General features: G+C 41.8%; 106 protein-coding genes, 1 other RNA gene and 1 pseudogene (1 of these 108 running past the window's edge). 67 read left to right on the top strand and 41 right to left on the bottom strand.

The genetic code is table 11. From position 1 onward, the window contains the following. Nucleotides 1-46: 46 nt before the first annotated feature. The 10 genes from H5114_RS07400 to H5114_RS07445 all read left to right on the top strand — a co-directional run bounded on the left by H5114_RS07400 (nucleotide 47) and on the right by H5114_RS07445 (nucleotide 6,484). A complete protein-coding gene (locus H5114_RS07400) occupies nucleotides 47-1,003 on the top strand; it encodes an IS1595 family transposase (RefSeq protein ID WP_182722575.1) in 957 nt (318 codons plus the stop codon). Nucleotides 1,004-1,331: 328 nt separating this feature from the next. Beyond that, complete coding sequence (locus tag H5114_RS07405) at nucleotides 1,332-1,688, top strand: DUF6966 domain-containing protein (RefSeq protein WP_182722576.1); 357 nt, start codon at nucleotides 1,332-1,334, stop codon at nucleotides 1,686-1,688. A gap of 117 nt (nucleotides 1,689-1,805) precedes the next feature. Then, nucleotides 1,806-2,732, top strand: coding sequence for a hypothetical protein (locus tag H5114_RS07410; protein WP_220492489.1), 927 nt, complete (start codon nucleotides 1,806-1,808; stop codon nucleotides 2,730-2,732). A gap of 77 nt (nucleotides 2,733-2,809) precedes the next feature. Further along, nucleotides 2,810-3,634 carry a DUF2971 domain-containing protein gene (locus tag H5114_RS07415; protein ID WP_182722578.1) on the top strand — a complete coding sequence of 275 codons (825 nt, stop codon included), beginning with the start codon at nucleotides 2,810-2,812 and terminating at the stop codon, nucleotides 3,632-3,634. Between the two features lie 34 nt (nucleotides 3,635-3,668). Further along, nucleotides 3,669-4,022 (top strand): hypothetical protein, encoded by a 354-nt coding sequence (locus H5114_RS07420; RefSeq protein ID WP_182722579.1) that lies wholly within the window; start codon nucleotides 3,669-3,671, stop codon nucleotides 4,020-4,022. A gap of 127 nt (nucleotides 4,023-4,149) precedes the next feature. After that, nucleotides 4,150-4,443 (top strand): hypothetical protein, encoded by a 294-nt coding sequence (locus tag H5114_RS07425; protein WP_182722580.1) that lies wholly within the window; start codon nucleotides 4,150-4,152, stop codon nucleotides 4,441-4,443. Nucleotides 4,444-4,568: 125 nt separating this feature from the next. Then, a complete protein-coding gene (locus H5114_RS07430; protein WP_182698635.1) occupies nucleotides 4,569-5,189 on the top strand; it encodes a hypothetical protein in 621 nt (206 codons plus the stop codon). Nucleotides 5,190-5,209: 20 nt separating this feature from the next. Beyond that, nucleotides 5,210-5,602, top strand: coding sequence for a hypothetical protein (locus H5114_RS07435; RefSeq protein WP_182722581.1), 393 nt, complete (start codon nucleotides 5,210-5,212; stop codon nucleotides 5,600-5,602). Between the two features lie 89 nt (nucleotides 5,603-5,691). Continuing rightward, complete coding sequence (locus tag H5114_RS07440; RefSeq protein WP_182722582.1) at nucleotides 5,692-6,057, top strand: cupin domain-containing protein; 366 nt, start codon at nucleotides 5,692-5,694, stop codon at nucleotides 6,055-6,057. 130 nt (nucleotides 6,058-6,187) lie between these two features. Next, a complete protein-coding gene (locus H5114_RS07445; RefSeq protein WP_124015373.1) occupies nucleotides 6,188-6,484 on the top strand; it encodes a hypothetical protein in 297 nt (98 codons plus the stop codon). Between the two features lie 416 nt (nucleotides 6,485-6,900). Here H5114_RS07445 and H5114_RS07450 read toward each other — a convergent pair whose 3' ends face one another. After that, nucleotides 6,901-7,710, bottom strand: a complete 810-nt coding sequence (locus tag H5114_RS07450; protein ID WP_124015374.1) for an AraC family transcriptional regulator — start codon at nucleotides 7,708-7,710, stop codon at nucleotides 6,901-6,903. 36 nt (nucleotides 7,711-7,746) lie between these two features. Continuing rightward, complete coding sequence (locus H5114_RS07455; protein ID WP_182722583.1) at nucleotides 7,747-8,142, bottom strand: cupin domain-containing protein; 396 nt, start codon at nucleotides 8,140-8,142, stop codon at nucleotides 7,747-7,749. 191 nt (nucleotides 8,143-8,333) lie between these two features. Between H5114_RS07455 and H5114_RS07460 the strand changes: the two genes are divergently transcribed. The 7 genes from H5114_RS07460 to H5114_RS07490 all read left to right on the top strand — a co-directional run bounded on the left by H5114_RS07460 (nucleotide 8,334) and on the right by H5114_RS07490 (nucleotide 14,873). Then, complete coding sequence (locus tag H5114_RS07460; RefSeq protein ID WP_182722584.1) at nucleotides 8,334-9,566, top strand: hypothetical protein; 1,233 nt, start codon at nucleotides 8,334-8,336, stop codon at nucleotides 9,564-9,566. A 346-nt stretch (nucleotides 9,567-9,912) separates the two neighbouring features. Continuing rightward, the gene (locus tag H5114_RS07465) at nucleotides 9,913-10,902 is read left to right on the top strand and encodes an alpha/beta hydrolase (RefSeq protein ID WP_259395258.1); all 990 of its coding nucleotides are present in this window, start codon (nucleotides 9,913-9,915) and stop codon (nucleotides 10,900-10,902) included. Between the two features lie 250 nt (nucleotides 10,903-11,152). Beyond that, nucleotides 11,153-12,583 carry an amidohydrolase family protein gene (locus H5114_RS07470; RefSeq protein ID WP_182722585.1) on the top strand — a complete coding sequence of 477 codons (1,431 nt, stop codon included), beginning with the start codon at nucleotides 11,153-11,155 and terminating at the stop codon, nucleotides 12,581-12,583. 242 nt (nucleotides 12,584-12,825) lie between these two features. After that, the gene (locus H5114_RS07475; protein WP_182722586.1) at nucleotides 12,826-13,332 is read left to right on the top strand and encodes a GNAT family N-acetyltransferase; all 507 of its coding nucleotides are present in this window, start codon (nucleotides 12,826-12,828) and stop codon (nucleotides 13,330-13,332) included. A gap of 146 nt (nucleotides 13,333-13,478) precedes the next feature. Then, nucleotides 13,479-13,883, top strand: a complete 405-nt coding sequence (locus H5114_RS07480; RefSeq protein ID WP_182722587.1) for a DUF1801 domain-containing protein — start codon at nucleotides 13,479-13,481, stop codon at nucleotides 13,881-13,883. Beyond that, nucleotides 13,873-14,160: a hypothetical protein gene (locus tag H5114_RS07485; RefSeq protein ID WP_220492490.1), complete on the top strand. Its 288-nt coding sequence runs from the start codon at nucleotides 13,873-13,875 to the stop codon at nucleotides 14,158-14,160. Before H5114_RS07480 ends, H5114_RS07485 begins: the two co-directional genes overlap by 11 nt. A gap of 110 nt (nucleotides 14,161-14,270) precedes the next feature. Then, the gene (locus tag H5114_RS07490) at nucleotides 14,271-14,873 is read left to right on the top strand and encodes a class I SAM-dependent methyltransferase (protein WP_124015381.1); all 603 of its coding nucleotides are present in this window, start codon (nucleotides 14,271-14,273) and stop codon (nucleotides 14,871-14,873) included. Nucleotides 14,874-15,588: 715 nt separating this feature from the next. Here H5114_RS07490 and H5114_RS07495 read toward each other — a convergent pair. Then, a complete protein-coding gene (locus tag H5114_RS07495) occupies nucleotides 15,589-16,527 on the bottom strand; it encodes a LysR family transcriptional regulator (protein ID WP_124015383.1) in 939 nt (312 codons plus the stop codon). Nucleotides 16,528-16,622: 95 nt separating this feature from the next. On the opposite strand from H5114_RS07495, the gene H5114_RS07500 reads away from it, so the two are divergent. The 4 genes from H5114_RS07500 to H5114_RS07515 all read left to right on the top strand — a co-directional run bounded on the left by H5114_RS07500 (nucleotide 16,623) and on the right by H5114_RS07515 (nucleotide 19,944). Then, nucleotides 16,623-17,057 (top strand): DMT family transporter, encoded by a 435-nt coding sequence (locus tag H5114_RS07500; RefSeq protein WP_124015384.1) that lies wholly within the window; start codon nucleotides 16,623-16,625, stop codon nucleotides 17,055-17,057. Between the two features lie 10 nt (nucleotides 17,058-17,067). Further along, nucleotides 17,068-17,520, top strand: coding sequence for a DMT family transporter (locus H5114_RS07505; RefSeq protein WP_124015385.1), 453 nt, complete (start codon nucleotides 17,068-17,070; stop codon nucleotides 17,518-17,520). A 679-nt stretch (nucleotides 17,521-18,199) separates the two neighbouring features. After that, a complete protein-coding gene (locus H5114_RS07510; protein ID WP_182722588.1) occupies nucleotides 18,200-19,333 on the top strand; it encodes a nitroreductase family protein in 1,134 nt (377 codons plus the stop codon). 146 nt (nucleotides 19,334-19,479) lie between these two features. Continuing rightward, nucleotides 19,480-19,944, top strand: coding sequence for a DUF2846 domain-containing protein (locus H5114_RS07515; protein ID WP_182722589.1), 465 nt, complete (start codon nucleotides 19,480-19,482; stop codon nucleotides 19,942-19,944). Between the two features lie 120 nt (nucleotides 19,945-20,064). On the opposite strand, the gene H5114_RS07520 is transcribed toward H5114_RS07515, so the two are convergent. From H5114_RS07520 to H5114_RS07535, 4 genes are all read right to left on the bottom strand, one after another. Beyond that, nucleotides 20,065-20,556: a DUF1097 domain-containing protein gene (locus H5114_RS07520; protein WP_182722590.1), complete on the bottom strand. Its 492-nt coding sequence runs from the start codon at nucleotides 20,554-20,556 to the stop codon at nucleotides 20,065-20,067. Nucleotides 20,557-21,004: 448 nt separating this feature from the next. Beyond that, nucleotides 21,005-21,256, bottom strand: a complete 252-nt coding sequence (locus tag H5114_RS07525; protein WP_124015389.1) for a hypothetical protein — start codon at nucleotides 21,254-21,256, stop codon at nucleotides 21,005-21,007. 514 nt (nucleotides 21,257-21,770) lie between these two features. Continuing rightward, on the bottom strand, nucleotides 21,771-23,264 hold the full coding sequence (locus H5114_RS07530) for a methyl-accepting chemotaxis protein (RefSeq protein ID WP_182722591.1): 1,494 nt from the start codon (nucleotides 23,262-23,264) through the stop codon (nucleotides 21,771-21,773). Nucleotides 23,265-23,403: 139 nt separating this feature from the next. Next, nucleotides 23,404-24,138: an ABC transporter substrate-binding protein gene (locus H5114_RS07535; RefSeq protein WP_124015391.1), complete on the bottom strand. Its 735-nt coding sequence runs from the start codon at nucleotides 24,136-24,138 to the stop codon at nucleotides 23,404-23,406. A 720-nt stretch (nucleotides 24,139-24,858) separates the two neighbouring features. On the opposite strand from H5114_RS07535, the gene H5114_RS07540 reads away from it, so the two are divergent. Beyond that, nucleotides 24,859-25,920, top strand: coding sequence for an oxidoreductase (locus H5114_RS07540; RefSeq protein WP_182722592.1), 1,062 nt, complete (start codon nucleotides 24,859-24,861; stop codon nucleotides 25,918-25,920). A 269-nt stretch (nucleotides 25,921-26,189) separates the two neighbouring features. Here H5114_RS07540 and H5114_RS07545 read toward each other — a convergent pair whose 3' ends face one another. From H5114_RS07545 to H5114_RS07585, 9 genes are all read right to left on the bottom strand, one after another. After that, nucleotides 26,190-27,506, bottom strand: coding sequence for a sensor histidine kinase (locus H5114_RS07545; protein ID WP_182722593.1), 1,317 nt, complete (start codon nucleotides 27,504-27,506; stop codon nucleotides 26,190-26,192). Nucleotides 27,507-27,508: 2 nt separating this feature from the next. Beyond that, nucleotides 27,509-28,171: a response regulator transcription factor gene (locus tag H5114_RS07550; RefSeq protein WP_124015394.1), complete on the bottom strand. Its 663-nt coding sequence runs from the start codon at nucleotides 28,169-28,171 to the stop codon at nucleotides 27,509-27,511. After that, the gene (locus tag H5114_RS07555; RefSeq protein ID WP_124015687.1) at nucleotides 28,171-28,437 is read right to left on the bottom strand and encodes a PepSY domain-containing protein; all 267 of its coding nucleotides are present in this window, start codon (nucleotides 28,435-28,437) and stop codon (nucleotides 28,171-28,173) included. The genes H5114_RS07550 and H5114_RS07555 overlap by 1 nt, the downstream gene beginning before the upstream one ends. After that, entirely contained in the window at nucleotides 28,430-28,993 is a 564-nt protein-coding gene (locus H5114_RS07560) for a diheme cytochrome c (RefSeq protein WP_182722594.1), read from the bottom strand. Before H5114_RS07560 ends, H5114_RS07555 begins: the two co-directional genes overlap by 8 nt. Before the next feature lie 67 nt (nucleotides 28,994-29,060). After that, on the bottom strand, nucleotides 29,061-29,558 hold the full coding sequence (locus H5114_RS07565; RefSeq protein ID WP_182722595.1) for a DUF1924 domain-containing protein: 498 nt from the start codon (nucleotides 29,556-29,558) through the stop codon (nucleotides 29,061-29,063). A 94-nt stretch (nucleotides 29,559-29,652) separates the two neighbouring features. After that, nucleotides 29,653-30,234 (bottom strand): cytochrome b/b6 domain-containing protein, encoded by a 582-nt coding sequence (locus H5114_RS07570; protein ID WP_182722596.1) that lies wholly within the window; start codon nucleotides 30,232-30,234, stop codon nucleotides 29,653-29,655. Nucleotides 30,235-30,726: 492 nt separating this feature from the next. Beyond that, entirely contained in the window at nucleotides 30,727-33,810 is a 3,084-nt protein-coding gene (locus H5114_RS07575; protein ID WP_182722597.1) for an EAL domain-containing protein, read from the bottom strand. Continuing rightward, nucleotides 33,810-34,853, bottom strand: coding sequence for an extracellular solute-binding protein (locus tag H5114_RS07580; protein WP_235781608.1), 1,044 nt, complete (start codon nucleotides 34,851-34,853; stop codon nucleotides 33,810-33,812). The genes H5114_RS07575 and H5114_RS07580 overlap by 1 nt, the downstream gene beginning before the upstream one ends. Nucleotides 34,854-35,511: 658 nt before the next feature. Further along, the gene (locus H5114_RS07585; protein ID WP_182722598.1) at nucleotides 35,512-35,886 is read right to left on the bottom strand and encodes a hypothetical protein; all 375 of its coding nucleotides are present in this window, start codon (nucleotides 35,884-35,886) and stop codon (nucleotides 35,512-35,514) included. A 667-nt stretch (nucleotides 35,887-36,553) separates the two neighbouring features. Here H5114_RS07585 and H5114_RS07590 point away from each other — a divergent pair. From H5114_RS07590 to H5114_RS07605, 4 genes are all read left to right on the top strand, one after another. Further along, nucleotides 36,554-36,802: a hypothetical protein gene (locus H5114_RS07590; RefSeq protein WP_182697610.1), complete on the top strand. Its 249-nt coding sequence runs from the start codon at nucleotides 36,554-36,556 to the stop codon at nucleotides 36,800-36,802. A 24-nt stretch (nucleotides 36,803-36,826) separates the two neighbouring features. After that, nucleotides 36,827-37,309 (top strand): hypothetical protein, encoded by a 483-nt coding sequence (locus H5114_RS07595; protein ID WP_182722599.1) that lies wholly within the window; start codon nucleotides 36,827-36,829, stop codon nucleotides 37,307-37,309. Beyond that, complete coding sequence (locus tag H5114_RS07600; RefSeq protein WP_124015402.1) at nucleotides 37,275-37,517, top strand: hypothetical protein; 243 nt, start codon at nucleotides 37,275-37,277, stop codon at nucleotides 37,515-37,517. Before H5114_RS07595 ends, H5114_RS07600 begins: the two co-directional genes overlap by 35 nt. A 515-nt stretch (nucleotides 37,518-38,032) precedes the next feature. Further along, the gene (locus H5114_RS07605; protein ID WP_182722600.1) at nucleotides 38,033-39,583 is read left to right on the top strand and encodes a PAS domain-containing methyl-accepting chemotaxis protein; all 1,551 of its coding nucleotides are present in this window, start codon (nucleotides 38,033-38,035) and stop codon (nucleotides 39,581-39,583) included. Nucleotides 39,584-39,630: 47 nt separating this feature from the next. Here H5114_RS07605 and H5114_RS07610 read toward each other — a convergent pair whose 3' ends face one another. After that, a complete protein-coding gene (locus H5114_RS07610) occupies nucleotides 39,631-40,461 on the bottom strand; it encodes a hypothetical protein (RefSeq protein WP_182722601.1) in 831 nt (276 codons plus the stop codon). Between the two features lie 589 nt (nucleotides 40,462-41,050). On the opposite strand from H5114_RS07610, the gene H5114_RS07615 reads away from it, so the two are divergent. The 4 genes from H5114_RS07615 (at nucleotide 41,051) to dbpA (ending at nucleotide 45,236) form a co-directional block, all read left to right on the top strand. Next, on the top strand, nucleotides 41,051-41,266 hold the full coding sequence (locus H5114_RS07615; protein WP_182722602.1) for a hypothetical protein: 216 nt from the start codon (nucleotides 41,051-41,053) through the stop codon (nucleotides 41,264-41,266). Between the two features lie 185 nt (nucleotides 41,267-41,451). Continuing rightward, the gene (locus H5114_RS07620) at nucleotides 41,452-42,249 is read left to right on the top strand and encodes a hypothetical protein (protein WP_182722603.1); all 798 of its coding nucleotides are present in this window, start codon (nucleotides 41,452-41,454) and stop codon (nucleotides 42,247-42,249) included. Between the two features lie 392 nt (nucleotides 42,250-42,641). Beyond that, nucleotides 42,642-43,508: a pirin family protein gene (locus tag H5114_RS07625; protein ID WP_182722604.1), complete on the top strand. Its 867-nt coding sequence runs from the start codon at nucleotides 42,642-42,644 to the stop codon at nucleotides 43,506-43,508. A gap of 324 nt (nucleotides 43,509-43,832) precedes the next feature. Beyond that, nucleotides 43,833-45,236, top strand: a complete 1,404-nt coding sequence (gene dbpA, locus H5114_RS07630; protein WP_182697604.1) for an ATP-dependent RNA helicase DbpA — start codon at nucleotides 43,833-43,835, stop codon at nucleotides 45,234-45,236. A gap of 161 nt (nucleotides 45,237-45,397) precedes the next feature. On the opposite strand, the gene H5114_RS07635 is transcribed toward dbpA, so the two are convergent. Further along, entirely contained in the window at nucleotides 45,398-46,828 is a 1,431-nt protein-coding gene (locus tag H5114_RS07635) for a DEAD/DEAH box helicase (protein ID WP_182722605.1), read from the bottom strand. A 337-nt stretch (nucleotides 46,829-47,165) separates the two neighbouring features. On the opposite strand from H5114_RS07635, the gene H5114_RS07640 reads away from it, so the two are divergent. From H5114_RS07640 to nqrF, 9 genes are all read left to right on the top strand, one after another. Further along, the gene (locus H5114_RS07640; protein WP_124015408.1) at nucleotides 47,166-48,224 is read left to right on the top strand and encodes a DUF3626 domain-containing protein; all 1,059 of its coding nucleotides are present in this window, start codon (nucleotides 47,166-47,168) and stop codon (nucleotides 48,222-48,224) included. A 325-nt stretch (nucleotides 48,225-48,549) separates the two neighbouring features. Continuing rightward, nucleotides 48,550-50,328 (top strand): heme ABC transporter permease/ATP-binding protein CydD, encoded by a 1,779-nt coding sequence (locus H5114_RS07645; RefSeq protein ID WP_182722606.1) that lies wholly within the window; start codon nucleotides 48,550-48,552, stop codon nucleotides 50,326-50,328. A gap of 35 nt (nucleotides 50,329-50,363) precedes the next feature. Continuing rightward, nucleotides 50,364-52,058, top strand: a complete 1,695-nt coding sequence (locus tag H5114_RS07650) for a heme ABC transporter ATP-binding protein/permease CydC (RefSeq protein ID WP_182722727.1) — start codon at nucleotides 50,364-50,366, stop codon at nucleotides 52,056-52,058. 363 nt (nucleotides 52,059-52,421) lie between these two features. Continuing rightward, on the top strand, nucleotides 52,422-53,801 hold the full coding sequence (locus tag H5114_RS07655) for a Na(+)-translocating NADH-quinone reductase subunit A (RefSeq protein WP_182697601.1): 1,380 nt from the start codon (nucleotides 52,422-52,424) through the stop codon (nucleotides 53,799-53,801). Further along, nucleotides 53,801-55,015: an NADH:ubiquinone reductase (Na(+)-transporting) subunit B gene (locus tag H5114_RS07660; RefSeq protein WP_124015411.1), complete on the top strand. Its 1,215-nt coding sequence runs from the start codon at nucleotides 53,801-53,803 to the stop codon at nucleotides 55,013-55,015. Before H5114_RS07655 ends, H5114_RS07660 begins: the two co-directional genes overlap by 1 nt. Then, nucleotides 55,005-55,772, top strand: a complete 768-nt coding sequence (locus H5114_RS07665; protein WP_182722607.1) for a Na(+)-translocating NADH-quinone reductase subunit C — start codon at nucleotides 55,005-55,007, stop codon at nucleotides 55,770-55,772. Before H5114_RS07660 ends, H5114_RS07665 begins: the two co-directional genes overlap by 11 nt. Then, nucleotides 55,773-56,393: an NADH:ubiquinone reductase (Na(+)-transporting) subunit D gene (locus H5114_RS07670; RefSeq protein ID WP_124015413.1), complete on the top strand. Its 621-nt coding sequence runs from the start codon at nucleotides 55,773-55,775 to the stop codon at nucleotides 56,391-56,393. Between the two features lie 9 nt (nucleotides 56,394-56,402). After that, nucleotides 56,403-57,011: an NADH:ubiquinone reductase (Na(+)-transporting) subunit E gene (gene nqrE / locus H5114_RS07675; RefSeq protein ID WP_124015414.1), complete on the top strand. Its 609-nt coding sequence runs from the start codon at nucleotides 56,403-56,405 to the stop codon at nucleotides 57,009-57,011. A 24-nt stretch (nucleotides 57,012-57,035) separates the two neighbouring features. Further along, the gene (gene nqrF / locus H5114_RS07680) at nucleotides 57,036-58,253 is read left to right on the top strand and encodes an NADH:ubiquinone reductase (Na(+)-transporting) subunit F (RefSeq protein ID WP_182722608.1); all 1,218 of its coding nucleotides are present in this window, start codon (nucleotides 57,036-57,038) and stop codon (nucleotides 58,251-58,253) included. A 200-nt stretch (nucleotides 58,254-58,453) separates the two neighbouring features. Here the strand turns inward: nqrF and H5114_RS07685 are convergent, their stop codons facing one another. The 3 genes from H5114_RS07685 to H5114_RS07695 form a co-directional block, all read right to left on the bottom strand. Next, nucleotides 58,454-58,624 carry a helix-turn-helix domain-containing protein gene (locus tag H5114_RS07685; RefSeq protein WP_124015416.1) on the bottom strand — a complete coding sequence of 57 codons (171 nt, stop codon included), beginning with the start codon at nucleotides 58,622-58,624 and terminating at the stop codon, nucleotides 58,454-58,456. Between the two features lie 104 nt (nucleotides 58,625-58,728). Further along, entirely contained in the window at nucleotides 58,729-59,403 is a 675-nt protein-coding gene (locus H5114_RS07690) for a nucleoside-diphosphate sugar epimerase (RefSeq protein ID WP_182722609.1), read from the bottom strand. 352 nt (nucleotides 59,404-59,755) lie between these two features. Continuing rightward, nucleotides 59,756-60,682: an LpxL/LpxP family Kdo(2)-lipid IV(A) lauroyl/palmitoleoyl acyltransferase gene (locus tag H5114_RS07695; protein WP_182722610.1), complete on the bottom strand. Its 927-nt coding sequence runs from the start codon at nucleotides 60,680-60,682 to the stop codon at nucleotides 59,756-59,758. Between the two features lie 103 nt (nucleotides 60,683-60,785). On the opposite strand from H5114_RS07695, the gene hldE reads away from it, so the two are divergent. The 3 genes from hldE (at nucleotide 60,786) to H5114_RS07710 (ending at nucleotide 63,907) form a co-directional block, all read left to right on the top strand. Next, the gene (gene hldE / locus H5114_RS07700) at nucleotides 60,786-62,216 is read left to right on the top strand and encodes a bifunctional D-glycero-beta-D-manno-heptose-7-phosphate kinase/D-glycero-beta-D-manno-heptose 1-phosphate adenylyltransferase HldE (protein ID WP_182722611.1); all 1,431 of its coding nucleotides are present in this window, start codon (nucleotides 60,786-60,788) and stop codon (nucleotides 62,214-62,216) included. 3 nt (nucleotides 62,217-62,219) lie between these two features. Beyond that, on the top strand, nucleotides 62,220-63,200 hold the full coding sequence (locus tag H5114_RS07705; protein ID WP_182722612.1) for a hypothetical protein: 981 nt from the start codon (nucleotides 62,220-62,222) through the stop codon (nucleotides 63,198-63,200). 236 nt (nucleotides 63,201-63,436) lie between these two features. Further along, the gene (locus H5114_RS07710) at nucleotides 63,437-63,907 is read left to right on the top strand and encodes a TetR/AcrR family transcriptional regulator (protein WP_182722613.1); all 471 of its coding nucleotides are present in this window, start codon (nucleotides 63,437-63,439) and stop codon (nucleotides 63,905-63,907) included. 217 nt (nucleotides 63,908-64,124) lie between these two features. Here H5114_RS07710 and H5114_RS07715 read toward each other — a convergent pair whose 3' ends face one another. From H5114_RS07715 to H5114_RS07730, 4 genes are all read right to left on the bottom strand, one after another. After that, a complete protein-coding gene (locus tag H5114_RS07715; protein ID WP_182722614.1) occupies nucleotides 64,125-64,826 on the bottom strand; it encodes a DUF3581 domain-containing protein in 702 nt (233 codons plus the stop codon). 428 nt (nucleotides 64,827-65,254) lie between these two features. Then, a complete protein-coding gene (locus tag H5114_RS07720) occupies nucleotides 65,255-66,271 on the bottom strand; it encodes a sensor domain-containing diguanylate cyclase (protein ID WP_182722615.1) in 1,017 nt (338 codons plus the stop codon). A 95-nt stretch (nucleotides 66,272-66,366) separates the two neighbouring features. Further along, nucleotides 66,367-67,851, bottom strand: a complete 1,485-nt coding sequence (pntB, locus tag H5114_RS07725) for a Re/Si-specific NAD(P)(+) transhydrogenase subunit beta (protein WP_124015424.1) — start codon at nucleotides 67,849-67,851, stop codon at nucleotides 66,367-66,369. Nucleotides 67,852-67,862: 11 nt separating this feature from the next. Then, nucleotides 67,863-69,392, bottom strand: coding sequence for a Re/Si-specific NAD(P)(+) transhydrogenase subunit alpha (locus tag H5114_RS07730; protein WP_124015425.1), 1,530 nt, complete (start codon nucleotides 69,390-69,392; stop codon nucleotides 67,863-67,865). Between the two features lie 465 nt (nucleotides 69,393-69,857). On the opposite strand from H5114_RS07730, the gene H5114_RS07735 reads away from it, so the two are divergent. The 4 genes from H5114_RS07735 to H5114_RS07750 all read left to right on the top strand — a co-directional run bounded on the left by H5114_RS07735 (nucleotide 69,858) and on the right by H5114_RS07750 (nucleotide 76,748). Further along, nucleotides 69,858-71,648: an assimilatory sulfite reductase (NADPH) flavoprotein subunit gene (locus H5114_RS07735; RefSeq protein ID WP_182722616.1), complete on the top strand. Its 1,791-nt coding sequence runs from the start codon at nucleotides 69,858-69,860 to the stop codon at nucleotides 71,646-71,648. Nucleotides 71,649-71,727: 79 nt separating this feature from the next. Further along, complete coding sequence (gene cysI / locus H5114_RS07740) at nucleotides 71,728-73,419, top strand: assimilatory sulfite reductase (NADPH) hemoprotein subunit (RefSeq protein ID WP_182722617.1); 1,692 nt, start codon at nucleotides 71,728-71,730, stop codon at nucleotides 73,417-73,419. Beyond that, nucleotides 73,412-74,203: a phosphoadenylyl-sulfate reductase gene (locus H5114_RS07745; protein WP_182722618.1), complete on the top strand. Its 792-nt coding sequence runs from the start codon at nucleotides 73,412-73,414 to the stop codon at nucleotides 74,201-74,203. Before cysI ends, H5114_RS07745 begins: the two co-directional genes overlap by 8 nt. An 820-nt stretch (nucleotides 74,204-75,023) precedes the next feature. Next, on the top strand, nucleotides 75,024-76,748 hold the full coding sequence (locus tag H5114_RS07750) for a hypothetical protein (RefSeq protein ID WP_182722619.1): 1,725 nt from the start codon (nucleotides 75,024-75,026) through the stop codon (nucleotides 76,746-76,748). A gap of 78 nt (nucleotides 76,749-76,826) precedes the next feature. Here H5114_RS07750 and H5114_RS07755 read toward each other — a convergent pair whose 3' ends face one another. Next, on the bottom strand, nucleotides 76,827-77,717 hold the full coding sequence (locus H5114_RS07755; protein ID WP_235781606.1) for a phospholipase A: 891 nt from the start codon (nucleotides 77,715-77,717) through the stop codon (nucleotides 76,827-76,829). Between the two features lie 282 nt (nucleotides 77,718-77,999). Here H5114_RS07755 and cobA point away from each other — a divergent pair, with 282 nt between their 5' ends. Genes cobA through cysC form a run of 5 tightly spaced genes read left to right on the top strand, consistent with a single transcriptional unit; the run spans nucleotide 78,000 to nucleotide 83,681 of the window. Further along, nucleotides 78,000-78,818, top strand: coding sequence for a uroporphyrinogen-III C-methyltransferase (gene cobA, locus H5114_RS07760; RefSeq protein ID WP_124015431.1), 819 nt, complete (start codon nucleotides 78,000-78,002; stop codon nucleotides 78,816-78,818). Nucleotides 78,819-78,874: 56 nt separating this feature from the next. Beyond that, nucleotides 78,875-79,783 (top strand): sulfate adenylyltransferase subunit CysD, encoded by a 909-nt coding sequence (gene cysD / locus H5114_RS07765; protein ID WP_124015432.1) that lies wholly within the window; start codon nucleotides 78,875-78,877, stop codon nucleotides 79,781-79,783. A 60-nt stretch (nucleotides 79,784-79,843) separates the two neighbouring features. Beyond that, on the top strand, nucleotides 79,844-81,286 hold the full coding sequence (gene cysN, locus H5114_RS07770; protein WP_182697585.1) for a sulfate adenylyltransferase subunit CysN: 1,443 nt from the start codon (nucleotides 79,844-79,846) through the stop codon (nucleotides 81,284-81,286). 3 nt (nucleotides 81,287-81,289) lie between these two features. Further along, nucleotides 81,290-83,014 carry an SLC13 family permease gene (locus tag H5114_RS07775; protein WP_182697584.1) on the top strand — a complete coding sequence of 575 codons (1,725 nt, stop codon included), beginning with the start codon at nucleotides 81,290-81,292 and terminating at the stop codon, nucleotides 83,012-83,014. 43 nt (nucleotides 83,015-83,057) lie between these two features. Continuing rightward, nucleotides 83,058-83,681 carry an adenylyl-sulfate kinase gene (cysC, locus tag H5114_RS07780; protein ID WP_124015435.1) on the top strand — a complete coding sequence of 208 codons (624 nt, stop codon included), beginning with the start codon at nucleotides 83,058-83,060 and terminating at the stop codon, nucleotides 83,679-83,681. Nucleotides 83,682-83,805: 124 nt separating this feature from the next. On the opposite strand, the gene H5114_RS07785 is transcribed toward cysC, so the two are convergent. From H5114_RS07785 to yjjX, 6 genes are all read right to left on the bottom strand, one after another. Beyond that, nucleotides 83,806-84,972, bottom strand: coding sequence for a membrane dipeptidase (locus H5114_RS07785; protein WP_182722620.1), 1,167 nt, complete (start codon nucleotides 84,970-84,972; stop codon nucleotides 83,806-83,808). Nucleotides 84,973-84,999: 27 nt separating this feature from the next. Beyond that, nucleotides 85,000-85,455 carry a SufE family protein gene (locus tag H5114_RS07790; RefSeq protein WP_182697582.1) on the bottom strand — a complete coding sequence of 152 codons (456 nt, stop codon included), beginning with the start codon at nucleotides 85,453-85,455 and terminating at the stop codon, nucleotides 85,000-85,002. Nucleotides 85,456-85,520: 65 nt separating this feature from the next. Continuing rightward, nucleotides 85,521-86,759, bottom strand: coding sequence for an aminotransferase class V-fold PLP-dependent enzyme (locus H5114_RS07795; RefSeq protein ID WP_182722621.1), 1,239 nt, complete (start codon nucleotides 86,757-86,759; stop codon nucleotides 85,521-85,523). Nucleotides 86,760-86,875: 116 nt separating this feature from the next. Further along, entirely contained in the window at nucleotides 86,876-87,916 is a 1,041-nt protein-coding gene (locus tag H5114_RS07800) for an NADP(H)-dependent aldo-keto reductase (protein WP_182722622.1), read from the bottom strand. A gap of 122 nt (nucleotides 87,917-88,038) precedes the next feature. Then, a complete protein-coding gene (locus H5114_RS07805) occupies nucleotides 88,039-88,560 on the bottom strand; it encodes a GNAT family N-acetyltransferase (protein ID WP_182722623.1) in 522 nt (173 codons plus the stop codon). Continuing rightward, nucleotides 88,553-89,125 (bottom strand): inosine/xanthosine triphosphatase, encoded by a 573-nt coding sequence (gene yjjX / locus H5114_RS07810; RefSeq protein ID WP_124015444.1) that lies wholly within the window; start codon nucleotides 89,123-89,125, stop codon nucleotides 88,553-88,555. The genes H5114_RS07805 and yjjX overlap by 8 nt, the downstream gene beginning before the upstream one ends. Nucleotides 89,126-89,397: 272 nt before the next feature. Between yjjX and H5114_RS07815 the strand changes: the two genes are divergently transcribed. Continuing rightward, the gene (locus tag H5114_RS07815) at nucleotides 89,398-90,207 is read left to right on the top strand and encodes a hypothetical protein (RefSeq protein ID WP_182697578.1); all 810 of its coding nucleotides are present in this window, start codon (nucleotides 89,398-89,400) and stop codon (nucleotides 90,205-90,207) included. A 173-nt stretch (nucleotides 90,208-90,380) separates the two neighbouring features. Continuing rightward, nucleotides 90,381-91,169: a ribonuclease H family protein gene (locus H5114_RS07820; protein ID WP_124015446.1), complete on the top strand. Its 789-nt coding sequence runs from the start codon at nucleotides 90,381-90,383 to the stop codon at nucleotides 91,167-91,169. 119 nt (nucleotides 91,170-91,288) lie between these two features. Here the strand turns inward: H5114_RS07820 and H5114_RS07825 are convergent, their stop codons facing one another. Further along, a complete protein-coding gene (locus H5114_RS07825; RefSeq protein ID WP_182697576.1) occupies nucleotides 91,289-91,738 on the bottom strand; it encodes a GNAT family N-acetyltransferase in 450 nt (149 codons plus the stop codon). A 532-nt stretch (nucleotides 91,739-92,270) separates the two neighbouring features. On the opposite strand from H5114_RS07825, the gene mdh reads away from it, so the two are divergent. The 4 genes from mdh (at nucleotide 92,271) to H5114_RS07845 (ending at nucleotide 97,706) form a co-directional block, all read left to right on the top strand. After that, complete coding sequence (mdh, locus tag H5114_RS07830; RefSeq protein ID WP_011638612.1) at nucleotides 92,271-93,206, top strand: malate dehydrogenase; 936 nt, start codon at nucleotides 92,271-92,273, stop codon at nucleotides 93,204-93,206. Between the two features lie 253 nt (nucleotides 93,207-93,459). Continuing rightward, nucleotides 93,460-94,422, top strand: a complete 963-nt coding sequence (locus tag H5114_RS07835) for a PHB depolymerase family esterase (RefSeq protein ID WP_124015449.1) — start codon at nucleotides 93,460-93,462, stop codon at nucleotides 94,420-94,422. Nucleotides 94,423-94,620: 198 nt separating this feature from the next. Then, a complete protein-coding gene (locus H5114_RS07840) occupies nucleotides 94,621-96,900 on the top strand; it encodes a TonB-dependent receptor (RefSeq protein ID WP_182722624.1) in 2,280 nt (759 codons plus the stop codon). A 134-nt stretch (nucleotides 96,901-97,034) separates the two neighbouring features. Further along, nucleotides 97,035-97,706, top strand: coding sequence for a response regulator transcription factor (locus tag H5114_RS07845; protein WP_182697574.1), 672 nt, complete (start codon nucleotides 97,035-97,037; stop codon nucleotides 97,704-97,706). Between the two features lie 162 nt (nucleotides 97,707-97,868). Here the strand turns inward: H5114_RS07845 and H5114_RS07850 are convergent, their stop codons facing one another. After that, nucleotides 97,869-101,375 (bottom strand): sodium:solute symporter family transporter, encoded by a 3,507-nt coding sequence (locus tag H5114_RS07850; RefSeq protein ID WP_182722625.1) that lies wholly within the window; start codon nucleotides 101,373-101,375, stop codon nucleotides 97,869-97,871. Between the two features lie 167 nt (nucleotides 101,376-101,542). On the opposite strand from H5114_RS07850, the gene H5114_RS07855 reads away from it, so the two are divergent. Both H5114_RS07855 and H5114_RS07860 read left to right on the top strand, forming a co-directional pair. Further along, entirely contained in the window at nucleotides 101,543-102,715 is a 1,173-nt protein-coding gene (locus H5114_RS07855; protein ID WP_182722626.1) for an MFS transporter, read from the top strand. After that, nucleotides 102,715-103,671, top strand: a complete 957-nt coding sequence (locus H5114_RS07860; RefSeq protein ID WP_182722627.1) for an alpha/beta hydrolase — start codon at nucleotides 102,715-102,717, stop codon at nucleotides 103,669-103,671. Before H5114_RS07855 ends, H5114_RS07860 begins: the two co-directional genes overlap by 1 nt. 177 nt (nucleotides 103,672-103,848) lie before the next feature. Here the strand turns inward: H5114_RS07860 and H5114_RS07865 are convergent, their stop codons facing one another. After that, on the bottom strand, nucleotides 103,849-104,649 hold the full coding sequence (locus H5114_RS07865) for a 3-hydroxybutyrate dehydrogenase (RefSeq protein WP_182722628.1): 801 nt from the start codon (nucleotides 104,647-104,649) through the stop codon (nucleotides 103,849-103,851). A gap of 393 nt (nucleotides 104,650-105,042) precedes the next feature. Between H5114_RS07865 and H5114_RS07870 the strand changes: the two are divergent. Next, nucleotides 105,043-105,141 (top strand): annotated as a pseudogene (locus H5114_RS07870) (malate dehydrogenase); the annotation flags it as partial. A 109-nt stretch (nucleotides 105,142-105,250) separates the two neighbouring features. On the opposite strand, the gene H5114_RS07875 reads toward H5114_RS07870, so the two are convergent. From H5114_RS07875 to H5114_RS07885, 3 genes are all read right to left on the bottom strand, one after another. Further along, on the bottom strand, nucleotides 105,251-105,814 hold the full coding sequence (locus H5114_RS07875; RefSeq protein ID WP_182722629.1) for a hypothetical protein: 564 nt from the start codon (nucleotides 105,812-105,814) through the stop codon (nucleotides 105,251-105,253). A gap of 251 nt (nucleotides 105,815-106,065) precedes the next feature. Then, nucleotides 106,066-106,908, bottom strand: coding sequence for an SDR family NAD(P)-dependent oxidoreductase (locus H5114_RS07880; protein WP_182722630.1), 843 nt, complete (start codon nucleotides 106,906-106,908; stop codon nucleotides 106,066-106,068). 37 nt (nucleotides 106,909-106,945) lie between these two features. Next, nucleotides 106,946-107,335 carry a thiol-disulfide oxidoreductase DCC family protein gene (locus tag H5114_RS07885; protein WP_182722728.1) on the bottom strand — a complete coding sequence of 130 codons (390 nt, stop codon included), beginning with the start codon at nucleotides 107,333-107,335 and terminating at the stop codon, nucleotides 106,946-106,948. Between the two features lie 178 nt (nucleotides 107,336-107,513). On the opposite strand from H5114_RS07885, the gene folX reads away from it, so the two are divergent. The 4 genes from folX (at nucleotide 107,514) to H5114_RS07905 (ending at nucleotide 110,915) form a co-directional block, all read left to right on the top strand. Continuing rightward, nucleotides 107,514-107,876: a dihydroneopterin triphosphate 2'-epimerase gene (folX, locus tag H5114_RS07890; protein WP_124015457.1), complete on the top strand. Its 363-nt coding sequence runs from the start codon at nucleotides 107,514-107,516 to the stop codon at nucleotides 107,874-107,876. A gap of 21 nt (nucleotides 107,877-107,897) precedes the next feature. After that, complete coding sequence (gene folE, locus H5114_RS07895) at nucleotides 107,898-108,566, top strand: GTP cyclohydrolase I FolE (protein WP_124015458.1); 669 nt, start codon at nucleotides 107,898-107,900, stop codon at nucleotides 108,564-108,566. Nucleotides 108,567-108,758: 192 nt separating this feature from the next. Continuing rightward, a complete protein-coding gene (folM, locus tag H5114_RS07900; RefSeq protein WP_182722631.1) occupies nucleotides 108,759-109,487 on the top strand; it encodes a dihydromonapterin reductase in 729 nt (242 codons plus the stop codon). A gap of 135 nt (nucleotides 109,488-109,622) precedes the next feature. After that, nucleotides 109,623-110,915, top strand: coding sequence for an O-acetylhomoserine aminocarboxypropyltransferase/cysteine synthase family protein (locus H5114_RS07905; protein WP_182722729.1), 1,293 nt, complete (start codon nucleotides 109,623-109,625; stop codon nucleotides 110,913-110,915). Between the two features lie 477 nt (nucleotides 110,916-111,392). On the opposite strand, the gene H5114_RS07910 is transcribed toward H5114_RS07905, so the two are convergent. From H5114_RS07910 to H5114_RS07920, 3 genes are all read right to left on the bottom strand, one after another. Beyond that, nucleotides 111,393-112,088: a 5-formyltetrahydrofolate cyclo-ligase gene (locus H5114_RS07910; protein WP_124015460.1), complete on the bottom strand. Its 696-nt coding sequence runs from the start codon at nucleotides 112,086-112,088 to the stop codon at nucleotides 111,393-111,395. Nucleotides 112,089-112,097: 9 nt separating this feature from the next. Beyond that, nucleotides 112,098-112,279: non-coding RNA, 6S RNA (gene ssrS / locus H5114_RS07915), on the bottom strand. Between the two features lie 51 nt (nucleotides 112,280-112,330). Beyond that, complete coding sequence (locus H5114_RS07920; RefSeq protein ID WP_101086040.1) at nucleotides 112,331-112,630, bottom strand: cell division protein ZapA; 300 nt, start codon at nucleotides 112,628-112,630, stop codon at nucleotides 112,331-112,333. Between the two features lie 244 nt (nucleotides 112,631-112,874). Between H5114_RS07920 and H5114_RS07925 the strand changes: the two genes are divergently transcribed. The 3 genes in view from H5114_RS07925 to H5114_RS07935 are tightly spaced (at most 29 nt apart) and all read left to right on the top strand, a layout consistent with a single transcriptional unit that may run on beyond the window. Further along, nucleotides 112,875-113,450 carry a UPF0149 family protein gene (locus H5114_RS07925; protein WP_124015461.1) on the top strand — a complete coding sequence of 192 codons (576 nt, stop codon included), beginning with the start codon at nucleotides 112,875-112,877 and terminating at the stop codon, nucleotides 113,448-113,450. Nucleotides 113,451-113,479: 29 nt separating this feature from the next. Next, a complete protein-coding gene (ubiH, locus tag H5114_RS07930; RefSeq protein WP_182722632.1) occupies nucleotides 113,480-114,766 on the top strand; it encodes a 2-octaprenyl-6-methoxyphenyl hydroxylase in 1,287 nt (428 codons plus the stop codon). Nucleotides 114,767-114,790: 24 nt separating this feature from the next. Continuing rightward, nucleotides 114,791-115,343: the 5' portion of an FAD-dependent oxidoreductase gene (locus tag H5114_RS07935; protein WP_182722633.1), read on the top strand. It continues 671 nt past the right edge of the window; only the first 553 of its 1,224 coding nucleotides appear in the window; its start codon is at nucleotides 114,791-114,793; the stop codon falls past the right edge of the window.

Here is a 115,343-nt window from a genome sequence, read left to right on the forward strand (position 1 = left end):
TATATAAGGGCTATCCATTTAGCGCCACCAGTGTCAATATGTAGTGATGAAAACTTCATCGTATTTATTAAAAGCTGGTGTAGATTACCCTACAAGTTGGGGCGAATTTGTTGATTGGTTTCATGATGAACAATCCTGCATTAGCTACCTTTACAAACTTCGTTGGCCAAACGGATTCATATGCCCAAGCTGTTCAAGCCATCAATCACCTTATCAGTTAAGTAATGGCAAGTTAAAATGTCATGCTTGCCGTTCTCAGTGTTCAGTAACATCAAGTACACTTTTTGACAAAACAAGAACCCCCATGAAAAGTTGGTTTGCTGCCGTCTGGTTTATTACAAATCAAAAAAATGGTGTCAGCGCTCTTGGAGTTCAAAGGTTATTAGGTCTTGGGAGTTATCAAACCGCTTGGTCATTAATGCACAAGTTAAGACATGCCATGGTTGATCCTGAAAGGGATAAACTGTCCGGCATTGTAGAGGTTGACGAAACACTAATAGGTGGTGTCGTTCCCCAATCATCTATTAAAAATCAACAGGGTAAGCGTAAGGCTGTCGTTTTGGTAGCTGTTGAGCTGCTATCACCCTCTGGATTTGGCCGGGTACGTTTAAGGCAAGTGGAAAGTGCAACCAAAGAACATATCCATCAATTCATTCAAGATGTAATTGAACCTGGTAGTACAATTTGTAGTGATGGCTCTCAAGCATACAAACAAATAGATAAGAAAGGATATAAGCATAACCGAATAGTGCATTTAGGTTCATCTGTACCTGCACATGAAACAATGGCTGGGGTACATCGAGTCTCATCATTATGTAAAAGATGGCTTTTAGGTACATATCAAGGCGCGGTAAAGACTAAGCAACTTGATTATTATTTAGATGAGTTTACATTTCGCTTCAATAGAAGAAAGTCAGATTCTCGGGGATTATTATTCTACAGGTTGCTTGAACAAGCAGTGCGTTCTAAGCCGATAACGTACCAATCAATTAAAAATCGATAACCACAATATATAGTGGTTGGTTGTGCTAAGTGGATAGCCCTTATATATATACAGTTATAATTCATTCTTGTAAAAATGTCAGTTTTGTTCTCGTTATGTAATCGCAAAAATTCTCGGTTTTACCTAAAGGACAATGCTATCCAATTGAATTAGCTTATTTTGTTAAAAAATCGGATCCATATGACGAGCCATATCATTCTCGGTTATCTAAATTCTCGTTTTTCCCTAGACTAAAAGGTGATTGATTTGGGTTGTTTAAGCTGATAAGTTACTAAAATCATTAATAATTAAAGTAGTATGGATGTTGAGTTTTGGTGAGCTTTTCAGGATGTTTATCGGAATTCTCGCTAATACGCTGTTATGTGCCATTAGAGTTTTGATGAAAACTGATTATTCCGATTATCAAAATATATTAGAGGAGATTTTAGAATTACTCCGAACTTACAATGAAGATCATTGGGCTAACTATTTTCGAAAATCGTTAGAGCTACTTTATAAAGGTAAGCCTCAAAAAAGTATTGCACACTCTATTGGTGCATACGGTGGTATGGGTAGCTTCAATGATTCATTATATTTTACGGGGGCTTCAGAAGTCGTCACAAAGCGCGGATTTACGCTAAGCAATAATTTGTATTTAGAGTGTAAATTAAAGCGTAATATTATTAAACGTGCTCTTGAGTTTTAGCTCATAACAAGCTAATAGATAAGGACAAAAAACAGTTGGCTGTTTTCGTTCCTCAACATTTTAGCCAACAATTTTTTGCCCATTATTAGGGCGTTATATGTCTAATGGAGGCATAGAGTGATCGAAAACGTGTTAGTAGGACTAGTAGTTACCCTGCTCGGGACTCTTCTAATCTACGCATTCAGAGCAAGGCAACTATATCTAGTAGTTCCGCGTTTGTTTTCAAATTACCTACTTTCGACGAATGGCAAGCTCGTGGAGCTTCGCGTTTTCAACAAGGGAAGAACTGCTGAAACAGATGTCAGAATTACCTTAGACCCCGAGTTAAAATATGAAATCGTAGCTTCAACGGACAGCACATCCAAAATTGAGGATTCAGCAATAGGCGTGCCCCGAGTTCCACCTGGAGATGATTATTCTGTGCTCCTGTTGGTTGAAGGAGGAACATTTACCAACTCTCGGATATCCGGTGTTTCATCCGCAACGACGAAGGGGCGCGTTCTTGAGAAGCTGGATGAGGTACCTCCAAATGCGGGAAATGCATTGCTTGCAGTTATTTTTGGTCTGGCCTTACTCGCTACTCCAATAGCGGGGATCGAAGGTTTTCAGACATGGAAGGAAAGTAAGGAAAAAAAAGAGTTGGCTGAGCTCTATTCAGCGCTTAACAACAGTTGGTCGGACTTGGAGCGTTACTCAAGTTCTGCATTTGCAAAATTATATAGTGTGGGCGAGTTTCCCTTCCATCAAACTTCGATAACCCGAAGTGGCTCTCGAGTCAAAGTGACATTCACAATCATTAATCGGGCAGCTGCGGAGCTTAAAGTTAGCGTTAGACCAAATTGGCCATTTAAAGATGATGATCCTAAACCTTGGAAATCGTCTAACTATGAAACCGTTAAAGTTGGTGCAGCCTCTCAAAGTACGATTGAGCTTGAATTGTACTGGCCGAACGAAAAGAAAGGGATCGCCGAATTCGAATTCAGTTACTCTGTCGGGGCAGATCAGTATCTAGGAGCTCGCATGAAAGTGGATATAGACATATAACAATGCCATTAAATTCGCTCCCGTTGGTCGCAAGCTCGCGCGTTTTATGGTGGGCGTTAGCTGCTAGGAGGATTACCATGATTCTATACAAGTATGTGTCGCATGATGCAGGTATGAAGATTCTTCAAAATGGATCGGTTGGCTTTACGCAGCCCTGCCATTTTAATGATCCTTTTGAAGTAGAGGCCTCATACCCTTCAACCGAAGGAAGCAACCCAATAGAAGTTATGTTGAACGGCATTCGAAACTGGGCAAAGAAGAGTATTTGGAAGGAAAATACAGGTGTACTTTCCTTGACAAGACAGCCGCTCAATCCTCTCATGTGGGCACATTACGGAAACGAACACAAAGGAATAGTCGTTGGAATTGACTCTTCAATTAGTGAGTTTACATGTGAAGAGACCAACTTTGTTCCTATTCAATATGGCAGTGTCATCTACACCAACATAAAGCCAGATTCTCCATTTCTAAGTAAACCAACGGAGCCTATTGAAGTTGGTGGCACATTTCATTTTCCGAAGGGACAGCTTGAGCGTTTACAGCGCATGTTTCTCTACAAGCCTGCATGTTGGGCATATGAGGAAGAAGTGCGAGTGGCAAAGTGTCTAAAGGGTATCGAAACCAATCGCTCTATTAGAAGTGGTACATTCACCACTATTGATGTCGGTGGTCGACCTTTATACCTGCTGGATTTACCGAAAGGTGCAATAAAAGAAGTATATATTGGAGTGCGTTCTGAGTTTCTAGATGCTGATAAGGCTTTAGATTTAATAAAAAGTATTCGCAACTATCAACCCCAAGTAAATGTGTATGGGTGCAAAATCAGTAATAGCTCTTGGGAGCTGGATAGTTTCGAACTAGAAACAGCAGCTAACAAAGCATTGCAGCGGACAAGCCGCTGAATGCGGCGTTAACTTACTTAATCATGGAGGATTTATGAGCATCAAAAAGTGGATGTGGGAGATAGCGACAATATCGGTTGTCTGTGTATTGCTACTTAACCCAGGGTTAGTGTCTTTAGCTTTGTTTGTTGACGCTGTTGGGCTTGATATATTCTTATTACTTATTGAAGTACAGATAGTGACTGTAAGTGGGTATTATTTTCATACTTGGTTTAAGCCCATATTGATGCCTTTCTATAAGTGTTTACTTAAAGTTGACCCATATTTTTTCATCCCAACGAAGGATTCTGTTGGCAAGTATCCGATGATATTGTGCCATACAGTCCCTTTTTTGATGTTACTAATTATCGGTGTCACTGTCGCTAAACCAGTGATTGATATGGCGTGACGTAAGTTAACAAGCCTCTGAATTAAGATTTTCCAATGCTTTCATGCCATTTGCAGAGCAAATCGCCCGCCAGCACTTGGTTCACTTATTAGAGGGGCATTATGTTTTTTATCGAAAGGATTCGTGCATGAATAAATGGTTGTCTAATAAAAGAATCTTTATGCTAGGTTTCTTTCCTGTTCTAGGATTAATTATTACATTCCTTTTAAATTTTATCGCTGGGCCAGATTATACAACCTCAGTAAATCAAGGTGCTCTTGCTATTTATTTTATGGGGTCTGTCATGTGGTCAGTGTTTGTTTTTTTTACAGGTATATTTATGTACTCAAAATGTAGTTCAATGAATCACATAAAATTTATTCTTGGAGTTTTATCTGTCACTTTTGGTGCCGCCATGCCTTGGATGATCGGTATATCATAGTAATCAAAAACATAACAAAAACATCATGGTGGGAATTTCACTCGCTGAAAAGGCGCTCCTAAAATCCCCATATGTAAAGCGTTAGCTTTTCAGCCGATACCATCAACATAAAAAGGAGTTTATTGATGAAATTTTCATTCCTAATACTTTGTATAATTACTTTTATACCTAAATTTGCATTCGCAGATTATGGGGTACCTTTCATATTTCAAAACTGCTATAAATCGCTAGATTTCGTAACTTTTAAATTTGAGTATGTTAATCATCCTGAACAATTATATGACGAGACTACAAAGGATTTGCCTAACGCTGCTAGGAAAGAACTAGAAGATAAAGGTGTAATATATCCAGGAGTAATAGATACAAGTATTTGCCAATTAGATAATGCCACCATAAAGGTATGGTTAGAAAAAGAAAAGCTACTTTCACTTAGTATTAATGGTGTAACAAAAGTTAATAATATACCTATTAATGGTGGAGCTATTTTCTTTGATAAACTTATTATTGACGGGCATGGTTATCCAAAAGGTGCAGATAAGGGTGGTTTAAGTTTTTGTTTTTTTGGCCCTAACAAAGAGCGCTCTGTCACAAGAGAGTATTTCCATATCTATCAGCAGTATCCAAGTGCAGAGGTAATAGATATGAAGCGCCTTGAAAAAGAAGTAAATGACAGAAATAACTGGGAAAAACCTAGTTATTACCAAAACTGTGATGGTTTTGAACGGTATATTACGGGTGGTTTATAAAAAGCTAACAAGTTGCTTAAATGGACAAAAAACAGTTGGCTTTTGCTCGTTCTTCGCTAATTATAGCCAACAATTTTTCGCCGCTTAGCAAGGCGTTACGCGTATTCGCAGGTATCAGGCTCAAATTAATGAAGCGAACACAATTTGATGTTCACAGGCAGTGCTACGATGAACTAGCCTCTGAACTTAAAACAGTTGAACACGATCTTATACGGGATTTGTTGAGAGCTTGGGATGTGTCTTTTAAACAGATGGATAACTATTTGCTATCGAAACAGGTCACAAAATCTCAAGTTAGTTCCGGGCTGCGGCAGGGCTTAAAAGATTTACCAGAAATACTTGATGATTTACCAGAATCTATTCGAGAGACGGCTCTGGCGAAGTATAAGTTGGTGATGTCGAAATATGAGTAAAGTCAAAATACGCATAACAAGCAAAGCCAGCCGACGCGTACCGCGCAGCTGCTTTGAGCGTTATCAGTAAATGAATGTATGGAGTAAAAATGAAGTTTGATGCTATAAATTTTAAAGATAAGTTCTCGAAATTTACTGAACACTGGTCTCCTCGTATTGTTGCAGAAATGAATGATTACCAATTCAAATTAGTGAAAGTTGAAGGCGAATTTATTTGGCATGATCACCCTGATACTGATGAAGTATTCATCGTTTTGGAAGGTATCCTTAATATAGAGTTCCGTGATGGTCTAGTAACTATAAACTCCGGAGAAATGTTTGTAATCCCTAAAGGTGTAGAACATAAACCTGTTGCTAACAGTGAATGTAAAATAATGATTGTTGAACCTAAAGGTGTTGTTAACACTGGTGATTCAGGTAGTGAACTAACAGCCGAAAATGATGTATGGGTGTAAAGTTACAGCTAACAAGAATTTAAAGTATGACTCGTAACGTTTTGCTCGATACCGCTTTGCTGTACATTTTAGCAAACAATTATTAGTCCTTTAAATAGGCATTGTCATTACAAGGATTTGATGAAAAGTTATGATTATAAAAACAAGAATACTATCTTTAGCTTTTATACTGTCTATGATTTGCTCTTGCTCAACGACTCCACCAATTGTCGTTCATAACGAATACGGTGAGATGTCAGCTGACAACGAACTGTTTCGAAAAGAAGCTAGTGAATGTGCCTTAGAAGCTAGGCAAGGCATTAGGAGTACAACATTAACTGAAAACTCAGAAGAGCCTGAAATAGCTTTTGCGAGTGTTCAACTTTTATCTTTTTTTAGCGCAAACGCTTCATGTATAAAATCAAAAGGTTGGCGTATTAAAGAGTAATGCTAACACATATGAGCCTGGCGTCAGTCAATCGGTGAGCCTAGCTTATTTGACTGCTTTTACAGTCAAATTAAAACCAATCAACAAATTCATCTACTTCGTCTGTCAGTTAGCTGTCAAATCGTCGTGATCTTAGAAATCAAAGCATGCAATATGGTCACTTTGCTAAAAATAGGCGATACATCCTTGATAGGCATTGGCTATAGCAAAGTCGTTGATCCAGCCTTGTGTACTGCCGCACTTTAAACAATTGAGATCTCATACTCACGCCCCAATTTCGGTCCGTGAACGTTTATCATTTGTTTGAAAATGTATAGCGTTTAGCATGCCACAGTGAAAGTTCTGATTTTGGACTTGGTGGCGCAAAAATAAAGCAGATATTGGCGTTACTTACAAAAATGCTATGTTAACTGCGCTTATCGCTGGGGACTTTCGTTCAACTTATTCCACATATTTGGCGTTGTACCAAAGCTTTTCTTGAATTGGCGAGTAAAGTGACTTTGATCTGAAAAAAAACACTCTTGCGCAACTTGCGCAATGGGTATTCCTTGCGACATAAGTGACTTGGCTTTTTCAAGACGTCTTAAGGTTAAGTATCGATAAGGGCTAGTGCCAAACAATGATCTGAAATCTCGAGTGATTTGCCATTTACTGTAGCCTGTAATCGTGGCTAACTGATCCAATGTTATGTCATTATCTAGCGAGTCATCGATATATTCCCTGGCCATCTGAATAGCCTGATAATTGGCTGTCGTATGCTTGTGATGTATTGTGGTTTCTTTTTGTAAGGCCATGGCAAAATCATAGATAAGGTCTTGGTATTCTAACGGCTCTAGAGGCCGTTGGAACTCAGTCAAGAATCTCTGTGCAATATCGACTAAACAGGGTTTGCCTGTCACGCCATTAGGTAAAAATGGCAAATGATGCCCTTGCAAAATATTTTGTACGTCGACAGGATCAATGTTAATGGCTCGATAACCGAAAGGAGCATCTGTTCCCGCTAACCCGTCATGTAATTCATCAGGATGTAAAACAACGACTTCACCGGGTAAAGAATAGCGCAGGCTTCCTCGGTAATTAAAGCACTGTACGCCAGTGGTGGTTAATGCCAGAGTATAAGTATCATGTCGATGCGGAGCAAAAGTAAAGCCAACCAAATTCACCTCAATACGAGGTTTGTCGCCTACAGCAGTGTTGAACCATGTGCTCAATTTTGGGGTCGTCATAGTGTTAACGTACTTTAGTTCCGATGATTGAATATATCATGATGAGGAGGTGGCGATATTATTTTCTAGCAAATATTCAAAAGCGTCTTTAGTTATATCGCTTTCAGTCTCACCAGTATGCTTAAATGACTTTGATTCAATCAACAACACTTGGGCCAATTCATTTGTAGTCACTTTGTGCTCTATCCCTTTCGCTACCATGTACAATTCTCCAGAGCAGAGATGCACTGACTCGGTTCGAGTGTGCACGACGATATTTCCTTTCATTACCCAAAGTAACTCGTCTTCGTTAGCGTGGCAGTGCCAAGGTATCTTATCGCCTATAATTTTGACCAGCATAATCCTAGAATCGTTAATATCTAAAAGTACTTTTGGGGTATAGGTGTCTGAAAACATATCGAAGCAATCTGAGATATTTAATTTTCGATTCATAACGACTTCAATTTGTATTGGTTTAGTGTAGGCCAAGCATAGTTGATAAACCTGGAACTTATAGAACGATATTGCGATTTTACCGGCGTATTTATAGCCTCAATCGCCGCAATATCGTTCTATAAAATGCCCATGGCTTCTCGTAATATTTGATATCACAGTTGATATGTATTTATTAGAGAGTCGTCAAAATGAAATTTAAAGCTTCAAAGCGCATTGCAAAGCTATCCTTCTTACACTTGGTAATCATTTTACTCGCCGGTTGCGGTGTCACTGGGCTGATTAACTTGCAAAGCGGTAATCAATTTGCCAAGCAAGACTGGCATGGGGCAGATAGCAGTTTCACCGTACCATTTGAATGGCATGACGGTCACGTTATCATAAATATAGCCTTAAACGGCCAGCAAGATTTGCGCTTTGCGCTCGACTCAGGGGCCGCAGCGACGGTGTTGTTTGAAACTGAAAAAACCAAAGATCAGCCACTGTCATTTGAGATGCAAATAGATCTGCAAGGTCGGAAAGTTAATGTAGTCAACGATGCGGAGATTGCTATCGGTCAGATAACGTTATCGGAAATGACAATTATTCAGGTCCCCATCGATCAATCTCCTTTATTTGGCTCTTATGATGAAGCTTACTTTGATGGTGCTATTGGGTTTGATATTCTCAATCGATACATGACTCGTATCAATTATGCAGACAAAACGGTTACCTTTATTAAAGATAGTTCGACCGCTTTAACATCAACTGAGTGGGTAAAGTTACCCATGGCTATTCATGGCCGAATCCCTTACATTTCTGGTGCAATACCCAACCAGCAAGGGCAGCCAGCCCATTATGATTTAGTTGTAGATACTGGCGCTCCCGATTATCTCTACATTAATTCGTTACTTGCGACCGACTTTAATTTTCCATCGTCCTACTTTGAAAGTAATACCAAGAATTTTAATGGCGAACATACGGTAAAAACTAGCCGGATTAATTATTTTCAAATAGCAGGCACAAGCTTTGAAAATATCGCAGTGCATGATCTACCTGACTTCGAAGACGACAATGGTATTGGCTTAATTGGTAGTGGTCTGCTGCGAAATTTTGATGTGGTTTTCAATTATGAAAATGGCTACTTAGCTCTGAAAAAGAATATACAGTTTAACCCTCAAACCTTTATTGACCGAAGTGGTTTGCAACTAGAGCCGCATAGAAATGGCGGATTAGTAAAGGGTTTAGGGGAGACCGCTGGCCTAAAGGCACTCAAGATTGCCCTAGGCGATGTGGTTACCAACATCAACGGCAATAAAATCAATGAAATTAACTTTGATGAAATTAGGGGCTTACTCAGTAGCGAAGCAGAGCATGTCGAAATCTGTTGGACGTCTAGCGGTGTTGATATGTGCGGCACCTTGGTTTTGCAGGATCGCTTTTAGGACGAAAAATTGCCACGATTAATCAGACCGGAACTCATTATCAGGAGAACCGGTCCGGTCGCTGTATCGAAGAGTAACCATTTTCATTAGTCTGGCGATAATCATGCAGGTGGTTATATTTGAAGCCCAGATTGTTTATTCATACGGTTTTTTAGTCGATGAGGTCGTCATTTTTGTGAGCATACATTAGCTCAAAATAATTGACGGCTTTACTCAGCGTGTTAAGTCGCAAATTACAGCGACGTTATATCGCAACGTTAGTTGTGCAAATCGGCTATGCACTTTATGGTTGAGCGAATAGAAAATTCTCACTTTGAAAAGGTTTTATTTAAGGAACTATTAATTAATGAACTTTAACCCCATAGCGATGAAGGCTTTGATAACACTGTTATTTACTTTTCTTGCAAATAATGTACACGCTAGCTCTGATGAGCAAAGTACTAATGACTTTTTCTCACTTGCTGAGATTAAAAATGCCCCTAAAAAATCATTACAGCCTATTAATTATGTACAGGCAAGTGATGATGTTTCCTTGGCCTATCGTGCTTATCTGCCAAAACAGCCCCAAGCAATGTTAATCTTTTATCATGGCGCAGGTGCTCATAGCGGCCTTAGCTACAATCACATTGGTACGGGTTTACGTGATAATTTTAATATCGCTGTATATATGCCAGACATACGAGGTCATGGAGGATCTGGCGGAAATAGAGGTGATACTCCACAGGTTGAACAAGTGTGGTTAGACATTAATACAATGGTTAACGTTGCTCGTGATAAATACCCAAATCTTCCTCTATTTGTTGGTGGTCACTCAAGTGGTGCTGGTTTAGCGCTAAATTATTCTAGTTGGGATCAAAGAGCTGAGATCGATGGCTATGTATTTCTAGCGCCATATTTTGGTTATCGTTCAGAAACTAATTACGATGCTGGTGAGAGTAAACGCTTCGAGTTTTCTACAGTAACAACCTCTGACTTTGTCATCAATACGATGAGCGGTGGTTTATTTTTCGGTCATTCAAAAGCAGTAAAATTCAATTTTCCAGATTCTGTGTTAAGAGATAACCCTGAAATTGTCCCGTTTAACACTGTTAATATGTCGAACGCTGTGACCCCTCATTCACCTGACTCTCAATTATCTGATATACACCAATTTGGCTTATGGATAGGAAGGCAAGATGAGGCGTTTGATCCATTAAAAGTCACTATGTTCGCAGAGAAATACAGTGGTAAAGACGCTCGCAAGGAAATAGAAATAGTGGATAAAGAAAATCATTTTTCAATTATGTTGAATGCTGCCAACTTTATTGGTCCATGGTTAAGAAATGCGATTAAGTAGTGGCAATTTTTGCATCATCTGACTCTTAGTAGCTAAGAATTGATTTGTTGGATGAAAAGTCAGCAAACCAACCCAAGACAAACTCTTATTTCAATCAAGCTTTGAGCTCATATAAAGATAAAAAATTGAAATAACACAATTGAAAGATGTTGTATTACAGTGAGATGCTAAGGTCAGCTAACCATCGTCATCAAAAACTCGCCCGTTTTCTGCGGGCGTTAAATCCAAGTTTACAAATTGGCTTATTAATATGAAGATTTTCATTAACTTGCTGAAATATACAATCCTATCGCTGTTATGTGTACTCGCTCTGATATTACTCGCCATCCCAATATCAATTTATGAAATGCCTAACGATTTGCACGCCGTTGATAATACGGAAGATATTGTGCTCGACAATGCAAATTACATTGATGTATTAACCGGTAAAACAATAAGAAATCAACGAATTTACCTTTCCAAAGGCCGGATCGTCTCTATTGGAGAAAGAACCTCTAGCCAAAGTCGAGATGCTCGGGTGATCGATTTGCACGGCGAATACGTCGTGCCCGGCCTGTTTGATATGCACGTTCATCTGCATGACAGAAAATACCTAGCCTTGTACCTCGCATATGGCGTTACCTCTGTGAGGAATATGAGAGGGTTACCCATGCACCTTAGATGGAAAAGTGAGTTAAACAGAGGTGATTGGCTTGGCAGCAATTTGTATACGTCATCCCCCGTTTTAGACGGTGAAAGATATGCCCATGCTCTTCAGCAGGTTGTGATATCACCAGCAAAAGCACGTGAACTGGTTAGAAAATATAAAGATGATGGATATGATTTTATCAAAGCCTATGGCTACTTAGATAAGGAGGTTTTTGAAGCCATCACGGATGAAGCCAGCCGGTTGGATTTCCCCATAGCCAAGCATGGCCCTAACCCGATAGATGGGCTTGGATTGCAATCTAACAGTGGCTTGCAATCTCTGGAGCATGTAGAAGATATTTTTCAAGGCCCGCTTAATTTTTCATTTGATCAAAACAGCATGGCTATTTGGGTGAGCCAATTAAAGGCGATTAATCCGACTGTTACTCCGACGTTGGCGACATTCCATCACTTGACCAAATTAAGCCAAGACAAAGCCGCGTTCGTCGATAGCCTGCCGTTGAACACCTTAAATCCTCTTTATCGCATAATTAATACTGAGTTTGGCGTTAAAAGATGGCTAGGAGCATCACAGGAACAAGCGGACTGGAATAGCAAAGAGGAGCAGTTTCTTTTTGACATCGTTAGGGAGCTGGATAAACAAGAGGTGACATTGTTGTTAGGCTCTGATGGCGGAACCTTATATATGCCACCAGGGTTATCAACCCACCTTGAAATTGAACTGATGGTGAAAGCGGGAATATCGCCAATAAAGGTCTTACGGGCTGCGACTATCAATGCGGCAACCGCATTGGGAGTTGACGATAAATACGGCTCAATAGAGATTGGCAAGGTAGCTGATTTGGTTGTGCTAAAAGAGAACCCTTTAGATGATTTGCAAGCACTCGCTGCACCCATTGCGGTTATTAAGGCCGGGCAATGGATCAACAGCAGTGAATTATCGGCATTAAGAATCTCCGCAGAGAAACCATCAAATCTATACATAAGTATGGGGAGGTTGCTTGAAGACATTATCTCACGAGCAATGCCCTAGCAATATTGGCAGTGATTATTTTAATTTAACAGGTGCGTCAATTAGGACGCTGGTAAACTCGCACCAATTACGTTAGCGTTATATGCTCAAGGATGATTATGCGAATCGTTGACAGCGATCGAAACGAGCACATATTAAGTCATTTCAAAGGACTAAAAACAGCTGACTATTGATCGTACTTCGCTTATTTTAGTCATCAATTTTGTGCTCATTATTAGGGCGTTAAATACAAGGATAGTTTTGTGGAAATAAAACAAGTCAGTTCGATATCGGGTTTAGTTGAGCAATTACATTCGTTACTTGCTGATTGTATCGTGAGTGGTGCCTCTGTCGGTTTCTTAACACCAATCAATGACCAAGAAGTGAAATCATATTGGGAGTCTGTTGAAACAGAACTTGAGTCGGGTACTCGAAAGCTGTTTTTAGCCTATGACAATGATAATGTCATTGGCGCCGTTCAATTATCTCTTTGTGCTAAAGCTAATGGTGCACATAGAGGAGAAGTTGAAAAACTCATGGTTGATACGAGGGCTAGAGGTAAAGGCGTGAGTAAAAAGCTGATGTCGCTAATGGAAAGTGCTGCATCTGAAATGGGCTTGTCACTACTTGTGTTAGATACTCGGTTAGGCGACGTAGCTTCTTCGTTATATCGTTCAATTGGTTACACCGAGGCTGGTCAAATCCCTCAATTTGCTCGTAGCTCTACAGGGGAGTTGGAAGCAACGGTCTACTTCTTCAAGTTATTGTAATTTAACAAAGTGTTCAAGACTGATTCCGCATGCTTGGTGGTTTCAGCTCAAGTTAAGTTTGGTGTTTAAGGTGCTATGGTTTAGTTTAGGTCGTCGCGTTGCTCACCGCTTAACGCAGCGTTACGTGTGTTGCAATTGGAGGCCCCGTGAAAGCAGAAATACAGGCAAAATTTGCGACTTACCCCGCTGAAGCGCAAAGACTGCTTAACGCCATTCGTCATCTGATTCTTGCCATTGCGGAAGAAAACGACTTGGGTGCTGTTGAAGAAACGCTTAAGTGGGGCGAGGCCAGCTATCTTGTAAAAGGCGGCACGACGATTCGAATGGACTGGAAGCCAAAAGATCCTGATTCTATAAAGGTATATTTCCATTGCCAGACTCGATTGATTGAAACCTTCAGGGAGATATATCGAGATGAATTCGCATATGAGGGTAAACGTGCGATTGTGGTTCCTCTAGATGCTGCTATCAAAGAAGGGCCTCTAGGCCATTGTCTCCAAATGGCATTGAAGTACCATAGTTTGAAACATCGACCTTTGCTTGGCGCTTGAGGGACATTGGAAAGGTGACGATTGCACTGAAGGTGCAATTATCCAAGATGCTGAGGTGTTATCTTGTAAAGAAGAAACGCTAGAGGCTGGAACCTTTATGGTTTATTCCATCAAATACAAAGGTAAAATTACGAACTCTAGAGGCTATTATAGTGCTGACACTGTAGATGTTCATTTGTATGCGCCAAAGGCAAAAACATTCATTAAGCTAACTCAGCAGCAAAAAGATTACTTCTATGTTGAAGAGTTACTGAATATTCTGATAAATACACGCTAATAGGCAATTCAAGTGGGGCTGTTGCAGTTTGCTTGGTTCACTTCGTACAGCATGTTAACAAACGATTAGCTGCCCATTATTGGGCGTTATATTACACTCGGAGCCATTGAATGCCTTCCAAAGAAATATCTACGTACTTCAAAGCAACAGAAAATCGGCAAACTAGAGATGATCTTAAGCGAGCGATAGAATTAGTTGGTGACCGTAAGATAGCGATTGATTGTGGCTGTGGTTCAGGAAGCGATATTGCGTTCCTTCGATCTAAGCAGTTTCAAGTGCATGCTTTTGATATAGAATCAGAAGCTATTGAACGCTGTAAAAGGCGGTTTGGTAGTGACAAAAACGTTTGGTTATCACAAAGTACGTTTGATGCTTTCACATACCCTTCAGCTTCACTCATAGTGGCTGACTCAAGTCTGTGTTTTTGTCCTGAAAATAAGTTCGATGAAGTATGGCACAAGATTACTCGCTCATTACTGCCTGGTGGGATATTCGTTGGTTCGTTTGTCGGATGCGAAGATACAATGGCTGGCCCTAATTATAACAAGGAGGCCTATTGGCCGGATGTGCTCGTAGTATCAGAAAGTGAAATTATCAATTTGTTTCGAGGCTATAGAATAGAGTCTTATACTGAACACAAAAGTTTGGGTGTTGGTCCAGATGGAGAGCATCAGTCTTGGCATAGGTATGCCGTTATCGCACAAAAAATCTAACAAATTGCAAAAGTATTGTTCTTCTTAAGGCGTTGGCAGGCTTTATAGTGTGTGCTTTTAAACCCTATAACTTATCAGTGTTTGATTTAACATATTTTAAAAATCAAAGAGTCACTATTTTTCATTGAGTTTAATGCTAACTGCCATCGGTACAGTTTTCACTACACTTAAAATCGATTTTTATCTAGATATTATAGTGTTAAGTTAAGTTATCGGTGTAATGGGGTGTAGCAAAGGTAAAAAGTAAGTGCACTGCTAATAAGAATATTACATAACCTGAACTCGGTATCGTAAACGTCTCTTAAATAGTCTTTTTCCTTGTTAACTGCGTTGAATTAGCTTGCAATAGCCCGGTTATGGATGCAGTTATAACTAGTTCAGGTTACATATTCTAATTGTTTCAAATCCTGACATGTTTTCCAAAATAAGTTAACCGTTAATCAGGATCATCATTAAAGCCCACTCGAATAAACATTTAATCAAGTGCTTGCACATATCCTGAGGAGGCGATTGATAAACATAAAAGCAAACTTTTAAGATCATCTTCAAACATCCCAGCTGTGAAATATACCTACAAGAAAAAACGTGCTTATACCTTCCTCAAGTATGGTTTCACTGTTTCCAATATTCTTGAATATTCTATGGCGAACTGACATGTTCACAGCAAGCAAATAACTGTCTAGCCTCATGCTTGAAGTAATTGATCAAAATAACTTTAAGTTTGATATTCCCAATAGGCTGGTGTGCCATAAACATCAATAAAGTAATCAATCAGTACCCTAACGTTTAACGGTGGGCGACGCGCATTAGGATAAATAGCGGTAATATTCTGTGGTCCAGTTTTAATTGTCGGTTGATAGTCGTTGAGCAGTGACACCAGTGTGCCATTGTTTAAATGGTTGCCTATTAACCAATTAGGGAATAATACCAGCCCGCTATCATTTAACGCTGAGATAAGTAATGACTCGGCATTGTTCGATACCAGTGTCGGCGTTACGGCTTGGTGAAGCCAAGTGGTTGCATTGCTTCTGAATAACCAGCGATTTTGCCCAGAATAACCGCTATACACTAGGCAGTGATGGCGAGTGAGATCGCTAGGTTTTTCGGGAGTGCCGTGCTTGATTAAATATGCCGGAGAGGCGACCAAATGGTAGCGCTGTACTCCAAGTACTCGGGCATGAAGTGTTGAGTCAGCAAGTGAGCCGATTCGAAAGATGACATCTGCGGCGTCAATATGCGGGTTGATGAAATCGTCGGTTTGAATGAGCTCAACTTGCACCTTTGGATATTGAGTTAAAAAGCCTGCCAACCAAGGGGCTATGTGTTTCTGGCCGAAGAAAACGGGTGCATTAATTCTTATTAAACCTTTTGGCTCGGTCGCCCTATCTTGTAGCTCATTGCGAACTTCATTTAATTGCTCAGTCATCGAACGGGCGTAATCGTTAAAAATCCTGCCAGCTTCAGTTGGGATAATTGCGCGGGTATTGCGGTAAAACAGCTGCTGTCCTAGTGACTCTTCAAGCTGCTGAATCACTCTTGATATCATAGACGGCGAGACACCTTCACGGCGTGCAACAATAGAGAAACTCTTACTTTCATAAACTTCGATAAAAAACTTTAACGCTCTGATATTGATTGAGCTTGCATCGTTCATCTGTGCAATTCCTGCAAAGGTGTTTGTTGGATTATCCCATTTTTCGCGTTAAAGCACTAGGTTATGATGCGCCCTTTATGATTAGGGGTTCAGTTATGCAGTTGATGTTGATTTTACTTGTGGTGCTCGGCGGGATGGGATTATCCGTTGAAGCAGGGTTATTAGGTCCGTTAGGTGCTGAAGTGGGTGAGCTATGGGCAACCTTTAGTATATTTGGGGTAGGTGCGGCGTTAACCTTTATTTTGATGCTTTTTTTCAGCCCAAGAAATAGTCCGTCATTTTTTGCCCAGCCTTCTTGGACACTGCTTGGCGGAATATTAGGGCCAATATACGTTGTGATTTTAACCATTACTGCGCCAGCAATCGGTATCGCCATGACTATGATAGGGATTTTAACCGGCCAAGTGTCGAAGAGTCTGATTATTGATCACTTTGGCTTATTTGCCAGTCAACCGCGGCCAATTGATCGAAAACGGCTTATCGCACTGGGATTTATCGTAGCAGCACTTATTTTAATGGCACAGGGTTAAGGGGGGAGTAATGACATTTATTATGATTATGTTGGCGGTCATCGGTGGCGCAACATTGAGTATTCAAGCGGCAATTAATGGACAACTTGGCAGTAAAGTCGGCGTATTTCGTTGTGCCTTTTTAACCTTTTCGTTAGGCGCCTTGGTGACAGGTCTGCTTATTTTTTATTTTGAACCTGCGCATTCGTTAACTTTGCTAGAGGTACCTAAATGGCAGTTGCTGGGCGCGATGTGCGGCGTACCATACATAGTTATCATGGTGTTTGCGGTGCAAAAAATTGGTACTGCGGTAGCAACCGTAGCCGTTATTTTTGGGCAACTGTTAATGAGCATGTTAATCGATAATTTCGGCTGGTTCGGCAATGACGCGATAGTGTTTTCGCCAAGTCGAATAGCGGCGGTTATCTGCTTAGCTATCGCGCTGTACTATATCCATGCCAGTAACCAAGCCAACGTCGAATAAAGCTGGATGACATTGCTGTTTATTGTTATTTGATCGGGTGTTAAAGCGTGTTTAAGTGACGTTGAGAGTCGTTTGGTGATACAAGCGACTCAAGTCGGACTATTAACGCTTTGCGCTTTGGCGGCGTTATAAGTAAAAGAGAGCCAATCACTTATGAATAAATTAGATATATTCAGCAAATTGATCTGTCCATCAGTTAGTGACGTTAAATCGATACTTGGACTTGGACTTGGACATAGAAATTGGTCATTGTTATTGAGCCGTTATAAAAAGTTCAAATGAAAAATTATCTGAACCCATAGAAAAATATCTAATGAAACAAGGGGTAACCGATGTGGTTGACTCAGGCGTTCATGATTTGTTATTCGAAATGCACCAAAGTGAGGAATTAAAAATGTTGTCCCGCGGTGAAAATGTGGTTTAAATGGACAGATATCTTCGAAAGACGGTTGGTTTTAAAAATACAGCCTCTATCAAGAATTAGGCATATAAGACGTTACTGCTACTCACACAAAACCGTTGCTACCTTTTGTACTCCAGCGTATTGGCAAAAATTGCCAATTATTTTGTGTGGCAGAGCAATGTGTTAGGCGTTAGTCGGTCACACAGAGCGATAGTGGCTCCTTAAGTTAATGTCTACATGTGTTCAAGCGCATTTTTAAGTGTATGGGAGAGCTATATGCCATTAGAAAAACAATGGTCCTTTGAAGATAGTGCGATATGGAAGCTAAAGTTAAGGCTTCAATTTAGTGGTTGGTTACAATATATTATCCATGCAATATGGATATTGGTATTGCTACTGATTGCTGGGATTGGCTGGATTATTGGGCATTGGCAAGCTTTGTTGTTTTGGCTGCCGCTTGGTCTGGCGACATTGTTGAGTATCGCGCTGCTTGGCACCATTGTTATGGTTAAATATGGACTCCATCCTACCGAAAAGGTACCTGCCAATAAACACCATCTTGATATATTTGATCTGATGCGATCTCGCAAATCATGCCGTTCATTTCAGTCTCGCAATTTAACGGCGGAACATCATGCTGAATTACTCAAGACGGTTCAGTTTCATAGTCAACCAAGTCAATTACTTGGGCAAAAAACCATTCGGTTTGAATATATCAAAGCCGCATTAACGGTTTGGCCAGTGGTTGGTGCACACGAATTTTTAGTTGCCATTGCCCCACGCGAATATGATCGCTTATCAATAATAGATGTCGGTCGTAGTTTGCAAAAAATTGTTATTCAAGCAACACGTATGGGGATTGCAACTTGTTGGATAGGACCTGGCGCTGATAATAAAAGCATTCTGCAGCACCTCGGTAATAAGATCGACCCAACAAAAGATCATGTTATTTGTGTGTGTGCAATCGGCTATGATTCTATGTATAAGCCATTATTTATTCGTTTGTTTAATAAGTTAATGCATAAACGTTTACCGTTATCGGAACTGTTTTTTGCCGATCCGTCATTCGAGACGCCGCTGGATACTAAATCCAATCCCTATTGTGATTATGGACGTTGCTATGAGGTTTGTCAGTGGTCACCGTCTTCCTACAATGGACAGACCACCCGCTCTGCTGCCGTAACAGAGCAAATTAATGGTGAAGAAAAACTCATTCGCTTTGATTTCTGCACTTCTATCAGTTCACGGTATTACGCCGCTGTTGCTCTTGGCATCTGGTGTGCGAATTGGGAAACCGGTTGTGCGGCTCTGAATAGACGTGGCCATTTTGCAGTGCTTTCATCTAAAGAGAGAGCGTCTGAAGCTGTTCCTGAATTTCCACACTATGACATAAGCTGGATCGTAGATTGATATGAACTAAACCAATTTTATTAAGCTTTGTAAGTATACCTATAGAATTTAAATAGTGAATATTGCTAACAAATGCAGGTAGCCGGATCCTGCCACACTGTGTCGCAGATGCGAGCGTTAATTTGAGGTGAGAAGGAGGGTAGTCGATGTTGAAGAAATTTATTTGTTCGCTAGTTATGATTGCATCGCTGACCGCTTGTAGTGCCACCGGCGCTAAATTTACTCAAACACAAGCGCCCGAGGCAAATAAAGCTAAAGTATATTTCTATCGTCCTTGGGCCATGTTGGATGGCGCAGCAGCTCCGACAATACAGCTAAATGGTATCGACAGTTTCAATATCAGCAACGGAGGCTACCATGTTTTGGATCTTAATCCTGGTAGGGTGATAATTGCAGTTAAAGAAGGAGGGATTATGTCCAATTGGCGTGGCGGTGGATTGCAAATATCTTTTGATGCTCAAGCCAATAAAACGTATTTTGTTCGCTTAACTGCTGAGCTTGCCAATGCAGCTTATGTGGGCGGCGTATCAAGTATTTCTGGTAATTACTCGCTTGGGCTTATTAATCAAGAAACGGCATTACAAGAGTTACTTGAGACTAAGACAAACTAACAAGGCATAGCGTCGCTTTTACGACAGGGCTGTGCTCGCTAATCATTGATCATATTGGCCATTGTAATTGGCACATATGAGTCAATAGGCGAGCTATTTTATAATTAATCTGCTTTGTATTTAGATTTCTTCTATGGTTTTGTCTTTCAACGATTCAGCTGTTTTATCCGTTAACGTTATCAATAAGCTCGTGAGTAAGCTCATGCTGTAACCGAGTACAGCGCCTATAACGAGCGGTGGAATAATGGCTGCGATGTCTGCATTTAGGGCAAACGTAATACAACAGCCAATAAATGTGCCGGGAATAAAAGCAAAGTTTTTATTACTGGCTTGTAAGCACATAAGCGCAGTAACAATTCCCGTTAATGCATAGCTTATTATGGGCGATCCTAAAACACCGCTACCCGCAATAATTAACCATCCCCAGAATACGCCGGAAAGATTGGTCATCATCGCCATTATCATGCCTTTAGCGCCCGATTCAGTTTGAGCGAAGAAAGTACTGCAACCGAGAAACCCGACCCAGGTTACCAGATGAAACACATCAGCAACACCAGCCCAAATAGCCGCTAATAAACCCGCAGAAATTGCAATTTGCCAACGATGGGCCATAGCCGCCTCTTAAAAGATAAACTTAGAACTCTGAATTCTAAATTTAGCACAATAAATGAGGTTGTTGCAGTTTTGTCTTATAAAACTCGATCCAGTTCGCAAATAATCGCAAAGGCTAATAAAACCAAACATTATTGGCTAGGTAAGTGGATGACTTATTTTGTAGCTAGAAAAGCTGATTCATTGCAGTCTCATTATATGATTAAGATTGGGTTGAGCGATCAGTAAAGTGATATAAATAAGATGCTTGTACTCATTGTTGGGGCAAATGCTGCAAATATCTAAGGTTCAACAGGTGTTAATTGTACACATTGGGGTTGTGCTTAGCTTTAGAGATAAGCCTTTGGCATGAAGGATGATTAAAACTGATACTAAGATCCTAATGCATTATGGAGCAGTCTGGATCAGTGCAGTTGATGCTTATGATATTGATGAGAATGCGATTAGACTATTTGAACGTGACTTTACCGCCTATCATTTTAAATGCTGGCGCGCCTCTTATTAAGGTATCACGGGCAAATATCTGGCCGCACTCTGGGCAAGTGCAGGGAACTTTAGTGCTATCTTCAACGATTCGTTCTTTGAAGCATTTGACTAAGGCACCTTTACCTCCCTTACGATATTTAAACAGTTGGGTTTTACATTTAGCGCAGAAGATATCAACGGTACGTGAAGGGCCTTTTTTATTCGGTTTTGCCATCTTTAGGTTACTTCAAAGTCGGTATTCAGCCCATTGTAATGAAAACCGTAGGATTAGGCTAAAGTTGACTCCATGAAATATGGTAAAACCGCTTAAATCGCATATGGGGTAACGCTTTTGGTGGTCGTAATGTAAATAGATCTATGATTGAAAATGAATAACGCTGTGGTTTCAATAGCGATTGGTTTGAAAGTGATTATATAAAGGGAGTACCGAAGTTTACCTCGTATATTCGTTGTGAAGTAGGAACTAAAATTCACGGGTAAACCATAAAGTAGAAGCAACAATATATTAAGGTTCGCAGCTGATTTTTTGATAAACATCGTTGTTAATTCTTGTTAACTCAAATGCTTATTAAGCAAAAATGACGCAGCCAACTCAATTGATGTCTCAATTGATGTCTCAATTGATGTCTCAATTGAGTTGGCTGCGTCAACACCAAATGCTCTTAATTACACCATCATTATCACTCAGCATCGACTCAATAATTATCGCTGATTGATAAGGTTTAATATTATGCCTTAAACTGGTTAGTGAGTTGTTTTAAGTCCCGTGATGTCGACTCTAAATCTTCAGAGTTTTGATTCATTTCACTGAGCAGCGTAAGGTTGTCCTGACCAGATGAGACAATACGATTGATATTGTGGGTTAAGTCTTCTGCCACGGTACTTTGTTGCTCTACTGCTGTTGCGATATGCGTCGCCATATCGGTAATTTGTTCTGTGGACGTTAAGATTCTATTAATGGCTGTTCCCGAACTTTGGGCATTAACAACTGAAGCCTCACTTTTACTCTGACTATCAAGCATGACTTTAACGGCTGACTTAGCACCGGATTGCAGCTTGTTGATACCAGTTTGAATTTCAGCTGTACTTTGTTGGGTACGGCTAGCAAGGGCGCGTACTTCATCGGCCACAACCGCAAAGCCACGGCCTTGTTCCCCAGCTCTCGCGGCTTCAATCGCGGCGTTTAATGCCAGTAAGTTTGTTTGTTCTGCAATACTGCGGATAACATCTAAGATAGATACTATGTCTGTTACGTCCTTATCTAGCGAGTTGACCACAGCGGCGGCTTCCGTCAATTGGTTAGATAAATCATTAATAGAGTCGATAGAATGATTAATAATGTCAGATACTTGTTTAGCATCCATGTTGGCTTGAAGTGCAGAGTCGGCTGATAGTTGCACGCTGGTAGCGATTTCTTTGGCTGAGGCCGACATTTGTGTGATTGCTGCTGCGACTTGATCTGTTTCTAATTGCTGATCGTGTACATGACCACGACTGCTTTCTGCACCTGTGTGTACATTTCTCGCGGCTCGAAATACATCATCAACCGAGACTTGAATTGACTGCACGAGTATTTGAATTTTATCTACAAATAGATTAAATGAACTGGATACCTTGCCAATTTCATCTTCACGACTGACATTGAGCCTGCGGGTTAAATTGCCTTCGCCACTGGCGATATCTTCTAAGGCATTAGCGACATGGGTGAGTGGCCGAGTGATCAACTTACTAAAAAGAATAGACAGTGCGGTGACGAGAAAAATATCCAGCAATAGGCCTTTTAAAATTATTTTAAAGGCGAGTTCTGCGAGCTCGTCTTTAATACTGGTATCGTCGATGTATAACTTGACTGAACCTATCTCAGTAGCGGTCTCATCTTCCACATATTGCAATTTTATGGTTCTAAAATTAGCACTCATTTCCCCCTTGGATTGGGCTATCTGATCACCTTTATCGTTATGATAAGTTAAAAAAGCAACATCATCGGACTGCTGTTCTGAATCAAGTATCCGAGTCATTTGAGACTCGTCGTAATTCCAAACTGCGCTAGGAAGGCTTAACTGTAATCTTGAGGCGACTAAATCTAGTTGCACATCTTGTTTGTGTCGTAATTTTTCACTTTGAGCAAAATAGTCATACACCCCAAAGATCACCACTAAAAAGGTGACTGCGACTAAGGCTGCCATGATTAACTTAAAAGAAATTGATTTGAATAGCGTCATAAAATTACTCATTTTAACTTGAGTTCAATAACGCATCGTAATCTAGTTTATTACGATACTTTAAAATTATAGGTATCGATAACAGCGTCCGAATAAAGTCGGATCACATCGACACTTAATGTGCAGTACTGTTTCACTGTTACTTTAAATGCTCTGTCATGAGTGCATTAATATCAATTTTACTTAACCCTTGGTCATAGATATCTTGCCATTTCTTACCCTCAGCATCATTGCGAAATGCAATGTAAAGGTCTTTATTCATCAATAGCTTAGCGTTCATCTGAACCTGATCTTTATCCTTAGCGAGTTTGCTGCTATGGGTGAGCATGTAATTGAGAACGTTAGCGTCAATTACAGCTGCATCGATGCGGCCACCGAGGACTTTTTGTACGTTAATTTCATCTGATGTGACCACTTGAGGTTTGATCTCTTTACTGGCGATAAGTGCATCAAGTTCTTCTGTATTGACGTAATCTTGAACTACGCCCAGTTTATACTTGGAAAGATCGCTTACCTTAGCCCAGCTGATCGGTGACGATTTCTTTTCAACTAAACCTAGTGGACCTTGTCCCATGGGAGCAGAAAAAGTAAATTCGCTTGATTCATATAGGTATTCTGGAAAATACCCCACATATTGAGAGCCTGACTCGGAGGCTAATTTCACCGCACGGCTCCAAGGAAAAAAATCGACCACAAGCTCATGGCCCATGGCTGTAAATGCAGCTTGGGCAACAACCACACTGGCACCTTGATTTTCTAAGGTTTTTCCTGAATACGGCGCCCAATCTAATGAGGTAAGGTGCACGGTTTCAGCGTTTGCTGTACTGCCACCGATAGCGAATAATAATCCTAATATGGCATAGTTAAACTTCATAAAATCTCCTAGAAATGAAAGATGTAAATCAGAGTCAATAACACGTTAGTACCTTGAGAGGTATCAAGCGTTTATCTTGCTTACCTAAGGTAAAACCTCAATTTTTTTATTGTTAAATAAACTAATTATTTAACAATAGTCTTGTTGTTATCATGTTTCCAATATCATCCATGAGCATTTAAATAAGTCGATTTACCTAACTTGTATGCCTGTGATTATTCATATGTTATGACACTTTATGGCATACAACGTCTGACCGAGACAATGACTCCTTTAGTATAGACTTAAATTTTAAAACAAGAGCAAGCAATCGAATTTAAACCATAAACCTCATTAATTGATGTTTATCGACTTTTGATTTTGAGTTAATTAAGTCGTTAATGTGATGTGGTTCAGCGTGATATGGGCTTTAAGTCTTTGTGGGAATGGGGCTGATATAAACGATTTCTTTTTATTTACAAATGTAGCACTGCGGCACAAGTTTTAGCTCAAGGGGATGACTTCTTTGTTATGCGTTATCGGATGCTGATCAACGACAACCTGATGTTAACATTGCAACAGCTCCCTAGTATGGATGAGAGTTTTGAGTATCGATTTAAGTCATGGGATGTTATAAGTTGCATTCAGTGACAATCTAACAAACGACAATAGAACCGTTTCATTTTCGTTAGTTGGCGCGATATTTAGACTCATGCGGTTAAAAAATAGGTTAACGATAAAATGATAAAAGTTGGTGTAATAGGCTACGGATATTCTGCGAAAACATTTCACATTCCATTGATTGAATCTTCAGCATCTTTTGAATTAGTTGCAATCAGTAGTTCTCAAACAGAATTACTTAGGATGAAATATTCTGCTATTTCACTTTATGATAATGCACCAGCGTTAATCGCGGGTGCCGACCTAGATTTAATCATTATTACCGCGCCCAATAATGTCCATTTTTCATTGGCAAAATTATGTTTAGAAAAAGGCATTAATGTTGTTATTGAAAAACCTATGGTGACCACAAGTTTACAAGCGATAGAGTTAATTCAGCTTGCTAAGGATCGCGGTTTATTATTGTCTGTTTTTCATAATCGGCGTTGGGACGGCGATTTTTTAACTGCTAAAAGCCTTTTGCAACAGAATCGATTTGGTAGTGTACGATTCTTTGAATCTCATTTTGATCGTTTTCGCCCCACTGTTAGACCAAGATGGCGAGAACAACCAGGCGAGGGCGCTGGTATTTGGTTTGATCTTGGTGCTCATATCGTTGATCAAGCTATCTGTCTTTTTGGTTTGCCAGAAGCTCTTACAGCAAGATGCTTACCGTTAAGAGAAGGATCGCAAACGACGGATTACTTTCATGTGATACTCCATTACGAAAATCTTGAAGTCGTGCTGCACGCGAGTTCATTTTCAGCAGCTCCAAATATGCGTTTTCGTATTGAGGGTACGCAGGGAACATATGTTAAATACGGTTTAGATCCTCAGGAAGAGCAATTAAAAACCGGTATTACTGCAAATGATCCATTGTATGGTGTGGAAAAGGCCGCCAACTATGGCCGTTTTTACGGTGAAATTTCGGGCGATACTAGTGGCCAAATTAGGGAAACCACAGTCGAAACAGTCAATGGTTGTTATCAGCAATATTATGCCGAAATAGCACAAGCTATCACTTTAGGTGGTCCTAATCCTGTTGAACCAAATGATGTCGTCGAGGTGTTACGGATACTTGAGTTAGCGGAATTAAGCAGTATGAGCGGTAAAACAATGCTCATGCCTAAAGTTAATCGTTAATCTTTTGGATTCACTATGTCTATGATGAGCGTAATAGCTTGCTCTACCTCAAACCGAGGTTAACATCGATTTGGCCATCACAGTGTCAATTATCATCCACATTAGAAAAGGTGATCTTTGGTCATTGTTGATTGCTGTACTGCATTTTACATTGCTGCAGATACCACAGCATTAAGCCACCATAGCAACGATAATCACTGTTATGGTGACAAGTTTTTTTTGTCAGCCGTCAGCTTTTTCTCATCATTCATTAACCAGGTTAGGCTCATTTAGGTGTGGATGGGGAGAAAGACGCTTACGGTTAATCCGCCTTGTTTTGCATGGCTAAAGTTGAGTTCGCCTTGATAGCTATCGACAATATCTTTACAGATGGACAGACCCAAGCCGTGGCCTTGGATACTCTCATCTAGCCTGACTCCACGATTAATAATCATAGATAATGCCGCATCTGAGACTCCCTCACCATCATCGCTTACTTCTATGAGATAGCCAGCTTTAGGGATACTTTGCTGCTTGATCTGTATTTCAATATTTTTACTGGCATGTTTGCAGGCGTTATCAAGCAAATTACCCAGCAGTTCGAGTAAATCGTCGCGATCAAAGGGCATGACTAAACCGTTATCGTAGTGGCTTAGAATGATCTGCTGGGGGTAGATGCGCAACATCACTTGGATAAGTGGCGCGAGATCATCATCTAGAACGGTAAAGCGGCCAGGCATAGAGAGGCCAACAATTTTCGTGCGCTTGAGCTCCCGCTCTATAATGTGGTGCAGATTTGATAATACCTTGCTGCCTTGTGCTCTTTGTTCCGGTGGCAGACTTTCTAGATAGGACTGCAACCCTTGCAGAGGGCGTTTCATTTCATGAGCTAAGTTACCAAGTGCATTGCGGGATCGTTGTACTCGCTGCCCCAACTGATTAACTAAGCGATCTATCTCTTCAATCAGCGGAACTATCTCACTCGGCATGTTGCCTGGATTAATTTCTTGCCCTTGGGTACGCATCTGCCTTATGGCTTCAGGCATCTGTTCTAAGGGTTTAAATCCGCGTTTGAGTAGCTGATTTTGTGCAAGTAATAGAATGATAATAGTGAGTAATACCGCCGCGCTGGCAAAGGCTAAAAAGTGTACTTGAGTTTGTTCAAGTGCGCTGATGTCTTCCGTTATCCAAAGGATAACTAATTGATCGTTCTTGATAATCGCTTGACTGAATATTAACCAATGTTCTTTACCCACAAATTGGCTGGCTTGTTGTTGCTGACCTGCTTTTAGGGCGGGAATACTTATTTCATGGTCGAATAAGGAACGCGATCGCAGAGTTTGCGTGCCAATCTGAATGGCAAAGTAATGTCCTGAATTTACCCTATGGTAGACATTGGGTAAACGGTCTGAGGTGAGCGACCAAGTGGTATCAGGATGTTGTTCAAGTGCGGAGATCAGACTGTCGGCATCATGTTGCAGGCGCGAGGCGACAAAGTCTTGAGTTAATATTTGGATACCCTGATACAGGAAATACAGTAATAACACCATAGTAAAGGTAAGAGTGATCAGTAAGTTACGGGTAAGATATCCTTTGAGTGAATACACGCTTATTGCTCCTTAAGCCGATACCCTTGGCCACGACGAGTTTCAATATAATCTTTGCCTAAACGTTGACGTAATCGATTAACATATACTTCAATAACATTACTGTCTTTGATGTGTTCCTCTTCATATATGCGCTCACTCAGCTCTGTTTTAGAGACTATTTTGCTTGGATTGACCATCAAATAATGCAGCAGGCGATATTCAATTTTAGTCAGCTCTATCACTTCACCATCGCAATTAGTCACGGCTTGTTTGTCGACATCAAGAGAGACGCCTGCATGTTGTAATACATTATCGGCACGACCAAAATGACGGCGAATTAATACTTCGAGCCTTGCGAGTAATTCTTCGACATGAAAAGGTTTGCCTAGGTAGTCATCTGCTCCCGCTTTGAGACCATCAACACGCTCGTGCCAGGCATCACGCGCGGTGAGGATAAGTACTGGCATGGTTAAACCTTGTCGTCGCCATTGACTGAGAACCTCTAAACCTGGCTTGCCGGGTAAGCCGAGATCGAGGATCACGGCTTCGAAGTTTTCCTCCTCTCCAAGAAAAGCCCCATCAATACCATTATCTGCATGTTCGACTGCATATCCCGCCTTGTTAAGGGCGGGAATGAGGCGAGCGACTAGATCAGTATCATCTTCAATAAATAGCAAACGCATTAGTCGACCTTTTCTTTTAACCACTCGCCGGTTTTGGCGTCAATCTTGATCTCATACACTATGCCATCATCGCGTAAAATTTCGAGTTCGTAGATGATACGTCCATGTTTTTGCTCAACCTCTAGGTCGAGCAATCGGCCATTTAATCGTGATTCATAGCGTTGCATTATGCTGTCAAACGATAACACTTTGCCTTCTTTTACCCACTCTACGACTTTGCTTGAAAGATCATCATCGTGAGCATCACAGCTTGAGCTGCTAATCATCCCAACGGCCAAAACCAGGAATATTAACGGTATCTTCATTGAATACGCCCTTCTCTGCGAGGTTGTGGCAATTACTGCATTGACTGAATGAGCCGACTTTAGGGTTATCTTGTACCATGCGTTTAGGGATCTTATCGTGTTTACGAATAAAAAATGCCTGCTCGGTGATTTTTTGCGGCCCCATGCCTGCTATTAATGGCTTACTGTTTTTTAGCACTTTACCATTTTTAGCTGCATGTAGAAGCAGATACTCCTCAATTCTAGCCGTTGCTTGAGGGTCTAGGCTGGCGTTATCACCAAAATGATCCTCAAGATTAGCTGTGATGGCGCGCCATTTTTCTGCAGGTAATAAATTGGCAGGGTAGGCCATGTGGCAACTGCCACATTCGGCGCTATATTCCACATTTTGTGGAATTCCCCGCCCTCGGTTATGGTCATCGTCGGCATATCCTGTGCCTGTTAGAGTCAGGCTGATACCGATAATACCAATGGCTAGTGCGGCTGCCGTAATCGATGAACCTGCAATCCAGCTTATCAGATGCGTTTGCTTTGTCATGAGATGTTCCTTTGTTCGCAGTTGTCTTTAATAAAAATAATGATTGTTTATCAATGGTTAATCTTTGTTATTGCTGGCTTAACCAGAGTAAAGCATCGCCTTTTTCTTGTGCTGTACAGTCGCGTTTGAAGGTCCAATTACAGTTACGAGTAAACCATTTTTCTATTTTTGCGGTGTCTGTTAGACGAGCTTGTGTGATAGATGGCGCCATAGGATCAATCATCTTACGGGTATTTTGGTGCATGCCCATTTCGCTGACTTTAGCCGTGTGGCAGCTAGTGCAGCTACGACCATCCATTTCCTTCATCCATAATGTTTGTCCCGCTGCCGCAGAGAATGGCCCTGCGCCTAGGGATTGATAGTTTTGCAGTTGTCTGCCAATGCGCTCGGCACTTAAGGGGAGGCTATCCACTTTACTGTTAGCGGCATTTACACCAAAGCTGGTGAAACTTATGCTTGTGATAGCAAGGCAAGCAAGGGTTAAACTTATATTGCTCAGCATCAAGGCCGATATCTTAACTAGATTAAGCTTTTGGCTAATGGTGGGTTGAGTCATTGTGTTCATAGGGCATTCCTTTTGGGTTAAAAATGTCAGGTTGACGATGAAAGCTCACTATATGAGTGCTTTCTATCTCAAAAATAGGTTGATTAAATCAGTGTTACTTTTCTAGTGGACGGTGCTTTTTGCCCGTAACCATGGCTCTGATTAAGTTTTCTTTGTGGAGCAAGCTGCTGACTAACACGCCGCCGACATGGATAACCACTAAGAACACGGTAAAGTTGGCAAAAAACTCATGGACTTCTTTTATTGCGCCTTCTGGCCAAGTGGCAAAAAAGCTGGTGGCTAATGGCCCGTACCCATCTATGGCGTATAGGGCCATTCCTGAAAATCCGGTGATGGCGATACTGATTATCAAGGTGATGATCATCAAGGCTCCAGCAGGGTTATGGCCGACATAATCTTTGGCTTTACCAGTGGCAAGTGCCTTGACATAAATTAAGGCGTTTTTAGGCCGAGTGACAAAGTTACTGAAGCGCGCATGATGAGTTCCAATTACACCCCATAACAAGCGAAACACCAGCAGGATTAAAATGCAGTAACCTGCGTAGCTGTGGATCGTCATCCATTCATCTTCGCCCTCTGTGAGGTACGCTAAGGTAAAAAAGCCAACGAGTGACCAATGGAATACGCGGATCAACACATCCCAGACTTTAATGGTTTGCAGTGTATTTGATGACATAATGTGACTCTCCTAATTGTGGTCTAGGAGTAGGTTACTGAACCCAAACTTAAACCTCGCTTAAATTTTCAGAAGGTCAAAGGAGTTGCTTTAAGCTGAAATGATATGAGCCCAGCGGGCTTTATGATTGATTAGCAAAAACGTTGCTGTTGATCTTTATGGTTTCGAACAACCAAATAGCAAGGATGTGCAAACACTTGTTGAGCGGGGATTGTCACTTTGAGGAATATAAATATTGAGCACCCTATTAATAGAGTAAGGCAGAATCATTATTGACTAACACAGCTTGTATTCATGTCGATGGCGATAGATTGTTATCACTGTTTATCGATTTAAAAGATGGTTTCTTCAAAGCAATAGCCTAGTTTTCGCCAACAAGGTTATTTCAGCAAAGCAGAACTGCTTACTGTCAATTAAGCAAATGAACCGTGGCAATGGCAATAATGGGAGCCACGCTATAAGATTCTGGCCCCATGGTTTTGTAGAATAGACTTAATGCTTTGTCAGATACTGGTTAAACATTTTCAACGGCAAAGGTTTACTAAATAAATATCCTTGGTAGTTTAAACAACCTTTGTTAGTCAGTAGTTCTTTCTGTTTTTCTGTTTCAACGCCTTCAGCGATCACCTCTAAATTTAAACTATTTGCCATGGCAATAATGGTCCGCACAATTGCCCTGTCATTGGGGTCATTTTCAATATCTTGAATAAATGATTGGTCAATTTTAAGCTGATCCAAGGGTAAGCGTTTCAGGTATTGCAAGGACGAATATCCGGTACCAAAATCGTCGATAGAAAATTTGATCCCCCGCGCCTTAAGAGCGGTCATTTTTGTAATTGTATCTTCCATATTTTCCAATAAAATACTTTCTGTAAGCTCTAGCTTAAGTTTCTCTGGGTTAATATTCGCCTGACTCACGATAGTTAATACATTCTCAACAAATGCTGGAATGCCCATTTGTCTTGCACTAATATTCACGGCCAAGGTCAAATGAGCTGATTTCGGTTCTAATGCCCAAGTTGCAAGTTGCTGACAGGCTGTTTCTAAAACCCAATCTCCCAAGGGCAAAATCAAACCTGATTCTTCCGCAATAGCAATAAACTCTAAAGGTGAAACAATACCTCGATCCGCAGTATTCCAACGAATTAGCGCTTCAGCTCCCGTTACAATACCTAATGAGTTAATTTGAGGTTGATAATAAAGTTCAAATTGTTTTCCCTTGCTAATGGCTTCGCGTAATTCGGTTTCAATACGAATACGCGAAATAAGATGGGCTTGCATGTCGGGGTCATAGAAAAATAGCGCACAGCCACCTGATTTTTTAGACTGATACATAGCAATATCAGCTTGCTTAAATACTTCATCAGCATTTTGATGGTCAGCACTTAATAATGTAACACCAATACTAGGGGTTATAAGATATTGATGAGAAGCAAGTTGGTAGGTTTCTGACAATGAGTGGAGAATTTTTTTGCCGACAACTTCCGCTTCTGACACCGCGACAATCGCTTGTTCACTGAGCCCTTTAAGCATGACCACGAACTCATCACCACCTAAACGAGACACGGTATCACTCTCTCTTACACAAGCTTTGATGCGACTTGCAACCTGTTGTAATAATAGGTCACCCATATCATGGCCTAATGAGTCATTGAGCGCCTTGAATTTATCTAAATCAATAAATAAAAGAGCGGCTTGCTTTTTACTGTGTACTCTTGCAGCGAGCTCCTGATTTAAACGGTCGAGTAATAGGCGCCTATTCGGAAGCAGGGTCAGTGAGTCAAAAAAAGCCAGATTATTAACTTCATCTTCTGCATACTTTCGTTCAATTGACACACTGGTTAAGCGAGCCGTTCTCTTAATGAGTTCGATATCATCTGCAGAAGGTGTCGCCACTTCACGGCAATACATTGCAAAAGTACCTAATGTTAAGCCTGTTGAAGAGATAATAGGCTGAGACCAGCATGAAGCTAAGTTTGCCTGTGTTGCCAGTGCTTTATAATTACTCCAAAAAGGATGTGTTTGAATGTCTTCAACAATGACCAGTTCTTTAGTGAACGCCGCAGTGCCACAAGAGCCAACACCTATGCCAATTTCAACCCCTTCAAGCGCTTCATTATAAAAGTCAGGTAAGTTAGGGGCGATCACTTTAATAAATTTTTTACCGCTTTTATCAATCAACAGAATGCTGCAAATAAATTTTTCTTTTAGCCCCTCGATCCCTAAGACGATCGATTCAAGAATATCATCTAAATTTTTATTTTGGGCCAATAACTCTAATGTATGTGTATGGAATTTATCATAAGCTTCAATTTTTTCTCGCTCGTGAATTTCGTGATTGAGTTGAGTATTTTGGTCATTAAGACTCGTTAAATGAGTCAAAATACCTTCTTGCATACTGACGATACTATTTGCAAGCAGCCCTAGTTCATCTTGCTTATAATTTGAGAGTCGAGTCACCTGATTTGTCTCACTAAACCGACGCACAACCGCGACCAAGTTCTTCAAGGGGCGCACAAATATTCTTGCCACTATGAGCGAAATAAGAATACCGAGAAAACTCAATCCCAGAACAACTCGCAGGCCTGTTTCAGTCAAAATGTTCGTTTCAGATAAAGCAAAATCAATCGGCACAGTTAACCCGATTATCACAAAGCGATTACCGGTAGATTGACTAAAAGGAATACTGGTAAATCCACCGATACTTTCAATATTATCAAAACCTAGCGTTTGGCGAATCGTGACGGCTTGTACGCCAGAATTAATAATTTGATCAACCGGCTCAAAGGTATCTTGTACTAAAAATTGTCGTCCACGATCAAAACCAAAGGTTTCTAGTCTATTTGGATGAATAAGAAAATCACCTGTCTCATTAGTCAAATACAGTTGATACTCTTCAGACATATCTGACTTCAATATGCTAAACATCAAATTCAAGTCGACATTAATGACAATCACCCCAATGGCTTTGCCTTTATCATCAATAACAGGCGATGCCACCTGCAATGTCGGTTGGCCTAATCCAGTATGAGCCCCCCGTTCATGATTAATGAAAATTTTAGAAAAGAACACTTCGCCTTTATTCAGTTTTAAGGTTTTATAGACATAAGGATAATGTTGTTTTTCTTGTAGATGGGGTTGAGGGATCACAACTAATTGGCCATCATCCCGATCAACTCTAACCATCTCGCGCCCATACTCTTGCGCGCCAATTAATCTAACTTGAAAATATTCAGGGTAAACCGACAATAAACTTTTGAAATTATCTGACAAAGATTCTCGAGCAATCACTGAGGCATTATCATGACCAAATGAATCGTCTACTAACTTAGTATTTGCTAGAACTCTGGTTTGGTTAGCCGCCTCATTAGCCATCGAATAAAAACGTCGGCCGAGAAGTTTTGTGGCATCAATCATTCCTTGCGTCGCTTTATCCGATAAGATGTCGCGGGTGGCATTAAAGGTGAAATAGCCTGTAGAAGCACTGGCTAAAATCCCAAACAGGGACAGCAAGATGGTAAGTTTAATCGCAATGCCAAATTTAACAGGCTGATTATTTGATGACACTGCAGCCATTAAAATTCTTCCGGCACTTCGCCAGAGATAATTCTATCCCATAGCAATTTACGTTTATCCATATTTTCGACCCGCTCCAACCAGATGAGTTTATCCGACGCTGTTAACCCTTCCGGTTCTTCAAGCGTATTTGCTAAGCCTTGTCTTTCTGATAGAGCGTGACTCACCTTTTGTTCTAATAGGAAGTTAATCCAATTCTCCGCTAACGTTTTATTTTTAGCATCTCGAGTAACAGACCAACAGTCTAACCAAGCTAAAGCGCCTTCCTTGGGGATAACATAGCCAATATTAGCTTGAGTTTCTTTGAGCATTTTAACTTGTTGAGAACCATAATTGGCGAACATTAATGCAATATGGTTTTCGTTAAATAGCAGCGTCGCTTCTTCCGGTTTTTCATAGTAAGTCAAAATATTTCTACGCAAAGCAATAACTTGCTGGGTCACCAGGCCAAACTCTGAATTTGGGATTTGAAAAGGATTTTTTAAACCAAGCGATAACGCAGCAAACGAAAAGTTGTGCTCACTGCCCGCATACATCAATACTCGGCCTTGATAACGTTTATCCCACATTATCGAAAAAGTATCAGGAGGCTGACTAAACTCATTTCGATCATAAATAAGGCCCATTTCTGAATAGGTATAAGGGATGGCATATACTTTGCCGTTTCGGATCAGACCCGGTATTGAAGAAAGGTCGCTAAAACGTGGCAATTGATTTTGACTATTGGGGATATTAGATAATGTTAAGGGGACGCTAATACCCTTATCAATATAACGTTGTAATTGGGCAGTATTGACAGCAAATACATCAAATTTATCCCCAATACCTGCATTTAACCGATTCCACATAGTGTCATCAGATTCAACCAAGGTGACATTAACCTTAACCTGATAACGCTGTTCAAAAATGTTAACTAAATCTGGATCAGCATACCCAGGCCATGCCAATACACTTAATGTATCTTCAGAATAGGCAGCAAGGCTAAAACAAGCAGATGACAGGAATATAATAAAGCAACGCATTTGTTTATACGTATTAGACATCTAACTACCACCTGATGTTGAAGCATTTCAACATTAATAATACAAGGATTTGATGCACTTAGAGAAAGTATTTTTTTCTTAAATAATGCTATTGAATAAAAATTACATTCTACAGACCTAGGATAGTAGAAAAGTGGTAATTAGCAGCACGATAAATAAAAATAACTTACAAGAATTATATCAAGTGTTTAGCAAACGGGTCTTTAGCATGTGAAGCGATGAAAACAATTTTTTCATTCTGCAACTAGATTGTTGATGAGATCAGTAAACCTAATGTTAAGTTAAAGCCAGTCTCTGCCCTGAGATATCAATGTTACTCATCATGGTATTGTGGATTGTGTCGATGAAGATGGAGTCGTTAATTTTATCCAGAGGCCGCTGCTGGCTGTTGTTTTTCGGCCAAAGGTACGACATTGATCTTGCCTAGCCTCAATACCATTGTTCTGAGGTTTTACTTATAGTGCTGATGATTATTTTATCGTAATGATCTGCACCATGGGACAGAGGCGCAGCACAATATTATGGTGGGGCTAAGCCATGTTGCTGGCGAATAAATCGCCTTGATGATTGAAATCGGCAGAACTAGGATAAAAGATCAAAGACATGGCAGTATGTTTGGCATGATTAAGTCAAAGCATGAGCATTGAAGCTTGAGGTATTATTGCCCCTTGGTCGCTTTGATGGTTAATCTTTCTTGATTCGATAAACGGATTTGAATCCCGTCAATAGTGGTAATCTTCTTTGCTTCAATATCTTTTTTACGGACTTTGTAACTTGCTGTCATCGCTTCTATGGGGGATGAAATTGTTACATCAACCACAGTGTTGTCGTCATACAAACTCCAGCCCCAATAACCTGCAGTTGCTAACATCGACATAGCAATCATTGCGTAAATAATTGCCCGACTAAAAAAGGGATATCTTTCTGCTTCAGCCATTGCAGCGCTGCGACTGACTTTATTACTTCGACCGCGACGTAAGTAAACAATAGCGCCAATAATCACTAATAGTGTGACTAGAATTTTTGTCAGCACGTTATCTTCCTCTTATCATTAATTCACCGTGATTATACCGTGTTTTGATTGATTTACCGTTATCTAGCACACATCAATTGTGTGACCCATATAAACGCTAACAGTGCTGGTATATCGACACTATGATATTTATGCATAACCATTGTTGAGTTGATTCTTTACTGCTTTCTTTTTTGTATATTAGATTGATGAAATGCCCAAACCGTGAGGATATATTATAGGGGTAATGAAGGATAGAGTTCGTCTCTAATACTACTCATACATATTTTATTATCAAAGAATATTTCAGCGTGTTTAATCATCTAGCGAATAAATGTTTTTATAATAAAAATTGATTCTACTCACATGCTTTTTTTGAGTAATTTTTACATGATTTAATATAATTACCTGTAAAAAATACAAAGTTAAATATATTTAGGTATTTAGATTTAATGTGGTTGTAATAAAAAGCTATTTATATCATTCATCTATGATTTTTATGGTTGATATTATCATTGTGGCATGTCATTCGCATCATAACTAATAACAATCGATACTTTATCGTTTTTAAATTGATATTGTATTGATTTACCTATTTTATGTTAGATAGTAATGTTTGGATGTAATCATTTATTATTGCTATTTATTCGTAATAATAGAACTCGAAAGATTATTTAAGGAGATTAAAATGGCTACAACAAAAGAAAAAAATCAAGACTCTCAAGAAAAAGTCAAAGATGCTTATCATTTGGCTGAAGAGGCAACATCAGAAGCCGTTAGTTCTTTAAAAGATCACGCCAAAGAATCACTCAATGAAGGCTCTGCAAAAGTTAAGTCTGCAACCCATCAAGCTGGAAACATGATAAAGGAACATCCTTTACTCAGTGTTGGGTGTGCATTTTTAGCTGGCTGGGCAATTTCGAAAATTACAAAGTAAAAAGGTAACTGGAGAGATTTTATTATGGAAAACACCAAGACAGTGTCGAGTAACAATAAGATCTCTGACGGTACGCAGGCCGATCCGTTATCTAATTCAGATGAGGTTAATGCTAATGTTGACGAAATAACTGATATTTTTAATAAGGTATCAAAAGTCGCGCAAGATATTGGGCAGTGGTCAGAATCTACTGTCCAACTTTTCTTTATGGAAGTCTCTAGAAATGTTGTTGTGGCGAAAAAATTTCTTGTTTGCCAACTTTTGTTTATTCCTTTATTGGTACTTTTTATTTTCAGTATATGTGTCAGTGTAGGAATTGTTTCATATAGCATTACTCACAACATGCTTATCGGAGTAGGACTATTTCTATTCACAATGAGTATGGTTTTAGTCGGTCTAGTTTACTGGCAAAAATACCTAATGCAGTTTTTTGGCTTTAAAGACACTATCTCGCAATTAAAGGAGGGTATGGATGTCATCTCTAAAGCATCTCAATCACTCGATTAAGCTAAAGCGTATGCAAGGTAACGTATCAGCTAGACAGAGTGAATTATCGATCAATTTATTACTTTACTCTGTTAAAAAACAAACCCAAAAGCATCCTTTTGGGGTCACTATTGCTGTCACCATAGCCACTATTATCTTTGCTAAATATAGACGTAATATTAAATCACTTTATCCTATGGCATCTTTAGGTTTTAATTACTTTAAGTAAAATTAAAACCGAATAAATAATGATAATAGTTATTATCTTGCTCATCATATTATCAAGTTAATTGTTTGCATTGTAGTGAGTCTGAATAGTGGTTACTCCTATACCTAGGTTTCCGCTTGGTGCTATAAGGTGTCAAGGCGTATTGTTTTTGGCACTGTTGGTAATAAGCGTGTCACAGTATTTTAATATTGCTTGTTTCTTTGATATCAAATCATCAAGAGTGATTCTACTCATTGGCATAATAGCTGTTATTTCGTCACTATTGATTGTCTTATGGTAGCGACTGGCATCAAAAATCTACCTATAGCGCTATAATCATTTATATGATTAATCAATACTTCGCAACGTAAACTTTGATACCACATTGATTTTGGTTGTTATCAATGTGACTTATCGCATATATTTTAAAGATGTTAATTATTTACTGATTAAAGTCGTGAGTCATCACATACAAGTAATACTGATTGTTTAATAATCGGCTCACTTATTTACTTAATGACGTTTAATATATCAACATGACCATAAAAGATATCATCGATGAAGAAGTCACTTATCCGTCGGATTATATGATTCTTTCGACAACCGATTTAGACAGTATTATTACTCATGTTAACGATGACTTTATGACTGTCAGTGGTTATAAAGAAGATGAACTTATCAATCATCCCCACTGCATAGTTCGTCATCCTGATATGCCTAAAGCTGCATTTAGTGACCTATGGGACACTATTAAGCAGGGAAAAAGCTGGATGGGATTGGTGAAGAATCGCTGTAAAAATGGTCAATATTATTGGGTTAATGCTTATGTCACCCCGATTAAACGTAACGGGATTATTTGCGAGTACCAGTCGGTAAGAACTCAGCCTGAAGCAGAGCTGACTGAACGCGCCCAAGCCTGTTACGATGCCATTAATGCTGGAAAAGCCGCTAAGCCAAAGTTTGGCGCCAGTATTATTACCAAACTCTTATTGGCTTGGTTGTTATCAGTAGGGTTATTGATGTCCTTACCTTACTCCAATGGTTTTTTCACGGTACTCGCATTTATTGTGGCCGTTATCTGTTTCTGTCGGCCGCTTTATGTTCTTAAGCAGCGTTTTAGCCAAATCCTGATGTTGAGTGAAAAAATACACGATAATCCGCTAAATCAATTTGTTTATACTGGTTATACCGATGAGCTTTCCCACATCGAGTTAAGTCTACGGATGCAAAAAGCTGAAACGCTGGCGGTGGTTGGACGTATAAAAGACAGTGGCGAGGAGTTGCAGCAGGGTTTAGAAGAGCATCAACAACAAAATCAAGCAAATCAAAACCAGTTGGTGACGCAGTCGCAAAACCTGGAACAAGTTGTCACAGCCATCGGCCAAATGAGCTCTTCGGTTACCGATATCGCTAAAAATACCACAAATTCAACAACAGAAATTCATCACTTAGTTAACCAAATACAGTCAACTAAGGCGGCATTAGCTAGCAGCCAAATCGCGACTACGGAAATTAATAACTTATTGGAGGAGTCTCGTCTTGCTATTTCTTCATTGGATCAGCAATGTCAAAACGTAAACCAAGTGGTCGATGTGATCGAGAGTATAGCGCAGCAAACAAACTTACTTTCACTCAATGCTGCTATTGAAGCTGCGAGAGCTGGAGAGTCGGGCAGAGGATTTGCGGTGGTCGCAGACGAGGTACGTAACTTGGCCAGTCGCTCGGCAACTTCTGCTCATGAAATACACGCTATTATCAATACACTGAGTCAGACAACCGCAAAGGCGGTTGCGCAAATGGAACGAAGTGATATCTTGACCAATAGGAGCATCGATTCCAGTAAAATGCTCGAGCAAAGCCTGATTTCGGTGAGCGAAGTGATGGGGATTATCGAAAGTAATGGCGAGCAAATTTCAGTTGCTGCAGAAGAGCAAGCTGCTGTTGTTAATCAAATTTATACTAATGCTATGATATTACAAGATGGCATTAATCAATTCGAACAGAATTGTCATCATGCAGCAATACATAGTCTAGAAATTAGCGGTCAGGGAAACCGTCAAACTGAGTTGGTAAATCAATTTAATTAGATTGTACTATTATGGATTTGGATCTGATGACTTAGCTAAGGCTGAGATCATTTTACTTTGCTTATCCTGTTGTTAATCGCTTCTGTTAGCTGCTTTTTAGATTCATCTTCGCCACAATATTCTGCGAAACCTAATCCCCAACCATGGGGATTAACCTGGGTAGCGAGATCGACTACTCGGTAGCAATAATCTCCTTGTTTTACAATTCTATTAGGGTCTAATCGGTGATTTAAGGTGTTGGGCTGGCTTGTATCGACTTTGGGGGTTAACTCAATGAAATCTAATTGAGGATCCATTTCGCTCATGGTGCCAAGGGGTTTATTTTGTTGCGCTGTTTGGGTACCTATGAGTTGTTCAAGCTGGTCGTTATGATGTTGCTTAATGTATTGACTTGCTGCTTGTTTAATGGATGCTGCAGTATTAACTGTGTCAGAAGATGAGTTTGATGTTGAGTCTGTTTTTGGCTTGGCTTCTCTAAGTTGATTATTGAGTTTAACTGGCGAGATGGTCGTTTTTTTTATCAATGTAGGTGTTATCTTAGCGGGCTCTCTGTTAATGAGTGCTGTCGTTTCTGCTGCTACAGATTCTACTGGTTTGAGTATTGTTGTAACCTGTGATTGTGGCACGTTTTCGGTGTCATTGATTTGTGACTGGTATTGTTGTGAGGTTATGAGGTAGCTTTTAATGGCTGAGTATTTTGTGGGCGTTGTGAGTGCTGTCATTCTTTGCTGTGCGTCTTGTTGCCAAAACCAACCAATCAACAATATCAGTACGCTGTGGATCACTAATGCGCAGACCAATGGCTTAAATAAGTACGATTTATCAAATGTGTTCGCTTGTAAGTTGTTGCCTTCTTTATATGCGGTGATCGTATTCATTTAGCGTGCGTGTCGCCTTGGTTTTATGCTTGTTACTTTACATTGTTAATAGAAAGTAAAGTTCAGTTCTATTGGCAAATTAGGCAGTTAAGTGAGTGGTGCCGGTTAATGTGCGAGTATGGCATTTTTATAATAGGATTACTTTTTGCTTGTTATTTAGGCTTTATGTTTTAGTATGAGGCATGAGACTTATCTGTTTAGAATAATGCTATAAATGAAATGTATAGCCAAATAGTAGCAAGTGAAAATTATACTTTTTAGCTGTATTCGCTATCAGAGGCTGATAGTTTGGTTTCTCCTGCGATTATTACGTTATTTTTTCATCGAAAACACTTTCGTTATATTCTATTTACTTGTATCACCGCTGGTTTTTATTGCTTGGTGGGGGAATTTTTTGGGTTATTGTAGGTAACGTTTTTGATAAATATGCTAATAAAGTTAACGCTTAATATTAAACGGTTATAGGTGAAATACGTTCTCTATTAGCCTGAAAAATCATTGCGTGCACTTTTTATTAGCTCACTTTATGACACCTTTAAGTGTCTATTTTAGGCGTCGATTTACGGTATAAAATGCAAAAGGACATGACATGAAATACCTATCAATTGTCATTATTACAGTATTATTTGGCTGTTCTTCTCAAGATTTTAGTGCGCAGATTAATGATCCGCTAATCGAGAAAATTACGGGTGGCGACTATTCACGTAATAGTGCTCAATGCCCCGCGATGAAAAGGCAATGTCCTGAAGATCAATATGAAGAATGGATTCAAAAAAATGGCCAAAAAGCGTGTGCGTGTAACTAGACTTTTACAATAAATAGCTTTGAATAAGGGCTGAAAAGCTAAAAAGAATTCAATGATAGTCATAACAATATTGGCGACTTCAACAGACTATTAAGCTCGTTTTATGTTGTGTTGATCGCATAGTTCTTCTGTTAATGATAACGGAATATAGTCAATTATATTTGGATGTACAGGGAAGTAATACGATGATAAAAATCATTACTGTTGTTGTATTTTTGGTATTCGGTTTGTATGGAAATGTTCAAGCGAGTGACAGATATAAGCCGCAATCTAATTTATCATTATTACGTTCATTAGAACGTGGCTATATGATTATTGGCACTACACATACAAATGATGTTAATGATCTTCAGCTGGTCGATATAGAAAGACTTTTTAATGAGCTTAATCCCACTTTAGTGTTGCTAGAAGGTGGTTATTGGCCCGATAAAATGAATAAAGCTGAAGCGGTTAAGTGTTGTGGTGAAATGGCATTTTTACAATTTTTAGCTAAGCAGAATAATGTCAAAGTAACAACTTGGGAGGGTGATAGCCTAAGTGAAGCTAAATTTGTTTTAGAACAGTTTGATGAAGAAAGCCTAAAGGTGTTTTATTTATTAAGGCAAGCTCCACAGTTGCTCAATAATACTGGCCTTGCTGAAGCTACAAATAAGATGACTAAATTACTCGGTCAATCTGGTTTTCCTGCAACTGAATATCAACTACATGCGAAGCCACATTCAATTGCTGAATTAGACATTATGTTGTCTACAATGGTGGGTAAGCCTATGTCATGGGTAGAGTTTACATCGGCGACTATTTTTGACCAGCAACTAAGCACCCTTGAATTTTCAAGGTTTCAAGCGATTAAACATCGTGTGAATGAGTTTCGGGACAATAGCGCCATTAAAAAAGTGAAAAGCGCGCTCAATAATAATGAGCGGGTTATGTTCGTGGGTGGTGGGCTTCATTTTATGCCTGTCATGAATGCAATCATGCAGTGAGGTACCAAAGATATAAAACATATTATTATTTAACCTCAATTAGGAGGTTAAATAAGCGTATATCGAATATTCTTTTGCACCGTTAACTGAGATGTCTTCACTTACAATACCTTAGCTATTAATGCGTAATGTTGCCTTACTATAAGAGCAATGTTCATGTGTGAGTATTATAAGCTCAAGTTTAGCGACTTAACCCTCTTGTTCATCTATTAACTCATGTTGTGGTTAGTCAGAATATCTGTGGTCATCACAGATAACTTTGGTTGATTATTCTTCAAGTCATATGATGTGTATAGTCGATTTTTTCGAAAGGAAACGACACTATTATGCAATATTTATTAAGTTAGATGGCTGCTATGATTGAAGATTATTTTTTAGTCGCCGAGGTTTTCATGAAAGTATTACAGCGTATTAGCGCCTTGCCCGCAATGGACGGTGATGGTGTGAACATCAATCGTGTTGCTGACTTTGATAAGCTTCGTTTCGATCCATATTTAATGATCGATGAGATTAAGTCTGATGATCAACAAGATTTTATTGGTGGTTTTCCGCCGCATCCACATAGAGGTGTAGAAACCTTTACTTATATTCGTAAAGGTGGCTTTGAACATCGCGATCAAATGGGCAATGTTAAACCTATTCGTGCTGGTGACGTTCAGTGGATGAGTACTGGCAGTGGCGTGGTGCATTCTGAAATGCCATTAGCCGATGCCAAAGAAGGGCTGCATGGGTTTCAAATTTGGATCAATATGCCAGCAAAACACAAAATGCGCCCGCCGATTTACCAAGACACCAGCCAACAGGCTAACCCACGTTTAGATAACGAACACGGTGCATCACTTGTTGCCTTGGCGGGGAGTTGGGGATTTATTAATCAACCACATAAGATTACGTCAGCTATTCAGGGGTTAGCTGGTCAAGGGGCCATTGCCGATTTAACCTTAACTGCATATGGTCATGGCACCTTGAGCCTTGCTGAGCACCAAACCGTGTGCGTTTATGTGTATGCAGGTGAACTTAACTATATTGATTCACAAGGTCTACGTGAAACCGCAGGAGCAGGGCAGTTGTTAGTGTTGGACGCACAAGAAGTGTGCTGTTTTCAAACTGAGGCGACTGGTGCCGGGCTGTTAATATTAGCGGGCAAGCCTATTAATGAAAAAATTGTCCAGATGGGCCCGTTCGTGATGAATACCCGAGCTGAGATAGAGCAAGCTGTTCGCGATTATCAGCAAGGTCATTTTGGCCAAATTGTGTAGTCTTAGGTGCACCATAAGTAGAGCTCTCGGTAAATATTTGTCTGCGAACTAGCAATAAAATTGCTACAATAGCTGACATCTGGCTCGGGTTTGTTTTAATACCTGTGCTAACACCAATCTTATTTATTATCTGTTCCTTCTGGCAAGATAAATCGTTCAAAAATAGCAGTAAGCATTTTTTCATATACATCATTGTATAGGTTCATTTTGTTTCGCTATTAACGGATTTTTTGCATGATCATGGCTCATTTATGTAATGGTATTGGTATATTTTTTTGCAGCTTTTGTCTGCTTTTTACCTTTCGATATCAGAGGATATTTGCCTTGAGTCAGTCTACAGAACAAGTCGTTAACCCGGCTTTCGCATCACTTAATTTAAAACCTGAATTGCTTGAAAACCTCCAAACTATGGGTTTTGAATCGATGACTCAGATCCAAGCCGAGAGCTTACCGCCGATTTTGGCTGGTGAAGATGTTATTGGTCAAGCGATGACTGGCTCGGGTAAAACTGCCGCTTTTGGTTTAGGGCTTTTGAATAAGTTGGATGTAAAACGCTTTCGTATCCAAACTATGGTGTTGTGTCCAACACGCGAATTAGCCGATCAAGTCGCTAAAGAAATCCGTACCTTAGCTCGTGGTATTCATAACGTAAAAGTGCTTACGCTTTGCGGTGGTGTTCCAATGGGGCCGCAAGTGGGTTCACTAGAACATGGCGCGCATATTATTGTCGGCACGCCGGGGCGGATTGTCGATCATTTAGATCGTAACCGTTTAGATTTAAGCAACATGGATACGCTGATTTTAGATGAAGCTGATCGCATGCTAGAAATGGGGTTTCAACAGCATATTGATCAAATTATTGCTGCCGCGCCGCGTGAGCGTCAAACGTTATTGTTTAGCGCGACTTTCCCTGATCAAATTAAGTCGATTGCCGATCAAATTATGTATAACCCAGTAATGGTTAAAGTTGAGGCTAAGCACGACAACTTAACGATTGATCAGCATTTCTACCGTATTGAAGATAGCCAAGGTCGTCTTGAAGCATTGCGTTTATTGTTACTGGATAAGCAGCCAGAAAGCTCTGTGGTGTTTTGTAATACCAAGCGTGAAACCCAACAAGTGGCTGACTCATTACATGAGTTTGGTTTTAGTGTATTAGCATTGCATGGCGACTTAGAGCAACGGGATCGTGATCAAATGTTACTCCAATTTGCTAATCGTAGTGCGCGCATTCTAGTGGCCACTGACGTCGCGGCTCGTGGTTTGGACATTGATGAATTAGATGCGGTATTTAATTATCATATTGCCTACGATACCGAAGTGCATATTCACCGTATTGGTCGTACTGGCCGTGCAGGCAGTTCGGGCAGCGCTTATACTTTCTTTGGTGAAGAAGATGGTTACAAAATGGCGATGATTGAAGAAGCCATGAATAAAGATGTGGTCAGCGAGCCTTTACCGCCAATGAGTGCGTTAAACAAGCAACCGCTTGCTGCTGAAATGGTTACAATTCAAATTGAAGCCGGCAAAAAGCAAAAAATTCGTCCAGGTGACATTGTTGGTGCATTAACTGGTGGTAATGGGTTAGATTTTAACGATATCGGTAAAATTAAAGTGACTGACATTCGTGCGTACTTTGCTGTAAAAAGTAATGTGTCTAAGCAAGCATTAAACATTATCAGTAAAGGTAAGTTAAAAGGCCGTAGTTACCGAGCTTGGTTTATGTAACGGCTGCACTTAAAACGAATCGCTTAAAACGTACAACTGATAACCCAATTTTGTGTAATTGCTATCCGTGAGACTCAATTGGGTTATCAATGAATAATAAAAAACCGGTGAACAATGTTCACCGGTTTTTTTATGTTTATCACAAGTTAGCGGTTAACTAATTAGCTTTTTACTTTAGCGTTGGCATAAGGATTACTGCTTGCAGATGTGACTGGTGCAGTACCACTGCGACGTGGTGGACGATTACGCTGTGGTGGCTTATTACCATTGGCTCTTGCTGCAGCTTTAGGATCTACAGGCTTATCTTGTCCACGAGATTGCTGGCGAGAACCGTGGTTACGCGCAGGTTTTTCAGCTTGAGTGCCGTCATTGGCATGTTGTTGAGCATGCTTACTGCGGTTCGGGTTGGGCTTTTTGGCTCCACTGCCGCCAGATCTGCTACCTGCTTCTGGGATAGTAAATGGTGCTTCAAAACCAGCAAGTTGCTTACGCTCAATGACACGATTAATTAATCGTTCGATATCATGCAGTAGCTTAACTTCTTCAAGACCGACTAATGATACTGCTTGACCTGTTGAACCTGCACGGCCAGTACGGCCAATGCGATGCACATAATCTTCAGGTACGTTCGGTAAGTCAAAGTTAACCACAAATGGCAGTTGATCGATATCTATACCACGGGCAGCAATATCGGTCGCGACCATCACTTGCACCGCGCCGGCTTTAAAATCAGCCAAGGCTTTAGTGCGTGCTGTTTGGCTTTTATTACCATGTATGGCAGCGGCTTTAATGCCCGCAGCGTCCAGGCTTTTGGCTAAACGGTTAGCACCATGTTTGGTACGAGAAAACACTAACACTTGTTTCCAATCATTGGTTTTAATCAGTTCAATTAGTGCCAATGATTTACGCGTTTTATCTACTGGATACACACATTGAGTCACAGTGTTTGCCGTGGCATTACGCGGCGTGACTGAAATTTCGACTGGATTGTTAACTAGACCTTTCGCCAACTCACGAATTTCATTCGAAAATGTAGCTGAAAACATTAAGTTTTGGCGTTTGGAAGGTAATAGTGCCAATACCTTTTTGATATCGCGAATAAAGCCCATGTCGAGCATGCGGTCTGCTTCGTCTAACACCAAAATTTCTAATTTGCTGAAGCTAATGGCTTTTTGCTGGCATAAGTCGAGTAAACGACCTGGCGTTGCCACTAAAATGTCAACTCCGTTTCTGAGCGCAGCTAATTGTGGCACGATAGACACACCACCAAATACTACCGCCGATTTGAGCGGTAAGTTGATGCCGTAAGTTGCGACGCTTTCTTGTACTTGTGCGGCAAGCTCGCGGGTAGGTGTTAACACTAATGCACGGACTTGACCACGTTGCGCGCGTTCACCTTTAGATAATAGTTCTAAAATTGGCAGGGTAAAACCAGCTGTTTTTCCTGTCCCTGTTTGTGCTGCTGCCATAACATCTTGGCCGGCTAAAACTGCTGGTATTGCTTGTGCTTGAATTGGAGAGGGGGTGTCGTAACCTTGTTTTTCAACCGCTTTTAAAATAGCAGCATTCAGACCAAGTGAGGAAAAACTCATAGAAAAATCTCTTTGGGCAACGCATTGTTGCTTTGAATAAAAGGTAGCCATTAACGGCGGCCGTGAAGCTTACCTGAAAACCGTTATAAGTGCTATCAAATCCCTGCGTGGCCAGCGATATATCCCCTCATAAAGCGACTCATAATGGGCTATTTAATCGTTAAAACACGTCGATTTTGATGCCGAAATACAGCGATTTAATGAAATCGTGTTAATCTTCACACTTGGATCAGTGCTAAAAGTCGACTTATTACATACAATAAAATCATCACTCGTTTTGTATTAAATATATTCAGCGACTTAGCTGAGCTGGTTTACCATAAGGTGTCTTTTACTGATGAAATTAACGGCTCAAACTCACATAGAGAAAATGGCATATGAGCTGCGAGATCATGCTCATGCCGTGATCAAAAATGTGCTGTTAATGTCTAATATTTCAACCTTATCACTTCAGCTAGCTATGCGTGAGCTGGCGCAACATAGTCGAGTCTCATTGCATTTTCATCCCGATCAAATAGATAACCGAGGCCTCACTGTCGTTGATGGTTTATTACGTGATGGCGTGTATAAAAGCCAGTTTGAAACCCACGTGTCTAATGGTCATTTATCACCCGAGTTAGGTGGGTCTCGTGACCATTGGGAAAACCAATTATTTGGGCACTGTTATTCTGGCATTAAGAATCGACCTAAATATGGTGCGTTAGATTTTGGTTTATGTCCGCTAGGCCCAGCACCTCGCTTTGGCAGCTGCTATTTAGTCACTCATCCTCAAGTCTTATCACGATGTACTTTTAGTTACATGGACTCTTATCGATTGCCTAAAGAAAAGGGCACCATAAAGTGTTTTGACGCGATTCTAGCGGCATTACTCAGCGAAAGTTTTGAGCGTCAATATGCCTTGGGGATTTCAGGGCTTAAGCCGAGTAAGCTGATTGACTATTTTAGTCAGCATTTGACTGATGACATGAGCCACCGTTTTGACAAGGTGCCTAGTGGGAATTTAGACCATTATATTGAAGCTCAAATTCACGGCACTGTATCGCTGGATCAAGATATTGCTATGCTAGTGGCGGATCCCTCCTTTAAAGGGACGGCTATTGGTGATTCATTGATTGCTTTGTGCCATGAATACGAAATTGAATTGTATTGGCATCAAGGGCGGCAAATCAATGTTGCGCAAGTACCCGATGATTTCCGTGGTGCTGCTATGCCTATTTTGGCTCAAAGCATTGCTGAAGATGAGTTAATTAATGCAGAAATTATTGGTCGCGCGGCCTATCAATTGCAAAAAAAACCAGCTTCGTGGAGTGAGCGTGGAGCACATTCAAAAAAGCGACAAGACCTAAAGTTACTTTGGCACGTATTAGTAAAATATGGCCAGAGTCGTGATCAATAGTCGTGCTCAATAAAGGGGGTTACCCACAGTAACTTACCGTCACCATTTAGTCTTTCTGTTTGCTTGTAAGCCGTGTCATGTTATTGCTCATGCTTGTGATGAGCATAGTTATGTTGACTTGCAATCCATCGGACTCTTTTTAAACGATATACTTTATTGAATGGAATACGTTTTAGTCACAATGTCGCTAAATTTAATCTTTACATAAGCCTTTATTAGCAAAATGTGAATCAGATAACATTTACACTGCTTTAAGTGTTAACTCAGCGCCAGTACTGCGATACTGCGTGCTTAAAGTGGTCATCGATAACGCTACCGGAGTTTCATGGACAAGTCGTTAGAAAAGTCATTAGCCAAATGGCTCAAAAGTCAGCAATCCTCTTGTGGTATTTTCCTCAAATTATCTGTGTTGTGTGGCGTGCTAAATGGCATCGCAATCGTGGGGCAAGCCTTGTTTATTGCGCAAATTTTGCAGGGGGTGATTATTGATATGGTCGCTCCCGCAGCACTGAGTCGTGAGTTCTTTGCACTTATCGCTTTGTTATTAATTCGCGCATTGTTAGCACAAGTACGTGAACGGATAAGCTTTGAGGCCGGTAAACGTTTACGTGAAGACATACGCCAAGCCGTACTTAATAAGTTAGTTGCCTTAGGGCCAGTATTTATTAAAGGAAAACCTGCTGGTGCTTGGGCAACCTTAGTGTTTGAACAGGTTGAAGATTTACATGACTTTTATGCTAAATATCTACCGCAGATGATATTATCCGGGTTTATTCCTTTATTGATATTAGTGTGCGTGTTTCCGCTAAATTGGGCCGCGGGGATCATTTTGTTGGCCACCGCGCCATTAATTCCGCTGTTTATGATTTTAGTTGGCATGGGTGCGGCTGATGCCAATCGTAAAAATATGCAGGCGTTGTCGCGTTTAAGTGGCTACTTTATGGATCGATTAAAAGGGCTGCAAACCTTAAAGCTGTTTAATCGTGGTGAGGCTGAGTTAGTTAATATTGAACACGCCTCGGAAGATTTTCGAGCTAGAACTATGTCGGTATTACGCTTGGCTTTTCTTAGTTCAGCGGTTTTAGAGTTCTTTGCTGCGGTGTCGATTGCGGTATTGGCGGTGTATTTTGGCTTTAGTTATTTAGACCATTTAGATTTTGGTCATTATGGCGTACCCATTAGTTTATTTACCGGTATGTTTGTGCTCATTTTAGCGCCAGAGTTTTATCAACCACTGCGTGATTTAGGCACTCATTATCATGCCAAAGCTCAAGCCATAGGTGCTGCTGAAGCGCTGGTCGAGTTGCTTGATTATCAAGTCAGTACACCTACTAATGTCGAATCTACCTCAGAAACTATGGCTTTTTCTGCTAGCAGTATCAGTATTCAAGCTATTGGCGTTGAAGTGTTTAGCCTAGATGGCCAGCGTTTAGCTGGGCCGATATCCTTTACGTTACCAGCTGGTGAGCAGTGGGCGATAGTTGGCCCCAGTGGCGCAGGCAAAACCAGTTTGCTTAATGCCTTACTAGGCTTTTTACCTTATCAAGGCTCATTACTGATTAATGGTCATGAGTTATCACAGCTTAATGTGGCGCAATGGCGTCAACATCTGGCTTGGTTAGGCCAAGACCCGCAATTATTTCATGGCACTGTGAGAGAAAACGTTGCTTTGGCCAACCCACAATTGAACGATGAACAGATTATGGCGTTGCTTGAACAGGCCAATATCAGCGAGTTTGTTATCCAACATCCATTAGGGCTCGATTTAGTTATTAGTGATCAAAGTGCTGGCGTATCGGTAGGCCAAGCGCAGCGTTTTGCTTTAGCTCGGGCGTTAGCGCAACCAGCAAAGTTATTTTTATTAGATGAACCGACAGCCAGTTTAGATACTCAAAGTGAGCAATCGGTGCTGGCCGCCTTAAATACCGCGATGCAGTCGGTAACGGCATTAACTGTGACCCATAAATTAGACGATTTACACAGTATGAATTGTGTTTTGGTGATGGAGAAAGGATGCGTTGTGCAACAAGGCCATGTTAATGATTTACAACAGGTTGACGGCTTATTGTCGCAAATGATTAATCAACAACAGGAGGTGTGCTAATGTCGCAACCCGTTGACGCCACCCCGCGCAGTATTATCCAAGTATTACGCCCTTTTGTTGCTTTGTTTCGCCGCCAGTGGTTGATGATGTTAGTCGGACTGTTACTCACATTTATCACTTTACTGACAGGGATTGGTTTATTGTCATTATCTGGCTGGTTTTTATCTGCCAGTGCTGTAGCGGGATTGACGGTAGTAACCGCGCAAACGTTTAACTTTTTTACTCCTGCCGGAGGGGTGCGATTTTTCTCTATCGCCCGCACGGCAAGCCGTTATGGTGAGCGCTTAGCCACACATGAGGCAACCTTTAAATTGTTGACCCAATTGCGTGTTTGGGCATGGAATAAATTGTTGCCTTTGAGTGCGGCTAACTTACAAAGTTTACGCCGCGGAGATTTACTCAATCGTTTAGTGGCGGATATTGATACCTTAGATCACCTCTATTTACGCCTGCTCACTCCAATGGCCGCGTCCTTGATGATGATTGGCACTTTGTTGGTATTTCTTGGATGGTTTGATAGCCATTTAGCCTTAAGTTTATGTGCCTTATTACTGGCCGCTTGGCTTATCTTACCACTGGTATTTTATTATTTAGGTAAGGCACCAGGACAAGTACTAATGCAGGCACAAAGGCAATATCGAATAGAGTTGCTTGATGTTATTCAGGGGCAAGCTGAGCTAAGTATATTTGGCGCTAATCAGCGCTATTTGGCTGAGCTTGAGCAAGCACAGCACAGTTTATTTAGCCAGCAAACGACGATGGCCAATATCACTGGCTTAAGCCAAGCGTTATTGATATTAATCAATGGCACTGCCGTTGTGCTTATGTTGTATTTTGCAGGTCAAGGTGTGGGTGAGCTCTCGCCTCCAGGACCTTTGATGGCGCTTATGGTATTTGCCACTATGGCCAGCCTTGAAATGATGATGCCGATAGCGGGTGCATTTCAACATTTATCAAGCACAGTACTTGCCGCGCGAAGGGTGACTGAAATTACTGAGCAAACACCGAGTGTAGTATTTAATCTTAATAGTGATTTGCAAGCCTATCATGGGGCCTTGCAGATCACTGATATTCACTTTGGTTATCATAGCCATTCTCCGGTGTTGCAAGGCTTAGATTTGAGCATTCATGCCGGTGAGAAAGTTGCTATTTTGGGCCCTACAGGGTGTGGTAAATCAAGTTTATTGGGATTGATTACCCGTGATTGGGCGGCGCAGCAGGGAGCGATTACGCTTGATGGTCAACCAATAAGTGACTATAGCGATATTAATTTACGGGCAGCAATGACTGTTGTAAGCCAACGTATTTATCTGTTTTCCGGTACCTTACGTGACAATTTAGCTTTGGCGTTGCCGTACTTACAAGGCGAAGCCAAAAAAGCCCATGATCAACGTTTTATTGAAGTATTAGATAAAGTGGGCCTGCAAACCTTGTTGCAAGGTGATACACCATTAGATTGCTGGATAGGTGAAGGCGGCCGGCAATTATCCGGTGGCGAACAGCGCAGAATTGGCGTAGCTCGAGCACTATTACGTGATGCACCTTTGTTACTGCTAGATGAGCCGACAGAAGGACTTGATAAGCGAACTGAGCGTGAGATTCTTAAAGTGTTACTCGATTTTGCTCAGCACAAAACGCTATTAATGATCAGCCACCGTTTAACGGCTTTAGAGCAAATGGATGCCGTGTACCTGTTAGAACAAGGCCGATTGATACGGCAATCTAACTGATTCACGTTAGGTTATTGTTGGGCTTAAATGTTATTCGGCATTCACTATACTCTTTCATTTTACTGGTGTTTTGCGCGGATATGTTAAGGGGAATACCTTAATTGACCATAGATTTAAGGTGAGTATTTGAGCCTAGGATTGTGGCCACCAAGCCGCGTGACCAAGTTTGAATGTACAAACCATTTTGACATTAAAATTACATAAATTGTTTTATCCTGAATGATAAATTGACCGGGTTCACATTTTTGCTATTCAGTTATGTTTCAAAATTACAGTCCTCGCCCGGAGTGTGATCTTAGTTACTATATTAGTAGTTGCAAACATATAACATTAGCTATCGAATATTTTTAGATGGTGAATGTGATGGCTGGTGTTACCAATCCAGTAATAACTATTAAGCGCGGACTTGATATCCCGATTGCTGGAGAACCGCTGCAGCAAATCGATGACGCCCCTAAAACGACCCAAGTTGCGTTAATTGGTGAGGAATATGTGGGTTTAAAACCAACGATGTTGGTTGAAGTCGGCGATATGGTCGTCAAAGGCCAAGTGCTGTTTGAAGACAAGAAAACCCCTGGCGTATTATTTACCGCGCCTGCAAGCGGAGTTGTTTGCGCGATTAATCGCGGAGACCGTCGCGTGCTGCAGTCGGTGGTGATTGATTGCGATGCTAAGCAAGATCCTGCCATTATTCTTGGATCAGTAGATATTCATGCGCTATCAAATCAAACCGTTAAAGACGGTTTAGTTCGCAGTGGTTTATGGACCGCGTTACGGACACGTCCTTTTTCTCGCGTACCTCAATTAGATGTCGCTCCTGCTGGTATATTTGTTACCGCTGTTGATACTAATCCTCTGGCGCCAGACCCACGGGTCATCATTGCCACTCAAGCACAGGCTTTTCAAGCAGGATTATTTGCCTTAACGTTTTTGACAAGCGGTCAAGTGTATTTATGCCAAGACGATGGTGCCTCATTATTAGCTGATGCAGCTAGCGAATACGACTTATCAAAAGTGAGTGTGCACCGCTTTAACGGCGTGCATCCGGCCGGATTAGTCGGCACCCACATTCATTATTTGTTACCCGCCAGTATTGAACGCCAAGTATGGCATGTGGGTTATCAAGACGTGATCGCCTTTGGAAAACTGTTTTTAACTGGCGAGCTGTATACCGATCGCATCGTGGCATTAGCTGGCCCTAACGTGTTAAAACCACGACTAGTGCGCACCCAAATGGGCGCCAAACTCAGTGAATGGGTTACAGATGAAATTAATCAACAACAATCACGGATAGTGTCGGGTTCAGTGTTGTCTGGCCATACCGCGGTAGACGTTTATGATTATCTTGGCCGATTCCATAATCAAATCAGTGTCTTGACTGAAAATGAACGTCAAGAATTGTTGCCTTGGGTTCGCCACGATAGCAGTAAGTTTTCGCTTACCGGCATCATGATGTCAGGTTTTAGTCATACCAAAAAACTCTTCGATTTTACCACCCATGCTGGTGGATCTCCGCGCGCAATGATGGCCTACGGCCAACTCGCCCGCGTAATGCCATTAGATATTTTACCCATCTTATTAGTACGCGATTTAGTGGTGCGAGATACCGATGAAGCGCAATTGCTTGGCGCATTAGAACTCGACGAAGAAGACTTAGCCTTGTGTACCTTTGTGTGCCCAGGAAAATATGATTTTGGCAAAGAACTTCGTGCTTGCCTAGATATTATCGAGAGGGAAGGTTAATGAGTCAGCAACAGAAAAAGCCCAGCAAACAAGACAGCTATTACGCTCATGGCGACTCGATGCGCAGCTATTTACGCTCATTGTGGATCGCCAATGGCCGCAGCACCAAAGGTGATGTGCATATTCGTGATGCTATTGATGTTAAACGTACTATGCACATTGTGGGCATGTGTTTATTCCCTGCCATGTTAGTGGGTATGTACAACATTGGCCTGCAAGCTCAAATGGCTATTATTGCCGGGGCAACACAGCCGGATGTATGGCAACTTGCCTTTTATAACTTATTGTTCGGCCCACTCACAGAAAGCGCAGGCTTGATCAGTTTGTTCGCCTATGGTGCCAGTTTTTATGTGCCATTTTACTTAACGGCGTTGGTGGTCAGTTTGATGTGGGAAGTGGTGTTTGCCAAAGTGCGCCGCCAAGAACTCCACGAAGGCTTCTTTATCACTGCGTTATTGTTCTCACTCATTTTACCGATATCAACACCTTTATGGATTGTGGCTTTAGGTCTTAGTTTTGGGGTGGTCGTGGCCAAAGAAATGTTTGGTGGCATGGGGTATAACTTTTTAAACCCTGCGTTAGCAGGCTATGCGTTTATTTATTTTGCATATCCAACAGAGGTGGTGGCGTTAGGTCAGTTTGTGGCCGTTGATGGCTTTTCTGGTGCCACCACATTAACCCTTACCGCGGCAAAAAAATTAAGCTTTATCGATGTGAGTTGGTTTAGTGTGTTGACCGACACCAGCTGGTGGAATGCCTTTTTAGGCTTTACTCCAGGTGCAGTTGGTGAAACCAGTACCTTAGCCATTTTAATTGGTGGTGGTATTTTATTACTGACTCGCGTAGCTGATTGGCGTGTGGTAGCTGGTGTGATGCTGGGAATGATCATTACCGTGGTGCTGTTTAACTACTTTGGTTCTAGCCGAAATCCGATGGCGGCAATGCCGTGGACATGGCACTTAGTCACTGGTGGTTTTGCATTGGGAATGATGTTTATGGCCACCGATCCAGTAACGGCATCATATACCCGTAAAGCCAAGTTTGCTTATGGTTTTATGATTGGTTTTATGACCATTATTATTCGCTTACTGAATACAAAAATGCCCGAGGGCATTATGTTGGCTATTTTGTTTACTAATTTGTGGGCACCGTTATTCGACTACTTAGTCGCACGTGCCAATATTAAACGGAGACTAAAACGTCATGGCCTTTAAGAAAGATAGCATCGCTGGAACAATGGTTTTTATCATCATTTTAAGCCTAGTTTGCTCATTTATGATCACAGGTACCGTTGAGATTTTAAAAGAGCGTAAGTTGGCTAAAAAGCGTGAAGAAGTGCAGCAGTTTGTGTTAAAGGCAGCAGATATCGACATTAGCCAAGGTGACTTTAGTGAATTATTTGCTCAACGAGTGAAACCTAAGATGGTTAACTTAGCGACCGGCAAGGTCACTGAAAAAGCCAATTTACTCGATTTTGACGAACGCATGGCATCGATTAACCCAGAAACGTCTATCAAGCCGAAAAAGGATATCGCCAAAATTAAAACCATGGCGACTGACATTCGTATTTTTGAGGTGTATGACACTAATGGTCAACTTGCCAGCATTGTTATGCCGATTTATGGCAAAGGTTTATGGTCGATTATTTACGGTTATATGGCGATAAAACCCGACTTAAACACTATCGAAAATATCGTGTTTTATGAACATGGTGAAACCCCTGGTATTGCAGATTTCATTACCGACCCACAGTGGTTAGCTTTGTGGCAAGGTAAAAAGCTATTTGATGATAAAGGTAAAATTGCCATTAAAGTGATTAAAGGCGGCGCCAAAGACGGTGACATTCACGGTATTGATGGCGTAAGTGGTGCTACTCGTTCAGGTGTTGGCATTCAGCGCTTAGTCGAGTTTTGGTTTGGCGTAGAAGGATACCAAACCTATCTACACACGTTAGCTGCGGAGGGTAAGTAAATGAGTAATACCACTTCAACTCGCGAGATCCTGACATCACCTATTTTTGCTAATAATCCAGTGGCAATGCAGGTATTAGGTGTCTGTTCGGCTTTAGCGGTCAGTAATTCGATGCAAACCGCATTCGTCATGACACTTGCTGTGACCTTTGTGTTGGTATTTTCTAACTTGATTATCTCCAGTATCCGCAATTTTATTCCTAATAGTGTACGGATCATTGCGCAAATGACGGTGATTGCCTCGTTGGTGATTATTGTCGATATGGTGTTACAAGATGTGGCGTATGAATTGTCAAAACAGCTGTCGGTGTTTGTCAGTTTGATCATCACTAACTGTATCATTATGGGCCGCGCAGAAGCCTTTGCCATGAAACATCCTCCTCACTTAGCCGTATTTGATGCCTTGGGCAATGCCTTGGGTTATGGCTTAATTTTAATGGGAGTAGCGTTTATTCGTGAGCTTCTGGGTCGTGGCAGTTTGTTTGGTCACAGCATATTTACCACTATTGAAAATGGCGGTTGGTATCTTGCCAATGAGATGTTCACTTTACCACCCAGCGCGTTCTTTTTAATTGGCGTGATGATTTGGGTCATTAAAATCATTCAGCGTAAGCGCGGATAAGGAAACAGCATGGAACACTATCTTAATTTATTTATCCAAGCGGCGTTTATCGACAATATGGCGCTGTCATTTTTCTTGGGTATGTGCACTTTTTTAGCCGTGTCGAAAAAGGTTTCTACTGCATTTGGTTTAGGCGTTGCAGTGATTGTGGTCATGGTGCTGGCAGTGCCATTAAACCAAATTATCTACGTCAATATCTTAGCCCCAGGCGCATTAGCTTGGGCTGGGTTTCCTGAGCTGAATTTAAGCTATTTACAGTTGATTACCTTTATTGGGGTAATCGCTGCATTGGTGCAAATTTTAGAAATGTTTTTAGACCGTTATATTCCAACGTTATATCAGTCATTGGGGATCTTTTTGCCGTTATTAACGGTGAATTGTGCCATTTTCGCAGGGGTCATTTTTATGGCTAACCGAGACTATAACTTTACTGAGTCTGTGGTATTTGCGGCGGGTTCAGCTGTGGGTTGGGCGATGGCGATTGTGTTATTAGCGGGATTGCGTGAGCGAATGAAGTTTCATGCTATTCCTGATGGGTTACAAGGTATTGGTATCACCTTTATTACCACCGGCTTGATGGCTCTGGGCTTTATGTCATTTGCGGGCATTACGTTATAACGCAGTAAAGAGAAGGGTTATTTAATGGAAATGGCAATAGGTATTGGCATGTTTACCATAGTGGTAAGTTTGCTAGTGGTGGTAATTTTAGCTGCCAAAAGTAAGTTAGTGAACACTGATGATATTACTATCAGCATTAATGGTGATGCCAGCAAAAGTGTACGAACTCCTGCGGGTGACAAGCTATTAGGCGCATTATCTGGGCAGAATATTTTTATTCCATCGGCTTGCGGTGGTGGCGGTACTTGTGGCCAATGCCGCGTGAAAGTGAAATCCGGCGGTGGTGATATTTTAGCAACTGAACTTGATCATATTACTAAAAAAGAAGCCAAAGATGGTTGCCGATTAGCTTGCCAAGTCACAGTGCGAACCGACATGGATCTTGAGGTTGATGAAGAGATTTTTGGGGTTAAAAAATGGCAATGTGAGGTTATTTCAAATAATAACCAAGCGACATTTATTAAAGAACTGTTATTAAAAATCCCCGACGGTGAAGAGGTATTATTTAAAGCAGGTGGCTACATTCAAATTGAAGCACCGGCTCATGAAGTACGTTATGCCGATTTTGATATTCCAGAGGAGTATCGTGGTGACTGGGTTAAGTACCGTTTGTTTGATTTAGTGTCTACCGTTGATGAAGACGTATTACGGGCTTATTCAATGGCCAATTACCCCGATGAAAAGGGGATGATAATGCTAAACGTGCGTATTGCAACGCCGCCTAAAGCAGGTATGGCACCAGGTAAAATGTCGTCGTATATTTTTAATTTAAAAGCGGGCGATAAGGTGACCATTTCTGGCCCATTTGGTGAGTTTTTTGTCAAAGAAACTGATGCTGAAATGGTGTTTGTTGGTGGTGGTGCTGGTATGGCACCGATGCGGTCGCATATTTTTAATCAGCTAAAAAGTGTCAAAACCAAGCGCAAAATGAGCTTTTGGTATGGTGCTCGTTCAACTCGTGAAGTGTTCTATCAGCAAGATTTTGATCAACTAGCCGCTGAAAACGACAACTTTGTATGGCATGTTGCTTTGTCTGATCCACTTCCTGAAGATAACTGGACGGGGTATACCGGCTTTATTCATAATGTGTTATTCGAAAACTACTTAAAGCAGCATAAAGCGCCAGAAGACTGCGAATTTTATATGTGTGGCCCTCCGATTATGAACGCATCAGTGATAGCCATGCTAGAAAGTTTAGGTGTTGAGTCGGAAAATATCTTACTTGATGACTTTGGCGATTAGTTGTTGTGTGATGAGTGCCTTATGGGGCAATCTTGTGCAGGCTTGTGGCGTAAAAGACTGGTTTAATAACCCACTCGTTAATCACCCACTTGTTAATAATCAACTCGTTAGTCACAGAGTACTCATATTGACGCGCTAATAAAAATCCCCATACTGTTTTAACAGTTTGGGGATTTTTAGTCATAAAGGTAAACAAAGGATTATCGTTCAGAACATGCTAAACGCATCACCTCGGCTTTGCTAAAACTAAGTACGTTACCGTTTTGTTCAGTAAGCAGTAAATTTTCGCGAGCATAACGCTTAATCGTAGTAGGGCTTTTGTCGAGTATTTCACAGACTTCATTTAAGGTTAAATCGTTATCATCACTCATGCTCATTCTCCTTACGTTATGGTTATCTTTACCCGTTACGTTATTAACATTGAACAACATGTGTATTAACTTGTCATAAACGTACCTAGTTGTCGAGAGTAGTCTTAATAACGATGCATCATGGCATTATTGATGATCTGAGTCGCAGGGGCTACCTGAGGCTTTAACGCGACCTGATACATCGACTCTGCGACCATTTTCGCATCAATGGGTTGATATTGACGAAGAGGTCCGATAAATAAAAATGATAGGCTACCAAAAATGGTTTGGCCAATATCTTCCAGTAAACGCCTATTCGTTCGCGGTCCTAATAATAAGCTCGGTTGAAAAATATTCAGAACGGGTAAGGATAATGCCTTCAGTGCTTGCTCGACTTCACCTTTAATTCGATTATAAAACACAGTTGATTTAGCGTCCGCGCCCAATGCGGTTACCACCATAAATTTAAGCGCAGGATTCGCTTGTGCTTGGCAGAGTTTCGCAAAGGCTACTACGGCTAATTTATCGACTTGTATAAAGGCCTCTTCACTGCCAGCTTGTTTGATTGTGGTGCCCAAACAGCAAAATGCATGATCAACTTTTTCGTCCAAGGTAAGCTCATGTAACTCATCAAGTTGGCAGCCAATAAACTGCACCTTTTGCTCACCAAATTGGTGTTCTACTAAATTAGGTTCCGAACGGCCAATGACCAAGACTTTACTGTACTGTTCACTTTCAATGATGCGAGTTAACAAGGCATTACCTACTAACCCCGTCGCACCTATAATTGCTGCAATCATATAATCCTTTAGAAAGCTAAACACACTGGCTAAACTCTAATCTGTCGTCTTAACGGTTTCAATAAGAATATTTTAATCGTTATTATTGTTCGGTTTGCTCACACAATATTAGCCCCCTAAACGTGAGCGTTGACTCGAGAGGGTTAAGATTTTTAGCCTATTTAGCTGCACGACCAAATCTAGATTGATTTTATGGGCGTGATGCTTGGAGGGCTATTTGTCTGGGGGGAGTACTCATTGTGCCTAAGTGCGGTTATTAAGATGGCCTTGAGATAACCCATGGCATAATGAGTCGATAAAAAAAGCGCCCAAAGGCGCTTTATAAGCAAACATCTCACTCAATTAACTCACATCAGTCATATAACGATGGGGTGTCTTCGGTTGGACGAGTTTTAAAACGACGATGTAGCCACATATATTGAGCTTTGTTGCGGCTAATCAGCTGTTCAATAATCTGGTTACCACGAATGGCGTCGTCTGTTTCATTGTCGCCAGGGAAATTATCTAAAGGCGGCATGATTTCAAGGGTGTAGCCTTTATCATCGCTATTACGTTCAACAAAAAAAGGCACCACATTGGCTTTACCGAGTCTTGCCAGTGACGTTGCGCCTGTAATTGTGGCGGCATCGGGTACGCCAAAAAAGGGGATAAATACGGCGCTCGAACGACCAAAATCTTGATCGGCGGTGTACCAAATAACATCAGGACTGCGCAAACTGCGGATCATTTGTCGAACGTCACGTTTAGGCACTAAGCCTTTGTTTGAACGTAAGCGACCTTTAACTTGTAAGTATTCCATCACCGGATTGTTATGTGGACGATACACGCCAATTCCCGGAGCAAACTGGCCAAATATTCGCGCGCCCATTTCAAGTGGTAAACAATGCACTGCAAATAAAATCACCCCTTTGCCATTGTCTAAACTTTGGCTAACATGCTCAGTGCCTTTAATAGTCATGTGTTGTTGCACGCGTTCGTTTGACCACCACCATGCGTTAATGGTGTCAAATACCGCTTTACCGGTTTCTTCAAAAGTCCGTTCAAGCAGTTGCTGTTTGTCAGCATCGCTCATATCTGGAAAGCATAAATCGATATTACGCTTAGCGGTGTGGGTTCTTCCGGCTGCCACTTTCATGACTAATCGACCAATACCACGGCCGATTTTCATTTGCCAAGACAGAGGTAATAGCAAAGTTAAACGCATTAAACCGACGCCAAACCACATAGGCCAGTGTTTAGGATGATATAAATCAGAAGAAAATTCGGCTTTCTCGACCACGGACAACTCGTCTAGTTCACAAAAATTATTTGTTATTCTACCTCATATTTTGATGAAAATTAGGTACAATCACGGTTAAATTTTACAAGACAGCGAATACACCATGAAGGTTTCTCTCCCAGCTTTTGAAAATGCGCGCGTTTTAGTGATTGGCGATGTGATGTTAGATCGCTATTGGGTAGGCCCTACGGGACGCATTTCCCCCGAAGCCCCTGTACCTGTTGTTAAAATTAATCAAATTGAAGATAGACCCGGCGGCGCCGCCAACGTGGCATTAAACATTGCGACATTAGGTGGACATGTCCAGTTAGCGGGCATTGTCGGTCAAGATGAAACCGCACAAGCATTAACCCAAGGGGTAAAAGTGTTTGGCGTTGAACCGCAGTGGTTAACGGTAGCAGACAAGCCGACGATTACTAAATTGCGGGTATTGTCACGTAATCAGCAGTTGATCCGCTTAGATTTTGAAGAGCAATTTGATAAAGCCACGAGCCAAGCATTATTCGCCCAAAGCGAAGCCATTTTAGATAATATTGACGTATTGGTGCTGTCAGATTACGCCAAAGGTGCTATCGATGAACCGAAAGAGTTTATCGCTAAAGCTCGTGCTAAAGGGGTAACCGTTTTAGTTGACCCTAAGGGACATGATTTTGCCCGTTATCATGGCGCATCATTAATTACGCCAAACATGAGTGAGTTTGAAGCGGTTGTTGGTAGCGTTACTAGCGAAGATGATTTAATCGAAAAAGCCCAAAAACTGATTAAGTTACACGATTTTGGCGCGATTTTAGTCACTCGTTCAGAAAAGGGTATGACGTTAGTGTCGCAAGACCAACCAGAATTGCACATCCCAACCGTTGCCCGTGAGGTTCACGATGTTACGGGTGCAGGTGATACGGTGATTTCTGCTTTAGCAACTTCGATTGCCGCAGGTGCAACTTTGGCGCAAGCTTGCGCGATTGCCAATACTGCCGCAGGTGTGGTTGTGGGTAAGTTAGGTACATCAACGGTAAGCCGTATTGAACTGATTCAGGCACTGGCGCTTAATCATGGCGAGTCTGGCTTTGGCGTAATGACTGAAGATCAATTAGCTTATGCCATGGATCAGGCCCGTTTACGCGGTGAGCGCATTGTCATGACCAATGGGTGTTTTGATATTCTCCATGCTGGCCATGTGAGCTATTTACAACAAGCCAAAGCCTTAGGCGATCGTCTTATCGTGGCTGTGAATGATGATAGCTCGGTAACACGCTTAAAAGGCCCTGGACGTCCGGTTAACCCTGTTGATCGTCGCATGGCTGTGTTGGCGGGACTCGCATCGGCAGATTGGGTTGTGCCATTCTCTGAAGATACACCACAACGGATTATTGCGCGCTTGTTACCCGATGCATTGGTTAAAGGTGGCGATTATAGAGTGGAAGACATTGCGGGCGGGGCTGAAGTCATTGCCGCTGGCGGTAAGGTTGAGGTGCTTGGATTTGAAGATGGGGTGTCCACTACTGCCATTATTCAAAATATTATGTCACAAAAGTAGTCGATGCTTAGATACTGGCAAGGGGCATTACTCAAGTTATTAAGCTGTAGCCTTGCTTGCGCAATGTTATTGGTTTGTCACTTTGTTAATGCCGGCCAGCTAAGTGTCAGTCAATCTGTGGCGATAGACCCTGTCATCACCACTCAGATCAGTGCAGTAGATAGTTTGGCGGATCAGACGATTCGCCAAGCTTATTTTACCCCCGTCGCCTCCAAACAAGCACTCGTGTGTTATTTACCTGCTCTTGAGCTGTGTGTCGGGTTACTGCCTGCTTCATTACAACAACAAACGGCTTTTTCTGTTGCCAATATTCGCCGCGAGATTGGGCGTAAAAGTGCGATGGTACTGGTTGCTGAACATGACACTGTAGCAGGGGTTATTGTGATTAATCGTGCTAGAGACATGCTCGAGCAGAGTGGCTCTATTGGTCTAGTCACTTATCAATTACCATTAGTGAAACAAGCCCAATTAACCTTGTGGCATGAAATAGGTCATTTATATAATATTACCTTGCAAGGCACTATTTTACCTTCCTCTTTAAGCGAATATCAGCATGAGTGGCTAGCCGATTTGTACCTTCTGTGGCAGATTGCGCAGCATTATCATCAGCTCGACTTAGCTTGGCAGCAGTTTCATCGACGTAATCTGGCACTTATTAATGACAGCGGTAATTTGTCACATTGGAGTGCACCACAACTTCAAATAGTGCTCAGCCATTATAATGCCCAGCAATTGCTCGATTTTACTCGCTATGAAGATTTTATCACCGCAGTTTATCCATTAATGCCGCTATGGTCTACGCGTGACATGGGCGAGTTTTCTAGCTTGGTCCAACGTACTTTTAGCGCAGTTCAGTCTCTACCTGGGTATATATTTTGGCGTCAACCCGAACTCATCCAAGTGTTGTCACCGACTTTGGATCGTTTAATGGGTAAGGCTGAATCCCAGCGATGGTTGAAAAATCAATTCTCAACGGTAAAGTAGTTTGTAAACGCTTATTGCGCCTATTTTTTACCGTATGCAGTTCATTCTATAGTGTTTTCTAATAACCTTTGATTTTAAAGAGGTAAATAAATCGTTATCGCGATAATGTTCTGTTTTATCCTGTCTATCTGGATATTGTACGGTTAAATATGTTGTAAATTTGCTAATTCATAGCAGAATTTTCTAGTTTGGTCTGGTAAGCTCTTGCACCAAAAATAATTAGAGAGACCAAGTTTATGGCCAAACGTTCGCGAGTTGAAACTGAGTTAACCGTTAACCAAATTTTAGATGAAGCCTTTAAACAAATACTCACGATTGGTTTTGAGGCGATGTCGTATACCACGTTGTCTGCTGCCACCGGGATCAGTCGTACGGGTATTAGTCATCACTTTCCTCGTAAAACAGAATTCCTAGTGCGTTTAGATCAACGTATTGGGCAGTTTTTTATTGAAGGACTCGATTTCTCTTCGCTAGAGGTATTAGAGCAATCATGGGGAGAAGTGATGCAACAACCTGATCGAAAAGCAGTTTTACAACTGTTTTTCAGTTTATGTGCCAGTACTGATCAAAACATCAAAAAGCTAAATTCGCTTAATGTTGTGAGTGAGGTTGCTATGAGTCATTTTGCTGAGAAAGGACGCCAATGCGTTGAACAACTTATCGGCAGTAGTGCATTGGTTTTATTGCAAGATGGCAGCGTAGATTAACAATAAGTCATACACAATATTTGACTAAGTTGTTATATGCACCAAACGTTTGGCTATTTAAATTTTTACCCTGTTAGTAACAAATCGATGTTCAAATTGACATTATGATCAATACCGCATCGAAACAACCATCCCGTATTGGCATCTGAGCCTTCAATATACTGAATCGAGCAGATATCATTACGGTATGGTATTTCTTCTACGATGAAGTTACTGTTTATTTATGCCAGCTTCTGCTTTCGTATCTGTCACACATGTCTTGCGCTTTCTCGTCATCAAACTCACGTAATCCACTTAATACTAATGTTTTTACGCCGCTACCGATAACCTTGCCTTCGCTTTGCAGTTCAAAGGTAAGGGTAACATCACCACGCTTACCATCAATGACTAAGTTTTGCTTAACCAAATGCAAACTGATGGTACTGAAATCAAAGTTATCTAAATGAAAAGACATACTTTCATAAATGACTAATGGACGATCAGGGTTAATCATTACCTTGTATTGCTTCATCATTGGCACAAGTACATGAATAAAATTTAAGCCTGAAAAAGCCACATAGCTTTGAATGAATGCGGCCGTTTGTATATCGCATTTACACACTTCACCTTGACGTTGAATATGCAGATATTCTTTACCTTTGGTGTCACTAATACTAAATTTTTCGCCAACACTCTTATCAACGTGAAGTTCAACATTGTCACCTACCATGCCAGCAAACTTAAATTGCATATTTTGGCTTAAGCCATATTGGGTCAGCACGAGGGCAAACAATAAATCGCCCGGTACGCAAAAACGTTTAGCGCCCACATCATGGATAGGATTAAAATCGCCAGCGATTTTTTTTGCGAAGTCACTGGCTTGTTGAGCCGAAATAAATACGCTTTGATCTTGCTTGGTAAAATAAGGTGATAAAAACATAAACAATAATTCTTATTGGTCAGTTGCCTGCTGTCGCATATGGTATTTGTTACTCAACATTCAGTAACAAGAAAGCGAAAGCGTAGGGCAAGCAAAGTAATTAATAAAATCAGTAGTTGAGCGAGAGTTTACTGTAAAACGCCAAATACACTCACCCGATGACTATGTCGATAGCCAGATTAGGCTAAGCATGGTAACGGTTTAAGATGGCTTTTAGTGACAGATAATAATGCATTTCCATATATATCAATTCCTTACCTATTTTGTCCAGTTAGGCTTTTGCGTTGAACTCATCTTTTAAGTCAGCAGCATATCCTAGTCGCATAAGATTGGCTTATTTAATTAACTTGCACGCTTAAGCGAATTGAGATTAATCATCCTCATGTTAAGGCTTAAGTTACCAAGGCTCGCTACTTTGAGCGTCGTATTTACCAAAATAAGAAGTTATGTTTGCCGTCTTTTTTAATACTGTACATGGCTTTATCAGCCTGCTCGCAAACATTCGAAAAATGGTCTAACTCATCAAACAGACTGATACCAATACTGAGGCCAATTTTAATGGTTTCTCCCTCTAATTCTATGGGGTGTTGATAATGTGATAACAATGTTTTAGCCATGGTTGTTAATAATTCAACGTTATTGGAATGGGCTAAAATAACAAACTCATCACCACCAAATCGAGCAACATAGTGATGTTGAGACTGGGCGCTATCAGTAGTACTAAAAATCTGCTCACATACCTGGCAAATATGATCTGCGACATGGACTAATATGCTATCGCCATATCTGTGTCCTAAGCGATCATTAATCATCTTAAAACCGTCTAAATCGATGAAGCAAAGGGCGCCCTTATGGGGAGGGTTAGCTTTTCTTCCTTGCTCAAATACTTCGATGAGAGCATTTCGATTGAGGAGATGAGTTAACTGATCACGATGAGCTCGCTTAGCGAGGTCTTCCTCGTAACGTTTTTCTTTAGTGACATCAATATGGGTGCCCATAATGCGCAGCGGTTTACCGTCAATGTCATATTCAACAATACGGCCACGGTCAGAAACCCAAGAAACACTGCCATCTTTGTGTATCATCCGGTGCACGGCGTGATAGGTTTCGGCTTTACCTGCAACATGGTTGTCAAAGGCCTGGATAACCCAGTTTTTATCTTCAGGGTGGAGATTGTTTTTCCAGCTGTCGATATGGGCGGGCAGCTCTTCGCGAGTAAAACCGAGGAGGTGTCCCCATTGTTGATTAAAAATAGTTAAATTGCCTGTGGGAATATGTTGCTCCCACAAACATAAGCCAGTGCGATCAAGCGTGGCACTGAGTTGTTCGTTTACTCGTTTATTCAATAGAGTAAGCCGATTATTTTCATACTCTAATTGCTTGATTTTTTGCTCTTGTTGCGCAAGTTCAAGCTGTAATTGAGTAATGACGTCCTGCGGTGTCATCAATAATCCTATAGAGTCTAATCGTTCTAGTTTAGCGGGTTCTTAAACAAAAAAATACCAGCAAGCTGCTGGTATTTTAGCATTAAAAGATAACCTTATAAGGCTTTAAGAATCGCCTCAACACTGTCCTTAGCATCACCAAACAACATTTGCGTATTGTCTTTGAAGAACAATGGATTTTGTACACCGGCATAACCCGTGTTCATTGAACGTTTAAAGCCAATGACATTTTGTGCTTTCCATACTTCTAATACTGGCATGCCCGCGATAGGGCTAGTTGGATCTTCCATCGCTGCGGGGTTAACCGTATCGTTGGCACCTATGACTAGCACAGTATCAGTACTGCTAAAGTCTTCGTTGATTTCGTCCATTTCCAGCACTATGTCATAAGGCACTTTAGCTTCTGCAAGAAGTACGTTCATATGACCAGGTAAACGACCTGCTACAGGGTGAATACCAAAGCGCACTTTTATACCTAACGCTCGCAGCTTTTTAGTGATTTCAGCTACAGGGTACTGAGCTTGAGCCACTGCCATGCCATAGCCAGGGGTGATAACGACGGTATCAGATGCTTTTAGCATATCAGCGACATCTTCAGCGGTTGTTTCACGGTATTCGCCAACAGTGTCATCGCCTGAAGAGGCAACACTGTCATTACCAAAACCACCGGCAATAACTGAAATAAATGAGCGGTTCATTGCTTTACACATAATGTAAGACAGAATTGCACCCGACGAGCCCACAAGCGCACCGACGACAATCAGTAAGTCATTTGATAGCATGAAACCGGCCGCTGCTGCTGCCCAACCTGAATATGAGTTCAGCATAGACACCACAACTGGCATGTCTGCACCGCCAATTGATGCGACTAAATGCCAACCAAATGCAAACGCAATTAATGTCATCAGAATCAGTGGTGTGATTGCACCGCCAGCTTGAACAAATAGCACCATCAGAATAAACGACACCACAACAGCCAATAAATTTAATTTATGACGATGCGGCAGCATTAATGCTTTTGATGACACCAAACCACGTAGCTTAGCAAAAGCCACAATCGAACCTGTGAAGGTGACTGCACCAATAAAGATACCTAAAAACACTTCGACCAAGTGAATGTTAAGCATGGCGCCGGTTAAATGCTGTGTTTGTTGAGCTTGACTTGCTTGGGCAAATGCCGCTTTTGCGGTTTCGAGCGTAGTGTTGAGATCTTGCCCCATAACGACGACAATTTCCGACACTTCATGTGGCTGAATATCAATAAAGCTATTAAAGCCAACTAATACTGCCGCTAAGCCCACAAAGCTATGCAAAATAGCCACTAGCTCTGGCATTTCAGTCATTTCAACTTTTAATGCTAAGCGAATACCAATCGATCCACCAATAACCATGGCAAGAATAATCCATTCTACGCCGCTTGTAGCAGGATTGAGGATGGTGGCAATGAGTGCAATCGCCATCCCGATAATGCCAAATAAATTACCATTCTTGGCGGTTTCTTGTTTTGATAATCCAGCTAAGCTGAGAATAAAAAACACCGCGGCAATGATATAAGATGCTGTAACCAGTCCTTGAGACACGATATGACTCCTTAATCTTTACGGAACATCTTCAGCATACGCTGAGTGACGGTAAACCCGCCAAAGATGTTGATACTGGCAATAAGCACCGCGACAAACGCAAGCGCCGTGACTAATGCTGAACCTTGACCTATTTGCAATAACGCCCCGACCACAATAATGCCTGAAATCGCATTAGTGACCGACATTAACGGCGTATGCAATGAGTGCGACACATTCCACACCACGTAATAACCCACCACACAGGCTAGGATGAACACGGTGAAATGCGACAAGAACTCAGCGGGGGCAACCGAAGCGACTGCTGCAAAGCCGGCAAGACCTAACACACCTAAAATGTATTTAAGTTTTGACGGTGCCTTATCGACTTTTGCCGCTTTAGGCTCGATGCTGGCAGCTGGTTTTTGCGGCGCGGCAGACACTGAAATCGCTGGTGGTGGGAAAGTAATTTCGCCGCCACGGGTCACGGTCATATTGCGCATTACTACATCATCAAAATCGAGTACTGCGTTACCGTCTTTGGCTTTACACATTAGCTTCATCAAGTTGACTAAGTTAGTGCCATAAAGTTGTGACGATTGCGCCGGTAAACGACCTGGCAGGTCGGTATAACCTAATACCTTGACGCCGTTGTCAGTAATAAAGCGCTCACCAGTGACGGTATATTCACAGTTACCGCCCGTGGCTGCCGCTAAATCAACAATCACTGAGCCAGGTTTCATGGTATCGACCATGTCTTTGGTGATCAGTTTTGGCGCCGGGCGACCCGGAATTAATGCGGTGGTGATAATAATATCGACATCTTTAGCTTGTTCGGCAAAGAGCGCCATTTCAGCGGCTATAAATTCTTCTGACATCACTTTTGCGTAGCCGTCTGACGATCCGCCTTCTTTATTTTCAAATTCAAGCTTTAAGAAACTGCCGCCCATTGACTCAATTTGCTCAGCCACTTCAAGGCGAGTATCAAATGCGCGTACTATGGCGCCTAGCGAGCCTGCAGTGCCAATAGCGGCAAGACCGGCTACACCAGCACCAATAACTAATACTTTGGCTGGTGGGACTTTACCTGCGGCGGTAATTTGCCCAGTAAAGAAACGACCAAACTCGTGAGCGGCTTCGATCACCGCGCGATAACCACCAATGTTGGCCATCGATGATAAAGCATCGAGTGATTGTGCGCGTGAGATACGCGGCACCATGTCCATCGCCATCACAGTAATATTGTGACTTGACAGTTTTTCAACAAGCTCAGGGTTTTGTGCTGGCCAAATAAAACTTACCAGGGTAGTGCCTGGCTTCATTTGAGCGATTTCTTCATCACTTGGCGCATTGACTTTAAAAATAAAGTCCGCTTGATAGACGCTGTCGACAACATCTGCCCCAGCGGCTTCAAATGCAGCATTATCGAAGCTTGATTTCACACCTGCCTGTGCTTCAATTGCCACACTAAAGCCGAGTTTTATTAGTTGTATCACAGTGGCTGGAGTCGCGGCGACTCGAGTTTCACCTTCGATACTTTCTCTCGGTATTCCAATCTGCATGACTGTTTCCTGATGGTTGATAAAAAGACCGTCTATTGTTGTTCCCCACCAATAGACCATTCCGTTTGAGTATTACAGCCTAACATGGACACTTTAATGATAGAAAAAGTGCAGCATGTAAACATTGAAGTCGGGTAAACTATTTAATCAATGGCTTTACGCTGACATAGTTACATTGTATTTGCACGTCGTTTTACTCAGAGAACAATCAAGCTGAACATTATTCATCAGTTAATTGAACCTCCTAGCTTGCGACAGGAAGCGTGTTCGGTACAAGTGCCTTTGGGCTAATTACTTGGTTTTAAATAGAGGTAATTTAAAAACTTTTAACTGCGCCACACTTTTGTAGCTTAAAAAAACAACTTTGCATATTCCTAAATGGAATAAAAAATTATCTTTTATTCTTTTTTTGTTTTGATACTCAGGAGTAAGCTGTTCCACATTACACTGTTATAAGGCCGTCTTATGTTGTTAAAAGAACTTTCAGCTTTAGCTTCGCCTTTGTCTCAAGGACAAATCGATAAGCTAAAACAACTCACATCAGAATTATCTTCAGTTCAGCTCGCATGGGTCAGCGGTTATCTAGCGGCGAGTGCTAATCATGGTCAAAGCGGTGTCGAGACGACAGCAGAGACAAGTACAGCCCCAACAGTTACGATTTTATACGGTAGCCAAACGGGTAACGGCCGTGGTGTTGCCAAAGAGTTAGCGGCTAAAGCGCAGGCGCAAGGTTATGCGGTTAATTTGACATCAATGGGTGAATACAATGTGCGTCAGTTAAAGCAAGAAACCATCTTGCTGTTAGTTGTCAGCACTCATGGTGAAGGTGAAGCGCCTGATGATGCCATTGAGTTACACAAGTTTTTAGCTTCAAAGCGTGCCCCTAAACTAGATAAGCTACATTATTCTGTGTTAGCGCTAGGTGATTCAAGCTATGAGTTTTTCTGCCAAACAGGTAAAGACTTTGATGCGCGTTTAAGTGCATTAGGGGCAACATCATTATTACCTTTGGTAGAATGTGATGTTGACTATGAAGATATTTCACAACAATGGCAGGACAGTGTTGTCGAAACTGTTAAGCCGTACATTCAAGCCTCAAGTGCAAATGTGGTGTCAATTGGTGCCGCATCTGTTACGGGTGAAAGTGAATATACTAAGCAAAATCCCTATACCGCGGAAGTATTGGTAAGCCAAAAAATTACTGGTCGAGGTTCTGATCGTGATGTACGCCATGTTGAAATTGACTTAGGCGAGTCGGGATTAACTTATCAAGTCGGCGATGCGTTAGGTGTGTGGTTTAGCAATAACGAAGTACTTGTTGATGAAGTGATCGCCGCGCTCGGTTTAGCTGCAGACGATAATGTCACAGTGTCGAAAGAGTCACTATCATTAAAAGCTGCGTTAACCGATAAGAAAGAATTAACTCAGTTATACCCAGGCTTAGTGAAAACATGGGCTGAGTTGAGTGGAAATGCACAACTTGCTGCCATTTGTGAAGACAAAGAACACATCAGACAATTTATTATTAAACATCAATTTGCCGATTTAGTGGCTGCTTATCCGGCAAAGGTAAGCGCGACACAGTTAGTTGATATGTTGCGCCCAATCACGCCACGCTTATATTCAATTGCCTCTAGCCAAGCCGAAGTGGAAGCAGAAGTACACTTAACGGTCGCGTTGGTTGAAGACGAACGTCAAGGCCAAGCTCGTTTTGGTGGGGCATCGCATTTCTTAGCCTCGGCTGAAGAAGGCCAACACGTTAAGGTCTATGTTGAGCCTAATAACCATTTCCGTTTACCCGAAAATCCAAACACACCGGTGATCATGGTGGGTCCTGGTACTGGTGTTGCGCCTTTCCGCGCCTTTATGCAGCAACGTGCTGCTGACGGCACCTCGGGTGATAGCTGGTTATTCTTTGGTAACCCGCATTTTGAACAAGATTTCTTGTACCAAGTTGAGTGGCAGCAGTATCTTAAAAATGGCGATTTATCGCGTTTAGATGTGGCTTTCTCACGCGATCAAGCTCATAAAGTGTATGTTCAGCATCGCATTGCAGAACAAGCCGAAACGTTGTGGCAGTGGCTACAAAATGGCGCCCATGTGTATATCTGTGGTGATGCAGAACGTATGGCAAAAGATGTCCATCAAGCATTAGTCAATATTGCGGTTGAACAGGGTGGCTTAAGTGCTGATGACGCAGAAGCTTACTTTGAAACACTACGTAGTGAAAAACGCTACCAAAAAGACGTGTACTAAATTCGACCTCGGTTGTTAGCGCAAATCTAGCAACCCAATCGCACTACTGAATTGAACAGAATTAAGAGAGGCCTAGGCCATGAGTGAGCAAAAGTTAGCGTTAAACGAATACTTAAAAATCGACAGTGATTATTTACGCGGTGATATCCAAGAGGGTTTAGATACCCAAGTAACAGGATCGTTTAGTGATGGCGATCAGCAGTTGATCAAATTCCACGGTTTTTATCAGCAAGACGATCGCGATTTACGTAATGAACGTAAAGAGCAAAAGTTAGAGCCATTGCATAGCTTTATGCTTCGAGCTCGGGTACCTGGTGGTATCTGTACCCCAGCACAATGGTTAGAAGTGGATAAAATTTCATCTACGCTAACCACCTCAAACAGCATTCGTTTAACCACGCGTCAAACGTTTCAGTACCACGGCATTCCTAAGCGTAATCTAAAAACCTTGATCCAAGGTCTTGATCGCGCAGCACTTGATTCTATTGCTGCTTGTGGTGATGTAAACCGTAACGTGATGTGTAACCCAAACCCGGTTGAGTCTAAACTGCATGAGCAAGCATATGCGGTGGCAAAGCATTTATCGGATCATCTATTACCACACACTCGCGCTTATGCTGAAATTTGGTTAGATGAAGAAAAGCTATTAGGTACCGAAACCGTTGAACCTGTTTACGGCAAAACCTATTTGCCACGTAAATTTAAAATGGCTGTCGCCGTTCCGCCACATAATGATGTTGATGTATACACCAACGATCTTGGTTTTATTGCGGTAGCAGAAGAGGGTGAATTGGTTGGTTTCAACTTGGTTGCTGGCGGCGGCATGGGCTCTACCCACGGTGAGGTTGAAACCTTCCCACGCTTAGCTGACGATTTTGGCTTTATTAAAACTGAGGATGTGACTAAGTTTGCCGAAGCCGTAATGACAGTTCAGCGTGACTGGGGTAACCGTGTTGTCCGTAAACGTGCGCGTTTGAAGTACACCATTGTTGACCACGGATATGATGCCTTTAAAGCGGAAGTGGAAAAGCGTGCTGGGGTTAACTTTGAGCCAAAGCGTGATGTGATCATTGGTGATCGCGGCGATCGTTATGGCTGGGTTGAAGGTATCGATAACAAGTTCCACTTAACCTTATTTATTGAAAGCGGCCGTATTAAAGACATGCCTGGCCAAACCTTGCAAACGGGTTTACGTGAAATTGCTAAAATCCATAAAGGCGATTTTCGCATGACATCTAATCAAAACATGATTATTGCGGGTGTTGCGGCAGAAGATAAAGCCGAAATTGAAGGTCTAGCGCGCAAGCACGGCTTATTAGGTCAAGTGCTAAGTGGTACACGCGGTCATTCAATTGCCTGTGTGGCATTACCAACTTGCCCATTAGCGATGGCTGAAGCTGAGCGTTACTTCCCTGAGTTTATTGATCATATCGATGCACTACAGGCGAAACATGGCATTAGTGAGCAATCAATTGTGGTGCGTATGACGGGCTGTCCAAACGGTTGTGCTCGTCCATTTGCCGCCGAAATTGGCTTAGTGGGTAAAGCTCCAGGACGTTATAACTTGTATTTAGGTGCCAGCTTTGAAGGTACGCGGTTAAATAAAATGCATAAAGAAAACATTCAAGAAGCTGAAATTTTAGCTGAATTGGATGGCTTGTTTGGCCGTTACGCCACCGAACGTGATGCTGGCGAAACCTTTGGTAACTTCACTGTGCGCATTGGCGTAGTGAAGGCGGTTAATGACGCCGCTAAGGATTTTCATGCGTAATGACGTGGTAACGACTGCATCAACAAGTGCAGCCGTCGATCATTCTATCACTCCGGCTCAATTGCAGGCGTTGCTATCAGCGCCTAAAGCTGAGCAAACTGCAGTGCTAGAAAGGATTAACCAGTTTTTAGCAGGCTTAACGGCGCAGCAGCGAGTGGCTTGGGGCTTAGCCTACCTACCTGGTGAGCATGCGCTATCGTCTAGCTTTGGTATTCAAGGTGCAGTGATGCTGCACATGGTGACTCAGGCGCAAAGTGATATTCCAGTAATTTTAACTGACACGGGTTATTTATTTGCTGAGACTTATCAATTTATTGACCAGTTAACTGAGCGCTTAAACTTGAATCTTAAAGTGTACCAAGCGGGCCAAACCCAGGCGTGGCAAGAAGCGCGTTTTGGTAAGCTGTGGCAGCAGGGGATTGATGGGTTGGAGAAATATAACCGCATCAATAAAGTTGAGCCAATGCAGCGTGCATTAGCTGAACTCAATGTTGGCACTTGGTTTGCGGGTTTACGTCGTAGTCAGTCTAGTACCCGTGAAGCCTTGCCGATTTTGGCCATTAGCGGTAAACGCTTTAAGTTATTGCCTATTATTGAGTGGAGCAATAAAGATGTGCACCTATATTTAACCGAGCATGACTTGCCATATCATCCATTGTGGGAACAAGGCTATGTGTCGGTTGGTGATACTCACTCAAGTAAGCCGTTGGAGTTAGGCATGTCTGAAGAAGACACGCGCTTTAATGGTTTACAGCGTGAATGTGGTTTGCATTTCGATATTTAGGCTTAAGCTATTTACCGTAAAGTATTGCATTCATCCGCAGTCAAATGCAGATGAATGTGTTTACTCTTTGCTGTGCTGCTAGGTTACTCTTTCTGTTAATGAGCTTCTGTTTAATAAGGCGTATTTCGTAAGCCGATTTTCAATCATTTATAAGATTGAACTTTGTTGTAATCTACTCTTATTTCATCACATGGTAATAGGTTATCGCCACAATATGACTGGTGCGATTGATGCTGTTTTTGGCGATGGAATACACAGTATTTTCGCTAATTGATTAATTTACTTAGCATGAATAAAAAAGAATTAAATTTTATTTAAATTTTCATGCATCCACGCCGATAGTAGTCTAGATTTAGAAGTCCCCGTAGATGGTTTTTGTTGACGTTTTGGGATTGTTTTTGCAATCCACGTACCTTCAAAAGCTTCGCTCGCATCCTCGAGCACATTGATTGACTTGTTAGCGTATAAGCAATCGATTAGGTTGTTCCCGATAACTCTCTATTGAAGAGTTATCGGGAAAACCGACTTTTAATTTATCATCTGCTTACTGTTTTTTATGCCCCCCTCGTCATGACTAAACTTGTGCTATTGACTGCTAAACTTGGCAGCATAATGTCGTGCTTTGATAGTGCGATATTCGTTTTTGCTGCATAAGTCGTATGCAATAAGGTAAGGTTTAATGCGTTTGTTAACATTTAGTGCTAAATTATTCCGCAGTTTATCGGTGGAATCGATAATACTTATCTCAAAAGATAACAAATTTTCAAATGCTAACTCATTTCAAGGAAGAGTTAACAATAATATAAATTGGAGTTTATAAATGAATAAAATGGCAATTGCTGCTGTGGTATTGGCTGTTGGTGCTGGTGGATATCTTTTGTCACAACAAGGGACGTCAGTGGTTAAAAGCGACCCCATGTTGGACTATATCCCTGCTGATACATTAGCGTTTTCTGGGCAGCTGGTTCCATTTCCGTTAAAAAATTATTTGTATAGCATTGCAGGTAATTATCAAGCATATGACGTTGATAAAATGCTGCCGTTAGATGAGAATTCATCAGCAAAAGAGCGCTTTTTTGTCAGTTTATACAAGCAATACATGAGCGTATTGTCTGAACCAGAAACCTTGCTATCGACTTACGGTTTACCCGATACCATTCAGAGTTATTTTTATACCTTAGGCGCATTGCCGGTAATGAAAATTGAGTTGAGTAATCCTGCAGCATTTTGGGCGGAACTTGATCGCGCCGAGCAGGAAAGTGGCTTAACTCACACTATAGGTCAGTCTGGTTCTGTTGAGTATCGTGGGTATGCATTAACCAATGCAGATGATGAAGAACACATAGATATCGTCTTTGCTGTTAAAGATAACTGGTTAACCGTGACATTGAATACGTCATTTAACCAAGCGGAATTACTTGAAACTGCATTGGGTGAAAAGAAAGTTGAACATCCAATTAGTGCAACGACCATATTGCAAGACATCGCGAATGCACATGGTTTTATGCAAGACAGCATAAGCTTTATTAACCATGTTGAACTGGTTAAAGGTCTGACGTCAACAGACGGTAACATGCTAGCCAAGCAAATGACCAAAATGATTGAAATTGAGGGCGAAGATCCATTTGCTGAACTGAAAACACCTGTGTGTCAAACTGAGTTAACTGGCATAGCAGCTAACTGGCCGCGCAGTGTTATGGGATTAAACTCATATTCGATTAGTCGTGAAGAAAGCAACATTGACGCCTCTATGGTGTTTGAGAGTAACAACCAAGTCATCCTGTCGGCATTAAATAAAATGCGTGGCTTTGTGCCATCATTTACCACTAAAGGTCATGACAACATCTTATCGGTTGCGCTGGGGGTTGATGTTAATCAACTGGCACCAGCATTGAATGAGGTGTGGACCGATTTACAAACTCCGCAATATCAGTGTGCTGCGTTGGCTCAAATGCAATTACAGTTGAGTGAGTTAAATCCTGCTATGTTGGGAATGATGACAGGTATGGCTAATGGCGTTAAAGGCATTAGTGTAACACTTGCCGATTACAAGTTAGCTGACAATAATGGCCAACCTAGCTTTGAAACGTTAGATGCATTAATCAGTGTCTCGGCTGAAAAACCGATGATGTTAGTCGACATGCTTAAGCCATTTTATCCGCCTCTTGCGAATATCGACTTAAAAGATAACGGCGATCCGGTTGATATTACCCCAATGCTGATGTTACCTCCTGAACTTGGTGTGAGCGCTAAATTAGCCATCAAGGGCAATCATTTAGTGGCTTATACTGGCGACAGAGGCACAGAACTTGCTGATTTAATGTATAAGCAATCGCTTGAGTCTAACGGATTCTTTAACATGGCGGTTGATTATCAGAAAATGTTTGCCCCGTTAGTTGATATGGTCGAAATGAGTGGCGAACCAATGCCAGAAGAAATGCTTATGTTAAAAGACTACAACATGCGTTTACAGATGTCGGTAGACTTTACTGATAAAGGCTTAGTCATTGGTTCTAAGGTCAACAGTAAAGCCAATACAAAATAAGGTCACTTGGTGATTTCAACAAATTGGTAATAAAAAAGGTGACCCATGTGGTCACCTTTTTGATATTGAGTGGCTGTGTTACAACAAATCGTTTAACGCAATACCGATACCAATTCGTTGATTATGATGGTTATAATCAATTAAGCTTTCACCGTAACCATTAAAATATTGAGTATAAACACGCAAAGTACCAATAATCGGGTAGCTCCAGGTCAATTCAACTGCACCGCGATTATTATCGCGTAAGTTGTTACGCAGTAGCATAGTAAAGCGGTGCTCATCTAAGCCGTATACTCCCGTCAGTTCGAAGTTACCCATGTAACTGCCGATGTCTGGATTGTCATCGCCTTTAGCTGAATTAATGTCTTCTTTTGCATCTTCAGGGATACGCCACCACACTCTAAGTCCGAGAGCGAAAGGACCACGGTCGAATATTGCGCTGCCGTATATTCGGTTCCAGCTGCGCGATAATTGATTGGTTTGACCATTAGACTGATGCACAGCACCCACACCTAAAAATGAGTTGGTAAAGCCTGCAATTTTCCAATCATTATTAAATAACATAAATACTTCAGGTTCATGATTGGTTTCACGAAATGGCGATGAAGCTTCTTCATTGTAAACTTGCCAATATGATTGATTGGTGTAAGCAAAGAACAAATGGCCATTATCACCAAAAACGTTATACATAATCGGAAACTTAAAACTGATTTGGAACTTTGCTTCTAAGTTATCAATGCTGAAATCTTCATCTGGGTATTTAATTTCAAATGGCAATGAGTTGGTTCTGGTTTGGTAGGTAACAGGAAGTAGATAATTAGCTTTGTGCGGAGTGATCACAAATGGCTTTTCAGATGTTGCCAGCTCTCCTTTTACACGTTCGTCGACTAAAGAATCTTCTGCAAGGGCTATCGAGCTATAACCCCATAACAACAACGAGAGTCCAAGATATTGTGTGCTTTTTATCATTGCATCATCCATAAGCATAATTAATAGTAATTTTAATGTGATTCTTAGTATGAGTATCTTTCGAAGTTCATTGTCATCAATTGCCAGAGATTTGTCGAATTAAGTTAACAATTGTTTTGATTCTCGTGGATCATTTTATACATTTTTGCATATGACATCGATTAAACAGCAAACAAACAATCTCATATTCTATTTAGTTATAAAAACTAACTATTAACTATTGTATATGGAATATAGAAAACGCTATATTCGATCATGGTCAAATATCTTGAGGTAAATGTGATGGAATTAGTATCTATGCTAGGGCAAAAAGCCAAAGGCAAAGTGTGGTTAGTTGGTGCAGGTCCTGGTGACGTTGAACTGCTAACGCTAAAAGCCTATCGCATCCTAAAGAATGCTGATGCTGTGCTGTATGACGCATTAGTGAGCCAAGATATTTTAGATTTAATCCCTGGTGATGCTGAAAAAATCGCTGTGGGTAAGCGCGCAGGTAAACACAGTGCTGCTCAAGGAGACATTAATCAGCTATTAGTGACGAAAGCGTTTACCCGTAAAAATGTTGTGCGCTTGAAAGGCGGCGATCCGTTTATTTTTGGCCGCGGTGGCGAAGAGTTACAAACTTTAGTGGCAGCGGGTATTGCTTTTGAGGTGGTTCCTGGCATTACTGCGGCCAGCGGCACAGCAGCTTACGCCGGTATTCCCCTAACACATCGTGACTATGCTCAAGGCGTTACCTTTATTACGGGTCACTGCCAGTTAGCGAGCCGCCCGATGGATTGGCAAGGTTATGCTAACTCTAACAACACCTTAGTGGTATATATGGGTATATTAAACGCTAATATTATCAGTGATGGTTTGATTAATGCTGGCCGCAGTGCTGATACGCCAGTAGCGATAGTGTCTAACGCCACCACCTCATCACAACAGCGGTTTATTGGTAAATTAGGTGAGCTGGCACGATTAGCCGCCGATCCTGCCTTGCAGATGCCTGCGCTGATGATTATCGGTGAAGTCGTTGAATTAGCTGACAGCTTGAATTGGTTTGACCCACTTACAGCGCAACAAAAAACAGATTTAGACTCAGTCGCCAAGGCGCTGTAGTCAAATAATTTAACCCGCTGCTTTTTTGCAGCATATTTAGGTAATGGAGAATCATCATGGCAGGCCGTTCGTTAAGCCATTTACAACAACTGGAAGCTGAAAGCATCCAGATTATTCGTGAAGTTGCAGCTGAGTTTGGTAACCCTGTGATGCTTTATTCTATTGGTAAAGATTCATCGGTTATGTTGCATCTTGCGCGTAAGGCATTTTACCCAGGTAAAATTCCATTTCCATTACTGCATGTTGATACCGGTTGGAAATTTAAAGAGATGATCGCGTTTCGTGACGCGCAAGCTAAAGCATTTGGTTTTGAGTTGTTGACTCACACCAATCAAGAAGGCGTTGAACAAGGCGTGGGCCCATTTACCCATGGCAGTGCTAAACATACAGATATCATGAAAACTCAAAGTTTAAAGCAAGCGTTAAATCAGTATGGATTTGATGCTGCTTTTGGCGGTGCTCGTCGTGATGAAGAAAAGTCTCGCGCGAAAGAGCGGGTGTATTCGTTCCGTGACAAACACCACCGCTGGGATCCGAAAAACCAACGTCCAGAGTTATGGCGCACTTATAACGGCGCGGTAAATAAGGGCGAAAGTATTCGTGTGTTCCCATTATCAAACTGGACCGAGCTGGATATTTGGCAATACATCTATCAAGAGAACATCGAAATTGTGCCGTTATATTTTGCTGCGCCTCGTACCGTAGTGAACAAAGGCGGTCAGCTCATTTATAAAGATGACGATCGTATGCCTATTGAAGAGGGTGATGTTGAATCGGTTGAACGGGTTCGTTTTAGAACCTTAGGTTGTTATCCGTTAACCGCGGCGATGCCATCAGAAGCTGATACCTTAGAGAAAATTATTGAAGAAATGCTGTTAACTCGCTCAAGTGAACGTCAAGGGCGCTTAATTGATTCAGACCAAAGTGCATCAATGGAGCAGAAAAAGCGTCAAGGCTATTTCTAAGTCATTGAACAGGGTTATTTTACCTATCCAGCATGCGAACGAATTTGAGTGAGAAAGATTATGGACCAAGCAAAAACTAATACTGACCGCATGGCGGCAGAGATCCAACTACACGGTGTAAAAGAATATTTAGCATTACAGCAGAATAAAGGTTTACTGCGTTTTTTAACTTGTGGCAGTGTCGATGACGGTAAAAGTACCTTAATTGGCCGTTTACTGCATGACAGCGCCCAGATTTATGAAGATCAACTTGCAAGCCTGAAAAGTGATAGCGCTAAAATGGGCACTACTGGTGAAGCTATTGATCTCGCGTTATTGGTAGACGGATTACAGGCTGAGCGTGAGCAAGGCATTACTATCGACGTCGCTTATCGCTATTTTTCCAGTGAAAAACGTAAGTTCATTATTGCTGATACTCCAGGTCATGAACAGTACACGCGTAACATGGCAACGGGTGCATCTACCTGTGACCTAGCGGTTATTTTGGTTGATGCACGTTATGGGGTACAAACCCAAACTAAACGCCATGCCTTTATTGCCTCTTTATTAGGATTACGTCACTTTGTCGTTGCGGTAAATAAAATGGACCTGGTTGGCTTTGATCAAACTGTGTTTGAAAAAATTCAAGCTGACTTTACTGACTTTGTAAAAGATTTTGGTGATTTAGATATTCACTACGTGCCGTTATCAGCCTTGAATGGTGACAACGTGGTTAATCGCAGCACTCAGTGTGATTGGTATCAAGGTGGCACATTACTTGAGTTACTTGAAACTATCGATACCCAGCGTGAACTGAGCGAATTACCGGTTCGTTTCCCAGTACAATACGTGCTGCGTCCTAATCTCGATTTTCGTGGTTTCTCGGGCACCTTAGCGTCAGGCATTATTAAAGTGGGTGACGAGCTGGTCGCTCTGCCATCGGGCAAGCGCAGTAAAATTGCCCGTATTGTGACGTTTGACGGTGATTTACCAGAAGCGGTAGCAGGCCAAGCCATTACCATTACCCTTGAAGATGAGATTGATATCTCTCGTGGTGATTTACTGGCTCATCCAGCAACTGCGCCAGACATTGCTAACCATATTGTGGCAGACTTAGTCTGGATGGATGAAAAACCATTACAAATCGGTCAGTTATATGATGTGAAAGTCGCGGGTAAGAAAACTCAAGCCGTGGTGAGTGAGATTGAATACATCACCGATGTGAATACCCTTGAACGTAGTGCAGCATCGACATTAAGCTTAAACACCATTGCACGAGTTAAGTTAGATCTAACTGAATCAATAGTGTTAGATGCGTATAGCCTAGTGCGTGATACAGGTGGCATGATTTTAATTGATCGCCTATCTAATGCCACTGTAGCCGCCGCTATGGTTGTGAGTGGTCATCAAGGTGACAAGCAAAGTCATACTGAGTTTAGTGCATTTGAAGTCGAATTTAATGCGTTAGTACGTAAGCATTATCCACATTGGAACGCGCGCGATATTAGCGTACTTGGAAAATAAATAATGAGCGAAATGTGGTTGTTAGCGATTATCTTGTTAGCACTGGTCGGTGGGCTTCTTGCTGGGCTTGCAAAACCGGCTGCCATGTTTTTCTTCGCTTCATTACTTTGTTATCTGCTCGGGCTTGTTGATTTAACGGTCGCATTGGGTAGCTTTACCAATAACGGACTGATCACTTTAGTGCTGTTGGTGCTTGCCGCTACAGCACTGGAAAAAACCTCATTATTAGGCAAATTAAGCCATGTGATAGGTAAAGGTTCGTTATTTTCTACTCTAGCCAAGTTAGGTGTATCGACAGCCTTGTTGTCATCGTTTACTAACAATACTGCAGTAGTCGCCTCGTTAATTGGTGTAGTGCGCCGTAATCAAGCGCATGCGCCATCTAAGTTGTTACTGCCGTTAAACTACGCAGCCATTTTGGGCGGTACACTTACGCTCATTGGTACTTCCACCAATTTGATCGTTAACTCCTTTGTTGAAAATGCCGGTCTTGAGCCTCTAGGTTTTTTTGAGTTTTCACAAGTCGGCTCATTAGTGGTCATTAGCGGCTTAATAGTGCTGACCATTATGGCCAACTTTTTACCTGACAGACGTGAAGAAAACGAAGATGAGTCTCTGCCTTATCTGTTGGAAGCGCATGTGGCTAAAACGTCGAGTTTAGTGGGTAAGAGCGTACTCGAAAATCGTCTGCGGGCGCTGAAAAAGCTCTACTTAGTTGAATTAGAACGTAGCGGTATACGTATTTGCCCTGTGCCGCCACAAATGGTGCTGCAAGCTGATGACGTTTTACGTTTTAGTGGTGCGGTTGAGTCGGTTGAGTTATTGCATCAGTTTGATGGTTTAGAATGGTTCGGTAAGCAGCATGCAAAAGGTCAAAACCTGGTTGAAGCCGTATTAGCGCCATCATCGAGCCTAGTTGGCACAACCTTAAAAGATTCGCGTTTTCGTGAAGTGTTTGATGCAGCCGTAATGGCCATTCGTCGTGGACATTTACCGTTAAAAGGTGGGCTTGGCGACATAGTGTTACAACCGGGTGATGTATTACTCTTAACCCCTGGTGACCGTTTTTCTAAATGTCCTAATTTGACCACCGACTTTGCTGCTATCAGTGGCTTAGAGTTAAGTGTCCGTTTAGATAGTAAACGCGGTAATTGGGTCTTGATCGGGTTTGCACTCACCATTACGGCGAGTATTTTAGAAGTATTGCCCTTAGCCAAAGGTTTAGTCTTATTGTTACTTAGCTATGTGGCGATTGGCGCAATAACCTTAACTGAGCTTAAACGTCGCTTTCCATTAGAACTCGTGGTGATTGTAGGCAGTGCCTTGGGCTTAGCTAACTTGATGATTACCACAGGCTTAGCAGATGTCATGGCGCAAGCGATGTTAAGTGTGTTTAATGGTTATGGTGTGTTTGCCGCTTTTGTGGGCATTTATCTGATCACCTTAATTGTTACAGAGTTAATTACCAATAATGCCGCCGCAGCACTCGTGTTCCCGGTTGCCTTTGCTGTTGCAACCAGTTTTGGTGTCGATACCCGACCGTTTATTATGGCAGTAGTATTTGGCGCCAGCGCGAGCTTTATTTCGCCTTACGGTTATCAAACCAATCTTATGGTATTTAATGCTGGTAATTATAAATTCAGTGATTTTGTTCGCTTAGGTTTACCGTTATCAATTGTATATTCCCTAGTGGTTATCTTTTCGATCCCATATTTCTTTCCGTTTTAAAAAGTATTTAGTGTGGTGTCACAACCACTCGATAGGAGTAGTGATGAGCAATATTGTTTGGCATCAACATGCCATTGACCAAGCTGCCCGTGGAGCCCAAAAGGGCCAAAATCCAGTGCTATTATGGTTTACTGGATTATCTGGCTCAGGAAAATCAACCCTTGCAGGCGCATTAGAGCGAGCGTTATTTGAACACGGTTTTCATACCTATTTGCTCGATGGTGATAATGTTCGTCATGGTCTGTGTAAAGACTTAGGTTTTAGCCTTGATGATCGCGATGAGAATTTACGTCGTGTCGGCGAAGTCGCTAAATTGATGGTGGATTCAGGCCTAGTAGTGCTATCGGCATTTATCTCGCCTACCCGTGAAGAGCGTGATCGTGTCCGGGCGTTATTTCCCCAAGGCCAATTTGTTGAAGTGCATGTATCTACTCCATTGAGCGTGTGTGAGTCACGAGATCCTAAAGGGTTATATGCTAAAGCTCGTAAGGGGGAAATTAGTAACTTTACTGGTATTTCATCACCTTACGAAGTACCAGTATCTGCGGAGCTAACCATAGATACCAGTAAAGGCGATTTAAGCACACAAGTGAATGGTTTGTTGGCTTATTTAAAAGCCATTGAAGTGCTCAACCCAGCAAGACAAATTGCGGGTGCTGGCATTTAAACTGCACTAAATCGACAATTAAATTGATAACCTAATCAATCGACAAAAAAAGGGCTGATTATTCAGCCCTTTTTACTATTGAGATTAACTGCAACTCAATAGTCACGCCTTAAGCTTTGCCGCTCTAAACCAGTACTTGCTTTAATACTCTTTGCCAGTTTCCACCCATAAAACGATCGCGATCAGTGGCTTTAAAACGGGCTTTTTTCAAGGCGTCGTCGATACGGCTCATACGGTCAATATTATTGAGCTCGGGGATAACCACATGCTTTGGCTCAACATCAAACCCTAATACATTTTTGTCTTCTAGGCTGTGCCACCATTCTAAGTATTCTTTTATTCCTTCGCTGTTATCGTTGTCTAACGCTAATAAATTTTCTTGGCCGCGAAGTGGAAAATCATTGGCAATGGCGACACTATCGAATCCGCCAACTTTAGCAATATAAGCCAGTTGATTGATATAGTCTTCAATCGTTGGTACAGGTTTGTTCGTCAGCCAAAAGCTCATCATAAACACCCCAAAAACACCACCGCTATCGCCAATAGCGCGGATCACTTCATCAGGTGAGCAGCGGGCATTGTTTACAATCGCGCGCGCAGCACCATGGCTTTGGATAATAGGAGATTGACTGGCTTTAACAGTATCAAGGGCTGTTTGAGCACTAGAGTGACTGACATCGATAAGAATATTTTTACGATTCAGCTCTGTTATCAGCTCTTTGCCTGCAGATGTTAATGGCATATTTAAACTATTTAAGCCGTTATTATCTAAGGCACCACCAGCATAACGATTACCATAATGGTGTGTCAGTTGCAGTACCCGTAAACCCTGTTGATGTAAATTGTCTAATTGCCGCCATTCATTGCTTAAACCATCATCTTCAACACAATCAGCCCCTTGAATTTGAAAAAACACCGCTGTTTTTTGTTGCGTTCTGGCTTTACTTATATCTGTCCCTGTAAGTCCTTGCAGATACACATCGGGATTCGCTATGACTGAGTCAGCCGCTTGTTTAATGCTGTTGATGCAGGCTTGATAAGTGCGTTTATAGTTTTTAGTGCCATCGGCTTGTTCAATGGTTTCTACTGCTGAAATATCGGCAATAAAGGCATCGAGTTTTGAGGCCTTTACATCATTGATGTCGGTAGGTAAAAAAGATAACCCATCTACGTATATACGATGTGGTTTAGCTGCCCATGCTGGAAAGGAGCTTAAAGGGCTTAATAATGTGGCTGCTCCAAGGCCTTTTAAGATATGACGGCGAGCTTGGTTACAGACTTTTTGAGGCATTATTATTCCTTAGTGCTGGCGAGTGTTTCAGGTGCCAACATCGTGTGTATAGGCAACGATGGCCTGCGCTAATGCAGTTAAACCATTAGTGCGAGATGGACTTAATTGGCCACTGAGTCCAAGGTGGGCAAAATACTGGTTTACATCAAATTGTTGTATTTGCTCTGCGGTTTTACCTTGGCAAGCAACCAGTAATAATCCCATTAAGCCTTTTACGATACGAGCATCGCTATCGGCGATATAAAAATGCTGCTCGTTTAACCTGTAATGGTACAACCAGGCTTGGCTTTCACAGCCTTTTACTTGTGCGTCTTGGTGCTTAAATTCTGCCGCTAATGGCGGTATTAATTTACCGAGTAACATAATTTGGCGATATTTATCTTGCCAGTTATTCGCTTGCTCAATGAGGTTAACAGCATCAACTAATTCATCTGATAATGGTAAAAATAATTGCGCTGAAGGTGTGGTGCTTGGGTTTAACATGGTAATTCAATTAACCTCGGCTGTAGATAAAAGATGCGTTAGGATCAGCCTGTTGTGCCTTATGACTATAACAATAACTCTTTTACAGCATTAAGTGCATGAATAAATTGATCAACATCCTGCTTATTAGTATAGATGCCAATCGATGCTCGGCAACATCCATTTAAATTAAGGCTAGCCATTAGCGGCATGGCACAATGATGACCACAGCGAACCGCAACAGCTTGTTGATCGAGTAAAATCCCTACATCTTGATGGTGTTCACCTTGTAAATTAAAGGCCACAGCACCCACATTGATAGGGGCAATACCATACAATTCAATATCGCCCAGCTTTTGTAATTGTTGCTGTAAGTATTGCATCAATTGTTGTTCATGTGCGAGCAGTTGTTCGCGCGGCAATTGGAGCAAAAAGCTGATGGCGGCCCCGAGACCTATCACTTCAGCAATGGCTGGAGTGCCAGCTTCAAGGCGATTAGGTAGTGCACCAAATACAGTACGATTAAAGCTCACTGTTTTGATCATTTCGCCACCAGTGAGCATTGGAGTTAGTTGATCGAGTTGTTTATAGCGACCATATAAAATCCCCACACCAGTTGGACCATACATTTTATGGCCAGAAAACACATAAAAGTCACAATCAATTTGTTGTACATCCACCGATAAATGGGCAACTGCCTGAGCACCATCCACTAAGGTTAAGGCACCAACAGCTTTGGCTTTGGCGACGAGCTCATTGATCGGGTTTACTGTGCCTAGTGCATTTGATACATGGCTGATGGCGACGACTTTAGGCTTAAGTAGCAATAGTTGCTCAAATGCTGTCATATCAAGTTGGGCATCTGCGGTGAGTGGTATCGGTTTAATTACTGCACCAGTGCGCTTTGCCAGTTCTTGCCAAGGCACGATATTGGCATGGTGAGCTGCAGTATCAATTAAAATGACATCATTCGCTTTTATCTGTGACGTCAGCCCAAAGGCCACCATATTGATCGATTCAGTGGTGCCGTGGGTGAAAATAACTTCTTGAGATTGCGATGCATTAATGAAGTCGGTTACTTGCAAACGTACGGCTTCATATTGCTGAGTCGCTCTTGTCGACAATTGATGAGCCGCGCGGTGCACATTGGCATTATTGAATTGGTAATACTCGTTCATCGCGTCAATCACCACTTGGGGTTTTTGACTGGTTGCCGCTGTGTCTAAGTAGCACAAAGGATGATCGCCAATGGTCTGTTTTAGCGCTGGGAATTGATCGCGTAACGCTTGATGATCAAATAAAACAACAGACGATGCAAGCTTCATAAATAGGGGTTCTATGTTGAAAATAAAAGGCATCAAGATCTTCAGTGATCTTGATGCCTAATGCAAGGTTTTGTGGCAATAAGCTCAATATCGCATTTGCGCGTAGGCTAATAAACTTAAGGGCAAGGGAAGCGATATAAAGCCGATAGTTCATTAATTCTGCCCATCAACTCTGCCGATAAGCTCACCTTGTGGCTGTCGATATTTTGCTTTAGCTGATGTAAATCAGTGGCGCCAATAATATTAGAGGCGACAAATTTGCGGGTATTCACAAATGCCAAGGCCATCTCGGTAGGTGTTAACCCAAACTCACGAGCTAAATCGATATAAGCCTGTGTGGCTTCTAGCGCCATAGGGGTACTGTTATAGCGGGCAAAACGTTTAAATAAAGTCAGGCGTGCACCTTCTGGCCACTGATTATTTTCATATTTACCGGTTAATGCGCCAAAGGCTAAAGGTGAATAGGCTAATAACGGCACATCTTCACGATGACTAATTTCAGACATCGCGATTTCGTAACTACGATTAAGCAAGTTATAAGGGTTTTGCACGCTGATAATACGGGGTAAATCATGCTTTTCGGCTAATTTTAGGTATTTCATAAATCCCCAAGGGGTTTCATTTGAAATACCGATATAACGCACTTTACCTTGCTTAATTATTTCAGCTAAGGCTTCAAGGGTGTTTAAAATAGGAGTGTAATGTTCTTCTTTGTCATGCTCATACATCATTTCGCCGAAAAAATTAGTGTTTCTATCCGGCCAATGTAGTTGATATAAATCGATAGTGTCGATTTGCAAGCGTGATAATGAATCATCAACAGCTTGATGAATATTGCGCCAATCGAGTGCCATATCACTGCGGATATAATCACTTTTACCACCTGGTGCGGCTATTTTAGTCGCAATCACCAAATTATCACGGTTGCCCTGGGCTTGGAGGTAGTTACCTAAAATTCGTTCAGTGTCGCCCTGAGTTTCAGCTTTAGGCGGTACAGGGTACATTTCTGCGGTATCAATAAAGTTAATGCCTTGACCAATAGCATAATCGAGTTGAGCAAAAGCTTCTGCTTGAGTATTTTGTTCACCCCAAGTCATGGTGCCGAGACAGATCTTACTGACCTCAAGGCTAGAATGTGCGATACGTTGATATTCCATTTCATCCTCCTATGGAATGTGCTTAATCTGAGGCTAACAAGCTTTTGTGTCCTTGCAAAGCGCTATCATTTAGCAGAGAGAAAGAGTGAGTAAAAAATGTGCAATATGAGTGTTTTAAATCACTAAATTGGTTTTATCATAGCGATTTCACAGGCATCGTGGCCAGTTTCGCCTAAATGCTGACAATGACTAAAGCCAAGCTTTTCATACAGGGCCAATGCTTCAACTAATACCGCCGTGGTTTCCAAATACATTGATTGATAGCCTTGCTGTTTAGCAAATTCAATACATTGGCCTGTTATTGCCTTCGCTATACCTTGGCCGCGAATAGTGCGGGCAAAATACATTTTCTGTAATTCACATACCCCATCATTGCCAGGTAACGGGGCTACACCAGCGCCGCCGACCACTTTGCCTTGGTACTCAATCACCCAGTATTGTGAGCCTTGTGCGTCATAAACCTCGCTTAAACAGTCGAGGGTTTTGTCTGCTACGCTAAAGCCTTTATCAGGTGTTAAACCATATTCTGCTGATACTTCACGGATCACTGCGGCTAGGGCAGCATTGTCGTCAGCGTGTAGCGCGCGAATTATGGGAGGCTGCGCGTCGGCACTGATTGCATTTGTTGGGTCATTGTTAGTCATTAAATAATTCCGCATTGATAAAAGGAGCCATTGCCAGCACTAAAGCTTGGGTATAAATGCTTTCTCGGGTGGCTAAACCTCGAGTTAACAAGCCAATCGCGCCACCTTTTTGCTTAATATTATGGGTATTAAATACTCGGTCCATTACTTTGCCCAGTTCTTCACCCGCTTGTAAAGCGTTAAAAATATTCTGTGGTAGCGGTAAGTTGGCGCTGCGACCGACAGATAATTTATCGTTATGAATAATGGCCATATACGCAAAAGTGGCGGGGCCGTGATCAAACTGATCAACCCCACCTTCCATCGCCACATAAAAGTCCGCATTTTGATTGGTGATATGGGCGTTGTCTTGGCAAAACTTAGCTCGATTAATCGCCCCCAATTTAGTTTCTGCTTCGGTCATGGGCTGTTCTGCTACTAATGATGGGGCATGCATGCCATGACAACGGATTTGAGCATCAGGAAAATATAATTTAATCGCCTGTTGTGCTGCACTGATTTTAACTGGGTTGGTTGAACCAACAATAATCTCTAACGTTTGCGGTACTGCAAGTGATATCGGCATAGGGTGAGTTCTTTTTTTTGAGTTAATCGTGATGTTCACGCTAGTGAAATTAACCACATTGTATTGGATTTTCGTGCTTTTTGGTTTGATGTATGAGTGAATTTTATTGCTGATAACTGTAAGTCATTGTAAATAATGGCTTTGTCTAGTTGGTATGAAACCTGCTAATTAATGATTAATTGCTGCTAGTCATGCCTGTAACAGTTAACTCTGTTAATCACATTTGTGTAGCGGCCAAGCTTATTTTTATTCTTATAAAAGGAATTAGTCATATGTCTATACGTATCGCAACCATTAGTGTCACGGCCGGACTTATTTTAGGGGCAACAATCTTTGGTGCGTCGCAAAGTGAAGCTGAGTCTGTATTTTCATCATTAAAACCGTCGCTAGTCACTCATACGGATCTTAATTTGGTACAGCAACAATTGAATCTTGATGCTGGGTCGTTAACTGAGCTAGTAGCCAACACGGGAGCGGGTAAGTTAACGGTTGTTGGCGTAAAAGGTTTAAACGAAGTCGTGGTGCATGCCGATATTTATAGTCCGTCATTAGATCAAGATGATGTTGAAATTAAACTCAGTTTGACCCGCAAAGGTAACCAAGCCTATTTACTATCAGAAATCCACAGTGATCATGTTATAGGTGAATCACCTTTTATCGATTTATTAGTTAAAGTGCCACCCACACTAGCCCTTAAAATAAATGATGGCTCAGGTGCCATTCAAATAGATGATATCAGTGCCGATATTGATTTAACCGATGGTTCTGGGAGTATTGTCATCAACCGTATTGGTAAATTGGTATTAGTTGATGGCTCTGGGTCGATTGATATTACCGATGCTAAAGGCGCTATTAGGTTGCAAGATGGCTCGGGATCTATTCGTATTAGTGATGTTGTTGGCGATGTTGCTATCAATGATGGCTCTGGTTCAATCAAGGTTAATCAAGTATTGGGACAGGTTGAAATTGAAGATGGTTCCGGTAGCATTAATGTTGCTAACACTAAAGGCTTAACCATACATAATGCCGGTTCTGGCAGTGTTAATTATCATGACATCGATGGCCCATTGATACTCGACTAATTCGCCCTTAATATTTAATTGAGATGAGCGTAGATAAGGTTTTTAGCTCAAGATATTCACATTAACGCTAATCAAACCGGCTCAGGTGCATTTTTGTTTTAACGCCAAGTTTAATCATGGCATCATGTCTCTCCGATATGAGTCAATTAGCATTAGATAAGTAAGAGTTCATCATGGCAAAGAAGTTTTATGTAGTATGGGCCGGCCGAGAAACGGGCATTTTTACCAGCTGGGATGTCACTAAGCGTGCAGTGGATAAATATCCACAAGCCAAATACAAATCCTTTGCCACCGAAGCGGAAGCCAAAACTGCGTTTGCTCAATCACCGGCAAACAGTATTGGTAAAAGTGCACCCGCTAAAAAAGCGGCAGGCTCAGCAACAGTGACATCTGCTGGATCTGTATCAACCAAAACTCAAGGTGCCAATCAAGCAGTGTTAAGCCAATTTGATGTGGTCATTTATACCGACGGCGGTTGTGAACCTAACCCAGGTAAAGCCGGGTCGGGAATGGCGATATATCGCAAAGGCGAGTTAGCCGAATTATGGTTTGGTTTATATAATCCAAATGGTACCAATAATACCGCTGAACTGAATGCGTTACACCAAGCATTAATTGTCGCTAAAAAGGTCATAGCTGCGGGTGAAACTGTGCAAATTATGAGTGACTCACAGTATTCAATTAAATGTGTTTGTGAGTGGGCATATGGTTGGAAAGCTAAAAACTGGACGCGAAAAACCGGCGAAATAGCGAACCTTGAAATTATCAAGCAAGCACATGAGCTATATGATGCAATGAAAGCGGATTTGGTATTACAGCATGTTGCAGCCCATATTGGCATTGAAGGGAATGAGTTGGCAGACAGAATGTCGATCCATGCTATCGATCAACAACATAAAAGCTTTAGCCAATATCCTGCGCCAATGGATATCAGCAAGATTCTAGGGTTACGCACTGGTTAGCGATTGTCGCGATAATTTCTCAATAACAGCGGTTTATTGACCCCCCAAAAAAAACAAAACAAAAAACAAAAAAGCCGGATAATTCCGGCTTTTTGCATTTATCTTATGATTTCTCAGCGTTACTTAGTATTTTCTTCGTACATTAAGTAATGGCTTTGCTGCATACCCAGTGACTCATAGGTTTTTTGAGCAATCTCATTGTCATGTTCAACATATAGGCGGAAGCTCGCAGTGCCGCCATTTTCTGCCGCTAAGTCTTTTACTGCTTGATACAGTTTGGCGTAAATACCCTGACGACGATTTTGCGGGCGTATATAGACGCTTTGGATCCAATAATAATTACTTGCGCGCCAGTCGCTCCACTCGTAAGTGACCATCAAAGAACCAGTTATTTCACCATCAACTTCAGCGACTAAATATACTCCGCGCTCTGGATGGTTCAGCAAGCCTTCAACCCCGCGGGTTAATTGCTCAGTGTCTAATGAAAGGTTTTCGGTTTCCATTGCCATAGCTTGATTAAACTGAACTAGAGCTTGTAGGTCGGCATGTTGGCCTATTCTTATTGTCATGAATTTCTCGTTTTTATAGGATGTTCTGTGGATATCATACCTTTCCACTTAATAAATGTATTGGCCTGTTGCGTCAGTAAATGTGTACGCCAATAACGGGTGACATAATATCTAGCGCATGTTTACAGCGTCAATGCTTGAGTGTGGTCTCGTCGAGCTCTCTCTGCATTAGCTCTAGGTTTCAACCCTTAATATAAACATTCAACTATTGTTCAATCCGCTTGATAGCATGTTTACAGGCCGGTAATAAAACAGCTGAATTAATTTTGTGCAACATGAGATTGTCCATAATATAAAAAGATAGCGACATTGGCATGTTGAAAAATAATCCACTTAAGCTGTTCATGGGACCATTTTTACGTGTGTTAATACTCATAATGTACGGCGACACGCCAGTCTATGCATGGATTAGGGCTGATTTATTTAAGATTGTCCACTAACGTATAATTGAAATTATTGTGACGATGCAGTAATGTGACGCCACGACAATTTAGATGAATGTCACAAACTGCATAAATTGATGGAGATAATTATGAAAGTTGCTGTATTAGGTGCTGCTGGTGGTATCGGCCAGGCGCTAGCTTTACTGTTAAAAACTCAACTGCCTGCGGGCTCAAAGTTGTCTCTGTATGACATCGCACCTGTTACTCCTGGTGTTGCGGTAGACTTAAGTCACATCCCAACAGACGTAGAAGTAAAAGGTTTTGCTGGTCAAGACCCAACAGATGCATTGGTTGGTGCTGATGTCGTATTAATGTCTGCTGGTGTTGCGCGTAAACCAGGCATGGATCGTTCTGATCTATTCAATATCAACGCAGGTATTGTACGTAACCTAATGGAAAAAGTGGCAGTAACTTGTCCTAAAGCATTAGTGGGTATTATTACTAACCCAGTTAACACTACCGTTGCGATTGCTGCTGAAGTATTAAAGAATGCCGGTGTTTATGATAAAAACCGTTTATTCGGTATCACAACACTTGACGTTATCCGTAGCGAAACCTTCATTGCTGAGCTTAAAGGCTTAAATGTTGCTGACGTTAAAGTTAACGTTATTGGCGGACACAGCGGTGTGACCATTCTTCCATTACTTTCTCAAGTTGAAGGCGTGACTTTCACTGACGAAGAAGTGGCAGCAATGACGACTCGCATTCAAAACGCAGGTACTGAAGTTGTTGAAGCTAAAGCCGGTGGCGGTAGCGCAACATTATCAATGGGCCAAGCGGCATGTCGCTTTGGTTTATCATTGGTACGTGGTCTTCAAGGTGAAGCTAACGTTGTTGAATGTGCCTATGTTGACGGCGGCAGTGAGCACGCGACATTCTTCGCCCAGCCAATTTTACTTGGCAAAAATGGCGTAGAAAAAGTATTACCTTACGGTGAAATCAGTGCATTTGAAGCTAACGCTCGTGATGCAATGTTAGATACCCTTAAAGGTGATATCAAATTAGGCGTTGAATTTGTTAAGTAATTAACACTATCAATGATCTAAAAACGCGAAGCTAAGGCTTCGCGTTTTTTTTATTTAACATGACTAGTACCGCAATCAATACCGCCTTTATTTCCAGCATCCCGCCGTGTCAACCTATGTGAGTTTCCCGCGCTATCATCCCAATCCATGACGACATATTCGCCCCAAATGCCCTATGTGGATCTAAAGTGCCATTGCTGTTTGCAGTAAAATTGAGCAAGTTATGGTTATGTTAAATTTGGAAACCGCTGAAATGAGCAATAAACCATACAGCTTAATTAAATCTGTGTTTTTACTGTGGTGGATTTTTTTAATCCAACCTATTCAAGCTAATGAAACACCTTATCTTCCACTAACCGATTTTGGTGATAATCCTGGTGCGTTAACCAGCTTTTATCTTCCGCTAACGGAAGACCTAGATACCTCTGATAGCGCTAATTCGTCGTTAATTGTGTTACTTCATGGTTGTATTCAAGATGGCGTCGAACTGGCTAACAAGAGTGGATTAACCGCTTTAGCGTTAGAGCATCATTTTGCGGTATTAGTGCCACAACAAAGTTATGACAATAACGTAAAACGGTGTTTTAACTGGTTTGCTAGTCAAGATACACAACTCGATAGCGGTGAAATACTGTCAATAAAAAACATGATCTTAGCCACTCAAGCAAAGCTTGGGATAAAGCATGTCTACGTGATTGGGTTATCCGCGGGTGGGGCTATGGCCAGTGCAGCCTTGGTCAATTACCCTGATCTATTTCAACGCGGTGCTGTCATTGCTGGGTTGCCATATCCATGTGCTGATAATTTAATTAAAGCGATATCGTGCATGAAGCGTGGCCCAGCTCAGTCTGCCGAAGAGTTAGCTCAATTTGCTCAAGCCGTACACCCACAGCAAAAAAGTTGGCCTTCACTGTCCATTTGGACCGGTGACAGTGACACTGTCGTCGACGCGAATAATGCGCAGATGCTTGCTTCTCAATGGCAAATATTGACTCAATCTGGCGCCAAACCAGAAGTCAACACTCAGTCTGGCTACAGTATTTCGCGCTGGAAAGACCCTCAAAATAACACAGTAATAGAGCTAGTCACTCTTAAAAATTTCGGCCATGGAATTGCCGTTAATCCAGATATTAAAAATGGCGGAGTAGAAAGTGACTTTCTACTCAAAGCACCAATAAGTAGTGTCACTGAGATAATTAAGCTTTGGGGGCTTTAATCAAGGTCTTCACATAACTTTTTGTTTTTAATATGTAATACCAGGTTTATTTTCAACACCTATAGACCAAAGCACATACTACTATAGTACCGATTCAATGCACTTGAAAATACTATAAAGTCAATATGTGAACAGTTTGTTGTAAACCAAAATAAGCAGTAAAAACCATTAATAATAAATATTACAACGGGGATCTGTATGAAACAGAATACTATTAAAATGAGTTGTATTGCCCTAGCAATTTCGTCTGCGTTAACCGCTTCGTTTGCCAATGCCGCAGATGCAGAAAATAGCAGCGCTGATAAGCCCGCAGTTTTAGAACGCATTGAAGTGACCGCACGTAAAACAGTTGAAAGTTTACAAAATGTGCCTGTTGCAGTGACGTCTGTTAGTGAAAAAGAGCTGTCAGAAAACGGCATCAGTGTGATGACTGAAGTGCAACAATTCTCTCCCAACACGACATTACAATCTAGCCGAGGCACTAACTCTACGCTAACCGCGTTTATTCGCGGCGTGGGTCAAGAAGATCCGCTATGGGGCTATGAGCCAGGTGTGGGGATATACATAGATGATGTCTACATTGCACGCCCACAAGGCGCGGTATTAGACATTCTTGATGTGCAACGCATTGAAGTGCTGCGCGGGCCACAAGGTACCTTATACGGCAAAAATACTATCGGTGGAGCGATTAAATACGTTACGAAGAAAATGACTGGTGACGGAGAGTTGAGCCTTAAAGGTACTGTCGGCACCTATGGTCAAAAGGATGTTAAAGTTGCAGGACAATTACCGCTTATCGATGACAAACTCTATGTTGGTTTTGCCTTTGCTAGCTTAAATCGCGATGGTTTTGGTGAATTTAAAACTTCTGCATTAGATGGCCAAGACACTGAAAACTATAATAAGGATGTTATGGCCGGTCGCTTAAGCATTGAATATACGCCTACCGATGACCTGTTTATGCGTTTTACTTATGACAAAACTCAAGATGAATCAAATTCAAAGGGGGGCTACCGCCTACTGCCTAGTTTATTAACCGACGCCCCAGTGCCAGACAGTAAATATGATTCTTATACCAGTATGCCTACTTGGAATAAGGTCGAAACAGAAGGGTGGGGAGCAACAATTGAGTATAACCTCAATGAAAATTGGAGTGTAAAGTCTGTCACAGCTAAACGTGAAGGTTACTCACCAACAAACATCGACTTTGATAACACCAGTTTACGTATTTTTGACGTGCCCGCCATTTATGAAGATGAACAATTTAGCCAAGAGTTTCAAGCAAACTATGTTGGTGACAATCTTACGTTAGTCTCTGGCCTTTACTATTTTAAAGGTGATTCCTGTGGGCTTTTCGATGCTATTTTAGAAGAAGCCTTTAAAGCATTCGGCGGCCTTACTCGTGAGATTAGTGGGTGTAATAATAGCGAAAGTTATGCCGCTTACGTGCAAGGTTCTTATGACTTTACTGAAAAATTATCGATGACATTAGGCGGTCGTTATACTCGAGAAACGAAAGACGCTACAGTTTATAACGGCGTTATATTTGACAGTATTTATCCTGAAACCGGTTGGTATCCTGGGTTTGTGCGTGATGAAGCGTTAATTGAAGCGCAAGTCCCTAAAGTGCTTGATGATGAAGAAACATGGTCTAAATTCAATCCTCGTGTGGGGTTAGAATATCAAGTTAACGACGACATGATGCTCTTTACCAGTTATTCACAGGGATTCAAATCGGGCACATTCAATCCTAGGGCGACCGGCGCTGAACCTGCTGTTGAACCTGAAACCGTCGACTCATATGAAGTGGGTATCAAGAGTGAGTGGAATGATAATCTTCGCGTCAATGCAACGCTATTTTATCTCAACCACAAAGACCGACAATTCGTCTCCGTGTTACCTGGTGAAGATAGTTCAGACCTAAATCAGCGTTTAGGTAACATAGGTAAGTCTACCGCCAGCGGACTGGAGCTTGAAGTTGAATATGCTGCAACAGATTCACTTAACTTGTTCGCCAATCTGGGCTTAATAGATGCTACGTTCGATGAAGTAATTTCTTATGATGAACTTGGCAACAAAATTGATATCAGTGACACTTACACTATTACTAATACGCCAGATACCACTGCAAACCTTGGTTTCAGCTATAATATTGAAGCTGATATTGGCAGCTTTATCATTAATGGTAATTACTATTACCGTGGTGATTATGACTTAGCGGTAGTGGATAACTTACTGAGTCAAGATGGATACGGGTTACTCAACTTTGGTGTCAATTGGTATAGTAATGACGGCCATTGGAATGCTGGATTGCATTGGAAAAACGTCACTGACGAGGAGTATTTAGTCGGTAACTACGCTTTTGTGACGCCGACAGGCAACGGAGATTTTACTCCAGGGCTTGGTGGGGATAATACTTTAATTGGCTATTATGGCGATCCAGAAACGATTTCGTTAACGGTTGGCTACCAGTTCTAAGCATTAATGAATCAATTGTCGATTAAAGGATAGCCGGCTCCCTATAGAACCGGTTATTCTTTTTTATAGAGAATGAAGTTTGCGCGATTTAAAAAATAATAAACAAAACCCGCGCAATTTTTTAGGAGCCGAGTATGTCTCAAATAAAAGTGGCAATTGCAGATGATCACCCGCTATTTCGTGCCGCCTTAACACAAGCGGTGCTTAAAAATTTCAATGATGCTGAAGTGTTAGAGGCGGAAAACTTCCAAGAGCTAATCAGCATAGTGGAACAGCATTCCGACATCGAAATTATCTTTATCGATTTGCACATGCCTGGAAACGATGGATTTACAGGATTAACCTTATTACAAAATCATTTTCCCGATATTGTCGTTATTATGGTGTCGTCTGACGATCAACCAGAAATCATTCGCAAAGCCATCAATTTTGGCGCCAGTGCTTTTATTCCCAAGTCTGCTAATTTAACCCAAATCTCGACCGCCATAGCCACAGTGCTTGAAGGAGATATTTGGTTACCTGAACACACTAATATCACTGCCGATCAGCATACAGCTGCTGAGCATCAACGCTTAGCGAAACAACTCGCCCAGTTAACTCCTCAGCAATACACTGTACTTGCTAATATTGCTAATGGTCGCTTAAACAAGCAAATAGCCTATGACTTAAACATTAAAGAAACCACGGTTAAAAAGCATGTCTCGGCTATTTTGCTAAAGCTTGAGGTGTACAACCGCACTCAAGCAGGACTGGTGTTCCAACAACTCATGATAACGTCCAGCGAAAACCAGCAGCTAAATGCTTAATATCATGCTGATATTGTCAAATACCAACATAAAAAAACGCCTCAATTTGAGGCGTTTTTTAGCTAAGCGGCATCTACAATGACAGGGTCTAATCAACCGACCCTAAACATGTCGTTAGCATTATGCTGTCGATACAATTTAATCAAATCTATGTCATCAATTCTAAGGCATAAGTTGTTTAATGATCCGTTTTAAGGCAATCGCCTTAAGCGGTTTGCGTACAAAACTAAATTGAGCGCTGCTAGTATGTTGTCTAACTGCTTCTGAAGGGTCTGCAGAGCAAATAACACAGGTGGTTTGCTTGTTAATGCTATCGGTATGCTGAGCTAATAAGTACTGCACCAAATCAACGCCATTTTTATCATCTTCTAAGTGATAATCTGCAATAATTAATTTTGGCTGTGGATTATCGGCCAGCTGCTGTATAGCACTGGGTTGATCTTTAGCGGTAATCACATGGCATCCCCAGCCACTGAGTAATGAAGAAATCGCTTTCAACATAAGGTCATCATTGTCGATAACCAGTACAGTCATATTTAGGTTGTCGCGACTGATCTCCTCTTCAGCAATGTCTAATAAATGCACCGGCTTTCTCTGCTGCGATACTCGCGGTATTTCAACGCTAAAGCAAGTCCCTTTTCCCACTTCTGAATGCAGTGATATTTTTACATTGAGTAATTTGGCGATACGGTCACATATCGCCAAACCTAGGCCTAATCCAGGGATTTCACGAGTCAGCTCTAAACGTTCAAACTCACAAAAAATGGCTTGGCGCTTATCAACAGGGATCCCCGGACCATTGTCCCAAACTTGTATTAACAAGGCGTTTTCAGTCCGCCGCACACCTAATAACACCTTAGGCACAAACTCGCTGTGCTTATGGGTATTTTTTGTTTTATGGTGTGGTTTAGCATCATTAGATATGACTTGATGATGCGTTTTGCCTGAAGGTGAATAATGAAATGCATTCGACAAAAAGTTCTGAATAATACGCCGTAATAGCCTTTGATCGCTGTGTACAAAGCAGGAAGAGACTTGATAGTTAAAATCTATACCTTGTTGCACCGATAATGCTTTAAATTCATTAACCAGTGTGGACAGTAAATCATCAATGGCAAATTGGCTTTTTTCGGTTTTTAACGAATTGCTGTCTAAGCGTGAAATCTCAACTAGATCCGATAGTAAACTTTCTACTACGTTTAGAGAATCTTCAATATTAGTTGCTAAATCATGCAGTTCAGTCGACTTAACTCTTTGTTTTAACATCTCAGTAAACAAGGTTAATGCGTTAAAAGGTTGCATTAAATCGTGGCTTGCTGCGGCTAAAAAGCGGGTTTTACTGCTATTGGCCGCTTCGGCTTCTGCTTTGGCTTTTTCCAGTTCCTTGGTGCGGCTTTCTACCCGTTTTTCTAATGTTTCATTCGCCAGCTGTAAGGCTTTTTCTGCTTCAATATGCGCGGTAATATCCGTGAAAGTACTGACAAATCCACCGCCAGGCATGGCTTGACCGCGAATTTCTAATACTTTTCCATCGAGCATAGTTCGCTGGAAATGATGCGTGCTACCCCCGCGCATATGCTCTAAGCGCTTTTCGATGAGTTCCTGGGCTTCGTTACCCACGATAATGCCTCTGTCGATGTTAAATCGAATCAGCTGTTCAACATGAAGCCCCGCTTTGACAAAGTGTTTAGGGTAATTAAGCAGTTCAATATAGCGTTGATTCCATGCAACTAAGCGCATATCAGCATCGACAACGCTAATGCCTTGCTCAATATTTTCAACGCCAGATTGCAGTAGTTCACGGTTAAACTCAAATATTTGGCTGGCTTCATCGACAATGCTCACCACATCTTCTAAGGGAACATGTTGGGTGCGAGATGCGGCGCTCATTACCATGCGTGTTGAGGCAGAACCGAGCACCCCAGACAGTTTCAAACGCGTGTAATCAACTAGCTGTTGCTGTTGATCTTTTCCAGCGAGTTTTTTGGATTCGGCGAGCAGGGCATCAGCTTCATCTTTATTAATAAACCGATTTAACAAACTGGCTAAATCATCTACAGACAAGTGACGCTCTGACTGAACGGGTTTTCGATTAACAAATAAATCGGCTTGCAGCACCTCGCCAATGCTTTGCTCTTTAACCAGTGAAATCATCACAAAGCAGCCGATGTTAGCCGCTAAACTGTAAAACACCCCGTGGCTGATGTTGTCTAAATCCGTTAAGCCAAACAATGCTGTCGGTGTTAACCAAGTGATACCAAATAAGCCAAGGTGAACCCATTGGGCATCAGGGAACGTAACCGGCAAGAGTAGGGTATAGAGCCAAACAATACTGCCCATAATTAACCCCACAAATGCGCCTTGAGTGGTTGCATTGCGCCAATACAAGGCGCCAACTGCGGCTGGTGCAAACTGCGATAACAATACAAACGATAGTAAGCCGATACTGGCTAAATGATTTTGCTGATTAATAAAACGTTCAAATGCAAAGGCTGATAGCAAGATGACCGCGATAGATATGCGTCTTAAATTTAATAACATTCCCGCCAGTTGTGGGGTTTTTTGCTGAGAATTAAACTTCGGCAGACGTAATAATAATGGCGTGAGGATTTCTGTCGAAATCATGGTGCTCAGCACAATAGCGGCCACAATAACCATTGCCGTTGCGGCGGCAAGTCCACCGATATACACCAATATGCCTAACCAAGCTTGCTGATAAAATAGCGGCAGTGTGAGTACATAGGTATCGGCGCCCACGCTACCACCGGGGAAGCTAAGCTGCCCAGCCAAGGCGATAGGTAATACAAAAATATTGATCAGTAACAGATATAGCGGCACCATCCAACGAGCGGATTTAAGCTCCTGGTGATGATTATTTTCTATCATCATCATGTGGAATTCTTGCGGCAATGCATAGATAGTAATCGCGCCTAAAATCACCTGAGAAATAACAAGGTAAGTAGAGTCTGCATGGGTGGTTTCAGTAATATTTTGGCTTTGGCTGAGTAGGTCGCTAAAGCCATCGAAAACATAAAACGTGGCAAATATACCGACAGCGGTAAGGGCAAACAATTTCACGATAGAGCTAAACGCGATCGCCAGAACTAAGCCTTGGTTATGTTTACTGGCCGATAATTGACGTGTGCCGAATAAAATACTGAAAATAATTAATACGATAGTGACCACAAATGCGGTACTAATGCCCGACTGGAATGTGCCTGTCAGTAAGTCGAAACTGGTACTGATAGCCCTTAACTGCAAGGCGATATAAGGAATCGTTCCTAGCAGTGACACTATGGCGACGCTGGCAGCAATTTTAGGTGAACGGTCAAAACGGCAAGCAATAAAGTCAGCAATTGAGGTCAGGTTTTGGCTTTTAATGATTTGCAAAGTGCGCATTAACATTGGCCAAGCAAGCACTAAACAAATGATCGAACCAATGTAAATGGGAGCAAGCCAAGCCCCTGTCGTTGCTGCTTGACCCACAGTGCCATAAAATGCCCATGAGGTGCAGCATACGCCTAAGGATAGGCTATAGACCCATGGCTTCTGGCTTAACTTTTTTATGGCGCGATTTTGTCCCCACTGCGCCACCACAAAAAGCATTGCAAGATAAGCAATCGAAATGGAACTGATCAACCAAGTGTCAATAGATAACCAAGCCTGCAAGTGATTCCCCAATCATTTTTTCTTATATGTTAGCGAAACTACACTAGACGTCCTGTTTGATAAAGATTTTTAATATCGCGGTGAACTAAGGTAGTACTTATTTATCCATACCCATCAGATAACATGATTAACCTACATTTGTGTCATTGAAGGTTTACATTACGCCTATGAAAATAACCCATAGATATTTGGTCGAAGGTCTGGTTTTTACGAGTTATGTTCTCTTTGCCATGGCATGGGTTGGCGGCACCGCGAGTATGGGCAGCATCATGGCATCGATGCACATAGATAGTTTAGCTTCAGCAAGTTTTATCAGTGGTGCCGTCACTTTGGCTAAAATTGTCGGCACCTTTAGCGCCGCTTATGTGGCAGTAAAGTTTGGTATAAAGTATGCCTTTTTACTCGCGGCGCTATTAATTGTCGTTGGTATAGTGACTCCTTTTGCGACCAATTATGAATTACTGCTGGTGAGCCGCTTTTTGATGGGCTTAGGCGGAGCCTTTATGATTGTGTACTTTAACCCCATTGTGATGCTGTGGTTTGCACCAGAAGATCGCCCAGTCATTAATGGTCTAAATGCGGTGGCATTTAACGTCGGCACGGCGATTATTTTATGGGGCATGACAGGTATTAACGCTATTACGGGCAGTTGGCAAAGCAGTTTAGTGTTATTTTCTGCCGCTAGCTTGGTATTAGCCATACTCTGGTTACTGGTTAAGTTTGATACTCCAGCAGCCACTGGTCATGCAGCTGGTGCAGAGCCCGCAATATACGGTTACCTTGAGGGATTAAAAGATCAATTTAATTGGGCTTATGCGTTTACTTATTCAGGATTGTTGTCGTTTTACATCTGCTTATTTACTTTTTATCCTCAAGCGGGAATAAGTCAAAGCAAATGGGTGATTGGTTTTGGGATTGTCGGCACGATTGCGGGGATGCTTTATAGTCGCAAAAATCCGTTACGCCTGCCGATTATTCGCTGGAGTGGCTTGATTATTGTTATCACCGTTTTGGGTTTATCCTTTAGTACTCAGCCTTGGTTACAGGTTTTATGTGCCATAGTCTTGGGCTTTTTTATCTTTTTCCCCGTGACAGCTTTAGTGTCTATTCCTCACGAACTGCCTATGATGACCGGCCAAAAAATCACCGTGGTGTTTAGCCTATTTTGGTCAATCAGTTATCTGGTTTCTACTATCGTGTTGTGGGTATTTGGTAAGCTGGTTGATTTAAGCGATGGCAGTTATTTTGGCTCATTTGTTATGATTACCATACTCAGCGGCACTGTGTTTGTGGGCAGTTATTTTCTACCAGAAACAGGCAAACCAAAGGAGTTAATCTAATGCGAGGAATCGTTTCCCCTAAGCTGACTGATTTTCTAGCCTTAGTTAACAGCAATATTGCCTTGGCTAAACAAAATAATGTCCAATTTACCCCAGCGATATTACGCGAAAATCTCAATAAACTTGGCGCACTAATGAGTGACTCTCCCTCAGTGAGCTATATTGCCGACAAGGCGTTTACGTTAACCGACCGAGCTATTCCAGTCAGAGTGTATAGCCCTGCACCAGAGCAGCCTTTGCCTGTGTTGGTGCACTTTCATGGTGGCGGTCATATGTGTGGCAGTGTGGCGCTGTACGATCCGATTTGCCGTCATCTAGCCAGTATTGTGCAGTGCGTGGTGATATCGGTTGAATACCGACTCGCGCCTGAATACCCATACCCTGCAGGGCTTGATGACTGTGAACATGCACTGATCCATTATGCCGAGTTACTCGATGATGTTAACCATCAAGACTCAGTCACCATTATTGGTGACAGTGCTGGTGGTGCTATTTGCACTAGCTTAAGCATGAAAAGTCTAACCGATAAACAGATTAAGATAGACCAACAAATTTTGATCTATCCCAGTGTCGATTACACATTAAGCAGCCCATCACTTGATAGTAATGGCACTGGCTTCTTACTCGAAACACCTCGTATAAAGTGGTATTTTGAGCAGTATTTACAACTGTCCGAATCATTGTCAAAGCAACAGATAGAGCAAGTTAAACAGGCTTCACCTTTGCTTGGTCCCATTAACGCTCACTTACCGAAAACACTGATTTTTACCGCAGGTTGCGATCCGCTTAGGGATGAGGGCATAGCATATGCTAATGCGTTAACTGCTGCGGGTGTAGAGGTTGAGCACCATGCGTTCGACGGCATGATCCATGCCTATATGTTGCTGCACGACTTAGTCAAAGAGGAATGTATGGCAACCTATCAACACATAGTTGCGTTTATGGCCAAGGCCTAATTGATCTCATATTAGTCTGGTTAACTGCACCATTATCTTGGCTAGCGGCTCAGTTGGCCAAGTCTTCTCTGCTAATAAAAACAACCCGCATTCACAGACAGTGAATGCGGGTTGACGTGATTATATAAGGCTAAGGCTAAACCAAATGCTAATAGTTAAAGCTAAGGTTAGTTAAGCTTATTGCGCCGTCCAGGCACCATCCATCGGCAGCGCTGATCCTGTAATGCCTCTTGCTACACCACCACAAAGAAATAAAACAAACTCGCCGATTTGTCTAGGAGCTAACATTTCTGGTAATGGCTGTTTTGAGGTTACCAGTTGGTATTTAGCCTCGTCATAACTCAAGCTTTTATCGCTTGCAATGCTGTCAATTTGTTTACCGATAAGCGGAGTATCAACCCAACCAGGGCAAATTGCATTAACGGTAATGCCTTGTTCGGCACATTCAATCGCGACCACTTTTGTTAAGCCCACAATCCCATGCTTTGCCGCGCAATAGGCCACTTTATTTGCTGAGGCGACTAAACCATGCACTGAGGCAATATTGATGATCCGGCCCCAGCCTTTTTCAGCCATAGCAGGGATAACTTGTTGAATAGTATGAAAAGTAGCAGACAAGTTAATCGCAATGATGTCATTCCACTTTTCTATCGGAAAATGAGCCACATCTTGTGTATGTTGAATGCCGGCGTTGTTCACTAAAATATCAATACTGCCTAGGGCATTAACCGCATTGTCGATAAACTCATGTATGCAGTTAGCCTCTCTTAAGTCAGCATTGCTAAAAAAGGTGTTGATTTGGTATTGTGCCCGAAACTCAGCAGCTAAAGTTTGCCCTTCATCATGATCCATAAGGCCATGCAATACGATATGGCAACCTTGCTCAGCCAGCACATGTGCAGTCGCCAGACCAATTCCGCTAGTTGAGCCAGTAATAAGCGCCACTTTGCCTTGTAGTCCTGTTTGTAACGTCGACATAATATCGGTTTCCTCAATTCAATAGCGGCAATGACAGCATATGTGATCGCCCATAGTGTAATGTTTCATAGCAAAGTGATGTCAACGACATGGTTTCACTACAATCCGAGTCAGTACTCTCAGAATAAAGCAAATACAGCACTATTTATTTGGCACCTTAGTACCATAGGGAAACGTCATTTGTTACAGATGGTGGGTTAATCGTGTTGATGACAGTTTGCTTATAGACAGGATAAGTTGTTGAATACTGGCCATAAGCAATAGGCTAACCGATTCCTTAATGAGTCCGCTAGCAACTCATTTACCAACTAATCTGTTGCCCTTGCCAATCCAAGTAACTGGCTTCACCGTCTGGCTCAATATTGGCCATGATGTGATACAACTGGCTGGCGACAAAACGGTGTAGAAAAAGTATTACCTTACGGTGAAATCAGCGCATTTGAAGTTAACGCTCGTGATGCAATGTTAGATACCCTTAAAGGTGATATCTAATTAGGCGTTGAATTTGTTAAGTAATTAACAATATCAATGATCTAAAAACGCGAAGCTAATGGCTTCGCGTTTTTTTATTTATCAGTTATAGCTCGATACATAAAATAAATTAATTGTTATTACGTAAAGTCTCTAACTCTGCTGTTATTGCTTTTATCTCTTTCCTTGATACACCTGGTCGTTTAGCCATTGACTCAAGTTTTTTCTCTCGAAGTTGTTGCAGTTGTTTAGTTTCTGCAGCACTAAGTTGTTGTTTATCTTCTAATGCAAAAATTTTCTCGTTTATACTGTCCATTTCAGCAAACCAGTTGTCCGTTGGCGACATGGCTTCTTCGTTGTGTTCATTACTTTTTATGGTATCGACCCATTTTTGGAGTTTCGCTTTCGATAGGCCAATATTAGTGGGGAACTCATTCATCAGACATTGATTCATTTTGTCATGTTCTTCATCTTGCATAAAAGCTTCTTCATTAAAGCAGGTTTTAAAGGAATCACGATACCCTTGTTCTAATGTTGAAATATCAAGACCCGATAATTCAGCTAGTGTGACGAAATCACCTCGTGCTTTCATCTGATTGATTGTCATATCAACCATTTGTTGTTGCATATCCATTGCTATAGCATTAAAGCCAATTCCAGCGAGTAGCATTGGTAAAATCACTTTTAATTTCATCTTATTCCCTTAATAACAACTTATGATTTTTAAAACGCCATTAACTTAGCAGATTTGAGTGCATTGACCAAATCAGCGAACAGGACATGTTATTGATATGCTTGTCGTAATAGTGAGGAGATTATCGAAATATGTATCATCAATAAGTCTTTTTATCGCTGTCCTTCGGTCGATAATTGAGATTGGGTTATGCATTAAACAGGTGATCTATCAGTAATCAGTCAACACTATCAAGTCCGCTAGCAACTCATTTACCAACTAATCTGTTGCCCTTGCCAATCCAAGTAACTGGCTTCACCATCTGGCTCAATATTGGCCATAATGTGATACAACTGGCTGGCGACAAACTCTGGGGTAAATAATTTACCTTGAGGTACATTGGCTTGAAAAGGTTTTGATAATGGTGTGTCAGTGGTGCCTGGATGAAACGCAATTAACTTAACTCGCTTAAGTCGTCTTGCATATTCTACGGCTGTGGTTTTAATCAGCATGTTTAACGCTGCTTTTGAAGCGCGATACCCATACCAACCACCCAAACGATTGTCAGAAATACTGCCGACCCGAGCACTCAATATACTGATCACACACTTATTGTCAGCGTCTACCTTATGACGGGCTTGCGATAATAGCGGCGTCAATGCACTCAGCCACAGCATGGGCACAATACTGTTGGCATAAAATAATTGCTCTAGGGCATTAGCATTAATATCTTCAATGCGTTTTTCTGGCATCAAGCTAGGTTGTTGAGCCTGAATTTGCACGTCAGCTGTTTGTGAATGCAAAATACCATTACACATCACAATGCGACTGATTTTGCCTGCGACCTTGCCGATACTGTTAACACAATCAATAATCGATGCTTGCTGGTAATTACAATAAAAATGCTGGTGGGTAATCTTGTTACTTAGATTGGCTAATGTCAGCTCGGATTGTCTGCTAACAGTAATAACATTTAAGGCTAAATCATCAGTTTGTTCTGCCATGTCAGCAAGCCCCTTCAAAGCAGCAGCAATGGCATGGTCGATAAAGGCTTGGGCGATAGCCGATGATGCCCCAATAACTACCAAGGTCTGTGTTGAAGTTGACTCACTCATAGCTTATCTCATACCTTATTTTTCATAAATGAAGCGCTTATTTAACCTTACAATTGCCATTATCACAGCGCTTTTGGCCGGTGAGTAAATAAGATATCCGGTAGCGATTGCGGGCAAAAGCTAAATAAGCAATATCGGCAAGCGGTTTTATCAATGGCAAGCGCAACAGTTTTATCCAACCATGTTTACCGGTTAGGCCCCATGCTTTAGCCGTAACATCTAAACCATAAATCCAGCTGCCATCAGCCTGCAATCCATGTAATACGGTATTAGCATGTGCCACGTCTAAATCAGGAAAACGATCATTAATATCATCGGCATTAATATCTTCAAGCTTGATGCGATCTAAGCTATCGTAACGCTTCAATTGCTTCATTTCATTGAGGCAAAGCGGGCAAGTGCCATCGTAAAAAACCGTCAGTTCCATCATTAACCTCATTGAAATAATGTGTGTATAAATCATTGTACGCACAATAGGCCCAGCTAGTTTACCTTTATGTTCTCACCTTAATGCAACAGGCGGTTCAACCGATCAAAATCAATATTTATGATCTTTTTATTGCACCCTCGCGTATCTATTCAAAACAATTCACAAGGGCTAAATAATGCCATTAAGCCAAGCCATTATTAAGGTCACCAATTTACGTTTACGTACTTTTATTGGTTTTAACCAAGACGAGCGCGAAAAACAGCAAGATGTGGTGATCAACATTGAGATCCATTATCCAGCCGATCGATCGTTTCAAACCGACGACGTTGCCGATGCGCTAAACTACAAAATCATCACCAAAAAAGTGATTCAGCATGTAGAAGAAGGGCGTTTCTTGTTACTGGAAAAATTGGTTGCTGACGTGTTAGATATTTGCCGTGAACACCCAACTGTTACTTTAGCTCGGGTCACTATTGATAAGCCGCATGCATTGCGATTCGCAGATTCTGTATCGTTATCTTTAGAGTATCAAGCCTAACCCAATATTAAGGATGTTATTATGACGACCATTAATGACATAACCCGTGCAGAGTTGTCTGCAGAAGCATTAAAAGTACAACAAGCGTTAGTTGCTCACGGACTGGAAACCCCTTTGGTACCGAGTGACATGACTAGCGAGCAAAAATATCAGCGTATTAAAGGTTTAATGACTGAGGTTGTGTCTACTTTAGGGCTCGATTTAACCGATGACAGTTTGGCCGAAACGCCGCATCGCATTGCTAAAATGTACGTTAACGAGATTTTTTCAGGTCTTGATTATGCTAACTTCCCTAAAATCACCCAAATTGATAATAAAATGGGTGTTGAAGAGATGGTTAAGATCAGTAACATCAGTGTGGTCAGTACCTGTGAGCATCACTTTATTACTATTGACGGGCTCGCCAAGGTGGCCTACATCCCCAAAGACAACATTATCGGTCTATCAAAAATTAACCGTATCGTGCGTTTTTTTGCGCAGCGTCCTCAAGTTCAAGAGCGCTTAACTCAGCAGATTTTAGTGGCGTTGCAAACCTTGCTTGCCACCGAAGATGTCGCCGTGAGCATTAATGCTACTCATTATTGCGTAAAATCTCGTGGCATCATGGATACCTCATCAAGCACCCAAACCACTGCACTTGGTGGCTGCTTTAAAGCCAACCCAGCTAGCCGCGCTGAATTTTTAGCTTAGTAAACCGCGGTATCATCATGATTGAATGACTCCCATTAGCGGAGTCATTTTTTTATAATTTAACCGACTATCTTTTGTCATTATTAGTCGGTAGGGTAAATGTTTCATTATCCATTACTTTGAGATAACCATCTAATTTTGCTTATGATAAAGTCACACGTTATCAGAGCGACAACCAATAAAGGCAACATTATGGAACGAACAATACTGATCACTGGCGTAGGTAAGCGTATTGGCTATGCACTGGCTAAGTATTATTTGGCTCAAGGTCATCATGTTATTGGCACTTATCGCACTCACTACGACAGTATTGAGCAGTTGGGTAAGTTAGGCGCGAGTTTACATTCATGCGATTTAACCGATGCAGGCGCCATTGATGGCTTAATTAGCCACATCAATCAGCATCACGATCGCCTCGATACCATTATTCATAATGCATCCGACTGGTTGCCCGACAACAGCGGTTTAAGCCCGAGTGACACCATGGCGAGAATGATGCAAATTCATGTCACTGCGCCTTATCAAATCAACCTTGCTTTAGCGCCATTGCTTATTAGCGCGGCTAAAATCAATCACGACAGTATTGGTGCCAGTAACATTATTCATATTACCGATTATGTTGCCGAAAAGGGCAGTAAAAAGCACATTGCTTATGCTGCCAGTAAAGCTGCACTGCATAATATGACACTGTCATTTGCCAGCTTGTTAGCACCGCACGTTAAAGTGAACTCTATTGCCCCAGCGATGATCTTATTTAACGACCATGACGATGATGCTTATAAAGTAAAAGCGTTAGCCAAAGCGATTTTGCCAAAAGAAGCGGGTTATGATGAAATCATCGCCTTAATCGATTATTTGCATGCGAGTCATTATGTTACGGGTCGCAGTTATGCGGTTGATGGCGGCAGACAATTAAAATAGCCAGTCAACAGCATCATTAAAAAGTGTGAAGCGATAATTTAACATAGACTTCTAGATGGCTAATTGCTAGTGTGGATAGCAGTGCAATATCACACAGCCTATTACCTGAAGGAAGTTACTATGACTGCAGCAAACATGAAACTGGAATCACTGGCGTTACATTATGGTTACGAGTCAGAAGCAACCACTAAAGCTGCTGCAGTGCCAATTTACCAAACCACCTCTTACACCTTTGACGATACCCAACACGGGGCGGATCTGTTCGACTTAAAAGTCGCCGGTAATATTTACACCCGCATAATGAACCCCACAACCAGTGTACTGGAACAGCGCTTAGCGGCGATAGAAGGCGGCATTGGTGCACTGGCTGTAGCTTCTGGCATGGCGGCCATTACTTATGCTATTCAAGCGTTAACTCAAGTAGGCGACAACATTGTCAGTACTAGCCAATTGTATGGCGGCACTTATAACTTATTTGCGCATACATTACCGCGCCAAGGCGTTGAAGTGCGTATGGCAGCCTTTGATGATTTCGATGGCCTCGATGCGTTAATTGATGACAACACTAAAGCATTATTTTGTGAATCAATTGGTAACCCTGCCGGCAATATTGTCGATTTACAGCGTTTGGCCGATATTGCCCACAAACATGGGGTGCCGTTAATTGTCGATAATACTGTGGCCACGCCAGTGTTGTGCCGCGCATTTGATCATGGCGCCGACATTGTCATTCACTCATTAACTAAATACATTGGCGGCCACGGCACCACTATTGGTGGGGTGATTATCGACTCGGGTAAATTTGATTGGGTCGCCAATAAAAAACGCTTTGCGATACTTAATCAGCCTGATCCGTCTTATCACGGCGTAGTTTATACCGACGCCTTTGGCCCCGCGGCATTTATTGGTCGCTGTCGTGTTGTGCCACTGCGCAATACTGGCGCAGCATTGTCGCCACACAGTTCATTTTTATTACTTCAAGGTTTAGAAACCCTAAGTTTACGTATGGAACGTCACTGCAGTAATGCGCTCACACTAGCGGAATACTTGCAGCAACACCCAAGCATTAGTTGGGTAAACTATGCCGCATTACCTGATAGCCCACACCATGCAACTTGCCAAAAAATCACTGGCGGTAAAGCCTCTGGTATCATTAGTTTTGGCATTAAAGCCGCCAATGCTGAAGCGGGTAAAGTGGCTGGTGGTAAGTTTATAGATGCATTACAAATGGTGCTTCGTTTGGTCAATATCGGCGACGCTAAATCACTGGCTTGTCACCCAGCCAGTACCACTCATCGCCAACTGAGCGGCGCAGAGTTAGCTAAAGCTGGTGTATCAGAAGACTTAGTGCGGATATCTGTGGGTATTGAACACATAGACGACATCATCGCCGATGTTAGCCAAGCATTAGAGAAAGCAATTGTGTAAGCCTATTTTTACCTAAGCAATATAATGAAAAAGCCCCATCAATAGCGTTTATTGATGGGGCTTTTTCTATTCTGTTATGTTTAATTCCTACCTTCTACAAAGTCTAGTTGGTATATAAGAGGAACCTGCAGTATCAAGGTGTCTGCGTCCAAAGTGTCCGAAATAGCATGATAAAAATGCCGTAGTGATATCATGGCCTTTATCACACATGCCTGTGTTTCAAGGCATGTAGACTCCTGTTTTGCAGATATGTAACAGGCTCGGGGGGCATGGTCGTTTTTTGACATCCATGTCATCACGACATTCGTCAGTCCATTCACATCAGATGTACCATCTGAGTCGTTAGGTGATTTTTATTATGCTATGAGGAGTAACATTTTGCCGGAGCTGGCGGGGAGATCTAAGAGGGGGAAGCCGTTTTCCCCTTCTTGGTCTGGTGTGGGCGAAGCGCCACGACCTTAATAGTATTAAGCTATTTTAAATAGCTAATCGCCTCGTTGGGGTAATAATCACTGGTAAAGGCATATCCCAAAACTCGGTAGGAACTTGGCTCACTTGCTGACAATCGTGGGCAAAGCCTACTGCTAACGGCTTGTTATCGACCACTTGTGCCAAAGTGCGGTCGTAATATCCGCCGCCCATGCCCATACGGTTACCGTGTTCATCAAATGCCACCAAAGGGGTGATGATCATATCGAGTTTATCGACAGTAATAACATGCTGCACATTCAATTGTGGTTCTTTAATCGCGTATTGATTTTCAAGCATCACAGAATCGCGATCATAACGAATAAACAGTAAGTTGCCTTTACTGAACGGATGAAGCCGAGGCAAATACAGGTTAATGTCGAGATCCCATAATGCTTCAATCAGCTTTTGAGTCGCTAATTCACCGTCTTGGGTAAAATACAAGGCAACATGCTTAGCCGACTGAGCTTGAATTTCAGCAAGCATGTGGCGGCTAGCAATTAAGGCTAATTGGCTTTGTTCTTCAGGACTAAGGCTATTTCGCTCTTGGCGAACATGGCGGCGAATGTTGTCGCGGCTCATGTCTGTGCTATCGAACAGCGGTTCTTGAAACTCAGAAGGGGTGGCAAAGTAGCTAATACGTGCCGAAGATGTTGACGTAACCGGACGATTTTCTGTGTTAGTCATAAAACGAGTGATGGTCATAAAATTAGAATGCTCCCCAAAATACCGCTGCCGGCGTAGCCCTTGAACCGTAGGTTCAAGGCGGGTAAATGTTCATTTCCTAAGGCTTCTCGGTACGAGCCGAGCATGCACAGTGTCAACAAAAGCATTCACCCTGGGTTTGTAATTATCGGCACAGGGACTTAGCCAACTGGCGAATATCTCAGGGAGCAAAACTGGTTGAATCAAGCTTTGCTTCATTCTTAAATCTTAGTCTAGCCTTCCTAGCGGCTTCGTTCAACCAACGATGTTTCCAAGGTTGATTGCAATAACGAAATACGCTCATCCATTTGCGCCATGTACTGCTTATTCTTTTGCTTTTCTTCGTACAGTTCATTACCAATGTTTAATGCTGCCATAATCGCCAGCTCTTCACGGCTTAAATTGTTAGTACGAGATTTTAAGGTTGTCAGTTGGTTTTCAACTTCTCTGGCTACCGTGCGCAAGGCATCTTCGCGTCCTTTTGGACATGCGATAGAGTAGGTGCGCCCTAATAGGGTGATATCAACAGCACTGTTACTCATAATGTCGCCACAGATCCTTAGTTAAACTCAAGCATGTGGCGAACTATATAGGGCTGAATTTAAAAGAGCAAGGCAACAACGCGCCTTTTTAACTATTTGCTGGTTGTCTGAACAAATACACTCATTGTCAATTATTATAGTCACTTTATGGCTCACAAATTTAACCACATTACACACTAGCATTTGGAGCATCATCCTAACTCTGCTAGCATTGATGCAGATATTGCGCTATTAGGAATTAACCATGGCAACCCCACCTTCATTATGTATTGAAAAACTAAAACAGGCCCTAGATTACGCAGAAGTTGGCCAGCATCCAGTAGAAGTGCATGGCGCACTGGTAGGGCTTATTTGTGGTGGCGTTAAACAAGAAAATTTAGCCTGGTTAACACCGTTAGTTGAGTTAATGAACGATGGGCAACCGTTAGAGCCTAATTTACAACTGCTGATCAGCGAATTGTATCAAGACACGGTTAATCGATTAGTGGATTTCGAATTTGGTTTTACCCTCTTATTGCCAGAAGAAGAAGCGTCATTAAGCGATCGCGTCGAAGCGTTAGCCCTGTGGACTCAAAGCTTTTTAACCGGCATTGCCATTATTCAACCACAGCTAGCCAAAGCATCGCCAGATGTACGTGAAGTGATTAAAGATCTGGCCGATATTGCTCAAGTAGAATTTGATGTTGGTGATGACGAAGAGTCAGAAGTTGCTTACTTTGAACTGCAAGAGTTTGTCAGAATGTCAGCTATTTTATGCTACTCAGAGTTTGGCTTAGACATGCCATTGAATGACACCGATGAGTCTTCAACTTTCCACTAACATTTTTGGTATAGGCAGCAACGCAGCGTATGACCACAGCACACACCATCACAGCACAGCTAAATGTTGATATTGCCATTGTCGGTGGCGCCATGGCCGGAGCCACGTTAGCCCTCGGGCTAGCTAAGTTATCTGCCACCTTGTCGCGTCCGCTGCGCATCGCCTTAATCGAAGCCCACCTAGCGAGCAACAATCACCCAGGTTTTGATGCTCGCTCCATTGCCATTGCACACGGTTCTATTTTCGAACTGACTCGTTTAGGTATTTGGCCCAAGTTGCAGCATCTAGGCACGGCGATCGAAAATATTCATGTTTCTGATCGCGGCCACTTTGGTATGACCGAACTTAACGCTAAACCGCTTGGCTTAGGAGCATTAGGGCAGGTGGTTGAGTTAGCCCAAGTGGGCAAAGTGTTGTTTGAGCAATTGGCTAAATCATCTGTTGAGGTGTTTTGTCCGGCTACCGTGACTGAGTTACAGACTCAAACCAATGGTCACTTATTAACTTTAGATAACGGTACGCAATTGCATTGCCAGTTATTAGTTGCTGCCGATGGTGCTAATTCCGTGGTGCGTCAACATCTTGGCCAACCCACAGAACAAATCAATTTCGATCAAACGGCCATTGTCGCCAATGTGAGTACTGACCAGCCGCACCAGCATTGGGCTTACGAACGCTTTACGCAAACAGGGCCATTAGCTCTGCTGCCTATGAGTTCAGTGCCCATGACCGCTGCGGCGCATACTGCCGTGTCAGCCAGCGCTGCTCAGTCGCGTTTTTCCGTAGTGTGGGCATTACCGCCCGCTCAAGCAGAGCAACTAAAACATGCCGACAAAGCCGAGTTTTTAGCCGCATTACAACAAGCCTTTGGCCATCGCGTTGGTCGCTTCGTTGATGTGGGTCAGCGCAGCAGTTATCCACTGACGTTATCGTACATGCCAAGACCGATTTACCATCGCTGCATCTTTATTGGTAATGCGGCGCAAACCCTACACCCAATTGCCGGACAAGGTTTTAATCTTGGCCTGCGTGATGTTGTGGGCTTACTGGATGTACTGAAACAGGCTTTCAGTACGTATCAATTAGCCCATCCCTCAACTGAGGTCGATGTCGGCAGTAATGCTATCTTGCATCAGTATTTAGCCGCACGCCAAGCGGATCGCGACAGCACGCTGAGTAATATCGAATTTTTAGTACGTGGCTTTTCCAACCAATATTGGCCGATGGTAGCGGGTCGCAATCTTGGTTTACGCCTATTGTCTTGGCTACCACCGTTAAAACGTCCCATCGCACAAACCGCAATGGGCTGGCGTTAACTCATTTTAAGGTAAGGATTGAGCATGTTTTCTACTCAAACATATGATGTTGCTATTGTTGGCGGTGGTATGGTCGGGCTGGCAACGGCAATTGGGTTAGCGAATGCCGACCTTAATGTGGTGGTCATTGATGCTGGCGAAACCCAAGCCGTGAGTGGTGAGCCCAAATTGCGTGTTAGTGCCGTTAACAAAGCCAGCCAACAATTGCTCGAAAATCTCGGTGCGTGGCAATACCTTGATGACAGCCGTGTTAGCCCTTACCAAAAAATGTCGGTTTGGGACAAAGACGGTCTAGGCAAAATTGAATTTGACGCTCACAGTATTAGCGAAGCCTATTTAGGTTCAATTATCGAAAATGATGCCATTAGCTATGCACTGGCTAAGCGCGCCAGCGAAATCAGCAATTTAACTCATTTACAAGGTCAACGCCTTGAGCGCATTGCCTTTGGCGAACGTGAAGCCTGGCTAACCCTAGCCGGCGGCGACAACATCAGCGCCGCAGTGGTGGTGGCCGCCGACGGAGCCAATTCTTGGGTGCGTGAACAATGCAATATTCCGCTGACATTCTGGGACTACG

The sequence above is a fragment of the Shewanella sp. SR43-8 genome, from assembly GCF_014163775.1.
Lineage (GTDB): Bacteria > Pseudomonadota > Gammaproteobacteria > Enterobacterales > Shewanellaceae > Shewanella > Shewanella vesiculosa.

Excerpts from the sequence above, each read along its gene's own strand:
- H5114_RS07400 (WP_182722575.1), top strand. The coding sequence starts at position 47 with ATGAAAACTTCATCGTATTTATTAAAAGCTGGTGTAGATTACCCTACA.
- H5114_RS07405 (WP_182722576.1), top strand. The coding sequence starts at position 1,332 with ATGTTTATCGGAATTCTCGCTAATACGCTGTTATGTGCCATTAGAGTT.
- H5114_RS07415 (WP_182722578.1), top strand. The coding sequence starts at position 2,810 with ATGATTCTATACAAGTATGTGTCGCATGATGCAGGTATGAAGATTCTT.
- H5114_RS07420 (WP_182722579.1), top strand. The coding sequence starts at position 3,669 with ATGAGCATCAAAAAGTGGATGTGGGAGATAGCGACAATATCGGTTGTC.
- H5114_RS07425 (WP_182722580.1), top strand. The coding sequence starts at position 4,150 with ATGAATAAATGGTTGTCTAATAAAAGAATCTTTATGCTAGGTTTCTTT.
- H5114_RS07430 (WP_182698635.1), top strand. The coding sequence starts at position 4,569 with ATGAAATTTTCATTCCTAATACTTTGTATAATTACTTTTATACCTAAA.
- H5114_RS07435 (WP_182722581.1), top strand. The coding sequence starts at position 5,210 with ATGGACAAAAAACAGTTGGCTTTTGCTCGTTCTTCGCTAATTATAGCC.
- H5114_RS07440 (WP_182722582.1), top strand. The coding sequence starts at position 5,692 with ATGAAGTTTGATGCTATAAATTTTAAAGATAAGTTCTCGAAATTTACT.
- H5114_RS07445 (WP_124015373.1), top strand. The coding sequence starts at position 6,188 with ATGATTATAAAAACAAGAATACTATCTTTAGCTTTTATACTGTCTATG.
- H5114_RS07450 (WP_124015374.1), bottom strand. The coding sequence starts at position 7,710 with ATGACGACCCCAAAATTGAGCACATGGTTCAACACTGCTGTAGGCGAC.
- H5114_RS07455 (WP_182722583.1), bottom strand. The coding sequence starts at position 8,142 with ATGAATCGAAAATTAAATATCTCAGATTGCTTCGATATGTTTTCAGAC.
- H5114_RS07460 (WP_182722584.1), top strand. The coding sequence starts at position 8,334 with ATGAAATTTAAAGCTTCAAAGCGCATTGCAAAGCTATCCTTCTTACAC.
- H5114_RS07465 (WP_259395258.1), top strand. The coding sequence starts at position 9,913 with ATGAACTTTAACCCCATAGCGATGAAGGCTTTGATAACACTGTTATTT.
- H5114_RS07470 (WP_182722585.1), top strand. The coding sequence starts at position 11,153 with ATGAAGATTTTCATTAACTTGCTGAAATATACAATCCTATCGCTGTTA.
- H5114_RS07490 (WP_124015381.1), top strand. The coding sequence starts at position 14,271 with ATGCCTTCCAAAGAAATATCTACGTACTTCAAAGCAACAGAAAATCGG.
- H5114_RS07495 (WP_124015383.1), bottom strand. The coding sequence starts at position 16,527 with ATGAACGATGCAAGCTCAATCAATATCAGAGCGTTAAAGTTTTTTATC.
- H5114_RS07500 (WP_124015384.1), top strand. The coding sequence starts at position 16,623 with ATGCAGTTGATGTTGATTTTACTTGTGGTGCTCGGCGGGATGGGATTA.
- H5114_RS07505 (WP_124015385.1), top strand. The coding sequence starts at position 17,068 with ATGACATTTATTATGATTATGTTGGCGGTCATCGGTGGCGCAACATTG.
- H5114_RS07510 (WP_182722588.1), top strand. The coding sequence starts at position 18,200 with ATGCCATTAGAAAAACAATGGTCCTTTGAAGATAGTGCGATATGGAAG.
- H5114_RS07515 (WP_182722589.1), top strand. The coding sequence starts at position 19,480 with ATGTTGAAGAAATTTATTTGTTCGCTAGTTATGATTGCATCGCTGACC.
- H5114_RS07520 (WP_182722590.1), bottom strand. The coding sequence starts at position 20,556 with ATGGCCCATCGTTGGCAAATTGCAATTTCTGCGGGTTTATTAGCGGCT.
- H5114_RS07525 (WP_124015389.1), bottom strand. The coding sequence starts at position 21,256 with ATGGCAAAACCGAATAAAAAAGGCCCTTCACGTACCGTTGATATCTTC.
- H5114_RS07530 (WP_182722591.1), bottom strand. The coding sequence starts at position 23,264 with ATGACGCTATTCAAATCAATTTCTTTTAAGTTAATCATGGCAGCCTTA.
- H5114_RS07535 (WP_124015391.1), bottom strand. The coding sequence starts at position 24,138 with ATGAAGTTTAACTATGCCATATTAGGATTATTATTCGCTATCGGTGGC.
- H5114_RS07540 (WP_182722592.1), top strand. The coding sequence starts at position 24,859 with ATGATAAAAGTTGGTGTAATAGGCTACGGATATTCTGCGAAAACATTT.
- H5114_RS07550 (WP_124015394.1), bottom strand. The coding sequence starts at position 28,171 with ATGCGTTTGCTATTTATTGAAGATGATACTGATCTAGTCGCTCGCCTC.
- H5114_RS07555 (WP_124015687.1), bottom strand. The coding sequence starts at position 28,437 with ATGATTAGCAGCTCAAGCTGTGATGCTCACGATGATGATCTTTCAAGC.
- H5114_RS07560 (WP_182722594.1), bottom strand. The coding sequence starts at position 28,993 with ATGACAAAGCAAACGCATCTGATAAGCTGGATTGCAGGTTCATCGATT.
- H5114_RS07565 (WP_182722595.1), bottom strand. The coding sequence starts at position 29,558 with ATGAACACAATGACTCAACCCACCATTAGCCAAAAGCTTAATCTAGTT.
- H5114_RS07570 (WP_182722596.1), bottom strand. The coding sequence starts at position 30,234 with ATGTCATCAAATACACTGCAAACCATTAAAGTCTGGGATGTGTTGATC.
- H5114_RS07575 (WP_182722597.1), bottom strand. The coding sequence starts at position 33,810 with ATGGCTGCAGTGTCATCAAATAATCAGCCTGTTAAATTTGGCATTGCG.
- H5114_RS07580 (WP_235781608.1), bottom strand. The coding sequence starts at position 34,853 with ATGTCTAATACGTATAAACAAATGCGTTGCTTTATTATATTCCTGTCA.
- H5114_RS07590 (WP_182697610.1), top strand. The coding sequence starts at position 36,554 with ATGGCTACAACAAAAGAAAAAAATCAAGACTCTCAAGAAAAAGTCAAA.
- H5114_RS07595 (WP_182722599.1), top strand. The coding sequence starts at position 36,827 with ATGGAAAACACCAAGACAGTGTCGAGTAACAATAAGATCTCTGACGGT.
- H5114_RS07600 (WP_124015402.1), top strand. The coding sequence starts at position 37,275 with ATGTCATCTCTAAAGCATCTCAATCACTCGATTAAGCTAAAGCGTATG.
- H5114_RS07605 (WP_182722600.1), top strand. The coding sequence starts at position 38,033 with ATGACCATAAAAGATATCATCGATGAAGAAGTCACTTATCCGTCGGAT.
- H5114_RS07610 (WP_182722601.1), bottom strand. The coding sequence starts at position 40,461 with ATGAATACGATCACCGCATATAAAGAAGGCAACAACTTACAAGCGAAC.
- H5114_RS07615 (WP_182722602.1), top strand. The coding sequence starts at position 41,051 with ATGAAATACCTATCAATTGTCATTATTACAGTATTATTTGGCTGTTCT.
- H5114_RS07620 (WP_182722603.1), top strand. The coding sequence starts at position 41,452 with ATGATAAAAATCATTACTGTTGTTGTATTTTTGGTATTCGGTTTGTAT.
- H5114_RS07625 (WP_182722604.1), top strand. The coding sequence starts at position 42,642 with ATGAAAGTATTACAGCGTATTAGCGCCTTGCCCGCAATGGACGGTGAT.
- H5114_RS07635 (WP_182722605.1), bottom strand. The coding sequence starts at position 46,828 with ATGAGTTTTTCCTCACTTGGTCTGAATGCTGCTATTTTAAAAGCGGTT.
- H5114_RS07640 (WP_124015408.1), top strand. The coding sequence starts at position 47,166 with ATGAAATTAACGGCTCAAACTCACATAGAGAAAATGGCATATGAGCTG.
- H5114_RS07645 (WP_182722606.1), top strand. The coding sequence starts at position 48,550 with ATGGACAAGTCGTTAGAAAAGTCATTAGCCAAATGGCTCAAAAGTCAG.
- H5114_RS07655 (WP_182697601.1), top strand. The coding sequence starts at position 52,422 with ATGGCTGGTGTTACCAATCCAGTAATAACTATTAAGCGCGGACTTGAT.
- H5114_RS07660 (WP_124015411.1), top strand. The coding sequence starts at position 53,801 with ATGAGTCAGCAACAGAAAAAGCCCAGCAAACAAGACAGCTATTACGCT.
- H5114_RS07665 (WP_182722607.1), top strand. The coding sequence starts at position 55,005 with ATGGCCTTTAAGAAAGATAGCATCGCTGGAACAATGGTTTTTATCATC.
- H5114_RS07670 (WP_124015413.1), top strand. The coding sequence starts at position 55,773 with ATGAGTAATACCACTTCAACTCGCGAGATCCTGACATCACCTATTTTT.
- nqrE (WP_124015414.1), top strand. The coding sequence starts at position 56,403 with ATGGAACACTATCTTAATTTATTTATCCAAGCGGCGTTTATCGACAAT.
- nqrF (WP_182722608.1), top strand. The coding sequence starts at position 57,036 with ATGGAAATGGCAATAGGTATTGGCATGTTTACCATAGTGGTAAGTTTG.
- H5114_RS07685 (WP_124015416.1), bottom strand. The coding sequence starts at position 58,624 with ATGAGTGATGATAACGATTTAACCTTAAATGAAGTCTGTGAAATACTC.
- H5114_RS07690 (WP_182722609.1), bottom strand. The coding sequence starts at position 59,403 with ATGATTGCAGCAATTATAGGTGCGACGGGGTTAGTAGGTAATGCCTTG.
- hldE (WP_182722611.1), top strand. The coding sequence starts at position 60,786 with ATGAAGGTTTCTCTCCCAGCTTTTGAAAATGCGCGCGTTTTAGTGATT.
- H5114_RS07705 (WP_182722612.1), top strand. The coding sequence starts at position 62,220 with ATGCTTAGATACTGGCAAGGGGCATTACTCAAGTTATTAAGCTGTAGC.
- H5114_RS07710 (WP_182722613.1), top strand. The coding sequence starts at position 63,437 with ATGGCCAAACGTTCGCGAGTTGAAACTGAGTTAACCGTTAACCAAATT.
- H5114_RS07715 (WP_182722614.1), bottom strand. The coding sequence starts at position 64,826 with ATGTTTTTATCACCTTATTTTACCAAGCAAGATCAAAGCGTATTTATT.
- H5114_RS07720 (WP_182722615.1), bottom strand. The coding sequence starts at position 66,271 with ATGACACCGCAGGACGTCATTACTCAATTACAGCTTGAACTTGCGCAA.
- H5114_RS07730 (WP_124015425.1), bottom strand. The coding sequence starts at position 69,392 with ATGCAGATTGGAATACCGAGAGAAAGTATCGAAGGTGAAACTCGAGTC.
- H5114_RS07735 (WP_182722616.1), top strand. The coding sequence starts at position 69,858 with ATGTTGTTAAAAGAACTTTCAGCTTTAGCTTCGCCTTTGTCTCAAGGA.
- cysI (WP_182722617.1), top strand. The coding sequence starts at position 71,728 with ATGAGTGAGCAAAAGTTAGCGTTAAACGAATACTTAAAAATCGACAGT.
- H5114_RS07745 (WP_182722618.1), top strand. The coding sequence starts at position 73,412 with ATGCGTAATGACGTGGTAACGACTGCATCAACAAGTGCAGCCGTCGAT.
- H5114_RS07750 (WP_182722619.1), top strand. The coding sequence starts at position 75,024 with ATGAATAAAATGGCAATTGCTGCTGTGGTATTGGCTGTTGGTGCTGGT.
- H5114_RS07755 (WP_235781606.1), bottom strand. The coding sequence starts at position 77,717 with ATGATAAAAAGCACACAATATCTTGGACTCTCGTTGTTGTTATGGGGT.
- cobA (WP_124015431.1), top strand. The coding sequence starts at position 78,000 with ATGGAATTAGTATCTATGCTAGGGCAAAAAGCCAAAGGCAAAGTGTGG.
- cysD (WP_124015432.1), top strand. The coding sequence starts at position 78,875 with ATGGCAGGCCGTTCGTTAAGCCATTTACAACAACTGGAAGCTGAAAGC.
- cysN (WP_182697585.1), top strand. The coding sequence starts at position 79,844 with ATGGACCAAGCAAAAACTAATACTGACCGCATGGCGGCAGAGATCCAA.
- H5114_RS07775 (WP_182697584.1), top strand. The coding sequence starts at position 81,290 with ATGAGCGAAATGTGGTTGTTAGCGATTATCTTGTTAGCACTGGTCGGT.
- cysC (WP_124015435.1), top strand. The coding sequence starts at position 83,058 with ATGAGCAATATTGTTTGGCATCAACATGCCATTGACCAAGCTGCCCGT.
- H5114_RS07785 (WP_182722620.1), bottom strand. The coding sequence starts at position 84,972 with ATGCCTCAAAAAGTCTGTAACCAAGCTCGCCGTCATATCTTAAAAGGC.
- H5114_RS07790 (WP_182697582.1), bottom strand. The coding sequence starts at position 85,455 with ATGTTAAACCCAAGCACCACACCTTCAGCGCAATTATTTTTACCATTA.
- H5114_RS07795 (WP_182722621.1), bottom strand. The coding sequence starts at position 86,759 with ATGAAGCTTGCATCGTCTGTTGTTTTATTTGATCATCAAGCGTTACGC.
- H5114_RS07800 (WP_182722622.1), bottom strand. The coding sequence starts at position 87,916 with ATGGAATATCAACGTATCGCACATTCTAGCCTTGAGGTCAGTAAGATC.
- H5114_RS07805 (WP_182722623.1), bottom strand. The coding sequence starts at position 88,560 with ATGACTAACAATGACCCAACAAATGCAATCAGTGCCGACGCGCAGCCT.
- yjjX (WP_124015444.1), bottom strand. The coding sequence starts at position 89,125 with ATGCCGATATCACTTGCAGTACCGCAAACGTTAGAGATTATTGTTGGT.
- H5114_RS07815 (WP_182697578.1), top strand. The coding sequence starts at position 89,398 with ATGTCTATACGTATCGCAACCATTAGTGTCACGGCCGGACTTATTTTA.
- H5114_RS07820 (WP_124015446.1), top strand. The coding sequence starts at position 90,381 with ATGGCAAAGAAGTTTTATGTAGTATGGGCCGGCCGAGAAACGGGCATT.
- H5114_RS07825 (WP_182697576.1), bottom strand. The coding sequence starts at position 91,738 with ATGACAATAAGAATAGGCCAACATGCCGACCTACAAGCTCTAGTTCAG.
- mdh (WP_011638612.1), top strand. The coding sequence starts at position 92,271 with ATGAAAGTTGCTGTATTAGGTGCTGCTGGTGGTATCGGCCAGGCGCTA.
- H5114_RS07835 (WP_124015449.1), top strand. The coding sequence starts at position 93,460 with ATGAGCAATAAACCATACAGCTTAATTAAATCTGTGTTTTTACTGTGG.
- H5114_RS07840 (WP_182722624.1), top strand. The coding sequence starts at position 94,621 with ATGAAACAGAATACTATTAAAATGAGTTGTATTGCCCTAGCAATTTCG.
- H5114_RS07845 (WP_182697574.1), top strand. The coding sequence starts at position 97,035 with ATGTCTCAAATAAAAGTGGCAATTGCAGATGATCACCCGCTATTTCGT.
- H5114_RS07855 (WP_182722626.1), top strand. The coding sequence starts at position 101,543 with ATGAAAATAACCCATAGATATTTGGTCGAAGGTCTGGTTTTTACGAGT.
- H5114_RS07860 (WP_182722627.1), top strand. The coding sequence starts at position 102,715 with ATGCGAGGAATCGTTTCCCCTAAGCTGACTGATTTTCTAGCCTTAGTT.
- H5114_RS07865 (WP_182722628.1), bottom strand. The coding sequence starts at position 104,649 with ATGTCGACGTTACAAACAGGACTACAAGGCAAAGTGGCGCTTATTACT.
- H5114_RS07875 (WP_182722629.1), bottom strand. The coding sequence starts at position 105,814 with ATGAAATTAAAAGTGATTTTACCAATGCTACTCGCTGGAATTGGCTTT.
- H5114_RS07880 (WP_182722630.1), bottom strand. The coding sequence starts at position 106,908 with ATGAGTGAGTCAACTTCAACACAGACCTTGGTAGTTATTGGGGCATCA.
- H5114_RS07885 (WP_182722728.1), bottom strand. The coding sequence starts at position 107,335 with ATGGAACTGACGGTTTTTTACGATGGCACTTGCCCGCTTTGCCTCAAT.
- folX (WP_124015457.1), top strand. The coding sequence starts at position 107,514 with ATGCCATTAAGCCAAGCCATTATTAAGGTCACCAATTTACGTTTACGT.
- folE (WP_124015458.1), top strand. The coding sequence starts at position 107,898 with ATGACGACCATTAATGACATAACCCGTGCAGAGTTGTCTGCAGAAGCA.
- folM (WP_182722631.1), top strand. The coding sequence starts at position 108,759 with ATGGAACGAACAATACTGATCACTGGCGTAGGTAAGCGTATTGGCTAT.
- H5114_RS07905 (WP_182722729.1), top strand. The coding sequence starts at position 109,623 with ATGAAACTGGAATCACTGGCGTTACATTATGGTTACGAGTCAGAAGCA.
- H5114_RS07910 (WP_124015460.1), bottom strand. The coding sequence starts at position 112,088 with ATGACCATCACTCGTTTTATGACTAACACAGAAAATCGTCCGGTTACG.
- H5114_RS07920 (WP_101086040.1), bottom strand. The coding sequence starts at position 112,630 with ATGAGTAACAGTGCTGTTGATATCACCCTATTAGGGCGCACCTACTCT.
- H5114_RS07925 (WP_124015461.1), top strand. The coding sequence starts at position 112,875 with ATGGCAACCCCACCTTCATTATGTATTGAAAAACTAAAACAGGCCCTA.
- ubiH (WP_182722632.1), top strand. The coding sequence starts at position 113,480 with ATGACCACAGCACACACCATCACAGCACAGCTAAATGTTGATATTGCC.